At 46.6% G+C, this 109,971-nt stretch carries 143 protein-coding genes and 1 pseudogene; 120 read left to right on the top strand and 24 right to left on the bottom strand.

The window, feature by feature from the left end; genetic code table 11:
* Window positions 1–69: 69 nt before the first annotated feature.
* From AC0LWT_RS07605 to AC0LWT_RS07540, 14 genes are all read left to right on the top strand, one after another.
* Complete coding sequence (locus tag AC0LWT_RS07605) at window positions 70–1,377, top strand: ABC transporter substrate-binding protein (RefSeq protein WP_474680623.1); 1,308 nt, start codon at window positions 70–72, stop codon at window positions 1,375–1,377.
* A gap of 87 nt (window positions 1,378–1,464) precedes the next feature.
* Window positions 1,465–2,349 carry a carbohydrate ABC transporter permease gene (locus AC0LWT_RS07600; RefSeq protein ID WP_474680622.1) on the top strand — a complete coding sequence of 295 codons (885 nt, stop codon included), beginning with the start codon at window positions 1,465–1,467 and terminating at the stop codon, window positions 2,347–2,349.
* A gap of 18 nt (window positions 2,350–2,367) precedes the next feature.
* Window positions 2,368–3,195 carry a carbohydrate ABC transporter permease gene (locus tag AC0LWT_RS07595; protein WP_474680621.1) on the top strand — a complete coding sequence of 276 codons (828 nt, stop codon included), beginning with the start codon at window positions 2,368–2,370 and terminating at the stop codon, window positions 3,193–3,195.
* A gap of 48 nt (window positions 3,196–3,243) precedes the next feature.
* Complete coding sequence (locus AC0LWT_RS07590) at window positions 3,244–4,269, top strand: LacI family DNA-binding transcriptional regulator (protein WP_474680620.1); 1,026 nt, start codon at window positions 3,244–3,246, stop codon at window positions 4,267–4,269.
* Window positions 4,270–4,339: 70 nt separating this feature from the next.
* Window positions 4,340–5,293 carry a carbohydrate kinase family protein gene (locus AC0LWT_RS07585; RefSeq protein ID WP_474680619.1) on the top strand — a complete coding sequence of 318 codons (954 nt, stop codon included), beginning with the start codon at window positions 4,340–4,342 and terminating at the stop codon, window positions 5,291–5,293.
* The gene (locus tag AC0LWT_RS07580; protein WP_474680618.1) at window positions 5,293–6,663 is read left to right on the top strand and encodes a family 4 glycosyl hydrolase; all 1,371 of its coding nucleotides are present in this window, start codon (window positions 5,293–5,295) and stop codon (window positions 6,661–6,663) included. Before AC0LWT_RS07585 ends, AC0LWT_RS07580 begins: the two co-directional genes overlap by 1 nt.
* Window positions 6,663–7,946 (top strand): glycoside hydrolase family 125 protein, encoded by a 1,284-nt coding sequence (locus tag AC0LWT_RS07575; protein ID WP_474680617.1) that lies wholly within the window; start codon window positions 6,663–6,665, stop codon window positions 7,944–7,946. Before AC0LWT_RS07580 ends, AC0LWT_RS07575 begins: the two co-directional genes overlap by 1 nt.
* Window positions 7,947–7,965: 19 nt before the next feature.
* On the top strand, window positions 7,966–11,004 hold the full coding sequence (locus AC0LWT_RS07570; protein WP_474680616.1) for a glycoside hydrolase family 2 TIM barrel-domain containing protein: 3,039 nt from the start codon (window positions 7,966–7,968) through the stop codon (window positions 11,002–11,004).
* A gap of 58 nt (window positions 11,005–11,062) precedes the next feature.
* Window positions 11,063–12,004, top strand: a complete 942-nt coding sequence (locus AC0LWT_RS07565; RefSeq protein WP_474680615.1) for an aldo/keto reductase — start codon at window positions 11,063–11,065, stop codon at window positions 12,002–12,004.
* The gene (locus AC0LWT_RS07560) at window positions 12,001–12,756 is read left to right on the top strand and encodes a sugar phosphate isomerase/epimerase family protein (protein ID WP_474680614.1); all 756 of its coding nucleotides are present in this window, start codon (window positions 12,001–12,003) and stop codon (window positions 12,754–12,756) included. Before AC0LWT_RS07565 ends, AC0LWT_RS07560 begins: the two co-directional genes overlap by 4 nt.
* A 24-nt stretch (window positions 12,757–12,780) precedes the next feature.
* Window positions 12,781–15,915 carry an alpha-mannosidase gene (locus tag AC0LWT_RS07555; protein WP_474680613.1) on the top strand — a complete coding sequence of 1,045 codons (3,135 nt, stop codon included), beginning with the start codon at window positions 12,781–12,783 and terminating at the stop codon, window positions 15,913–15,915.
* Window positions 15,916–16,261: 346 nt separating this feature from the next.
* Entirely contained in the window at window positions 16,262–16,804 is a 543-nt protein-coding gene (locus AC0LWT_RS07550) for a hypothetical protein (protein WP_474680612.1), read from the top strand.
* A gap of 273 nt (window positions 16,805–17,077) precedes the next feature.
* Complete coding sequence (locus tag AC0LWT_RS07545; protein WP_474680611.1) at window positions 17,078–17,926, top strand: peptidoglycan-binding protein; 849 nt, start codon at window positions 17,078–17,080, stop codon at window positions 17,924–17,926.
* A 100-nt stretch (window positions 17,927–18,026) separates the two neighbouring features.
* On the top strand, window positions 18,027–18,362 hold the full coding sequence (locus AC0LWT_RS07540; RefSeq protein WP_474680610.1) for a hypothetical protein: 336 nt from the start codon (window positions 18,027–18,029) through the stop codon (window positions 18,360–18,362).
* Between the two features lie 59 nt (window positions 18,363–18,421).
* On the opposite strand, the gene AC0LWT_RS07535 is transcribed toward AC0LWT_RS07540, so the two are convergent.
* The 3 genes from AC0LWT_RS07535 to AC0LWT_RS07525 are packed head-to-tail and all read right to left on the bottom strand — an operon-like array spanning window position 18,422 to window position 20,709.
* Window positions 18,422–19,015: a hypothetical protein gene (locus tag AC0LWT_RS07535; RefSeq protein WP_474680609.1), complete on the bottom strand. Its 594-nt coding sequence runs from the start codon at window positions 19,013–19,015 to the stop codon at window positions 18,422–18,424.
* Window positions 19,016–19,030: 15 nt separating this feature from the next.
* A complete protein-coding gene (locus tag AC0LWT_RS07530) occupies window positions 19,031–20,062 on the bottom strand; it encodes an anthranilate phosphoribosyltransferase (RefSeq protein WP_474680608.1) in 1,032 nt (343 codons plus the stop codon).
* Window positions 20,059–20,709, bottom strand: a complete 651-nt coding sequence (locus tag AC0LWT_RS07525) for an ANTAR domain-containing response regulator (protein WP_474680607.1) — start codon at window positions 20,707–20,709, stop codon at window positions 20,059–20,061. Before AC0LWT_RS07525 ends, AC0LWT_RS07530 begins: the two co-directional genes overlap by 4 nt.
* A gap of 504 nt (window positions 20,710–21,213) precedes the next feature.
* On the opposite strand from AC0LWT_RS07525, the gene AC0LWT_RS07520 reads away from it, so the two are divergent.
* The 7 genes from AC0LWT_RS07520 (at window position 21,214) to AC0LWT_RS07490 (ending at window position 32,193) form a co-directional block, all read left to right on the top strand.
* Window positions 21,214–22,449 carry a nitrate/nitrite transporter gene (locus AC0LWT_RS07520; RefSeq protein WP_474680606.1) on the top strand — a complete coding sequence of 412 codons (1,236 nt, stop codon included), beginning with the start codon at window positions 21,214–21,216 and terminating at the stop codon, window positions 22,447–22,449.
* Between the two features lie 361 nt (window positions 22,450–22,810).
* Complete coding sequence (gene nirB / locus AC0LWT_RS07515) at window positions 22,811–25,228, top strand: nitrite reductase large subunit NirB (protein ID WP_474680605.1); 2,418 nt, start codon at window positions 22,811–22,813, stop codon at window positions 25,226–25,228.
* Between the two features lie 34 nt (window positions 25,229–25,262).
* Window positions 25,263–25,613, top strand: coding sequence for a nitrite reductase small subunit NirD (gene nirD, locus AC0LWT_RS07510; RefSeq protein WP_474680604.1), 351 nt, complete (start codon window positions 25,263–25,265; stop codon window positions 25,611–25,613).
* A gap of 32 nt (window positions 25,614–25,645) precedes the next feature.
* Window positions 25,646–27,754: a molybdopterin oxidoreductase family protein gene (locus tag AC0LWT_RS07505; protein WP_474680603.1), complete on the top strand. Its 2,109-nt coding sequence runs from the start codon at window positions 25,646–25,648 to the stop codon at window positions 27,752–27,754.
* 666 nt (window positions 27,755–28,420) lie between these two features.
* Window positions 28,421–29,902 (top strand): spore germination protein, encoded by a 1,482-nt coding sequence (locus AC0LWT_RS07500; RefSeq protein WP_474680602.1) that lies wholly within the window; start codon window positions 28,421–28,423, stop codon window positions 29,900–29,902.
* Window positions 29,903–29,927: 25 nt separating this feature from the next.
* Window positions 29,928–31,028: a GerAB/ArcD/ProY family transporter gene (locus tag AC0LWT_RS07495; protein WP_474680601.1), complete on the top strand. Its 1,101-nt coding sequence runs from the start codon at window positions 29,928–29,930 to the stop codon at window positions 31,026–31,028.
* Complete coding sequence (locus AC0LWT_RS07490) at window positions 31,015–32,193, top strand: Ger(x)C family spore germination protein (protein ID WP_474680600.1); 1,179 nt, start codon at window positions 31,015–31,017, stop codon at window positions 32,191–32,193. The genes AC0LWT_RS07495 and AC0LWT_RS07490 overlap by 14 nt, the downstream gene beginning before the upstream one ends.
* Window positions 32,194–32,872: 679 nt before the next feature.
* On the opposite strand, the gene AC0LWT_RS07485 is transcribed toward AC0LWT_RS07490, so the two are convergent.
* Window positions 32,873–37,264, bottom strand: a complete 4,392-nt coding sequence (locus AC0LWT_RS07485; RefSeq protein WP_474680599.1) for a DEAD/DEAH box helicase — start codon at window positions 37,262–37,264, stop codon at window positions 32,873–32,875.
* A gap of 228 nt (window positions 37,265–37,492) precedes the next feature.
* Between AC0LWT_RS07485 and AC0LWT_RS07480 the strand changes: the two genes are divergently transcribed.
* Window positions 37,493–38,527 (top strand): HD-GYP domain-containing protein, encoded by a 1,035-nt coding sequence (locus AC0LWT_RS07480; RefSeq protein WP_474680598.1) that lies wholly within the window; start codon window positions 37,493–37,495, stop codon window positions 38,525–38,527.
* Window positions 38,528–38,731: 204 nt separating this feature from the next.
* On the opposite strand, the gene AC0LWT_RS07475 is transcribed toward AC0LWT_RS07480, so the two are convergent.
* Window positions 38,732–39,163 carry a DUF6398 domain-containing protein gene (locus tag AC0LWT_RS07475; RefSeq protein WP_474680597.1) on the bottom strand — a complete coding sequence of 144 codons (432 nt, stop codon included), beginning with the start codon at window positions 39,161–39,163 and terminating at the stop codon, window positions 38,732–38,734.
* A gap of 96 nt (window positions 39,164–39,259) precedes the next feature.
* Between AC0LWT_RS07475 and AC0LWT_RS07470 the strand changes: the two genes are divergently transcribed.
* Window positions 39,260–39,868 (top strand): hypothetical protein, encoded by a 609-nt coding sequence (locus AC0LWT_RS07470; protein ID WP_474680596.1) that lies wholly within the window; start codon window positions 39,260–39,262, stop codon window positions 39,866–39,868.
* A gap of 491 nt (window positions 39,869–40,359) precedes the next feature.
* Here AC0LWT_RS07470 and AC0LWT_RS07465 read toward each other — a convergent pair whose 3' ends face one another.
* The 4 genes from AC0LWT_RS07465 to AC0LWT_RS07450 all read right to left on the bottom strand — a co-directional run bounded on the left by AC0LWT_RS07465 (window position 40,360) and on the right by AC0LWT_RS07450 (window position 43,890).
* Entirely contained in the window at window positions 40,360–41,322 is a 963-nt protein-coding gene (locus AC0LWT_RS07465) for a phosphatidylglycerophosphatase A family protein (RefSeq protein WP_474680595.1), read from the bottom strand.
* 113 nt (window positions 41,323–41,435) lie between these two features.
* Window positions 41,436–42,407: an MBL fold metallo-hydrolase gene (locus tag AC0LWT_RS07460; RefSeq protein WP_474680594.1), complete on the bottom strand. Its 972-nt coding sequence runs from the start codon at window positions 42,405–42,407 to the stop codon at window positions 41,436–41,438.
* Between the two features lie 10 nt (window positions 42,408–42,417).
* A complete protein-coding gene (locus tag AC0LWT_RS07455) occupies window positions 42,418–43,149 on the bottom strand; it encodes a class I SAM-dependent methyltransferase (protein ID WP_474680593.1) in 732 nt (243 codons plus the stop codon).
* A gap of 72 nt (window positions 43,150–43,221) precedes the next feature.
* Window positions 43,222–43,890, bottom strand: a complete 669-nt coding sequence (locus tag AC0LWT_RS07450) for a DUF6483 family protein (RefSeq protein WP_474680592.1) — start codon at window positions 43,888–43,890, stop codon at window positions 43,222–43,224.
* A gap of 191 nt (window positions 43,891–44,081) precedes the next feature.
* On the opposite strand from AC0LWT_RS07450, the pseudogene AC0LWT_RS07445 reads away from it, so the two are divergent.
* A pseudogene (locus AC0LWT_RS07445) lies at window positions 44,082–44,228 on the top strand (helix-turn-helix domain-containing protein); the annotation flags it as partial.
* Here AC0LWT_RS07445 and AC0LWT_RS07440 read toward each other — a convergent pair.
* From AC0LWT_RS07440 to AC0LWT_RS07430, 3 genes are read right to left on the bottom strand one after another with little or no spacing between them, the layout of a single operon-like run.
* A complete protein-coding gene (locus tag AC0LWT_RS07440) occupies window positions 44,175–45,815 on the bottom strand; it encodes a recombinase family protein (RefSeq protein WP_474680591.1) in 1,641 nt (546 codons plus the stop codon). The pseudogene AC0LWT_RS07445 and the gene AC0LWT_RS07440 sit on opposite strands and share 54 nt — an antisense overlap.
* Before the next feature lie 13 nt (window positions 45,816–45,828).
* Window positions 45,829–46,347 carry an endonuclease NucS domain-containing protein gene (locus AC0LWT_RS07435; RefSeq protein ID WP_474680590.1) on the bottom strand — a complete coding sequence of 173 codons (519 nt, stop codon included), beginning with the start codon at window positions 46,345–46,347 and terminating at the stop codon, window positions 45,829–45,831.
* Entirely contained in the window at window positions 46,347–46,532 is a 186-nt protein-coding gene (locus AC0LWT_RS07430) for a ribbon-helix-helix domain-containing protein (protein WP_474680589.1), read from the bottom strand. The genes AC0LWT_RS07435 and AC0LWT_RS07430 overlap by 1 nt, the downstream gene beginning before the upstream one ends.
* Window positions 46,533–46,652: 120 nt before the next feature.
* Between AC0LWT_RS07430 and AC0LWT_RS07425 the strand changes: the two genes are divergently transcribed.
* The 8 genes from AC0LWT_RS07425 (at window position 46,653) to AC0LWT_RS07390 (ending at window position 49,683) form a co-directional block, all read left to right on the top strand.
* Complete coding sequence (locus AC0LWT_RS07425) at window positions 46,653–46,865, top strand: hypothetical protein (protein WP_474680588.1); 213 nt, start codon at window positions 46,653–46,655, stop codon at window positions 46,863–46,865.
* 98 nt (window positions 46,866–46,963) lie between these two features.
* Window positions 46,964–47,242, top strand: coding sequence for a hypothetical protein (locus tag AC0LWT_RS07420; RefSeq protein WP_474680587.1), 279 nt, complete (start codon window positions 46,964–46,966; stop codon window positions 47,240–47,242).
* A gap of 36 nt (window positions 47,243–47,278) precedes the next feature.
* Window positions 47,279–47,434, top strand: a complete 156-nt coding sequence (locus tag AC0LWT_RS07415) for a hypothetical protein (protein ID WP_474680586.1) — start codon at window positions 47,279–47,281, stop codon at window positions 47,432–47,434.
* Between the two features lie 199 nt (window positions 47,435–47,633).
* On the top strand, window positions 47,634–47,825 hold the full coding sequence (locus tag AC0LWT_RS07410) for a hypothetical protein (protein ID WP_474680585.1): 192 nt from the start codon (window positions 47,634–47,636) through the stop codon (window positions 47,823–47,825).
* A 19-nt stretch (window positions 47,826–47,844) separates the two neighbouring features.
* Entirely contained in the window at window positions 47,845–48,105 is a 261-nt protein-coding gene (locus AC0LWT_RS07405; RefSeq protein WP_474680584.1) for a hypothetical protein, read from the top strand.
* Window positions 48,106–48,286: 181 nt separating this feature from the next.
* Entirely contained in the window at window positions 48,287–48,541 is a 255-nt protein-coding gene (locus AC0LWT_RS07400; RefSeq protein WP_474680583.1) for a hypothetical protein, read from the top strand.
* Window positions 48,542–48,626: 85 nt separating this feature from the next.
* Complete coding sequence (gene gvpU, locus AC0LWT_RS07395) at window positions 48,627–49,064, top strand: gas vesicle accessory protein GvpU (protein WP_474680582.1); 438 nt, start codon at window positions 48,627–48,629, stop codon at window positions 49,062–49,064.
* 100 nt (window positions 49,065–49,164) lie between these two features.
* Window positions 49,165–49,683 carry a hypothetical protein gene (locus tag AC0LWT_RS07390; protein ID WP_474680581.1) on the top strand — a complete coding sequence of 173 codons (519 nt, stop codon included), beginning with the start codon at window positions 49,165–49,167 and terminating at the stop codon, window positions 49,681–49,683.
* Window positions 49,684–49,705: 22 nt separating this feature from the next.
* Here AC0LWT_RS07390 and AC0LWT_RS07385 read toward each other — a convergent pair whose 3' ends face one another.
* Window positions 49,706–50,047 carry a helix-turn-helix domain-containing protein gene (locus AC0LWT_RS07385; protein ID WP_474680580.1) on the bottom strand — a complete coding sequence of 114 codons (342 nt, stop codon included), beginning with the start codon at window positions 50,045–50,047 and terminating at the stop codon, window positions 49,706–49,708.
* Between the two features lie 129 nt (window positions 50,048–50,176).
* On the opposite strand from AC0LWT_RS07385, the gene AC0LWT_RS07380 reads away from it, so the two are divergent.
* The 66 genes from AC0LWT_RS07380 (at window position 50,177) to AC0LWT_RS07055 (ending at window position 91,763) form a co-directional block, all read left to right on the top strand.
* Window positions 50,177–50,374 (top strand): helix-turn-helix transcriptional regulator, encoded by a 198-nt coding sequence (locus tag AC0LWT_RS07380; protein ID WP_474680579.1) that lies wholly within the window; start codon window positions 50,177–50,179, stop codon window positions 50,372–50,374.
* A 52-nt stretch (window positions 50,375–50,426) separates the two neighbouring features.
* Window positions 50,427–50,591, top strand: a complete 165-nt coding sequence (locus AC0LWT_RS07375) for a DUF6011 domain-containing protein (protein WP_474680578.1) — start codon at window positions 50,427–50,429, stop codon at window positions 50,589–50,591.
* On the top strand, window positions 50,588–51,244 hold the full coding sequence (locus tag AC0LWT_RS07370) for an HNH endonuclease (protein WP_474680577.1): 657 nt from the start codon (window positions 50,588–50,590) through the stop codon (window positions 51,242–51,244). Before AC0LWT_RS07375 ends, AC0LWT_RS07370 begins: the two co-directional genes overlap by 4 nt.
* Window positions 51,245–51,255: 11 nt before the next feature.
* Window positions 51,256–51,690, top strand: coding sequence for a hypothetical protein (locus tag AC0LWT_RS07365; RefSeq protein ID WP_474680576.1), 435 nt, complete (start codon window positions 51,256–51,258; stop codon window positions 51,688–51,690).
* A gap of 2 nt (window positions 51,691–51,692) precedes the next feature.
* Window positions 51,693–52,538, top strand: a complete 846-nt coding sequence (locus tag AC0LWT_RS07360; RefSeq protein ID WP_474680575.1) for a GIY-YIG nuclease family protein — start codon at window positions 51,693–51,695, stop codon at window positions 52,536–52,538.
* Window positions 52,539–52,882: 344 nt separating this feature from the next.
* Window positions 52,883–53,044: a hypothetical protein gene (locus AC0LWT_RS07355; RefSeq protein ID WP_474680574.1), complete on the top strand. Its 162-nt coding sequence runs from the start codon at window positions 52,883–52,885 to the stop codon at window positions 53,042–53,044.
* Window positions 53,041–53,175, top strand: a complete 135-nt coding sequence (locus AC0LWT_RS07350) for a hypothetical protein (protein ID WP_474680573.1) — start codon at window positions 53,041–53,043, stop codon at window positions 53,173–53,175. Before AC0LWT_RS07355 ends, AC0LWT_RS07350 begins: the two co-directional genes overlap by 4 nt.
* Window positions 53,176–53,177: 2 nt before the next feature.
* Window positions 53,178–53,543, top strand: a complete 366-nt coding sequence (locus tag AC0LWT_RS07345) for a hypothetical protein (RefSeq protein ID WP_474680572.1) — start codon at window positions 53,178–53,180, stop codon at window positions 53,541–53,543.
* Window positions 53,536–54,120: a hypothetical protein gene (locus AC0LWT_RS07340; RefSeq protein WP_474680571.1), complete on the top strand. Its 585-nt coding sequence runs from the start codon at window positions 53,536–53,538 to the stop codon at window positions 54,118–54,120. Before AC0LWT_RS07345 ends, AC0LWT_RS07340 begins: the two co-directional genes overlap by 8 nt.
* Window positions 54,121–54,503: 383 nt before the next feature.
* Window positions 54,504–54,764, top strand: coding sequence for a hypothetical protein (locus tag AC0LWT_RS07335; RefSeq protein WP_474680570.1), 261 nt, complete (start codon window positions 54,504–54,506; stop codon window positions 54,762–54,764).
* Window positions 54,765–54,774: 10 nt separating this feature from the next.
* Entirely contained in the window at window positions 54,775–54,954 is a 180-nt protein-coding gene (locus tag AC0LWT_RS07330) for a zinc-finger domain-containing protein (RefSeq protein WP_474680569.1), read from the top strand.
* Between the two features lie 28 nt (window positions 54,955–54,982).
* Window positions 54,983–55,144, top strand: coding sequence for a hypothetical protein (locus AC0LWT_RS07325; RefSeq protein ID WP_474680568.1), 162 nt, complete (start codon window positions 54,983–54,985; stop codon window positions 55,142–55,144).
* Between the two features lie 266 nt (window positions 55,145–55,410).
* Window positions 55,411–55,596 carry a hypothetical protein gene (locus AC0LWT_RS07320; protein WP_474680567.1) on the top strand — a complete coding sequence of 62 codons (186 nt, stop codon included), beginning with the start codon at window positions 55,411–55,413 and terminating at the stop codon, window positions 55,594–55,596.
* A 99-nt stretch (window positions 55,597–55,695) separates the two neighbouring features.
* Window positions 55,696–55,869 carry a hypothetical protein gene (locus AC0LWT_RS07315; protein ID WP_474680566.1) on the top strand — a complete coding sequence of 58 codons (174 nt, stop codon included), beginning with the start codon at window positions 55,696–55,698 and terminating at the stop codon, window positions 55,867–55,869.
* Between the two features lie 72 nt (window positions 55,870–55,941).
* A complete protein-coding gene (locus tag AC0LWT_RS07310; RefSeq protein WP_474680565.1) occupies window positions 55,942–56,385 on the top strand; it encodes an XF1762 family protein in 444 nt (147 codons plus the stop codon).
* Between the two features lie 175 nt (window positions 56,386–56,560).
* Window positions 56,561–56,758, top strand: coding sequence for a hypothetical protein (locus AC0LWT_RS07305; RefSeq protein WP_474680564.1), 198 nt, complete (start codon window positions 56,561–56,563; stop codon window positions 56,756–56,758).
* Window positions 56,759–56,904: 146 nt separating this feature from the next.
* Complete coding sequence (locus AC0LWT_RS07300; RefSeq protein ID WP_474680563.1) at window positions 56,905–57,312, top strand: hypothetical protein; 408 nt, start codon at window positions 56,905–56,907, stop codon at window positions 57,310–57,312.
* Window positions 57,309–57,557 (top strand): hypothetical protein, encoded by a 249-nt coding sequence (locus tag AC0LWT_RS07295; protein WP_474680562.1) that lies wholly within the window; start codon window positions 57,309–57,311, stop codon window positions 57,555–57,557. The genes AC0LWT_RS07300 and AC0LWT_RS07295 overlap by 4 nt, the downstream gene beginning before the upstream one ends.
* A gap of 77 nt (window positions 57,558–57,634) precedes the next feature.
* Window positions 57,635–58,069: a hypothetical protein gene (locus tag AC0LWT_RS07290; RefSeq protein WP_474680561.1), complete on the top strand. Its 435-nt coding sequence runs from the start codon at window positions 57,635–57,637 to the stop codon at window positions 58,067–58,069.
* A gap of 344 nt (window positions 58,070–58,413) precedes the next feature.
* A complete protein-coding gene (locus AC0LWT_RS07285; protein ID WP_474680560.1) occupies window positions 58,414–58,752 on the top strand; it encodes a BC1872 family protein in 339 nt (112 codons plus the stop codon).
* 45 nt (window positions 58,753–58,797) lie between these two features.
* Window positions 58,798–58,944, top strand: coding sequence for a hypothetical protein (locus AC0LWT_RS07280; protein WP_474680559.1), 147 nt, complete (start codon window positions 58,798–58,800; stop codon window positions 58,942–58,944).
* A gap of 13 nt (window positions 58,945–58,957) precedes the next feature.
* Window positions 58,958–59,176 carry a hypothetical protein gene (locus AC0LWT_RS07275; protein ID WP_474680558.1) on the top strand — a complete coding sequence of 73 codons (219 nt, stop codon included), beginning with the start codon at window positions 58,958–58,960 and terminating at the stop codon, window positions 59,174–59,176.
* 132 nt (window positions 59,177–59,308) lie between these two features.
* Window positions 59,309–59,500 carry a hypothetical protein gene (locus AC0LWT_RS07270; protein WP_474680557.1) on the top strand — a complete coding sequence of 64 codons (192 nt, stop codon included), beginning with the start codon at window positions 59,309–59,311 and terminating at the stop codon, window positions 59,498–59,500.
* A complete protein-coding gene (locus AC0LWT_RS07265; protein ID WP_474680556.1) occupies window positions 59,497–59,712 on the top strand; it encodes a hypothetical protein in 216 nt (71 codons plus the stop codon). The genes AC0LWT_RS07270 and AC0LWT_RS07265 overlap by 4 nt, the downstream gene beginning before the upstream one ends.
* A 157-nt stretch (window positions 59,713–59,869) precedes the next feature.
* Entirely contained in the window at window positions 59,870–60,274 is a 405-nt protein-coding gene (locus AC0LWT_RS07260; protein ID WP_474680555.1) for a YopX family protein, read from the top strand.
* Between the two features lie 90 nt (window positions 60,275–60,364).
* Complete coding sequence (locus AC0LWT_RS07255) at window positions 60,365–60,754, top strand: hypothetical protein (RefSeq protein WP_474680554.1); 390 nt, start codon at window positions 60,365–60,367, stop codon at window positions 60,752–60,754.
* Window positions 60,755–61,110: 356 nt separating this feature from the next.
* Entirely contained in the window at window positions 61,111–61,395 is a 285-nt protein-coding gene (locus AC0LWT_RS07250; RefSeq protein ID WP_474680553.1) for a hypothetical protein, read from the top strand.
* Window positions 61,396–61,849: 454 nt separating this feature from the next.
* Complete coding sequence (locus tag AC0LWT_RS07245; protein ID WP_474680552.1) at window positions 61,850–61,996, top strand: hypothetical protein; 147 nt, start codon at window positions 61,850–61,852, stop codon at window positions 61,994–61,996.
* 225 nt (window positions 61,997–62,221) lie between these two features.
* Window positions 62,222–62,461: a hypothetical protein gene (locus tag AC0LWT_RS07240; protein WP_474680551.1), complete on the top strand. Its 240-nt coding sequence runs from the start codon at window positions 62,222–62,224 to the stop codon at window positions 62,459–62,461.
* A gap of 56 nt (window positions 62,462–62,517) precedes the next feature.
* The gene (locus AC0LWT_RS07235) at window positions 62,518–63,525 is read left to right on the top strand and encodes a terminase small subunit (protein ID WP_474680550.1); all 1,008 of its coding nucleotides are present in this window, start codon (window positions 62,518–62,520) and stop codon (window positions 63,523–63,525) included.
* Entirely contained in the window at window positions 63,470–64,750 is a 1,281-nt protein-coding gene (locus AC0LWT_RS07230) for a PBSX family phage terminase large subunit (RefSeq protein WP_474680549.1), read from the top strand. Before AC0LWT_RS07235 ends, AC0LWT_RS07230 begins: the two co-directional genes overlap by 56 nt.
* Before the next feature lie 258 nt (window positions 64,751–65,008).
* The gene (locus AC0LWT_RS07225) at window positions 65,009–65,275 is read left to right on the top strand and encodes a hypothetical protein (RefSeq protein WP_474680548.1); all 267 of its coding nucleotides are present in this window, start codon (window positions 65,009–65,011) and stop codon (window positions 65,273–65,275) included.
* Window positions 65,276–65,282: 7 nt separating this feature from the next.
* Window positions 65,283–65,747 carry a hypothetical protein gene (locus tag AC0LWT_RS07220; protein ID WP_474680547.1) on the top strand — a complete coding sequence of 155 codons (465 nt, stop codon included), beginning with the start codon at window positions 65,283–65,285 and terminating at the stop codon, window positions 65,745–65,747.
* Window positions 65,748–65,806: 59 nt separating this feature from the next.
* On the top strand, window positions 65,807–67,351 hold the full coding sequence (locus AC0LWT_RS07215; RefSeq protein WP_474680546.1) for a phage portal protein: 1,545 nt from the start codon (window positions 65,807–65,809) through the stop codon (window positions 67,349–67,351).
* Complete coding sequence (locus AC0LWT_RS07210) at window positions 67,296–68,054, top strand: phage head morphogenesis protein (RefSeq protein ID WP_474680706.1); 759 nt, start codon at window positions 67,296–67,298, stop codon at window positions 68,052–68,054. Before AC0LWT_RS07215 ends, AC0LWT_RS07210 begins: the two co-directional genes overlap by 56 nt.
* Before the next feature lie 15 nt (window positions 68,055–68,069).
* On the top strand, window positions 68,070–68,222 hold the full coding sequence (locus AC0LWT_RS07205) for a hypothetical protein (RefSeq protein WP_474680545.1): 153 nt from the start codon (window positions 68,070–68,072) through the stop codon (window positions 68,220–68,222).
* Between the two features lie 550 nt (window positions 68,223–68,772).
* Window positions 68,773–69,021 carry a hypothetical protein gene (locus AC0LWT_RS07200; RefSeq protein ID WP_474680544.1) on the top strand — a complete coding sequence of 83 codons (249 nt, stop codon included), beginning with the start codon at window positions 68,773–68,775 and terminating at the stop codon, window positions 69,019–69,021.
* 249 nt (window positions 69,022–69,270) lie between these two features.
* Window positions 69,271–69,474: a hypothetical protein gene (locus tag AC0LWT_RS07195; protein WP_474680543.1), complete on the top strand. Its 204-nt coding sequence runs from the start codon at window positions 69,271–69,273 to the stop codon at window positions 69,472–69,474.
* A 40-nt stretch (window positions 69,475–69,514) separates the two neighbouring features.
* Window positions 69,515–70,792 (top strand): DUF2213 domain-containing protein, encoded by a 1,278-nt coding sequence (locus AC0LWT_RS07190; RefSeq protein WP_474680542.1) that lies wholly within the window; start codon window positions 69,515–69,517, stop codon window positions 70,790–70,792.
* Between the two features lie 19 nt (window positions 70,793–70,811).
* Window positions 70,812–71,327, top strand: coding sequence for a structural cement protein Gp24 (locus AC0LWT_RS07185; RefSeq protein WP_474680541.1), 516 nt, complete (start codon window positions 70,812–70,814; stop codon window positions 71,325–71,327).
* 15 nt (window positions 71,328–71,342) lie between these two features.
* Complete coding sequence (locus AC0LWT_RS07180; protein WP_474680540.1) at window positions 71,343–72,365, top strand: DUF2184 domain-containing protein; 1,023 nt, start codon at window positions 71,343–71,345, stop codon at window positions 72,363–72,365.
* A gap of 15 nt (window positions 72,366–72,380) precedes the next feature.
* Window positions 72,381–72,764, top strand: coding sequence for a hypothetical protein (locus AC0LWT_RS07175; RefSeq protein ID WP_474680539.1), 384 nt, complete (start codon window positions 72,381–72,383; stop codon window positions 72,762–72,764).
* On the top strand, window positions 72,761–73,240 hold the full coding sequence (locus tag AC0LWT_RS07170) for a DUF4054 domain-containing protein (RefSeq protein WP_474680538.1): 480 nt from the start codon (window positions 72,761–72,763) through the stop codon (window positions 73,238–73,240). Before AC0LWT_RS07175 ends, AC0LWT_RS07170 begins: the two co-directional genes overlap by 4 nt.
* A gap of 22 nt (window positions 73,241–73,262) precedes the next feature.
* Window positions 73,263–73,595, top strand: coding sequence for a hypothetical protein (locus tag AC0LWT_RS07165; RefSeq protein WP_474680537.1), 333 nt, complete (start codon window positions 73,263–73,265; stop codon window positions 73,593–73,595).
* 15 nt (window positions 73,596–73,610) lie between these two features.
* Window positions 73,611–74,198: a phage virion morphogenesis protein gene (locus tag AC0LWT_RS07160; RefSeq protein WP_474680536.1), complete on the top strand. Its 588-nt coding sequence runs from the start codon at window positions 73,611–73,613 to the stop codon at window positions 74,196–74,198.
* Between the two features lie 2 nt (window positions 74,199–74,200).
* Window positions 74,201–74,575, top strand: coding sequence for a hypothetical protein (locus AC0LWT_RS07155; protein ID WP_474680535.1), 375 nt, complete (start codon window positions 74,201–74,203; stop codon window positions 74,573–74,575).
* Between the two features lies 1 nt (window position 74,576).
* The gene (locus AC0LWT_RS07150; protein WP_474680534.1) at window positions 74,577–75,122 is read left to right on the top strand and encodes a phage neck terminator protein; all 546 of its coding nucleotides are present in this window, start codon (window positions 74,577–74,579) and stop codon (window positions 75,120–75,122) included.
* Between the two features lie 5 nt (window positions 75,123–75,127).
* Window positions 75,128–76,234 (top strand): DUF3383 family protein, encoded by a 1,107-nt coding sequence (locus tag AC0LWT_RS07145; RefSeq protein WP_474680533.1) that lies wholly within the window; start codon window positions 75,128–75,130, stop codon window positions 76,232–76,234.
* Window positions 76,235–76,246: 12 nt separating this feature from the next.
* Window positions 76,247–76,684: a tail tube family protein gene (locus AC0LWT_RS07140; protein WP_474680532.1), complete on the top strand. Its 438-nt coding sequence runs from the start codon at window positions 76,247–76,249 to the stop codon at window positions 76,682–76,684.
* Window positions 76,685–76,692: 8 nt separating this feature from the next.
* Window positions 76,693–77,163, top strand: coding sequence for a phage tail assembly chaperone (locus AC0LWT_RS07135; protein WP_474680531.1), 471 nt, complete (start codon window positions 76,693–76,695; stop codon window positions 77,161–77,163).
* Window positions 77,164–77,335: 172 nt separating this feature from the next.
* Window positions 77,336–78,967 (top strand): hypothetical protein, encoded by a 1,632-nt coding sequence (locus AC0LWT_RS07130; RefSeq protein WP_474680530.1) that lies wholly within the window; start codon window positions 77,336–77,338, stop codon window positions 78,965–78,967.
* Window positions 78,967–79,569 (top strand): phage baseplate protein, encoded by a 603-nt coding sequence (locus AC0LWT_RS07125; RefSeq protein WP_474680529.1) that lies wholly within the window; start codon window positions 78,967–78,969, stop codon window positions 79,567–79,569. The genes AC0LWT_RS07130 and AC0LWT_RS07125 overlap by 1 nt, the downstream gene beginning before the upstream one ends.
* The gene (locus tag AC0LWT_RS07120; RefSeq protein ID WP_474680528.1) at window positions 79,569–79,913 is read left to right on the top strand and encodes a phage baseplate plug family protein; all 345 of its coding nucleotides are present in this window, start codon (window positions 79,569–79,571) and stop codon (window positions 79,911–79,913) included. Before AC0LWT_RS07125 ends, AC0LWT_RS07120 begins: the two co-directional genes overlap by 1 nt.
* The gene (locus AC0LWT_RS07115) at window positions 79,906–81,342 is read left to right on the top strand and encodes a phage protein (RefSeq protein WP_474680527.1); all 1,437 of its coding nucleotides are present in this window, start codon (window positions 79,906–79,908) and stop codon (window positions 81,340–81,342) included. The genes AC0LWT_RS07120 and AC0LWT_RS07115 overlap by 8 nt, the downstream gene beginning before the upstream one ends.
* A 13-nt stretch (window positions 81,343–81,355) precedes the next feature.
* The gene (locus AC0LWT_RS07110) at window positions 81,356–82,960 is read left to right on the top strand and encodes a Gp138 family membrane-puncturing spike protein (RefSeq protein ID WP_474680526.1); all 1,605 of its coding nucleotides are present in this window, start codon (window positions 81,356–81,358) and stop codon (window positions 82,958–82,960) included.
* Between the two features lie 18 nt (window positions 82,961–82,978).
* The gene (locus AC0LWT_RS07105; protein WP_474680525.1) at window positions 82,979–83,332 is read left to right on the top strand and encodes a contractile injection system sheath initiator; all 354 of its coding nucleotides are present in this window, start codon (window positions 82,979–82,981) and stop codon (window positions 83,330–83,332) included.
* The gene (locus AC0LWT_RS07100) at window positions 83,332–84,507 is read left to right on the top strand and encodes a baseplate J/gp47 family protein (protein WP_474680524.1); all 1,176 of its coding nucleotides are present in this window, start codon (window positions 83,332–83,334) and stop codon (window positions 84,505–84,507) included. The genes AC0LWT_RS07105 and AC0LWT_RS07100 overlap by 1 nt, the downstream gene beginning before the upstream one ends.
* 18 nt (window positions 84,508–84,525) lie before the next feature.
* Window positions 84,526–85,755, top strand: coding sequence for a baseplate wedge 1 family protein (locus AC0LWT_RS07095; protein ID WP_474680523.1), 1,230 nt, complete (start codon window positions 84,526–84,528; stop codon window positions 85,753–85,755).
* A 15-nt stretch (window positions 85,756–85,770) separates the two neighbouring features.
* Complete coding sequence (locus AC0LWT_RS07090) at window positions 85,771–87,321, top strand: DUF5585 domain-containing protein (RefSeq protein WP_474680522.1); 1,551 nt, start codon at window positions 85,771–85,773, stop codon at window positions 87,319–87,321.
* 18 nt (window positions 87,322–87,339) lie between these two features.
* Window positions 87,340–87,879, top strand: coding sequence for a DUF4376 domain-containing protein (locus AC0LWT_RS07085; protein WP_474680521.1), 540 nt, complete (start codon window positions 87,340–87,342; stop codon window positions 87,877–87,879).
* Window positions 87,873–88,379, top strand: a complete 507-nt coding sequence (locus AC0LWT_RS07080; RefSeq protein WP_474680520.1) for a hypothetical protein — start codon at window positions 87,873–87,875, stop codon at window positions 88,377–88,379. Before AC0LWT_RS07085 ends, AC0LWT_RS07080 begins: the two co-directional genes overlap by 7 nt.
* 142 nt (window positions 88,380–88,521) lie before the next feature.
* Window positions 88,522–89,760: an SGNH/GDSL hydrolase family protein gene (locus AC0LWT_RS07075; protein WP_474680519.1), complete on the top strand. Its 1,239-nt coding sequence runs from the start codon at window positions 88,522–88,524 to the stop codon at window positions 89,758–89,760.
* A gap of 34 nt (window positions 89,761–89,794) precedes the next feature.
* Window positions 89,795–90,094, top strand: a complete 300-nt coding sequence (locus AC0LWT_RS07070; protein ID WP_474680518.1) for a hypothetical protein — start codon at window positions 89,795–89,797, stop codon at window positions 90,092–90,094.
* A 1-nt stretch (window position 90,095) separates the two neighbouring features.
* A complete protein-coding gene (locus AC0LWT_RS07065; RefSeq protein ID WP_474680517.1) occupies window positions 90,096–90,410 on the top strand; it encodes a hypothetical protein in 315 nt (104 codons plus the stop codon).
* On the top strand, window positions 90,407–91,147 hold the full coding sequence (locus tag AC0LWT_RS07060) for a C1 family peptidase (protein WP_474680516.1): 741 nt from the start codon (window positions 90,407–90,409) through the stop codon (window positions 91,145–91,147). Before AC0LWT_RS07065 ends, AC0LWT_RS07060 begins: the two co-directional genes overlap by 4 nt.
* Before the next feature lie 4 nt (window positions 91,148–91,151).
* Window positions 91,152–91,763: a glycoside hydrolase family 73 protein gene (locus tag AC0LWT_RS07055; protein WP_474680515.1), complete on the top strand. Its 612-nt coding sequence runs from the start codon at window positions 91,152–91,154 to the stop codon at window positions 91,761–91,763.
* Window positions 91,764–91,828: 65 nt separating this feature from the next.
* Here the strand turns inward: AC0LWT_RS07055 and AC0LWT_RS07050 are convergent, their stop codons facing one another.
* On the bottom strand, window positions 91,829–92,914 hold the full coding sequence (locus AC0LWT_RS07050; RefSeq protein ID WP_474680705.1) for a helix-turn-helix domain-containing protein: 1,086 nt from the start codon (window positions 92,912–92,914) through the stop codon (window positions 91,829–91,831).
* The gene (locus AC0LWT_RS07045; RefSeq protein ID WP_474680514.1) at window positions 92,898–93,536 is read right to left on the bottom strand and encodes a hypothetical protein; all 639 of its coding nucleotides are present in this window, start codon (window positions 93,534–93,536) and stop codon (window positions 92,898–92,900) included. Before AC0LWT_RS07045 ends, AC0LWT_RS07050 begins: the two co-directional genes overlap by 17 nt.
* Before the next feature lie 193 nt (window positions 93,537–93,729).
* On the opposite strand from AC0LWT_RS07045, the gene AC0LWT_RS07040 reads away from it, so the two are divergent.
* Genes AC0LWT_RS07040 through AC0LWT_RS07030 form a run of 3 tightly spaced genes read left to right on the top strand, consistent with a single transcriptional unit; the run spans window position 93,730 to window position 95,796 of the window.
* On the top strand, window positions 93,730–94,107 hold the full coding sequence (locus tag AC0LWT_RS07040) for a YhjD family protein (protein WP_474680513.1): 378 nt from the start codon (window positions 93,730–93,732) through the stop codon (window positions 94,105–94,107).
* Complete coding sequence (locus tag AC0LWT_RS07035) at window positions 94,100–95,344, top strand: DNA polymerase IV (RefSeq protein WP_474680512.1); 1,245 nt, start codon at window positions 94,100–94,102, stop codon at window positions 95,342–95,344. Before AC0LWT_RS07040 ends, AC0LWT_RS07035 begins: the two co-directional genes overlap by 8 nt.
* A complete protein-coding gene (locus AC0LWT_RS07030) occupies window positions 95,341–95,796 on the top strand; it encodes a YhjD family protein (protein WP_474680511.1) in 456 nt (151 codons plus the stop codon). The genes AC0LWT_RS07035 and AC0LWT_RS07030 overlap by 4 nt, the downstream gene beginning before the upstream one ends.
* A 213-nt stretch (window positions 95,797–96,009) precedes the next feature.
* Here AC0LWT_RS07030 and AC0LWT_RS07025 read toward each other — a convergent pair whose 3' ends face one another.
* The 6 genes from AC0LWT_RS07025 to AC0LWT_RS07000 all read right to left on the bottom strand — a co-directional run bounded on the left by AC0LWT_RS07025 (window position 96,010) and on the right by AC0LWT_RS07000 (window position 98,776).
* Window positions 96,010–96,702 (bottom strand): hypothetical protein, encoded by a 693-nt coding sequence (locus tag AC0LWT_RS07025; RefSeq protein WP_474680510.1) that lies wholly within the window; start codon window positions 96,700–96,702, stop codon window positions 96,010–96,012.
* A 122-nt stretch (window positions 96,703–96,824) separates the two neighbouring features.
* The gene (locus AC0LWT_RS07020) at window positions 96,825–96,914 is read right to left on the bottom strand and encodes a putative holin-like toxin (protein ID WP_474680704.1); all 90 of its coding nucleotides are present in this window, start codon (window positions 96,912–96,914) and stop codon (window positions 96,825–96,827) included.
* An 83-nt stretch (window positions 96,915–96,997) separates the two neighbouring features.
* Window positions 96,998–97,129 carry a hypothetical protein gene (locus AC0LWT_RS07015; RefSeq protein ID WP_474680509.1) on the bottom strand — a complete coding sequence of 44 codons (132 nt, stop codon included), beginning with the start codon at window positions 97,127–97,129 and terminating at the stop codon, window positions 96,998–97,000.
* A complete protein-coding gene (locus AC0LWT_RS07010; RefSeq protein WP_474680508.1) occupies window positions 97,126–97,515 on the bottom strand; it encodes a DUF1360 domain-containing protein in 390 nt (129 codons plus the stop codon). Before AC0LWT_RS07010 ends, AC0LWT_RS07015 begins: the two co-directional genes overlap by 4 nt.
* A gap of 35 nt (window positions 97,516–97,550) precedes the next feature.
* Entirely contained in the window at window positions 97,551–98,021 is a 471-nt protein-coding gene (locus AC0LWT_RS07005; protein WP_474680507.1) for a hypothetical protein, read from the bottom strand.
* A 77-nt stretch (window positions 98,022–98,098) separates the two neighbouring features.
* Window positions 98,099–98,776: a CPBP family intramembrane glutamic endopeptidase gene (locus AC0LWT_RS07000; RefSeq protein ID WP_474680506.1), complete on the bottom strand. Its 678-nt coding sequence runs from the start codon at window positions 98,774–98,776 to the stop codon at window positions 98,099–98,101.
* A 117-nt stretch (window positions 98,777–98,893) separates the two neighbouring features.
* Between AC0LWT_RS07000 and AC0LWT_RS06995 the strand changes: the two genes are divergently transcribed.
* From AC0LWT_RS06995 to AC0LWT_RS06980, 4 genes are read left to right on the top strand one after another with little or no spacing between them, the layout of a single operon-like run.
* Complete coding sequence (locus AC0LWT_RS06995; protein ID WP_474680505.1) at window positions 98,894–99,061, top strand: hypothetical protein; 168 nt, start codon at window positions 98,894–98,896, stop codon at window positions 99,059–99,061.
* Between the two features lie 13 nt (window positions 99,062–99,074).
* Window positions 99,075–99,776: a hypothetical protein gene (locus AC0LWT_RS06990; protein WP_474680504.1), complete on the top strand. Its 702-nt coding sequence runs from the start codon at window positions 99,075–99,077 to the stop codon at window positions 99,774–99,776.
* On the top strand, window positions 99,773–100,312 hold the full coding sequence (locus AC0LWT_RS06985; RefSeq protein WP_474680503.1) for an accessory gene regulator B family protein: 540 nt from the start codon (window positions 99,773–99,775) through the stop codon (window positions 100,310–100,312). The genes AC0LWT_RS06990 and AC0LWT_RS06985 overlap by 4 nt, the downstream gene beginning before the upstream one ends.
* A gap of 17 nt (window positions 100,313–100,329) precedes the next feature.
* Window positions 100,330–100,452 carry a hypothetical protein gene (locus AC0LWT_RS06980; protein ID WP_474680502.1) on the top strand — a complete coding sequence of 41 codons (123 nt, stop codon included), beginning with the start codon at window positions 100,330–100,332 and terminating at the stop codon, window positions 100,450–100,452.
* A gap of 45 nt (window positions 100,453–100,497) precedes the next feature.
* Here the strand turns inward: AC0LWT_RS06980 and AC0LWT_RS06975 are convergent, their stop codons facing one another.
* Complete coding sequence (locus AC0LWT_RS06975) at window positions 100,498–100,875, bottom strand: hypothetical protein (RefSeq protein ID WP_474680501.1); 378 nt, start codon at window positions 100,873–100,875, stop codon at window positions 100,498–100,500.
* 14 nt (window positions 100,876–100,889) lie between these two features.
* Window positions 100,890–101,354: a hypothetical protein gene (locus tag AC0LWT_RS06970; RefSeq protein WP_474680500.1), complete on the bottom strand. Its 465-nt coding sequence runs from the start codon at window positions 101,352–101,354 to the stop codon at window positions 100,890–100,892.
* A gap of 301 nt (window positions 101,355–101,655) precedes the next feature.
* Here AC0LWT_RS06970 and AC0LWT_RS06965 point away from each other — a divergent pair, with 301 nt between their 5' ends.
* Complete coding sequence (locus AC0LWT_RS06965; RefSeq protein ID WP_474680499.1) at window positions 101,656–101,877, top strand: helix-turn-helix domain-containing protein; 222 nt, start codon at window positions 101,656–101,658, stop codon at window positions 101,875–101,877.
* Window positions 101,878–102,043: 166 nt separating this feature from the next.
* On the opposite strand, the gene AC0LWT_RS06960 is transcribed toward AC0LWT_RS06965, so the two are convergent.
* Window positions 102,044–102,439, bottom strand: coding sequence for a helix-turn-helix domain-containing protein (locus tag AC0LWT_RS06960; RefSeq protein ID WP_474680498.1), 396 nt, complete (start codon window positions 102,437–102,439; stop codon window positions 102,044–102,046).
* A 155-nt stretch (window positions 102,440–102,594) separates the two neighbouring features.
* Between AC0LWT_RS06960 and AC0LWT_RS06955 the strand changes: the two genes are divergently transcribed.
* From AC0LWT_RS06955 to AC0LWT_RS06890, 14 genes are all read left to right on the top strand, one after another.
* Complete coding sequence (locus tag AC0LWT_RS06955; RefSeq protein WP_474680497.1) at window positions 102,595–102,861, top strand: helix-turn-helix domain-containing protein; 267 nt, start codon at window positions 102,595–102,597, stop codon at window positions 102,859–102,861.
* A gap of 386 nt (window positions 102,862–103,247) precedes the next feature.
* On the top strand, window positions 103,248–103,397 hold the full coding sequence (locus AC0LWT_RS06950; protein WP_474680496.1) for a hypothetical protein: 150 nt from the start codon (window positions 103,248–103,250) through the stop codon (window positions 103,395–103,397).
* On the top strand, window positions 103,394–103,642 hold the full coding sequence (locus AC0LWT_RS06945; protein ID WP_474680495.1) for a DUF7667 family protein: 249 nt from the start codon (window positions 103,394–103,396) through the stop codon (window positions 103,640–103,642). The genes AC0LWT_RS06950 and AC0LWT_RS06945 overlap by 4 nt, the downstream gene beginning before the upstream one ends.
* 17 nt (window positions 103,643–103,659) lie before the next feature.
* Window positions 103,660–103,932: a hypothetical protein gene (locus AC0LWT_RS06940; RefSeq protein ID WP_474680494.1), complete on the top strand. Its 273-nt coding sequence runs from the start codon at window positions 103,660–103,662 to the stop codon at window positions 103,930–103,932.
* Window positions 103,929–104,192, top strand: coding sequence for an AbrB/MazE/SpoVT family DNA-binding domain-containing protein (locus AC0LWT_RS06935; RefSeq protein ID WP_474680493.1), 264 nt, complete (start codon window positions 103,929–103,931; stop codon window positions 104,190–104,192). The genes AC0LWT_RS06940 and AC0LWT_RS06935 overlap by 4 nt, the downstream gene beginning before the upstream one ends.
* A gap of 157 nt (window positions 104,193–104,349) precedes the next feature.
* Entirely contained in the window at window positions 104,350–105,462 is a 1,113-nt protein-coding gene (locus tag AC0LWT_RS06930; RefSeq protein WP_474680492.1) for a ParB N-terminal domain-containing protein, read from the top strand.
* Window positions 105,463–105,464: 2 nt separating this feature from the next.
* The gene (locus tag AC0LWT_RS06925; protein WP_474680491.1) at window positions 105,465–105,887 is read left to right on the top strand and encodes an ORF6C domain-containing protein; all 423 of its coding nucleotides are present in this window, start codon (window positions 105,465–105,467) and stop codon (window positions 105,885–105,887) included.
* Window positions 105,887–106,162 (top strand): KTSC domain-containing protein, encoded by a 276-nt coding sequence (locus AC0LWT_RS06920; RefSeq protein WP_474680490.1) that lies wholly within the window; start codon window positions 105,887–105,889, stop codon window positions 106,160–106,162. Before AC0LWT_RS06925 ends, AC0LWT_RS06920 begins: the two co-directional genes overlap by 1 nt.
* A complete protein-coding gene (locus AC0LWT_RS06915) occupies window positions 106,140–106,352 on the top strand; it encodes a hypothetical protein (protein ID WP_474680489.1) in 213 nt (70 codons plus the stop codon). Before AC0LWT_RS06920 ends, AC0LWT_RS06915 begins: the two co-directional genes overlap by 23 nt.
* 45 nt (window positions 106,353–106,397) lie before the next feature.
* A complete protein-coding gene (locus AC0LWT_RS06910) occupies window positions 106,398–106,724 on the top strand; it encodes a hypothetical protein (RefSeq protein WP_474680488.1) in 327 nt (108 codons plus the stop codon).
* On the top strand, window positions 106,714–108,258 hold the full coding sequence (locus AC0LWT_RS06905; RefSeq protein ID WP_474680487.1) for an AAA family ATPase: 1,545 nt from the start codon (window positions 106,714–106,716) through the stop codon (window positions 108,256–108,258). The genes AC0LWT_RS06910 and AC0LWT_RS06905 overlap by 11 nt, the downstream gene beginning before the upstream one ends.
* Window positions 108,251–109,276, top strand: coding sequence for a hypothetical protein (locus AC0LWT_RS06900; RefSeq protein ID WP_474680486.1), 1,026 nt, complete (start codon window positions 108,251–108,253; stop codon window positions 109,274–109,276). Before AC0LWT_RS06905 ends, AC0LWT_RS06900 begins: the two co-directional genes overlap by 8 nt.
* Before the next feature lie 21 nt (window positions 109,277–109,297).
* Window positions 109,298–109,546 (top strand): hypothetical protein, encoded by a 249-nt coding sequence (locus tag AC0LWT_RS06895; protein ID WP_474680485.1) that lies wholly within the window; start codon window positions 109,298–109,300, stop codon window positions 109,544–109,546.
* Between the two features lie 15 nt (window positions 109,547–109,561).
* Window positions 109,562–109,969 (top strand): hypothetical protein, encoded by a 408-nt coding sequence (locus AC0LWT_RS06890; RefSeq protein WP_474680484.1) that lies wholly within the window; start codon window positions 109,562–109,564, stop codon window positions 109,967–109,969.
* The last annotated feature ends 2 nt before the right edge of the window (window positions 109,970–109,971 follow it).

Here is a 109,971-nt window from a genome sequence, read left to right as displayed (position 1 = left end):
TGAAATGAGCCTTGGAGTTACAAATGTCTGATGTGATATCAAATTTCTCTAAATCGGAGGAACAAAACTATGAAATTTAAAGCATTGTATAGTGTGCCACTAGCTCTTAGTTTGATTCTTGTCGTTTCTGCCTGTGGTGACCAGAATAATACGAGTACTTCGACGCAAAAACCAACAACGACCGGTTCTAATCAAAATGAAAGCGCTTCTAACCAGAAGATTTCGTTAACGATGTGGTATTGGAACGGTGCGATATCCGATTCAACCATTGAAGCAGCGAAGAAAAAATTTCCGAATATTGATTTGCAAGCACAGAAACTTCCGTCCGGGGGTGACTATGCTACCAAGTTAAAAACAACCATCTCAGGTGGAGGAAGCGGGCCGGACATCGTAGCGATGGATAGCTGGATTTCTTCCATGCTGCCTTACAAAGAAAAATTCGTCAATCTATACGACCAAGGCGCTAAGGACATTCAGCCTCAGTATTTGGACTGGAAATGGAAAATGGCCGCGTCAGCAGATAACAAATATTTGATCGGCTTGCCGATCGACGTCGCTCCTGTAGTTATGTACTACCGCAAAGATTTGTTTGAGAAGGCGGGAGTGCCTAGCACGCCGGAAGCCATTAAGAGCCAAGTGAAGACATGGGGAGATTATTTCAGTCTTCAGCAGAAAGTGAAAGACGCAACTGGATCGCAATTGCTATCCATTGTGGATGTTTTCAGAAACATCATAGGCCAGAATAGCCAAGGTTATTTTACGGAAGATGGGAAATATATTGGTGATCAGGCCCATATCAAAGGTGCTTGGGATTTGGCTGTGAAAGCATACCAATCCGGCTTAACGTACCCGAATGTTAGTGATGCTGAGAAAAATGCTGCCATGAACAACAGCAAAGTTTCTTCTTTCATCGGGGCGTCTTGGGCCGTTGGTGATTTGATTGGCGCAGCTCCTGACACGAAAGGGAAATGGGAGATTGCCTACCCGCCTGGTGGCGTGGGCAATCAAGGTGGATCATTCTTCGGATTGTTGAAAACAACGAAAAATCCGAAAGAAGCTTATGAAGTGATTAAATTCCTTACAAGCCCTGACAATCTGGTTGCTGGATACAAGGAATTCGGTAACTATCCGTCTACGCCGGAAGTTTACACGAAGCCTGAAATGGTCAATAAAAATGAGTTCTTCGGAAATCAAGATTTGAGCCCGATATTCGCTGACGCGGCAAAAGATGTAAAAATCGCACTTGTCGATGCAAGAGACGATATGGTCGGTACTTCTTTGACCGATGAAATTGGATTAATTGACACGCAGAAGAAAGACCCGGAAAAAGCTTGGAAAGATGCGCAGGAGAAAATTAAAAGGCAGCTTTCACGCTAAACTGGATTTGGCAAGAAAATGAATGAAATAATGGATGCAGGTGAGGAAAGGGACTTCCTCGCCTTATCCAATTAGCGGAGGAATAGCATGGGAGGTCTTTTTAAAGAAATTTATAAGAGCAGAACACTGTATCTATTTATTTCTCCATTTTATCTTTTGTTCCTGATCTTTTCTGTATTTCCCATTTTGTTCTCGATGTACTTAGCCGTACATAAATGGGATGGAATCGGGGAAATGAAATATGTTGGATTCAAGAATTTTGATTATATGCTCCATGATCCGACTTTTTGGAAGGTGTTAGTCAACAATATCGCACTTTGGATATTGGGGAACGCCCCGCAGCTTCTATGTGCATTGGTCGTCGCCTATATCATCAATTTATCCATCGTAAGATTCAAAGGCTTTTATAGAATTGCTTATTTTCTTCCGAATGTAACGGCTATGGTGGCTGTTGTCATTATCTTTCAGTCTTTGTTCGGCAACGAATACGGGTTGATTAACTATTTGATGGAAAAAATCGGCTTTCATAAGATCGCGTGGTTAAATTCTGAATTTGGGGCCAGAGTCGTGATTGCCGCCATGATTTCATGGAGATATATGGGGTATAACGCAGTTATTTATTTATCGGGCTTGCAAAGAATTCCAAAAGATCTGTACGAAGCAGCAGAGCTGGATGGCGCTACATTATTTCAAACTTTCACCCAAATTACGATACCCATGCTCAGACCCATCATCTTGTTCTCAGTGATGATGTCGACCATCGGCGGGTTTCAAATTTTCACGGAACCTCAAGTATTAGCTGGAAATCAAGCACCATACCCAGGTACCGATACGATCGTTCTCTATATGTTCCGGGAAGGTTTTAATTATCAGAATTATGGTTATGCAGCTGCGGTATCTTGGGTGTTATTCATCATCATCGGCTTATTATCCGTCCTCAATTGGAAGTTTTTCAACAGATCGGATGATTGATAAAAAGGAGAATACAAGATGATTGTTGAAGTATTGACCAAAAAAGTAATCGTAAATAGTTTATTGTTGATCGGTGTCGCGATTTCCATATTTCCGTTTTACTGGCTTATTGTCATGTCTACGAATGAGACAAGTGCAATCTTTGCTTTTCCTCCGAAGTTAACGTTCGGAACTAATTTTATGAATAACTTTCATCATGTATTGGAGAAAAGCAATTTTATTCGTGCCTTCTTCAACACAGTTTCCATTGCCTTAATGAGCTGCACGCTTCAGCTATTTTTCAATTCATTGACGGGATTTGCGTTTGCCAAATTTAAGTTTCCAGGTTCTAAATTGCTCTTTTTTGCCATGATGGCTACGATGATGATTCCTGCGCAAATGCTGCTTGTCCCGCAATTCATCATCATTAAGGAGTTTGGGTGGTTGGGAAGTTATAAGGCCTTGATTATCCCGGGCATGGCAAGTGCATTCGGAATTTTCTGGATCAGGCAATATGCGCTTGCGATTCATGATGATTTGCTTGAGGCTGCGAGAATCGATGGCTGTAATAAATTTGGACAGTATTGGCATGTTGCTTTGCCGATTCTAAGACCTGCACTAGCCTTTCTCGCTATCACGACGTTTATGGGAGTTTGGGAAGATTACTTATGGCCATTGATCGTATTGACGGATACATCCAAATTCACATTGATGTTGGCCTTGCAGCAGTTAAAATCGGCTCATTCGGCAGACTATTCCATGGTCATGACTGGAGCTCTTATGGCTACCCTTCCATTGATTGTCTTCTTCCTTATTGTGAGCAGACAATTCATCGCTGGGATCACAGAGGGGGCAGTAAAAAGCTAAGATATACGTTGGAAGAGAACACGTTTTTCGGAAGGTAGGGTGACAAAGTTGGCTCCAAAGATTAAAGATGTCGCCAAACAAGCGGGTGTTTCCGTGACTACGGTTTCGCGGGTGCTTAATGGAGAGAAATACGTAAAGGACGATCTAAAAGCTAAAGTGAAGAGAGCTATCGACGAGCTCGGGTACGCGCCTAGTCATATCGCAAGGAGTCTGGTACGGAAAAAGACGAACCTTATCGGTGTCATTGTCCCAGACCTCACGTCAAGCTTTTACTCGACTATTCTAAGCAGTATTGAAGAAACAGCAAGTCGGAATGATTACAATCTTTTGGTGTGTAACATTATTGAGGATACCGATAAGGAATTCAAATATTTGAAAGTATTTCATGAAATGCGCGTTGATGGCATTATCATTATGCATGAGAAATTGAATGATGAAATCCGGGCATTTTTGAATAAACTGGACATTCCGATTATTTTCTCAAGTGTAAGACCAACTGATCAAACGTTCCTTTCTGTGATCATTGATGATTACGCGGCAGCCTTCGATGCAACCCATTATTTGATAGAGCTTGGACATCAACGAATTGGCTTTATTGGCGGGGACATGAGAGATGTGACCTCCGGCCAAAATCGCTATATCGGGTACCGCGATGCTCTATCCGAGCGCAGCATCCCCATCGTAGATGAGTACATTCGGTTCGGCGATTATAAAATACAAAGCGGATACAATCTGATGAAAGAGATTCTGGCTTGCGGTACCCATCCAACCGCTGTATTTGCTGTGAGTGATGATATGGCTGTAGGGGCTATGAATTGCATTCATGATCATCAGTTGCAAGTTCCTGAAGACATTTCGGTCATAGGATTTGACGGAAGTCAGTTGACGGAGTTGGTTCGACCACAGTTATCCTCGATGGAGCAGCCTATTCAAGAAATGGGGAAAGTTACGGTGGAAACGCTGCTTGATTTGATTACAGGAGAAACGGAAACGCCAAAGGCAGATATCATTTTGAAACACAAGCTTGTTGTCCGCAATAGCTGTGGGCCTTATCGTGAAGACAAAAAGGCATAGAAAAACGTAGATATAGAGAAATGTAAACGCATAGATATTTATTTATCTGGATTGAGAGAGGGAGAGTATATTGAAAAAATTTGATGCGGTGGTCATCGGTGACGCCAATATCGATCTCGTTGTGGCAGGACTTACTCAAATTCCTCAGCCTGGGCAAGAGATTTTCGTTAATAATATGACGATGCATGTTGGCGGGGGAGCGGCTTTGTTCGCGATTTCACTCGCTAAGCTTGGGCTTGATGTAGCTTTTAACGGTGTTCTTGGAGATGATAGCTACGGCCATTATGTTCGAGACGAGTTCGGTCGATATGGTATCGATACCAGTTTGATAAGAACGAGTAAAACGAGTAATACCGGTATTACGATAGCGATTAATCCCGAGGCGGATCGGTCATTTATTACTTATGGGGGATCCAATATGGAGCTTCATATAAAGGATTTGGACCTGTCACAAATCGCTCAAGGGAAACATGTCCACGTAACCGGATATAGAGGAAGACGCAACCACGAAGAATTCATCGCGATGGCCAAACTACTTAAGGAGATGGGTATGACTCTTTCCTGTGATGTAGGCTGGGATGATTCCGGCGAGTGGTTTAAGGGTGTTTTCGATTTAATGACTTACTTTGATGTGTTTCTAATGAACGAAACGGAAGCTTTTCATTACACAGGCTTCGATGATATAGAAGAAAGTTTACGTTTTATGGCGAATTACTCCAATCATATTGTAGTTAAACTTGGTCCAAAAGGGGCCGCAGCCATGAAGGAGGGCCGGATAATTTATCACTCGGCTTTTCCTGCCGAGACTGTAGATACAACTGGCGCAGGGGATTCATTTAACGCTGGCTATATTTATGGATATTTGACGGGTCAACAAGTAGAAACATGCTTGCAGTACGGAAATGTTTGCGGAGCACTATCTGTCGGCGCTCACGGCGGCAGCACGGGCACACCGGACAAGGATGGGCTTGATGCCTTTATCCTTCAATTCGGAGATCATATCAAAGAACGTATGGAGGCGTAATGATGAAATTGACCTTAATCGGAGGCGGCGGGGTTCGCGCCGTGTTATTTACCAAAAGCTTAACGTTAAAAGCAGAAGATGCCGGAATTACTAAGCTTGTTCTTCATGATACGGATGAGGAGCAGCTTGCTGTTATATCCAAATTATGCCAAATCGTTATCGATCGTAGCGGAATCAATCTTCAATTGGAGACGACGACAGATAGCCGCGAAGCCATTAAGGGTGCCGATTACATTGTAACTACGGTACGTGTAGGTAAGGAATGGTCACGGTATGTAGATGAGCAGATCGCTCTAAAGCATGGCGTGATCGGTCAAGAAACGACGGGGCCAGCCGGGTTCTCGATGGCGATTCGTACGATTCCAGTTCTCATGGAATATTGCGAGATTGCTAAGGAGCTTGCGCCGCAAGCCTGGATCTTTAATTTCTCGAACCCGTCTGGACTCGTAACGCAATCCTTGCGAAATGCGGGTTACGATCGGGTGATCGGAATCTGCGATTCGCCAAGCCATACGAAGCTGAGAATGGCGGAGCAGCTAGAGATCGATCCGAAGGAGCTTGAAGTTGAATTTTTCGGACTAAATCATTTGTCATGGATGACCAAAGTGATTTACCAAGGCAAGGACATTATGGCGGAGCTTAAGAATGATCCTGATTTTACAAGTCGGGTGGACGAATTCAAAATGTTCGACAGCGATTTGCTGAAATCACTTCCTTTTCTGCCGAATGAATATTTGTACTATTACTACCACCGCGAAAAGGCCTTCGCCAATATTGTCAAATCAGGCATGACGCGCGGCCAAATGATCGCTGAGAATAATAAGGAAATGCTGGGTATCTTACGTGAGATGGATATTGAAAGCAACCCGGATGAAGCCATTCAAACCTATCTGTACTATACGCAAAAAAGGGAAGCTTCTTACATGGCGATTGAAACTAATTCGGCGTCGAAGCCAGTGTTACCGACAGATCAGCTGGAATTGCCTAACTCCCTTGGATATGCAGGTGTCATGCTGGATTTCGTGGAGTCGCTGCAAACGGGTGCGACCCATAATATTGTCCTATCCGTACCGAATGAAGGCAGTATCGAAGGGTTCGCGGACGATGACGTCGTTGAAATTTCTTGTGTTATTACGAAAGACGGAGCAAAGCCAGTTCACATCGGTTCCGTGCCAGAGGAAATGAGCCTGTTGATGAAAAATGTGAAACTGTTCGAACGGCTTACCGTTGAAGCTGTTAAACATAAGTCGCGTGATTTGGCTATCCAGGCACTCACGGTTCACCCGCTTGTTAATTCCTATTCCATTGCTAAGCTGCTTGTCGATGATTATTTGGAAGCCTATAAGGATATTCTGGGGGATTGGAAATAATGAACTTGCCTAATGCTGTCACCTCCTTGCTTGAAGAAGCGGAGATCAAGCTTGCCGGGCACCCGAAAATGCTTGCCATGTTCAAGAACTGCTACCCGAATACGCTTGAAACGACAACTAAAATCATGAACGATAATACCGCCTTTGTATTCACTGGGGATATCCCAGCGATGTGGTTAAGGGATTCCAGCGCGCAGGTAAGGCATTATATACCGCTTACGGTCGGAGATAAAGAACTGCAGGACATCGTTGCGGGCTTGATTCGCAGGCAAATCGCCTATATTCATATCGACCCTTATGCAAATGCGTTCAATGAGGAAGCGAACGATAACCGGTACGATCAGGATCTGACCGAGCTGAATCCGTGGATTTGGGAACGCAAATACGAAATTGATTCGCTCTGTTACCCGATCCAACTGTCTTATTTGTTTTGGAAGGCGACGGGACGGACGGATATGTTCGACGATTCCTTCCGGACAGCGGTTCATATCATTATCTCGCTATGGAAAACGGAACAAAGACACGCCGAACAATCTCCTTACCGGTTCGCCCGAGTAGCTTGTCCGCCAAGTGACACGCTGCGTAATAATCGGATGGGTATGCCCGTAAATTATACAGGGATGACTTGGTCTGGATTCCGGCCAAGCGACGATGCTTGTACGTTCGGCTATTTGATTCCAGCTAATATGTTTGCGGTCGTGGTACTCCGATACATCGAGGAAATTGCCCGGATCGTATGGGACGATCAGGAGTGTGTACAGTTTGCGGCGGAGCTTCGCGAAGAGATAGACTGTGGCATTCAAACCTACGGCACTTATCTTCATCCTAAGTACGGAAAGATCTATGCGTATGAAACAGACGGATTCGGCAATTACAACCTGATGGATGACGCCAATGTTCCCAGCTTGCTGTCGATTCCTTATTTGGGTTACACGACCTTTGAGGATCCAGTCTATCAGAATACGCGTAGATTTGTTCTAAGCAGTGACAATTCATACTTCTTTGAGGGGAAATATGCGAAGGGGATCGGAAGTCCGCATACACCGGCTGGCTACATTTGGCCGATCAGCCTGGCAATGCAGGCCCTTACCTCAGAGGATGAAACCGAAGTAAGTGAGCTTCTGGAGATGCTGCTGAGGACGGATGCGGATACGGGGTATATGCATGAAGGGTTTGATCCGAATTCCCCGACCGATTATACGCGCCCATGGTTCGCTTGGGCCAACAGCTTATTCGGTGAGTTGATCCACCGTCTGATGGTAAAAGGTTACTTTAATTCATAATGCCTTGACGAAGGAGAGAGTGGTCACATTGATTCACATCAATCGATATTGGGAAGACTTAAGCGTTTTGCAGGTGAACAGGGAGATTCCCCGAGCCCATTATATCCCTTATGCGGATGCGGGATCTGCGAAATCCGGTAAACGCGCGCGTTCCCCTTTTTATCAGACATTGAATGGAAGTTGGAAGTTCCAATATCATCGCAGTGTTAGGGATGTAGAAGAAGCTTTCTACGAGGAATCGGCGAATGTCAGCGCTTGGGACGAATTAATCGTTCCTTCTTGCTGGCAGGTGAATGGTTATGATCAGCTTCAATACACCAATATCAATTATCCTTTTCCTTGCGATCCTCCTTATGTACCGGATAACAACCCAGCCGGACTGTATGTGAGAGAGTTCAACCTTTCGGGTCACTGGGACAAAAAGGACAAATATATCGTCTTTGAAGGGGTTAATTCTTGCTTTTACCTATGGGTAAACGGCAAGTTTGCCGGTTACAGTCAAGGCAGCCGAGTACCTGCGGAATTCAACGTATCTTCCTTGCTCCGCGAAGGGAAAAACCGTATTGCCGTCATGGTGTTGAAATGGTGCGACGGTTCTTATCTGGAAGACCAAGATGCGTGGCGGTATTCCGGAATCTTCCGGGATGTATATTTACTTGCACGCGATTCTGTCCATGTTCGAGATGTGTTCAATAAACAAACGTTCCAAGACGGTTTCCGGAAGGTGACTCTGCTATCAGAACTGGAAACGACGGGTCAGGTTACGATCCGAGCCGAATTAAAGGATGCGGAAGGCAACATTGTGGGTACGGATGAAGCTGCTGTCGACGGAAAAGGCACGCTTCGTTTCGAGGTGACGGATCCGGTCTTGTGGAATGCCGAGAAACCGAATCTGTACCAACTCTATGTTCATAGCGGCAATGAGGTGCTTCATTTTCCAGTCGGATTCAGGCAAATAACAATTACAGATGGTGTTTTCCAGATCAATGGACAGGCGGTCAAGCTAAAAGGCGTCAATCGCCACGATTCCCATCCTGAGCTCGGACAAACGATTCCGCTGAATCATATGATCAAAGATCTCGTTCTGATGAAGAAGCATAACATCAACACGATCCGTACTTCCCATTATCCGAATGATTCCCGATTTATGGATCTATGCGACGAGTACGGTTTCTATGTCATTGATGAAGCTGACTTGGAATGCCATGGCATGGGGACGGCCAGCGAGGAATGGAATGATACGAATATCCATCTGCTTTCTCAGAAACCTGAATGGAAAGCCTCGTTTCTAGATCGGGCTATTCGTATGGTGGAACGGGATAAGAATCATCCGTCGATCGTGATGTGGTCATTGGGCAACGAATCTGGTTACGATGTTAACCATATCGCGATGGCTGAATGGACCCAATCGCGTGATGCGTCCATACCGGTTCATTATGAAGGTGCTGCTTCAAATCAAGCTAATTCCGACGTGGAGAGTCTCGATATGGTAAGCCGAATGTATGCTTCCGTGCAAGAAATTGAAACATATGCCCAGGACGAGAAACAGAAGAAGCCGCTGTTCCTGTGCGAATACAGCCATGCAATGGGGAATGGTCCAGGCGATTTGAAGGATTATTGGGATGCCATTTACAAATATCCGAAGCTCATGGGCGGCTGTGTGTGGGAGTGGTGCGATCACGGCATCAAAACCGTGTCGAAAGATGGTACGCCTTTCTTTGCTTATGGGGGCGATTTTGGAGATAAGCCTAACGACGGCAATTTCTGTATCGATGGTCTGGTTACGCCGGATAGGAAACCGCATACGGGGCTGCTGGAGCTCAAAAAGGTGATCGCACCCATTCGCATTGAAGCGCAGGATTTGCGAAAAGGTACGATCAAGGTAACGATCCTTTACGACTTCATCGATTTATCCCATTTGGGGCTTCATTGGAAGGTAGAAATGGACGGACAGATCGTCCAGCAGGGACAGCTTTCGTCTATTGATGCCGCACCGCATAGTCATCAAATGGTGACAATTCCTTATGATTTGCCGGAAACCTCAGCGGGAACCTATATGCTGACCTTATCCTGTTGGTTGAAGGAACAGATGAATTGGGCGGAAGCCGGTTACGAAATCACATTTGAACAGTTTGGATTGCCCGTGGAGCAGGTGAAAGAATCTGGTGATAGCTTACGGCAGATGTTCCCTCTTCAAACTTATCAGGAGGGAGATATCCTGATGATCGAAGGTTTTGATTTCTGCCATTCCTTTGATTTGTATAGCGGAACGATACAGAAGATGTCCAAGCAGGGAGTGAATATGCTCCAGGCTCCGGCTGGGCTTACAATTTGGCGCGCTCCAACGGATAATGACATGCATGTGAAGGAAAGATGGTTGAACGCAGGTTATGACCGAACGGCAATGAAGATCTACCGCTGTAATTGGACAAAAATTGACGAAACAACTGTTGAAATCCAGAGTGATTTCTCCCTAAGCAGTGATAGCCGGTTTACCGTCCTTCAAGGAGAAGCAATATGGAGAGTAGATGGCAATGGCGAGATTTCAGTCAAGCTGCAAGTAAAAGCGGGAGAAAAGCAGGACTATCTTCCTCGTTTTGGCCTTCAGCTTACGATGCCTCAAGGTATGGAGGAAGTCGAATACTTAGGTTTCGGACCGCATGAGAGTTATATCGACAAGCGTCAAAGCGTGAAAAAAGGCAGATACCTGATGACCGTCGATGAGATGTTTGAAGATTACATTATGCCTCAGGAAAATGGGTCCAGGTATGGAACAGAGTGGGCTATTGTTTCCAATGAGCAAGGGATGGGCATCAAGTTTTCCTCACCAGAGGATTTCTCTTTGAATGTGGCCCATTTTACGCCAGAGGATTTGACAAGAGCGGGTCATAACTACGAGCTTGAGAAGAGGAAGGAAACGATCGTCCATCTGGATTATAAGATGAGCGGGGTAGGATCCAATTCTTGTGGACCGCAGCTTCTTGAGCCATACCGTCTTGATGAGAAAGAATTCGCGTTTGAACTCCGATTAATGCCGGTGTTTAAAGAGGATGAATAGATTGCCGCAGCCGTACTCTCTTTGATTGGTCGATCAGATGTTTGAAGGAGGATTCAGGATGAGATATATGAATATCAAGGGCGTAGACAAACCCATTTCTCGATTGTTCATGGGAACGGGAGATTTGAGAAAATTGGAAGAGCCGGAACGGATGATGCTGGATGCTTACATCCGCGAAGGCGGCAATGCCTTCGATACCGCTCATCAATATCGGGGCAAAGAGCTGGTTCTCGGTCAATGGCTTGCGGAGCAGAAGAATCGGGAAAAGTTGGTCATTCTAACGAAGGGTGCTCATCACGATGACGGCAGCCCGGGTCCACGGGTAAATCCGCAAGCGATCCGCAAGGATTTAACGGAGAGTCTAGAAAGGCTGGGAACGGAGTATGTCGATCTATATGCGCTGCACCGGGACGATCCGAACGTAGCGGTCGGACCGATCATCGAGGAGCTGAATGTACACCTTGAGGCCAAGCGAATCCGGGCAATTGGAGCTTCCAACTGGTCGCATAAGCGCATCCAGGAAGCGAATGAGTACGCGGCTGCCCATAACCTCACAGGATTTTCATTCAGCAGTCCGAATCTCAGTCTTGCTAAGCCTAACGAACCCCGCTGGGAGGGCTGCGTTTCGGCAGATGAGGATACCTGCGATTGGCATTCGGTCAATCAGCTGCCATTACTGGCATGGTCCGCCCAAGCTGGTGGATTTTTCTCGGGAAATTTCACACCAGACAATCGTGCGGATGAGGAAATGGTACGCGTGTACTACAGCGAAAACAACTGGGAACGTTATCGTCGTGCCGCAAAGCTGGCTGAAGAAAAGCAGGTTACACCGATTCAAATTGCCTTATCCTACGTTCTTAATCAGTCTTTCCCGACTTGTGCAATCATTGGGCCTCGAAACCCGGAGGAGCTGGATTCCTCTATACAAGCTATGAATCTGCCGTTAACTGAGCAAGAGGTCGAATGGTTGGAGTTGAAAAGGGAGGAGCTGGCGGAATGATCCAACATAAATTGGCTGCGCAATTGTACACCTTGAGAAACGAATTGAAAAAAGATTTCCCAAGCGTACTGAGAGAGCTGAAAAAGATGGGGTGGGCGGCCGTCCAGATCGATGGGCTGCATGGAAATCCAGCGAAAGATATCGCTGCGGTTATGAAAGAACTCGGATTGCAAACGGCTGGCATGCATGTCGGTTTGGAGCGATTGAAGAATGATATGGTCGCCGTATTGGAGGAGGCTCGCCTTTTCGATACGAAGGATCTGATCTGTCACTCACTCCCTGATGGGCTGCAGAATCCAGAGGGGTATGCTAGTGTGCGTCACGATTTGCTGCAGGCAGCTTCCAGAGTCAGCGGCATGGGATACCGCGTAGGGTATCATAATCACGATTTTGAATTTCATACGACAATCGATGGGAAATTTGCCCTGGAATACTTGCTTGAAGATCCGGCTATTTATGCTGAGATTGACACCTACTGGGTAAAAAAGGCGGATCAAGATCCGCTATCCTTCATTCAAAATTATGCTTTTCGTATGCCGATCCTTCATCTGAAGGATATTACTGCAGACGAAAGAAAATATTTCGCTGAAATCGGAACTGGATCGATTGATTTCGCACCTATCCTGAAGTGGGGATTGCAAAGTGGTGTAGAATGGTTCGCTGTTGAGCAAGATTATTGTCAGGGAAACCCGATGGATAGTTTGGCGTTAAGTTATACCAATTTGCTCAAGCTAGAGAAATTGATTCATTGAAATCGATAGGAGGAGAGATTCGATATGTTTTTTACAGAATCGAAGCTGGAAGCGAGATTGCGCGAATTAAGCGAAACCCGGTATCGCGATGCGGTGCCTTTGGAGCGATTTTCAGCTACGGAAGATGAGGATGGAGCGAATGGAGCAAGACCGCCAGTTACGCAGCCTGCATTTGAACTGAAGACGGGTGAGACTTGGAAAGGGCGCGACCGCTACGTGTGGTTATCGCGCATAATTGATATTCCAAAGGAATGGGCCGACAAAACCATTTTGGGGCGCTTCGATTTCGGTGAAACGGGCGGAGGCAACAATGACGGATTCGAATCCTTATTATATTGGAACGGTTCCCCTTTTCAGGGTGTCGATTCGAACCATCAAGAAGTATTTTTACCGGAAGATGCTGCAGGCACGCAGGGGCGGATGGATATCCGCCTGTGGTCAGGACTCGAAGGAGGCGGAAAACCGCGCGAGAAGAAGCATACGGTGAATCTTGCTGAAATCTGCTGGCTGGATGAGCGGGTTGACGATTTCTACTACACTGGACGCGCTGTGCTGGAAACCATCCGCAGTCTGGATGCTAACCATCCTGAACGTACGCAGTTAGTTAAAGCGCTCGATCGTTCTTTTAAGCTGGTGGATTGGTCGAATCCGCTCTCGGAAGCCTACTATGACTCCGTATATCGTTCCCGCGAACTGCTGCTTGAGGAATTAAATCAGATGGAGAAGAAGCATCCCGTTACGATTACTTGTATTGGGCATACCCACATTGACGTGGCTTGGTTGTGGAGACTTAAGCATACTCGGGAAAAATGCGCTCGTTCGTTCTCCACGGTACTACGCCTAATGGAACGATTCCCGGACTATGTGTTTTTGCAGACGCAGCCTCAACTATACGCCTATATCAAGCAAGATTATCCTGATATTTACGAGCAAATTCTTGAGCGTGTACGTGAGGGGCGATGGGAAGTTGGCGGAGGCATGTGGCTGGAAGCCGATTGCAACCTAACCTCAGGTGAATCGCTGGTGAGACAATTTTTACATGGAACCCGATTTATTCGTGAGGAGTTCGGGGTGGAAAGCACTTATTTATGGCTTCCCGACGTATTCGGGTACAGCTGGGCGCTGCCGCAAATTTTGCTGAAATCAGGGTTCGATACGTTCATGACGACCAAAATCAGCTGGAACCAGTTCAATCGTATGCCTCACGATACCTTCAAATGGCGGGGAATTGATGGCACCGAAGTTTTGACGCATTTCATTACCACACCTGGCGACTGGGAAGAGGCTAACTCGTTCTTCTATACGTACAACGGCATGGTAACGCCAATGACGGTCAAGGGAACCTGGGATGCCTACCGTGATAAAGAAGTGAATCAAGAGCTTCTGCTGTCTTATGGGTATGGAGATGGCGGCGGCGGTGTCAATCGAGAGATGCTGGAGATGCGCCGTCGTTTGGAAGACATGCCTGGCCTGCCTAAAGTGAAAACTGGACGCGCAGACGAATACTTTGAGCGGTTACACGAAACTGTTGAAGCAACGGACCGTTATGTGCATACATGGGACGGTGAGCTGTATCTCGAATATCATCGCGGTACTTATACAAGCCAAGCCTACATCAAACGGATGAATCGTAAGCTGGAGCTTCTGTATCGTGAAACGGAATATGTCAGTGCTTTGGCTGCTTTGTTGAAATCCGATTGGAGCGTTTATCCACAGGAGATGTTAAACAAGGGTTGGACCATCATTTTACGCAATCAGTTCCATGATATCATTCCAGGTTCTTCGATTACTGAGGTCTACGAAGATAGTCGTGAGGAATATGCGGAAGCTATGTCTATAGGGACATCTGCGTGGAATGAAGCTGCAGCACGAATTGGAACACAGCAGGAAAAAGGTGCGGTAACGGTTCTGAACAGCGCCTCATGGGAACGAAGTGATCTTGTTATTATCCCTGGGGAAAAAGCTGTGATTGGCAGCGTTTGGACTGATCGGGAAGGCAACCAATTGAAATCGCAATACACGGATGGCCGCTGGATCATCGATGCACCTAAAATACCGTCTTTAGGTATGACGACGATTCACTTTACAGAACCATCTCAATCTACTGCTGCAGCTGAAGAGATTCCTTTCCAATTGAAAGGACGCACGCTAAAAACACCTCATTATGAAATCGAATGGAACGAATCCGGCCAGTTGGTCCGCGTATTCGACCTAGATAATCGCCGGAACGTGCTTGTTGCAAGCTCGCGAGGCAACGTTCTACAGGTGTTTGAAGATAAGCCGATTGATTTCGACGCTTGGGATATCGATATTTTCTACCAAGAAAAAATGCGCGAAATTACTGATCTTATATCGGTCGAGCTTGTTGAAGAGGGACCATTAGCCGCAACAGTTGCATTCAAATGGAACTTTGCGAAGTCTACGATTTCGCAATGGATGACTGTCTATGCAGACAGCCGACGCATTGATTTCCGTACCCATATCGACTGGCAGGAACGTCAGCAGCTGTTGAAGGTTGCTTTCCCGGTTGACGTGCGTTCTACGGAGGCTACTTACGATATTCAGTTCGGTAACGTTAAGCGTCCGACGCATTGGAACACGAGCTGGGATTGGGCGCGTTTTGAATCCGTCGGGCACCAATGGGCGGACTTGTCCGAACGAGGATACGGCGTAAGCTTACTGAATGATTGTAAGTATGGCTACGACATTAAGGATAACGTCATACGCTTGTCACTCATTAAATCCGCGATTCATCCGGACCCGATAGCTGATCTCGGGGAACATTCCTTTGTGTATGCTCTTCTCCCGCATGCGGGGGATTGGTATGCAGGCGGTACGGTACAGGAAGCATGGGAGCTTAATAATCCGCTGACGAGTTATGCAGGTGTTCCAACGCAAGGCACACTTTCCATGTTTGAATTCTCTGCTCCGAATGTGATGGCGGATGCAATTAAAAAAGCTGAGGATGGAGAGAGACTTGTTCTTCGTATTCATGAGTTTGCCGGGGTCCGTACTCATGTGGATATCAAGAGCGATTTTAGGATTCAATCGATGCAGGAATGTGATTTAATGGAGCGTCTAATCGGAGACGTTGAGGCTTCAAATATTGAGCTTAAGCCTTATGAAATTAAAACATTTCTTGTCACTCTCGAAGTTTAATCAACAAAAGTACGGAGCACACTACGGGCTCCGTCTTCACTTAGATAAGGCATACTTACATTTGCTCTTCTATTGACAGGACTTATGCAGTTCGTGGTAATTCCTGGTAAATTTGAGGTTTAGGTGTAACCCAAAGAAGCATGAAATAATGCGATGGCCAAAATAATCGAATAAGTCTATGGCCGCCTATATCGAGCAAAACTATAACGACCCGAATTTTACGGTCCAAAATATGGCGGATTCGTTCAACATGTCATAGCCGAAATCGGATACTGAGACGTATCGAGTTTCGTGCGCAAGCCAGCAGTATGCAGGGGAATACAGATGAGAGGGAAGATGGGCAGGCTTGTTGCTGGAAGTCAATATATGGACAACGGGCAACTCGACAGGCGTCGGTTTCGGCAAAAATGGCACCATTCGCGATTCAAGCGGCTTGTTCCGTTGCGAGACGCCGCCGGAGGGGCCGGCATTCGCGGGCAATTTCATTCAAGCCGATTATCCGGAAACATCGGGATTTTTTAATTTTGACGGCCCTATAAGAACCTCGCATTTGAGTAAAGCCGAGAACTGGAAAAATACGTGGCGCGATCTGAGATACCGGAAGCTGCGGGACATCGGCGAGCCGAAGCCCGGCGTGAGGAATTATGCGCAGTGGTTTCGGGTGTGCCGCATCGGGACGGATAAATCGCTATTCAGCGGCCGAGTCAGGATGGCTACGGATTACGGCAAGGCGTCATACCGTACCGCATCCGCTGAATTCGCGTTCGGCGTTCGCGGCAATGAGGCAGGCGGATTCAAGCCGATCTTTACTGTCGATGGCGACGGGTTTAACGGAACGAGCGATGCGTATGCCAAATTTGCTGTCTACGCAGATGATCTTGACGCTTGATACGGCGAGGCGGATGACCAACCACTTTGCGGGCTGGGGAACCGAGTAGGTGTCAAGGCAGCAGTGTGTGCAATTCCGGATTGGCGGCCGGAGCGCGATTCCGTTATGCCCCCGTCAATCGGCTGAATTCCGGCTCACTGCCGCACAAGCTGAGACCGAGACCACAAATAATTAAGCCGTTTCATCGGATAATCCTCCTTAATTAGGAAAATCTAAGCCTATCGTCATTTCTACAGGCGAAAGATTCCTTTTGACGAGGAGTGAAGGCAGCTCATGTTTCGAGGCAAAAGTAAGCAAATCTGGATAGCGCTGATCTGTGCGTTCATGCTGTTTGCGTCGTCTACGACGGCGTATGCGTTCGGCAAAGGCTCCAAAGGCCCTGATGTATATGCCGTACAGGGGATGTTGAAATCGCTGGGCTTCTACGGCGGTCCCATAACCGGCTATTACGGCAATCAGACGCGGGCCGGCGTCAAAGCTTTTCAGGAAAAATACGGACTCCCCGTCACCGGCAGCGTGGACGACCGGACGCTGGAATCGATCCTTTGGGCGTACGGCAAGTTGAAAATAACGAAAAACCCCGCTTCGCCCTCTCCGCCGCCGCCAAGTCCAAAGCCGGTGCCTGAACCGTCGCCAAGTCCGAAGCCCAAGCCGGTGCCCGAACCGCCCCCGCCGCCGCCAAGTCCAAAGCCGGTGCCCGAACCGTCCCCGTCTCCCGCGGCACCCGCTTTGCCGGCTTTGACCGTGGAAGAGCAGCAGATGGTCGATCTGCTCAACAAGGAACGGACCAAAGCGGGTCTCGCACCGCTTGCCGTAGATACCGAACTGACGCGGGCGGCGCGCCTGAAAAGCCAGGACATGGTCGACCGCAACTATTTTGCTCACAACTCGCCAATCCTCGGCACGCCGTTTGACATGCTGAAGAAGCTCAATATCAAATACAGTACGGCGGCCGAAAACATCGCATGCAACAAAGATGCAACGGCAGCGCATGAGGCTATGATAGACTCCCAGCCTTATCACGCCAACATGCTCAACCGGAGCTTCAAGCAAATCGGCATCGGCGTTATGAACGGCGGCCCGTGCGGCAAAATGTTCACGCAGCTGTTTATAGAAAAGTAGCGCTAACTACTCCCCCACTTTTTGCAGCCTACGGAGCGCAAGGAGTGGGGTTTGTTGTCCAGGAAGTGCATGGAAAGTTATTCAGCCGGGGAAGTGCAAGTTGTTCGAAGGAGAGCAAAGAGTGGGTTTTGCTGCCGGGAGAGGTGCAAGGGTGGGTTTTGTTGTCTGGAGGAGCGCAAGGAGTGGGAAATTAGTGCCTGTAGTTCGCGTGCGTGCAGAAAATCTGCAAAAATCAAGCTACTCAGAGACCCTGCACCAGAGCTGGTCGCACAATCTGCCTGGTTGCGTGAAGAAAAAACCTGCAAAAGTACAGTTTTTGCTCGATGGATGCGCTGACTACAACAAATTCCTGCAAATGTGCAGGTTTTTCGCCGCGGATATGGGATCGGGCTCATTTCGAGCAAAAATTCCTGCACAATTGCAGGCTTTTCGCTAAAATGAGCCATTTTTAAGGAAAAAACCTGCACAATCGCAGGCTTTTCCGTGCTAAGCGGCCTAGTGCCCTCTGCTTAAGCGCCTCAACCTGTTGCCTGCCTGGTTGCGTGAAGAAAAAACCTGCAAAAGTACAGTTTTTGCTCGATGGATGCGCTGGCTACAACAAATTCCTGCAATTGTGCAGGTTTTTCGCCGCGGATATGGGATCGGGCTCATTTCGAGCAAAAATTCCTGCACAATTGCAGGCTTTTCGCTAAAATGAGCCGCATACACGGAAAAAGCCTGCACTTTTGCAGGCTTGCGTGCTGACGATCCGCCGTTGACCTGCGCGGTGTTTCGGCCGTTGCCGACAATCCCGCCGTGGACGCCCCGCGGTCCTTCGCCCCGCTGGCGATCCGCCGTGGACGCCCCGCGGTCCTTCGCCCCGTGCCGGCGATCCGCTGTCGACGCCCCGCGGTCCTTCGCCCCGTGCTGGCGTGCCGCCGTGGACGCCCCGCGGTCCTTCGCCCCGTGCTGGCGAGCCGCCGTGGACGCAGCGCGGCCTTTCGCCCCGTGCTGGCGAGCCGCCGTGGACACAGCGCGGCCTTTCGCCCCGCAGCGGGCAAGCCGCGCGTGACCGGTCCGAGCCTCGGACCGGTAAAAAAGGGCTGCCACAAACGGCAGCCCCCTTTACATGGCCGTAACCGCGCTTATCGCTTCCGACCATTCCGTATATTTCCGCAGCGCCGTTCCTTGTTCGATGGCGTGGCGGGCCAAGTAAATGCCTTCTTCGATGGAGCCGGCATGCCCGGCGATCCAGAGCCGCACGGCGCTGTTCAGCAGCACCATGTTCAGGTAAGGCAGCTCGGCTTCGCCGCGCAGCACGGCGAGGGCGGTTTGGCCTTGCAGCTCCGCCGTCCATTCGACTTCGGGCACTTCCACCATCAGCTCGAAAATTTCCGGATCGACGATGAACAGTTCGCTCGCCCCGTCCCGAATCAGGTAGGTCCGGGTCCGCTTGTCGACGGCCAAGTCTTCCGAACCTTCCATGCCTTGAACGACGATGCCGCGGGTGACGCCCAGATCGATCAGCATATTCGTAATTTTCTCAAAAACGGTGCCGTGAAAAACGCCGACAGCCATGTAAGGCGCTTCCGTAAAACGCAGCAGCTTTTCCGCCGTGTTGAACACGGTGCGCAGGCCGAGCTCCTGGCGCAGGCTGCGCAGCTCGCCGAGCGGCGGGCACCAGCTTTCCGTGGGCACGAACAGGAAGCCGCTGCGTTCTGCGGCCGCAATGAGCGCCTCACGCGAGGCGTGCGCCACCGGGATTTTCAGATCGTGCAGCACGTCCGGCAATGTAATGCCCCATTTGGGCGGCATGGTGGAGGTGCCGTGCAGCGTGCTTGGCAGCCCGCAGGCCGCCAGCACGAACGCCGTAGGGAATGTCGCGATGAATGTGCGCGTGCGGCCGTCGTACGGCCCTGCGCAATCGAAGCTTCCCTGCACAGGATAAGTGCTGCTGCGCTTGCGCAGGGCGTCAATGAACGCTCTCAGCTCTTCCGGCGATTCCATCTTGATCCGCTCCGCCACGAGAAAAGCTCCGATTTGAGCCGGCGTGGCAGCTCCGGTCAATATTTGCTCCGCTGCATTCAGCGCTTCTTCATAAGTAAGATCTCTCGCGCCGCGTTTGCCGCGGCCAACTTCTTTTATCAGGGAAATCATCGTTTACGCCCTCCTTTATTCTCATCCTGCAGCAGTTGATACACTTTGACGATGGAGGTGGCAACGTCTACCATCCGCTTGCGTTCGTTCATAGCCTGCTTGCGCAAAAACTCGTAAGCCTCGGCTTCGGAAATATGCTTGATCTCGCATAAGATCCGCTTGGCCTGATCGATCCATTTGCGCTCCTCCAAACGGGACAAAAGCTGTTCCCGCTCCTGCTGCCACTCCGTCCGCTGAAAATAATGATTGACTCCGAGCAGCAGGGCGCAGTGAACTTCCAAAGCGTTCATCGTCGGGCCGATCAGCCCGTCAATGCCTGCGTCCATTTTGCATTCGTTGCTCGGAAACGTGTGAGGATCGCACCACCAAAAGATCGGGAGGCTGCGCTCCGCATGGGCCCGCAACCGCCAGGGCGCCACCTGGTCGGGGCTTACGGACAGCAGAACCGCATCGGCTTTTCCTATTATGAAAGTTAACTCTTTGGTTGTGGAGGCCGCATAGACACGAAATCCCATATCTTTCAGCATGGATTCGGGCAATGATTCCCTGGCAAGCTCGGTCGGGTCATTCCGCGAATACGAAGACGAAGTGGAGGAGGCTGTGCGAGTCGGTTTCAACTCGTCGATCAGTATAAATGTTTGCAGCATTTGAACACTCTCCATCATGGTTTAGCTTCAAGGAAATGACATATTCATGTTAGGTTATATCGGCGAATGTAATTTAATATACCAAATAATATAGCATAGCCCCTTAATTTTTGTCGATAAAATCCGCTTCAAATCCTTTTCAGAAAATTTATGTTAAGTTTATTGACATAACCTAAAATGAATACTATAATAACATCATGAACCCGCAAGGTTACGGACACAATGGTGTGTCGGTCCCAAAAGGCAATGGCGCCTATCCCTTACAAATACGTAATAGGATAGGCTTTTTATGTTCTCTTATGTGAAAAATGATTACATGTCAGTCACAGCGACGTGGCTGCAGTGGCAAAGAAGCCGATGAACGTTCCGCATTTCTGCGGTTACGTCTGTCGGCTTTTTCTACTGCTGTCAACTACGGCAATCGCGCAGGGAGAACAAGCAGGCAAGTTCGGATAGGAAGCAGCATATAAGGCAATATGCCGTATACAAAGGAGAGGGTACTGTATGGTCGATCGGAAAAGTTTTTTGCAAAGCGGGCACAAAGGGTCTCTGTTCAGCGCATTCATGTATTTTGACATGAGCTTCATGATTTGGGTCATGCTCGGTCCGCTGGCCGTATTGATCGCCAAAGATTTTAATCTGGACGCCGCGCAAAAGGCGAACCTGGTCGCGCTGCCTGCGCTCGGAGGCTCTATTCTCAGAGTGGTGCTCGGATATTTGACCGACAGAATCGGTCCGAAAAAGACGGGAATGATCGGCATGCTGCTGACGGTCGTTCCGCTGGTATTCGGGTGGCAATTTGCGAATTCGCTCAGCGATATGTACTTCGTAGCGTTGATGCTCGGCATTGCGGGGGCCAGCTTTGCGGCCGCTCTGCCGCTGGCCAGCAGATGGTATCCGCCGGAATATCAAGGGCTTGCGCTGGGAATTGCGGGCGCCGGCAACAGCGGAACGATCTTCAGCACGCTGTTCGCCAACCGTCTGGCGCAGCATTATGGCGACTGGCACGTCGTATTCGGCCTGGCTTTGATCCCGCTGGTCATTGTATTTATCATTTTTCTGTTCACGGCCAAAGACAGTCCGACGCAGCCTGCCCCGGCCAAACTCGCCGACTACGGACGCGTGCTGAAGCAGAGGGATACCTGGTTGTTCTGCATCCTTTATATGGTGACGTTCGGCGGTTTTTCCGGTATGGCCAACTATTTGACGATTTTCTTCAACACGCAGTACCAGTTGAATCCTGTCGCCGCTGCGGATTTTGCCACCATTTGCATTATTGCGGGCAGCTTTTTCCGCCCGATCGGCGGCTGGCTCTCCGATAAAATGGGCGGTATCCGGATGCTGATGACTTTGTACGGGGGAATCGGTTTGATGTTGGCTGCCGTCTCGACGCTTCCTGCGCTTGGCCTTACGACGGTGCTTCTGTTCATCGGGATGATGTGCATGGGGATGGGCAACGGGGCCGTGTTCCAGCTCGTTCCGCAGCGGTTCAGCAACGAAGTCGGCATGATTACGGGCGTCGTCGGCGCAGCCGGCGGATTGGGCGGATATTTTCTCCCCAAAATTCTCGGCAACCTGAAGCTTTCCACAGGCTCCTTCACTCCGGGCTTCCTGGTGCTGAGCGGCATTGCGATCTGCTGCATCCTGATCATCGCCATCGTTCAAGGCCAGTGGAAGCGCTCCTGGATCGGCGAGGGCGGCAAAGTGAAGTCCGCACCGACAAGCAGCGTTCACGCTTAAAATTACAGGTTCGGCTGCCGGCCTCAGGGCCGGCGGCAGCAACGAACCGCGTAAAAGCTTTGCTCGTGCAGCTTGAGACTGCCGCCTGCCGGCCTACTGCCCCCTGCTGCAGGCTGCAGGAGCAAAGACGTTTACGACCACTCGTCTTTGGTAGTTCGAATCGAACTACTCCAGGAGTCGGTCCGACGAAAGTATCATCGGGCCGGCTCCAAGCTCCATATCCCAACTTTTGTCATTCGGGAGCAGTCGATTTTCAAAGCGGTTATGCGCTCCCCGCTCCCGGGTGGCCCTTTTTCCCAGAAGGATATGGATCATACACGCAGGGATATAGAGTTTGATCATTTGGAGAGGATGATTTGTAATGGTACAGAAAGAGAAGCTTGTATTGGTCGGGAATGGGATGGCTGGAGTAAATGCGATTGAGCACCTGTTGAAACTGGCGCCGGGCAAATATGAGGTGACGATTTTCGGCAGCGAGCCTTATCCGAACTACAACAGAATTATGCTGTCTTACGTTCTATCGGGAGATTCCAAAGTGGATGATATCGTCATTCATCCGTTTGAATGGTACGCCTCCCATGGAATTACTTTATATACGAATCAAACCGTTACCGGAATCGACACAACCGCCCAAACCGTCACAAGCGATAAAGGGGTTACGGTATCTTACGATAAATTGATATTGGCTACCGGCTCGAATCCGTTTATGATCCCGCTGCCGGGTGCTGATAAAGAAGGCGTCATGGCTTACAGGACGATTCGCGATTGCGAAGTGATGATCGATTCGGCCAAAAAGTACAAGAAGGCCGTCGTCATCGGCGGCGGACTGCTCGGTCTTGAGGCGGCCCGGGGCTTCCTGAATCTGGGCATGCAGGTCGATGTCGTTCATATTGTCGACACGATCATGGAGCGGCAGCTCGACCGCCCGGCATCGAAGATGCTGCAGACGGCGCTGGAAGAGCAGGGCATGAATTTCCTTCTCGACAAGCAATCGGTGGAAATTATCGGAGACAAGCGCGTCAAGGGCTTGAAATTCAAGGACGGTTCCGTCGCCGACGCCGATCTGATCGTCATGGCCGTGGGCATTCGGCCGAACGTGCAGCTGGCGAAAGATGCGGGCCTCGAATGCAACCCGGGCATTGTGGTCAACGATTATTTGCAAACGAGCGTACCGAACGTATACGCAGTCGGCGAGTGCGCCATGCACCGGGGCATCGCTTACGGTCTCGTAGCCCCGTTGTACGAGCAGGGGGCCGTTCTCGCCAAACATTTGGCCGGGGTGGAAACGGGGCCTTATGAGGGCTCGGTCGTATACACGAAGCTTAAAGTTTCCGGCGTTGACGTATTTTCCGGGGGTAAGTTCATGGATGCCGAAGGGACGAAAGCGATCCGCATTCACGACGAATTTTCCGGCATTTATAAGAAAGTCGTCGTCCAGGACAACAAAATTATCGGCGCAGTCTTGTTCGGAGATACTTCCGACGGCACGCGGTTGATGCAAATGATCCGTGAGGGCACCGACGTCAGCGGCATGGAAAAAACGTCCATTCTGAAAGACCCTGCAAGCGGCGGAACAGGCTCGGCGGTTGCGGATATGAGTGACGATACGATTATTTGCGGGTGCAACGGCGTCACCAAAGGAACGATATGCTCGGCAATCAGGGAGCAGGGCTTGACCAGCGTGGAAGAGGTCAAAAACTGCACGACGGCGTCGCGCTCCTGCGGCGGCTGCAAGCCTTTGGTCAGCGATTTGCTGGCTCTTACACTGGGCGATTCTTACGACAAAAACGCGGCAAAAGAAACGATTTGCAGCTGCACCGACCACTCCCGCGATGAGGTAGTGGAAGCGATCCGCGCCAAAGGGCTTACTCATGTGCGCGAAGTGATGAACGTGCTCGGCTGGAAAAACGAAGAAGGCTGCTCCAAATGCCGTCCTGCCCTGAACTACTACCTGGGCATGGTGAATCCGGAAACGTACCGCGACGACAGCACGTCCCGTTTTGTCAACGAGCGGATGCATGCGAATATTCAAAAAGACGGCACCTACTCCGTCGTTCCCCGGATGTACGGCGGCGTGACGAATCCTGCGGAGCTGAAACGGATCGCCGAAGTGGCGGAGAAATTCAACGTGCCGACGGTGAAATTGACGGGCGGACAGCGGATCGACCTGCTGGGCGTGAAAAAAGAAGATCTTACTGCGATGTGGGAAGAGCTCGATATGCCGTCAGGCTATGCTTACGGTAAAGCGCTGCGCACCGTGAAAACGTGCGTGGGCGAGGAATTTTGCCGCTTCGGCACGGGCGATTCGATGGGTGTGGGGATCGCCATGGAACAACGTTTCGAGCGGCTGAATACGCCGGCGAAAGTGAAAATGGCCGTATCCGGCTGCCCGCGCAACTGTGCGGAATCCGGCATCAAGGATTTGGGCGTCGTGTCGGTTGACGGCGGTTGGGAGCTGTATGCCGGAGGCAACGGCGGCGTGAAAGTCCGCGTCGGCGATCTGCTCACGACCGTGAAGACCGAGCAGGAAATTATCGAATATACGGAAGCTTATTTGCAATATTACCGCGAAACGGGCAAATACGGGGAGCGGACGAGCGAGTGGGTGCACCGTCTGGGCATCGATCATATTCGCGACGTCGTGCAGGATGAGGCCAAACGTCAAGAATTGTGCGCGAGAATGGATGTCGCCTTGTCCGTGACGAAAGATCCTTGGAGAACGGCGATCGACAGCAAAAAAATCCGGCAAGATCTGTATGAAGTGGTCGATTTGAAATAGAAAAATACGGTTTCCGTGGGAGGAGAGCATGAACATGAACGTAATAGAAGAACAAATGGTATGGGTGAAAGCCGTATCTTATGAAGAATTGGCCGTGAATACCGGCAAAACGATCCGTTATCGAAACGAGGAAGTGGCTTTGTTCAAGCTGAGCAGCGGAAAGCTGCATGCGATTCAAAACCGCTGCCCGCACAAAGACGGGGTGTTGGCCGAAGGGATTGTGTGCGACGAGCACGTCTTCTGCCCGATGCATGACCGGAAAATCCATTTGCCCTCCGGACTGGTACAGCTTCCCGACACAGGCTGCGTACGGACGTATTCGACGAAAATTCAGGACGGCATGGTGTATATCGGCTTTCCGAAAGCGGAAGAGCTGGCCAGCTGATTGCGATTTTCCAAGCAGGGGGGTGAGGCGCCGTGCAAGCAGCGCTGACGGTATTGCCGAAAGAACAAACCTCCTCCCACTGCTGCTTTTGCAGTATGCAGTGCGGATTGGAGCTGGTGCCCGGGGACAAAAGCCCGGGCGTCGCGATCAAACCTAGCCCGACCTTTCCCGTAGCTACAGGCCGGCTGTGCCAAAAAGGGCTGAACGCGCTGGACCACGTGCTCCATCCCGAGCGCATTACGGAGCCGCTGGCGCGGGCACGGGCCGGGCAGGGGAATTGGCAGGCTGTGCCATGGAGCGCAGCGCTGCCGCAGATTGCGGAGCGAATCAAGGAGCTGCAAGCCGCGTACGGGCGGGATGCCGTCGCCGTCTACGGCGGCGGTTCGCTGACCAATGAGGTCAGCTATTTGCTCGGCAAATTCACCCGCGTGGCGCTGCGCTCCAAATATATCGATTACAACGGCCGATACTGTATGTCTTCCGCAGCGGCGGCAAGCAATCAGGCGTTCGGGTTGGACCGCGGCATGACGATGCCGCTTTCCGAGATTCCGAATGCGAAGTACATCATTTTGGCCGGGACGAACATCGCCGAATGCCAGCCGACCATGATGCCGTATTTGCTGGATGCCAAAAAGAAAGGCGCAACGATCGTCACGATCGATCCCCGCAATACGATGACCTCGAAGGTGGCGGACATTCACGTCCGCCTGCAGCCGGGGTTTGACTCGGTATTTGTCAACGGACTGCTGCACGTCATCGTCAGCGAAAAGCTGCATGCGGATGCTTTCGTCCGGGACCGCACAGCCGGCTTCGAGCAGCTCTCCGAAGCGGTAAAAGCCTTCACTCCTGCTCGTGTGGAGGAGCTGACAGGCGTACTCGAGGGCGTCGTGCGGACGATCGCCCGCGGCTTTGCCAAAGCGGAGACCGGCATCGTGCTGACGGCCCGCGGTTTGGAGCAGCAGGTGAACGGTGTGGAGAACACGCTCAACTATATCAATCTGGCGCTAGTGACCGGCAAGATCGGGCGCAAAGGCTGCGGTTACGGGGCCGTAACCGGGCAGGCGAACGGCCAGGGCGGGCGCGAGCACGGCCAGAAGGCCGACCAGCTTCCCGGATACCGCCTGATCGAGGACCCCGCAGCCCGGGAGCATGTCGCCCGGGTATGGGGGATCGATCCCGGCGAGCTGCCGGGAAAGGGCGTCTCCGCCTACGAGCTGCTGCAAAAAGCCGACGAAGGCGAGATCAAGGCGCTCATCGTGCTCGGCTCGAACCCGATCGTCTCCAGCCCGAACAGCGCTATGGTGGAGCGGGCTTTGCAGAAGCTGGAGCTGCTGGTCGTAGTCGATATGTTCGAGACGGAAACGGCCAAGTACGCGGATTATCTTCTTCCCGGATCTTCTTTTCTCGAAGGGGAAGGGACGCTGACGAACCTCGAAGGCCGGGTGTTTCATCGCGGCAAGGCGCTGGAGCTGCCGGGAAACAGCAAGCTGGATTATCAAATCATTTGCGAGCTGGCGGAGGAACTCGGAAGAGGAGCTTATTTCAGGTATGCCGGAATTGAGGACGTATTTGACGAACTGACCCGGGCGTCCGCGGGAGGCAAGGCCGATTACAGCGGCATAACGTATGCCCGCCTGAAGGAGCAGAACGGTTTATTCTGGCCTTGCCCGTCCAAGGAACATCCGGGAACGCCGTATTTGTTCGAAGACGGCTTCTACCATGCGGACGGGAAGGCCCGAATGTTCGGCATCGTACCCAAAATGCCCGCCGAGCCGATCGATGCGGAGTATCCGTTCGTGCTGACGACCGGACGGCTGTCCAATCATTATTTAAGCGGCGCGCAGACGCGGCGGACCGAAGGATTGAACAAAAAAATGCCGGTGCCTGTGGCGGAAATCCATCCGTGGCTGGCCGGCAAAATCGGACTCGGCATCGGCGGCAAAATCCGCATCACGAGCCGCAGAGGCTCGATCGCGCTGCAGGTGAAGGTGACGGAAGGGATTCAGCCGAGGACGGTGTTCGTGCCGTTCCATTGGGGCGACGAACTTTCCGTCAACAAGCTGACGGTCGGCGCGCTCGATCCGACGAGCCGGATGCCGGAATTCAAAATTTGCGCGGTCAAAGTGGAACGCGCCGAATAAAAAAGGACTGCACGACAAGCGGTATGCCGCCGCTTGTCTGCGGTCCTTTTTTTGCGGCCCGGCCGTGGAGAAAGCCTGCAAAAATACATCAATTTGCGCTCTCCATCCGCTGGTCGCGAACAATTCCTGCAAAAGCGCAGGCTTTTCACCGAACACATAGTCTCGTGCTCACTTTCAACGAAAATTCCTGCACTCTCGCAGGATTTTCGCCAATACAAGCCGATTCCAGAGGGAAAACCTGCACTTTCGCAGGTTTTCTCCCTAGCAAGCTGCTTCCTGCCCAGTTGTGCGGTTCGCGACCTGCACGGGGAGAGGCGTACGCCCGGAAAAACGGTTGTCCTCCAAATTATCCACACTCGCTCCCCTAGCCCTTACAGAGTGTCGCGACTTGCTCGGGCAGCCTGACAATCGCAGGTTTTCCCGTCGGCCCGGCGTGCCGGTTTTTTTGCAGAGGTGCTCCAAAATAAATCTTGAACATTTTGGCATAATAACGATAGAACATTTTGACAATAAAGAGAGGAATTCGGATATGTTTCCCAAGGCAGCGGACTACTTTCTAAAATGGGATACATGGATAGGGGCGTTTGCCGTTTTTGCCGTTCCGTTTACGATATCCAGAATATCCCACTGGCTGCAAGGCAATGATCGGAAGAAAAGGTGAGTTCGATGACGCCATATAACTTAACGGAAAACCTGGATGAGAATTTGCAAATGATCAAAGAAAGCGTAGGGCACAGGCCGGACATTTTGTTCCGCAAGTTTAAAATAAACCGTTCCGATTGGGAAGCCAGTGTCGTTTATATGGAAGGTTTGGTGGATAAGGCTGTTCTTCAGGAGCAGGTGATCAAACCGTTGATGAGGGCAAATGATCTGCCTGACCCCGATGCTGCGATTACAGTAGAAGAAATGAAGGCATGCCTGGAGTACTCCGTTATTTCCATAGCCCAAATTCGTGAGGTTCAATCTTTGGAAGAATGTCTGTCCGAGATTTTGGGAGGGGACGCCGTTCTGTTTATAGAGGGCCTGCCGGAAGCGTTCATCCTGGGCACTGCCAATTGGATAGGCCGGTCGATCGAGGAGCCTGTATCGGAAGCGGTTGTCCGGGGGCCGAGGGAAGGCTTTAATGAAATTTTGAGCCAAAATATGGCGCTCGTTCGCCGCAGAATCAAAGATCCCAATTTAGCGATGATTAATTATCAGGTCGGAAGACGTTCAAAAACAAACGTGTCGCTCCTGTATATCAAAGGCTTGACCAACGTAGGATTGGTGGAGGAAATCAAAAGCCGCATCGAACGCATCGATATCGATGAGGTTGCCGGATCAGGCTATTTGGAGCAGCTGATGGAGGAAAATTGGCTGTCTCCGTTCCCGCAGATACAAAATACGGAGCGTCCGGACAGGGTGGCCAGCGCCCTGATGGAAGGCCGCGCAGCTTTGATGGTGGACGGAACTCCGTTTGCTTTATTGATGCCCGTTACGTTCTATATGCTCATAACGTCATCCGAGGATTACTACGAGCGCTGGCTGCCGTCCTCGCTCATTCGTCTTCTCCGGTTCGGGGCGGCATTTATCGCTCTGTTCCTGCCGGCTCTTTACATCGCTTTGATCTCTTACAATCACGGATTAATTCCGACGAAGCTGGTGATTTCCATCGCCGCGGGGCGGGAAGGGGTTCCTTTCTCGTCGATTATAGAAGCTTTGATTATGGAAATCACGCTGGAAATTTTGCGCGAAGCAGGACTTCGGCTGCCCAAACAGATCGGGCAAACCGTCAGCATCGTCGGCGGATTGGTCATCGGCCAGGCTGCCGTGCAAGCCGCCATCGTAAGTCCGATCATGGTGATTGTAGTGGCGTTAACGGCAATCTCTTCTTTTGCCATACCGCAGTATAACGGAGGGCTTGCCATTCGGATGCTGCGCTTCGCCATGATGATGGCGGCGGCTGTAATGGGGCTTTACGGGATTATCCTCTTGTTTATCATTATAACGGTCCATATGTCGAAGCTAAAAAGCTTTGGAGTAGGCTATTTGGAGCCCTTCGTTCCTATTCATGTGAGCAACTGGAAAGATCTGCTCCTCAGGCTGCCTCTTCATATGATGAAACGCCGGCCAGAGATGAATAAACCGCAGGACCGCACGCGGCAGTAGCAGAAAACGAACGGGAGAAGATGCCATGACGATAAAAAGCGAAGAGGGGCTCACAGCTACACAGGCTTCCTTGCTTGTAGCGAAAAGCATGATCGGAACGGGAATTCTCATTCTCCCGTCGGGAGAAACGCGGGACGTCGGTACTTCTGACGGCTGGATTGCCGTCTTTCTGAGCGGAATCATCGTTTTGTTCCTGGGGTATGCAATTGCCAGGCTGAGCCAACATTTTCCCGGGCAAACGTTCTTCCAATACAGCCGGACGATAGCCGGGAAATGGCTGGGCATATGCCACGGCATCGTTTTCGTTCTGTATTTCACCTTTGCTTCCGCATACCTGGTGCGCTTGATGGGCGAAGTGATCCGCATGTACTTGCTGGATACAACCCCTATTGAAGTGATCATCATTACATTTATGAGTGTTGCGGCTTATGTTACGCTAGCTGGCATAAGCTGTATCGCGCGAGTGACCGAACTGTACTTTCCGGTCATTTTGATTATCCTGGTCGCGCTTATTCTGGCCAGCTTGGGCGATTTCAAGACGGACAATATCCGGCCGATTCTAGGCAGCGGATGGGCGCCGGTGTTGAAGGGAATCAAGACCTCCGCTCAAGCGTACAGCGGCTTTGAAGTGATGCTGCTATTTACGGCTTTCATGAAAGAACCGCAGAAAGCGGTGAAAGCTACGCTAAGCGGCATCGGGGTCGTTGTTGTTTTTTACACGCTGATTGTCCTGCTTTCGATCGGTACGCTGACGGCAGAAGAAGTGAAAACGACCACATGGCCGACCATGTCAGTAGCCAAAAACATTGAACTGCCGGGAGGCTTCTTCGAGCGGTTCGAATCGATGTTTTCCGTCCTGTGGGTGCTGTCGATGTATACGGCTTTCGTACCGTACCAATATGCGGCAAGCCTCGGAATAGGGCAATTGTTGAATAAGGATTACCGGATCTTTGTCTTTGCCATTCTGCCCGTGATTTATATGATCGCCATGTTTCCGCGTGATTTGAACGGCGTGTTCAAGTTCGGAAGCATGGTCGGAAACGTTGTTTTGTTTGTTTCGATGGCTATGCCTTTGTATTTTTTGCTTTTGTTAAAGCTGAGGGGGAACCGCCTTGTCAAAAGCTAGAAGAGTCCTCATGCTGTCCTCCCTTCTGCTGCTCGTTCCCGTCGCAGGGTGCTGGGACAGGGTTGAGATCGAGAACGTGGGCATAGTTCTGGGGATCGGATTTGATTTGCCCGCCAAGGAAAACAGCACAAAGACCATGCCTGACGAGCAGAGGCTGTCCATGATTCATCATATTGCCATACCCAAGAGGTTCGCAGCCAAGGAAGGCGGGCTCGCCGTCAAGAACTATGTCAACCTCGCCAGCGAAGGCAGCGTCGTTTTCGATAATATTAAAGAGGTATCAACGAGGATTTCCCGCATTCCCAGCTATGAGCATTTGGCCGTGATTGTAATTAGCGAGGAGGTAGCGCGGACTTTCGAACTGCAAAATATGATCAACTTCCTGCTTCGCAATACAGAGGCAAGAAGATCGATCCGAATCGTGATATCCGAAGGAAAAGTAAACAGCGTTTTTGAAAAGCAAGGAATCAATGACAATCCGGCCCTGAGATTAAGAGGGATGGTCGATGAATTCAATAAGACCCTGCTCATGACATCCGCGATGAAAGTAGGAGACATGTCGGCAAATTTGAGCGGGAAAAATAGCTTCGTCATTCAGCGGGTCGTAACTTTCGGCAAGGAATCGAAAATTTCCGGAGCGGCCGTCATCAGCGGAAAGAAGGCGAAAATGGTCGGTTTGCTGGATGAAAAGGAGGTCGTTGGGCTCAATTGGCTGAGAGGGGAGAGGAAGGAGGACGGGATCGTCAAAGGCATAGAACCCAAAAGCGGAGCGGCAGTCGTCTACGAGGTCCGAAAAATAAAAAGAACCGTCAAACCTAAAGTCGAGGGGGATAAAATTTCTTTTGACGTCATGATTCAATCGGAAGGCAGATTAAGGGAAGATTGGGCCATCCCCGGAAACGCTCTTGAAGAGGATTTTGTAAAAAGAGCGGAGCAGGCCGCGGAATTATCCGTCAAGGAATCTGTAGAAAAAACGCTCGCCAAAATTCAAAAGGACTTGAAAACAGATGTGGCCGGGTTTGGGAAAAAGCTGGAAATTAAATATCCGCAAGTTTGGAAACGGGTCAAGGACAATTGGGATACCGAGTTTGGTAAAGCGTCCGTAAATGTCCGTGTAAAGATGCAAATTAACGAGTATGGCACGAGAGGAACGAAGAAAGGCTGACCACTCGGAGCAAACCGCAAGGCCGCGGGTGCAGCTTGGCAAACCCGAACAGGCCGGCAAAGCCGCGCCGCGGCCTTATGCGGACGCTTAAAAACTGCACGGCGGGAGCATGAGGGGGCTTGCTTTGGACACGGCGCGGGCCTCTCACGACCCGGGTTGTTGCGCGGCGGGGCGGGGGCGTGAGGTAGGCGAGAGGTTATGAGACGGCTCGGCCTGCCGAGCCGATGGGAAAACTTGCGAAAATGGCTCGTTAAGTCGAAAAGCCTGCAAACGTGCAGGCTGCCCAAAAACCCCCCACATTAGGGGAGGTAGCCATAATCTGCCTGGCTGCGCGAAGAAAACCTGCAAAAATACATGAATTTATGTCCTTGTTCACTGGCCACGAACAATTCCTGCAAAAGTGCAGGCTTTTCAGCGGGGAGATGGGCTCAGGCTCACTTTCAGCGAAAATTCCTGCACTTTTGCAGGTTTTTTGCCAAAATGAGCTAATTTCAGAGGAAAAACCTGCACTTTTGCAGTTTTTTTCCACCTCGATGTCTCCCTACTCATTTTGTTCAGTTCCGCGACCTCACAAGGGGAGGTGTGCGCCCGGAAAAAGTGGTCGTCCTCCAAATTAGCCCCGCTGCTTCCCCTAACCCTCGCAGATTATCGCGACTTTCTCGGGCGGCAAAAATTTCGTTCAGCCGTTCAGCTGGCTGGGCCACAGCACATAGCTGGCGCGGTCCTTTTCGGCGCCCAGCAGCTGCAAGTACTGCCGCTCGGGAGCTTCGGCGATGCGGACGCCGTTCCAACTGTCGACGACGATTTTGCGGAGATGGTTTTGCTTCATGAACAAGCGGAAAACCGTCTTGAGCAGTTGGCCGACTTCCGCTTCGTCGACCGGTACGGCTTGCCCGGTCTGATAAATCCGCTTTCCGTTATTTTCGATCCAGTACAGCCATTGATCGCCCCGGATGACGAGATAGTTGCCGTTTTTGCGGGCAAACGAGATGCCCGGATAGTCCGGCCACGGGAGCAGAAGACCGAACGGGTTCGCCGGATCAACGGAGCAGATTAGCGTAACGGGCTCCCCGGCCGGCACCTGCAGGGCCGGAGCCCGGCCCGCGTCCTGATGAAGAAGGGTAATAAAATCTTTGGACGCGAACTGCAAATACGGCAAGTTTTGAATAAACAGGCCGCGCACGACGAGCCCCCATTCTTCCAGCTGCCGGAGCAGCGGCAGCAGCGTTTCCCAGGGGAACGGACAGAGGGCGGCGGCCAAATCCCGGGTTATGATGCCGTAGCTGTCGAGCAAATGCCGGACCCAGGCCGCGGCCGAAGCTTCTTTGTCGTAGCCGGAGCCGCCAAAAATGTCAAGCGGGTACCAGCGGCCTAGCCCGGACTGAAACTTCCCGGGTTTTTTAGTGCCCGCTTGCGCATGCAGGCGCAGCGGGGCGAACTGATCGCCGGCCGCCCGGCCGTCCCAGACGAGATCGAGCAGCTCGGCCAGCAGCGCCGAAGGCGGCCTTCCGGTTTCGATGCCGAGCTTGCTCAGAAAGCAGGCTCCTTTTTGTTCCAGAAGGCCAAGCAGCTCCGGATGGGAGGCCGGTCTTAGCTGCGCCGCCGACAGGCACGGCTGGAACAGCGAACCGCTTTCGGCCGCAAAGAAGGCGATTTTGCCTTCTTTTTCGTCAGGCTCCTTTTTGCCGATCCAAAAAATATCGCCGGACGAACAAAGCAAGTCCAGGTCCTGCTTCCGGTAGCCCGGCTGACGGGCGGGAAACAGCGCCGCTTCCCAGAGGGAAACCGGAAGGAAGAAGCCCTGCAGGTCGCCGATAATTCCGCGCAGCCGCTCTGCGCCGGTATGCTCCGAAGCTGCGGCCAGCTTGCGGCGCAGCGGCATGTGCCGCAAATACGTCTGCGGAGAGATCGCCTCTCCGTTGCGGCGGAAAGCTTGCAGCGACATGCGGATGAGCCGCGATGCGACTTTGCTGCTCGTCCACAGCTCCTCGACGTCCGGGTCGGCAAAGGGAGCCGCTTCCAGCGTGCGCGCTTCCGCCGCCGCGCGGACCCAAGCAGCCGCGGCATCCGGCGGCAGCGCATAGCGGTCCGATAGTTCCTCGACCTTGAAGGACAGCCTGCCATCGGCATACCTTTGCAAAATAAACGTTTTCGCACTGTCCGAATCGGCGAGGGACGCGTACAACTCCTTCTCGTCGCTGCAAATGTAATACGAGGCGCCGCGCAGTTCCGTCGTCGCGACGCCGCCGCGGTCCTGCAAATGCCGCAGCCATTCCGGCAGCAGCTCTCCGTCCAAAGCGTGCACTTGCAGCAGCTCGGCAAGCGTAGACTCTCCGCGCTCCTTCAAATAGCGGAGCACGTCGTCCGCTGCGCCGAGCGGCGCGTCGGCTTTGGCGAGCCGCCGCTCTTCCGCGGCGATGGCCTGCGGGCTGACCGCATTGCGGACGGCTTCGGCGCCGAACACGTCGGCGGCCATCCGCCGGCTGAATCCGAGCAGCTCGATTTGCAAGTCCTGAGAGAGCGCATCCGACTCATAGAGCCGGGTCTGCACGTAGTCGGCCTGGAACTGCCCGGCAAGCGGCGACGGAAAATGGCTGCGCTGCACGGCGAAGCGGATTTGCAGGCGGGACACGCCATCCAGCACCTGCTTGAGATGCCCGATATCGACATGTTCCTCCAGACATTCCCTCATCGCCTCCTGAAAAAGCGGGAACCGCTCCTTGAACGGCAGCGCCTCCTTCAGCAATTCCTGGCCGCGCAGCCGCTTCTTCCAGGCCGGCATCCGCGTGAAGCTGCGGGTCAACAGCAGCGAAGTTTCGGCCAGGCGCTGGAACGCCCCGCCGAACATCGCGGATTGGGCGACTGCTTCGACGACCAGCGTCTCGGCTTGTTCGGATGCCAGCGACATGATGCTTTGCACAATAGCTTCGTCGTAGCCGTCAAAAATAAGCTCGATCCCGTTATCCCGCGCATTCGTATACAGTGCGGAATAGCCGGCTTGCGCCAGCTTCCGGCCGATGGCCATCAGCCAGGTCCGGTTGAGCTTCCGGCCCAGCAGGCTGTGTACAATGTAATGCGTATGATTTTGCTCGTCCAGGAACGTCTCGATGACGAAAGTGCGGTCGGTAGGCACCGGAGCGACGGCCATTTGATTGCGGACGAGCCCGATCAGGCTATCGGCGGCTTCCGTATCCATGCCATACTCGCGCATCAGCCATTCCTGGACGCCCACGTCGGCGGCTGTGCGGCTCGTGGCAGGCTCGGGGCCGGCGGCGCCATCCGGCTGCATGTGCAGGCGCGCCTGCAGCTCCCTCCACAGCGCGCCGGTCTGCATGCCGAGCTCGAACGATTTGCCGCCTGCCTCGCCGCGCCAGAACGGAATTTCGCTGTAGCGGTTCTCGGCTTCGCGGACGTAGATCCGCTCCGGCCGGATGCGGACGATGCGCCAGGAAGCCGTGCCCAGCTGAAAGACGTCGCCTACCGACGACTCCTGGATGAATTCTTCGTCGAGCTCGCCGAGATGAAGCCCGGTGTCGCTATGGTGCACGGGGTACGCCGTGCTCTGCGGGATCGTGCCCGCTCCGGTGAGCGCGGCCATCTGCGTCCCGGCCAGGGGGCGCAGCCGGCCGGTTGTGCGGTCCCATTCGATCAGCGGCCGCACGAACGGATAGAAGCCGGCGAGCACCTCGAGCATCGCCTCAAGCTTGCCGCGCGGCAGCCCGCGGAAGCTGTCGCTGCGCTCCAGCAGACCGGCGAGCGACGCCGCGTCCCAGTCGTCGCCGAGGCTGACGATGGCGACCGTCTGCTGCGCCAGCACATCGAGGCCGCCCTGCGGGATGCGGATCGCCTCGATGTCGCGCGCCGCGATGCGCCGGCCGAGCACGGCCAGCTCCGGCAGTACGCTGCGGCTGCGCGCGAGCAGCACGCCGCGGCTGACGTCGCCGACGGCGTGGCCGGCGCGGCCGATGCGCTGGATGCCGGCGGCCGCGCTGAACGGCGAGTCGATCTGGATGACCAGATCGACATGACCGACGTCGATGCCGAGCTCCAGCGACGAGGTGGCTACAAGGCAGCGCAGCTCGCCCGCTTTCAGCATGCGCTCGACTTCGAGCCGCTTCTCGCGGGCGACGCTGCCGTGATGGCTCTTTGCGTACTCATACCCGACGTGGTCGTTGAGCCGCAAAGTGAGCCGTTCGCAAAGCCTGCGGCTGTTCGCGAACACAAGCGCCGTGCTGCAGCCTTCCATCAGCTGCAGCAGCTTGACGACAAGAGGCGTCCATACGGCCTCCTTGTCGGCTCCGGCCCGGGCGGGTTCCGGCATCGTCACCCGCAGCTCGTACCGCTTGTCCGCTTTGCTTTCGACAATCGCCACATGCCGCGGCCCTTCGACTTCCCAGCCGCCGAGAAACTGCGCGACGCGCTCGATGGGCTTCTGCGTGGCCGACACGCCGATCCGCTGCACGCTCCGGCCGCACCACGCATCCAGCCGCTCCAGCGAGAGCGACAAATGCATGCCGCGCCTGTCGGCGGCCAAATCGTGGATCTCATCCACGATGATGCGCTCCACGCGCCGCAAAATCTCTCTTGCCCGCGGGGAAGTGAGCAGCAAATACAGCGACTCCGGCGTTGTGACCAGCACATCCGGCGGCGTCCGCAGCATGGAAGCGCGCGTGCTCTGCTTCGTATCCCCCGTGCGCACGCCGGCTGTGAGCGGCTTCCAATCCGGCTGCTGCAGCGACTCGGCGGTATGCTGGATCTCCTCCATAAACTGCAGCAGGTGATGATGGATATCGTTGTTCAGCGCTTTCAGCGGCGTAACGACGAGCGTGCGGACACCGGCGGCATAGCCGTCCTTGTCCTGCATTTTCCGCCTGGCGGTTTGATCCAGGCACGGCAGTAGAGCGGCCAACGTTTTGCCCGATCCGGTCGGGGAGGAAATGAGCGTATGATGTCCGGACGAAATTTGCCGCCAGGCTTGCCTCTGAACGTCGGTCGGTTCTCCGAACCGGGAGGCGAACCACTCCGCTAAAACCGGATGGAAGCCGTATTCATCCTGCAAAAATCGTGTCATTACCGACATCTCCTCGCTCACATTTTCTTCCAAGATAGCATATCTCATCTTCCCGTTCCAGACAGACAGGCATTTTGCTTAAGTCACGGCTCTTATTCCCGCTCAAGTTCGGCAAGGCCGAATAGTTAGGTTTTCTTAATTTTTTTTCGGGCAAGAAGGGGATGCGCAAGTATATGGATAATTATACTATAGTAAATAAAAGTTAACTGGGCGAGAAGGTAGGGTCCGATGGATAATTTGCACTTTTTTAAAAGTGTCGTGCGTTCCGATTCAATCACTGAGTCTCTGGAGCATTTGCAGAGATTTTCCAAGTACTTGCTGGGCAGCGAGCAAATATGCATTTTTCTTTTTGACAAGAGACGCGGGGTCGAGCATATGGATTCTTATACCAGAAATATTCCCGCAAACAAACTGTCCGGATTGATCAAAGCTTCGAGAAAGACGAATTTGTTCTACGCCGTTCCTGAGGGCAGCGATGTCATTACGGCAATCCCCGCCCAGACGGCCGGAATCGAGTATGGCGCGCTGTTCGCGTTCAGGCTCCAATGCGACGGTTACGTCGGAACGTTGGCTTTTTGCTTCGACGAAAGAACGCAGCCTTCGGAAGACGCCCTCGGCGTATGCAACCTGATCCGTCTGCACATGGAACATTTGATCGATAAAATTCATTTCCGCAAGCAGCTGCATCATTACACCAAATACGAAGGCCTGTTCAACATGCTCAAGATCAAAGACGAGTTCACTTTCGACCATTCTTATAATGTAGCGTTTTATGCCTCGCTGCTGGCTTCGAGGATCGGGCTGCCCGCACCCGCCATCGAACAGATCAAAATCGCCTCGCTGCTTCACGATATCGGGAAAATTATGATCCCGGACAATATTTTGCTGAAGCCTTCGCCATTGAGCGAGGACGAAAAGCAATTCGTCAAGCGTCATCCCTTGCTCGGTTGCAAGCTGCTGAAAGCTTTTCCGGACTCCGACGCCGCCATGCCTGTAGTCAGATGGCATCATGAACGGATGGACGGAAGGGGCTACCCGGACGGGCTGCAAGCGGACGAAATTCCTCTGCAGGTGCGCATCGTCACAATCGCCGACGCATTCGACGCGATGACCTCCAATCGCGTATACCGGCCTTCCTTGCGCATCGATGAAGTCAAGGAACAAATGCGGCAAAATGCGGGCACGCAGTTCGATCCTGTATTAGTCGACGAATTCCTGAAAGCATTGACCGATCAAAGCAAGCTGAGGCTGCTCCAGCAGTGAGAGTAAGCGGGAGCGCCATCCGCAGCAAAGGGCCGAGCGGGCTGTTGAAGCAGCCGCAAGGCCCTTTTTTCGGCTTATCCAGGCAGGCATTCCATGAAAATACTGAAAATAGCGGAATCGAAGGAACGCAGTACCGTGGAAGCCGGGCCGAATCATGAGAAGCGTCGAATGCTTGCATGGATCCGTTCGCTTTCCCGCTTCCCGTTATTTAAAAAAGCTTTTTGGAATAATAAACCCATCGAGGGATACCAACTGGTTTAATGGATTGCTATGTAGTGACCTTTCCGTGCCAAACTCATTATCCAAATAGCTCATCTTGAACATATCCCGAATCAATTTGGATTTTTGCGAAGAGGTACTTTGAGCTACACCGAAATATTGACAGATATCCTGGGCAGTCACATAAGGGAGAAAGCTTTTGTCGAACAAGAAATTGACAGTTCCTATTGCATGAATAATTCCCGCCGCCCAGACTTCCAGCTTGCCCGACATAAAGGGAACCGTGCGCTTGCGCCCAAGCTTTTCCACCATTTTAGTAGACAATTGCTCGTACTCTTCATCCAAATATTCTTGACAAAAGCTCTTCACCAATTGGAGCAATCGCTCCTTCTTTTCGAGCATTTTCGGGTCTTTCATTGAAATACTCCCTCCTTTTACTAGAGTTTATCATAGTTCACTAGCCGCTTCCTAGCATGTTGGAATAGTACAGGTTTATACCCTGGATTAGGGGGAGTGATTGCATCCCCACATGCCAGAGTCGATGGCTATAATCTACCTGACGGGTACGAAAAAAGCCTGCAAAAATACATGAATTCGCGCCCTCGATGCGCTGGCCTCGCGCAATTCCTGCAATTGTGCAGGCTTTTCGCCGGCGCCTGGGCTCAACATGCATGTTTGTCAAAAATTCCTGCACATTTGCAGGCTTTTCACCAAAATGAGCCATTTTCGCAGAAAATTCCTGCACTTTCGCAGGTTTTTCCATTTATTCAGTATATTTATTTTGGAAGGGCTCTATATACTATTCATTGCTCTTTTAACGTGTATGCTATAATCAAACAAAGACAACCAAGCGAGGTGAAGCTGATGAAATGGGGAGAAATTACTGAGTTGCACCCAGGTCGTTTTGTATTAGTGGAAGCGATCAAAGCAAGCACCAATAACCGAATGCGTCAGTTGGAGGATATGGCGGTTATTCAGGATTACGACAATCCGCAAGAAGCGTGGAGCGGGTACAAGCATTTTCACAAGCTGTATCCGACACGCGAACTGTACGTATTCCACACCAGCCGAAGTGATGTAGAGGTTGTTGAAGAGTTTTTCTCAGGTGTACGGCAACGGTAATGAAGATACAACTCCAGTATGGCTTGCCTATTGTCTCCTTGACCTTAACTCACAACAATCAATCGATTATTTTACCGAACGTCTTATTCGATACCGGATGTGCCGCAACGGTGTTTGATACCGATGTACTTACTCGGATTGGCATTTACATTGACTTTATAAACGGAAGAGCAAAGCGAATGTATGGAGTAGGGGGACTAGCGAAATTTGCTATGAACAGATCATCCCTGACCTTCAAATTGAACATTTTGCTTTAAACGATTTTCCTATCCAACTCGGATCCATACAAGAGTCTTACGGTTTTGACGGCATACTGGGCATTGATTTTATGATAAGAGCCAAATGTAAAGCCGACTTTGAAACAATGGAAATTACGTTTGCAGATTAAAACAAGCAATGTCCTATATGTTGGGATAGGTATTTTTACTAAATGAATTTAACAAAAATAGCCCCTTCTCCGTTTGTGGAGAAAGGGGCTCACCGTACTGCAATCAATCCTGGGGTTTGTTGAACGTTGAAATATTGTTATGCGCCAGCCGGCCGCAGGCCGCCGCTACGAGCCCGCATACGAGATCGTCCACGAACGTATTGCACTTGCCGCCTGTATGGTCGCTGTCGAGTTCTTTAATGATGCCGATTTTGGCTTTATCCAAATAGCCGAAGTTCGTAAGCGCGATCGTGCCGTACATGAGCGGGATCGCTGTCGCGATCGATTCATCCACGCCAAACAGCCCTTCATCGGTGCCGACGATATGGTTGTACTGCTTGTTGAATTCGCCCTGCTCCACGGCCGTGTCGATTTTGATGGCCAACTGCACCGTATGGAACGTCTGCTGCTTGCGCAAAACGGCCAGCACATGATGCTCGCAAATTTTGCGGTCCAAGTCGGGGGTGTACGGCCGCTGCAGCATATCGACGATATCCACGAGATCGTCAAGCTTCACTCCGCGCGATGCCAGCAGCGCCAGGTTGCGCTGAGTGTAGTCCTCTTTTACATTCTCGGAAATGACTACGCTGGCCGTAGAGGCGACGAGGGCGCAAATCCCTTTGGACAAAAACGATTTCGGCCTTTTATTCGGAAAAAAGAACCGGAATTTGCAATCCACGAAACCGAACAACGAACTCGCCCCGCTGCCGTACATGCCGCAGATGGACATCGCAATCGTCCGGTGAAGGTTATAGGCAGGGTCTTTCATGCTGGCGAGCAGCTCGGGATCATGCTTCACTTTCTTGTCCAGCTCCAGCAGCGTCGTCATAACATTGTACGTTTCCGTCTTGCCGAGCACACCCAGCAAAGTTTCGGCGATCAGCTCGTAAGGAATTTTTTTGATGCCTTTCACTTCAACCAATAAACGGGCTACCGCCGTTTCAATATCCGCCTGCGGGAAATGGTGGAAAACTTCTTCCCTCATTTCTTTCAAGACGAGCGATTTTTCTTTCAGAAAAGATCTCATGACTGAATGCCTCCGTTTCTACGCCGTTTCTGGTTGAATGCGGCGCCCGCTCCCGCGCGCAAAGCCGCCGACTACCATCGTATACCCATTCGCTTCCGAAAACTCGCATTCCTCTAATTCGCTATATATAGGATTCGGTCCGCACCCGGCTCCAGCTGCCTGATCCGGCCCTCCGCTTCCAGCAGCACAAGATGCGCGATCGTCTCCGACAGCGCGAAGCGCAGCTGGTGCACGGTCAGCCGGTCGCCGAAGGCGGCGCGGCAGACGTCATAGGCGCTGAGCGCCTCGCGCAAGTACCCTTCCATGAGTGCAAGCCGCTCATGATGATGGCGCACGAGCTCCGCTGCGCGGGCGCCAAAATCGGACCAAGGCTCCCGGTGCCCCGGGTAAGCCGTTGTCACCCGCAGCCTGCCGATCTCCTGCAGGCTGGAGAGGTACGCGCCGAGCGGATTGTCTTCCACCTCCGGGAGGAAGCTGACGTTCGGCGATATTTGCGGCAGGACGTGGTCGCCGCAAAAGATCGCCTCCGCCTCGGCGTCGTAGAAGCACAGATGACCCGCGGCATGGCCGGGGGTCTCGATCGCTTCATACGCCCGGTCCCCGAGGCGTACGGGTCCTTCCCGCAGCAGCGTCACCTGCGGCTGCGGCGACACCATCGGGACGAAGCCGGCCATGTGCTTCGTCATCTCTTCCAGCCCGGCGGCGGGCAAGCCGTGCCGGGCGAACAAATCGAGCAGCAGCGCCGACATCGGCTGCTCGCCCTGCCACAGGAGCTGCACCTGCCGCCAGCCGGCCTCCGAGAGGAGGACCGGCGCGCCCGTGCGCTCCTGGAACCAGCCGGCCATCCCGTAATGGTCGGGATGGTGATGGGTGAGCACGATCTGCTCGACGTGCTCGAACGCGATCCCGCGCTCCTGCAGCACCGCGTGCCAGAGCGCCTCCGCATCCGGGGTGCGCAGCCCCGGATCGATGAGCGTCCAGCCGGCTTCGCCGCGGACGAGGTAGCTGTTCACCCAGCGCAGCGGGAAAGGCAGCGGAACTTTGACTTGAACGATGTAGTCGTTGCAATCGATAGCTGTTTTCATTCTTGACTCCTTATCCTTCCCGATGTCCGACAAAAATCATGCGGCTGGATTGCTCCGTACTGTAAGGCTGGCCGTCGTAACCGCCGTAGACATGATCGATATGCAGCCCCGCCCGGCCCAGCATCGCTTCAAACTCGCTGCGGCCGTACAGCTTCACCTGTTCCAAATAGCGGCGATCCGGCTTGCCTTCCTCGGAAATGACGATCCGCTTGCGGACGTATCCGTCTTCAATGGTCCGGGTTTCTTGAATCGTAAGCCCCTCTTCCGTCCGTTCCGATAGGGGAACGAGATTGGCCTGCACATGCGCAGGATTGAGGTAATCGACGATGAACTTGCCGTCCGGCCGCAGCAGGCGGCGCATTTCGTGAAAAACCCGCTCGTTTTGCTCCATTTCCTCAAAATATCCGAAAGAAGTAAACAAATTCACAACCGCATCAAAGCTGCGGTCCAGCGGCACTTCCCGCATATCGCCGCGCAGCCATTCCACCTGCTTGCCGCTGTCCTGCTTCATGGCTTCGGCCAGCAGCACTTCCGACAAATCGACGCCCGTCACCTGATAACCGAATTCGGCCAAAGCCATCGAATGGCGCCCCATGCCGCAGCACAAATCCAGCACCTGAGCCCCCCGGCCCAAATGGAGCCAGTCCATCATTTTCTTCACTTCATGGTATGCACCTTGCAAATCTCTGTGCTTATAAACGACTAAATAATCATTCCCAAAACTTTCCTGATACCAAACCATTGCCCCTCACACCTCTGTCTGCAAAAAAATAAAATTTTCCGGGCCGCATGCCATGCCGCCAACGATCAGCAATCAGCCGAATTTTTCATTCAATTGGCTTAAGCCTTCCAGCACTTCTTCCTTGCTCAAATTGCCCGCAAGCAAAACGTCTTCCTCCGCAAGCAGCAGACGCTCATAAAACAACCGGGCCCGCTCCATAAAGAGCTCATCCCCGGGGTGATCCTCCATATAATGAAACAGCACATCTTCCGCCTTGGAAAATCGCCCGTTCTCATCATAATATTCAAACAGCAGCAGCTTCACCTCCGCCGGCAGGTGCAAGCGTGTCAACCGTTCGAGCGCCTGCTCAATGCGGGGAGCGGCCTCTTTGTGAATATCGGCCTGATCCTCCTCGTCCAATCGGTCCAGCATCAGCAGCAGCTCCAGCGATTTCAGATGATACCTGTACGCTTCTTCAGGCTGCTTGTCCGCTTGATGGAGGTCGCCCTGCTCCCTGAACAAATCCGCGACGATCAGCGCTTTGCCCGAATCGAGATTGCCCTGATACGTCAAAAAATCTAAAATGTCCTTGCAGGACAAAGACTGCAGGGAATGGACATTCAACCCCAGCAAATGCCTGCTGGCTTCTTCCAGCAGCCGCTGCGCCTCGCCAAACTGATGCTGCTCCTTATGAAACAAAATGCGGTTCAGCGTAACGGTCAACTGCTCAATTTGCCGCATAAAATAGTCGCGCCTGAACATCGAAGCCGTCTCCTTTCCGGCAAAATACCTCTTTTCAGCTTACCACGGCTCAGGATGAAACTCAAAAGCGGAGAACGCCCATTTTTGCCGATTGACAGCACCATTGATTGCGGCACTTCATAAACTATTTTGACTGTATCCCTATACCTTGTATTTCCCAATACCCGAGCAAGGAGGGGTGACACACATCCATGAGCAGCGACCACAAAAACAAGTTTCTACTCACCAACCGCGAACGCGAAGTCTTTGAACTCTTAGTGCAGGACAAAACAAAACAGTACAGATTACACCAAATTTTCATCATAAAGAAAATCGGCCTTAATCTCAGGATAAATGTTGAATTTTGAAGGGATAGTGCCGCGACCCTTCTCAGTTATTTGTATATAAATTTTATCGAATATGCTCCGGAGTATTTGATTTTTACTTTTTGTATTTATCGATGAATTAAATGTTTCTAATGCTGAACCGATGTTGACTTTTATTTTTTCAGGATTAATCACAGGTTTTTCAATATTTTTATTGTGTGAAGCTAACATATTTTTTAATTTTTCTTGTTCAGATTTAATCTCAGCTTTACTCTCTTCGAATTCTTCATCATCATATTTACCTAACTCATATTTTTCACGTATAAACTTCATTCTTGCTTTAAGTTCTGCGCCCCTACGCTCTACATACTGCTTGATATCTTCAACTGACTTTTTAGGGACTGTTTTTTCAGCCATCAATGGAAGGAGGGTTGAAGACACTTCTTCTTCAGAAAGATCACGAAAGTAGCCTAAAGCCATAATAATTTGTTTAAGAACTAAATCATACTTAACCATTGTACATCTGTTGTGTCCACAAACCATAAATACTTTATGGTGAATCTTAACTGATCCGTCTTTCCTGCTGACGTATTTTTGGTTTTGTTCATTCCTAACCATTTTCATGCCGCACACATTACAAACCATTATGCCGGTTAACTCGTAAACGGTGGCTCCTGGTTTAACCCGCGGATTATAATTTTTATTCGCTCTCTTTTCTTGAGCGATGTTCCATGTATTCATATCAACAATGGATGGGTGAGCATTATGAACGATAATATGTTCTTCTTCAGGACGATCCACTACAGTACCATCGGGTAAAGTTTCTGTTGTACGCTGTTTTGTAGTTCCGATGTAAGCTTCATTACCTAAAAGATTATCAAGAATATCAGTTCTCCATCTGTCCATTCCTGTTGGAGTAGGAATTCCTATCTTCAATAAGTAAGTGCTAAGTGCTCTATGCCGTACATCTATCTTCTCTCCGTTTTCTGATTTTGGATCAGGTATTCCATTTACCCATAAATCAAAGATGATTCGCACAATTTGGGCTTCTTCTTCCAAAATCTCAAGTTTTGTTGTTATTGAGCTCACCTGATAGCCGAATGGAGCAGTTCCAGACATCCATTTGCCTTCCATAGCTTTTGTATACCGGCCACCCGCTAAACGCTCTTTGGTTGTCTCGAATTCTTCACGGGATAAGAATAATTCAAAACGAATTTGTTTTAGGTCGGATGGATTCTTGGGATCGTATAACTTCCATGGAGTAATGATGAATATTCGTTTTTCAACTATTAAGTCGTAAATAATCCCCATGTCAGTATAAGAGCCGCGGCCCATCCGAGTTATTTCTTTCACCGCAATAGCTTGATACTTTCCCATTCGAAGATCCTCTATTACCTGTTGAAACACTGGTCGGGTTGAAATTTTGTCGCCAGAGCCGATTTCATCTACTTGATCGTATGGGACTCCAAGAGGGATTAAGATACGATCCATCAAATCACGCATTGCCTTCAAGGTATCTTCGTGAGTTTTCTTTTCAAGTTCTTCATCCTGACGCGATTTGCGATTGTAGTTAATTATGAATTTGATTCCAAGTTGTTTGATGTAAGAAGCATTAAACACTTAAATCACCCCGTTACATTCCCGATTCCTTTATTTTGCGTAAAGTTCTATTTACTTCAACACTAACCGTCCGATCTTCCTTTTCTGCTCTTTCCCGCAGCCATCCCAATATTTTTGGATCAAAATATATCGCTTCACGGGTCTTATTATCGTGGACGCCTTTGCGTGGTTTTAATGACTTGTATTTAACACCCTGCAACCTCATAACTTCTACATCTTTTGGCAGATTATCGATGGATAATCGGCTCGAAATATGAGGCGCTGCCGCAATCCCTCGAACTTGTTTACCTCGCGACTTGTGGAAATCCATATATTTATCAAGTTGCTTTATGGTTCGATTATTGACGACATCTTTTTTCAACTCAATTATATACATTATGTCGCCGTCATATCCGACAATATCCATTCTCCCGCGATTGCCTTCTGAAGTCTTTATATTCACTTCATGATACCAGTATTCAAAGTTAAAATATGATTTTAAATTTTTGACCACATGTGATAACAACTCATCTTCCGTGTCGTATTCGAACATTATTCACCGACCCTTCCCACGTTATATTTCTCAAGAAGAAGTTCTATCGCTTGATCCAATAACTTTGATTTGGGTATTTGTGTCTTGTCGGCTAATGCGTCAAATTTCTCCGAGAGATCATTGCGCAACGAATTTGACAATGCCCTCCTGGTTTTAAGTCCTCTATTACCACTCTGTTCTGACATAAAATCGCCTCCTAAATACATCATAAAATAAAAAGCAGTTGAATGCAATAACATTCAAATATATACTTGCAATTGCATTCAATTGAATGTATAATAGAGTTAGAAAGGAGGTGAACAAGAATGGATAAACAAGCAATGAAAGCTTTCGAAAAGCTACAAAAAAGAGAACACCTTTTGCGAGTGTTGCGCGACCAGATGGGACTGGGGCGCATCACACGAAAGGTGTTCTGGGAAGAAAACAACAAGGTCATCGAGAGATATCAGCTCTCGGATGACGAACAGCGCGCTTACGAAATGTACCGAAAAGTACAAGAGCAGCGCAAACGCAAGTAGGTTTTTCGGAGGGAGTTAGCGGCTCCCTCCCCCAATATTAACATAAGCAGCTTCGAATATACAATCAGTTGGCGATCTTACGCAGGGAGGGAGACAGTATGAAATATCAATTCAAGGGTATTATTAAAGGCGCTTACAGCGAATATCAATCTTATGGTTTGGAAGAAAATGCTGTTCACAAATTTTCTGGTCCAACCCTACATGATGTTATTCAAGGATTGGCTCTGGAAGAATGGACATTCATTCTTAAGGTGAATGGTAAGCGAATTAAAGATGTGTTCAGATATATCAAGCGGCAAGGTCTGCACCCTGAATCATACATGCGTGAAGCAAACGAAGAGGGACTTCCCACAGGGATGTCCGCAACAAGTTCATAATATAGGCCCTTCGGGGCCTTCCGGGAGGTACGGGATATGAACGGACTAAGGCATCTGGATTATGCCGTATACGGTAAACTGATCGTGCCAATGATTCTGTTGGACGCCGACAGTTTGCTTAAGCTGATGGACGATAGCGACGCCGGAAAGTGCATGATCGTATGCATTCGCCGCAAACGGGGAAGGAGGTAAATGAGACGCCATGAGCCTCCAGAAAGCCGCGGGAGAGCTTTTATCGTTGGATGACTCATACATCGTTGAAGTGCGAAACGGTGACGTATACGAAGCTGTGACGCTTGAACAAGCAAGGGAATGGAAAATGGCAGAAGGATGGCCGTTGCTGGGTGGTATGTATACGCGGGTAAAACGTTGAGAAAGGAGCGCGGAAGCAATGCTCATAAGTTACACAATCTCATTAGGAGAAGCAGCGCGTTTCGGAACGCTGCAGATAGACAACAACGTTCTGGCCGGTCTGGACAAAACAGGTATATCTAACAAGATATCCGATTATGTTTGGATCGAGGCCATGCAGCACATAGACACCAAATGGGAAATCGTAGACGAATCGGTCGGCGGACGGTAAACGCTGGGAGGTAGTGGGAATGAAAAGAATCATTATCATTAACAAGGTAACAGGGTCGGAGAAAGAGTACATCGAAGAGCCATTCACCACCATGAGGACACGCATGGTGCCTTACCCAGAAGAAGCGTTTAGCGCTGATGTCGAGACAGTAATCGTTGGTGCGGAAGTGGGGACGCTCGTTTGCAAGCATAAGACCGGCGAAGTATTCTATCGGAACGAGCAACTCGGCATCGAAGCGTCGATGGCAAACCTGATATGCAAGCGTGAAATAACCGCCTGATGAGTCCGCCGCGGAAACGGACGAAACTCTCCGCCTAACTGACGGAGAGTCGCGGATATCCGCTACGAGGGAGCGCGCAACTCCCCTTTACATAGATTGTTCTTTGATATACACAAACTGATTTTACTGTAAAAAATCCCCTTATGATTTCCGATATATGGATTTATGGGGGGCGAATACGATGGAACTAGAACAATTTACACAGCTAATTGGCAATAATTTTAAAGCAATGGCCTGGTCTATATTTCAGCTTACTTTGATATATATGATAGGCCCATATTTTTTAACTGCAATAATAGCGAGATTCGTGTTTAAGATTCGGGGAACAGTGTTTAATCTAATTACTGGACTTGTAGCTATTATTGGTGCCTATTTGTTTTTCAAATATGGAATTATTGATTTACCAAGTATGATTGATAGAAAGCTAAAGGGATAGATCTTACAATGTTATGGTTTACAAATGCATCCCTTTGTTGGAAAATATATTATATGCTATTATGTAATTAATGGGAGTGATGGTAATGGAAGTTGTACCAAGTGGAAAAGAATTTAAAGAAAAGGAATTCGATTTAAACAATCTCAACCAAAAGGATTTTATGTTAGAGTTTCTTGTAACAATAGCTAATGAATCAGGAAATTCAGATATATCGATTGGAGTTACATTGTTTATTGGTGGATCAATAATTTCTGGAACAATAATACCAGGTATTAAATATTTCAGTGAAGTAGCAAATCAACTTAGCACTAAAGGGAATATCGGAGAATTATTGGCAGATAAATACCGGTATTTCGGTCAGGAATTCTTCAAACCCGAAAATAACAACCGCCCTGAAATGATACACCTTAGAAATGCTAAATATTATGACGGGAACAGATTAATAAATATGGGTTTATGGAGAGGGAAAATTCGTTCTATCGATGGTTACACTATTGGGGAAATGACGCCAGTTCAAAATTAAAATTTCTTAAACACCCAAACCCGGGTGTTTTTATTTATCGAAATTTGTTGTTTACAAGACCCCTCCTCTGTTGGAAAATGTAGGTGGGGAGGTGAACTAATTGAGTTTAAGTTTTTCTGAATGGAATTGGACAGCGATTTCGGCTGTTGGGCAACTAATTGCTGCGGTAATAACTTTGATAGCGATTTTTGTGTCACTTCAAATCGCTAAGGCATCTGTTACTTCGAAAGTTAAAATAAGGTGCCAAAAATCAAGGACGATTTTTAATCGACATGCAGTAGTATTAGTAAATACAGGTCAATGTCTTATCAGCATTGAATCATACGGCATTCTTTGGGCAAGATCACTTAGATTGAAATCAACCGAAAACTTGACAATATTCTATAGAGGTTCTGAAATAAAGGATATTCAGCCGTCAAAGACATTAACTATTCAACTAAACGATAATGAAATTGCTAAAATATGTGGATTGAGCAAAAGTAGTACCGTGAATTTATTTGCTTTTTTTGTAGATTCGAAAGGAAGTGTTTTCAAAAAGAGATTTAAATATTTCGTGCATTTGGAATCAGGCGAAATGAAACTTTCTGAAGATGCGTTTGATAAAATAAGAACAGTCTAAGCACTCCGTGGGAGTGCCTTTTTTATTTTCCCTTTTTCTTATTAAATGCCTCTATAAAAGCCTCTATAAACTCCAATTGCTCCTCTGAAAATTCGCTCATGTCCAAATTCAATATTGCGCCATTCGAAACATAGTTTGGAGCAGGATTGTCCGTTCTGCAAAGCAAGTAATCAGCAGATACCCCGAATACATCACATAATTTATTTAGCATTTCAATGCTTGGGTTTCTGGATATTTTCTCGCTGTCACTTTCGTAACTCTTTACCATTCTTTCCGAAACGCCTAATTTTTCGGCTAGTTCTAACTGTGTCATATTTAATTTTTTCCGTAATTCCTTCACTCTTTTTCCAAAAGTTGAATCCAAAGAAACCACTCCTATTTTCGATTGACAGTGTACAATAAGTACACTAAAATAAAGTTACGAAGTGTACTTATAGTACACTAAAAAATTGATTTTAATACACATTTAGTTCACTAAAGAAGGTGATGGATATTGAAATTAAACTTGAAAGAACTTAGGTCGGCAAAGGACATGACACAAAGAGAGACGGCCTCAATGCTTGGTATTACAACGAATTACGTTAAAAAACTTGAGAATGGTTCCCGAACTCCATCGCTCAGATTGGCAGAATTAATTGCTAAAAAGTTCGAGTGCAAAACTATCGACGAAATATTGAATAAGGGTACTTAAAGTATACCATAGGTAAGGAAAAATTTCCTCACCCAGAAAGTTGGTGTCATGGATGGAGGTAAAGAAGGAATATTCCCAATGCTTAATTTGCCGTCGTAAACTGAAAAATCCAGAAGCCAGAAAGACCGGCATTGGATCAAAATGCAAAAAGAAGTACCAGAAAAAAACTTCTCAGAAGGTTTATCAAATTGAATTGTTTGAAGGTGAGAAGGGATGATGTTTCCGAAACCGCAAAAGCGAGAAAAGGAAAAGAAACCTTATAACAGTTTACAGAGCCGGAAGAAGGTCAAAAAATCACTTCCCGAGTGGAAACAAAACTTATTTTCTCATCACGAGCACAAACCCAATAACGCAGATAGAGCGGAATTCCCTCCCGTGGTTGTAAAGTCCGCAATCGAACGTTCAGGTGGCATCTGTGAAAGCTGTAGGCAGGCCCCTTGTGCAACAACTCATCATGTCGTTGGTCGGGGACGATCCGGACGCGGCGTCTTGTCGAACGCTTACCGGGCTTGTGGAAACTGCCATATCGATATAGAAAGCAGCGAAGCAAAGAAGCAAGAAATAATTGCATTATACCGCAAACTGTACGGGGAATACTTCTGGTTTGATGAAGAAGATTGGGCTGAATACAACCGCAAACAAGAGGTTGAACGGAAGCATGAACAGGAAAAGCAGCAGCGCTTGGACCGGCTGGAACCCATCGTAAACCTGCTCAGTATCGCGGCGGGGAGAAAGTTGAAAGTAAAAGAAATAAGGATCCTAGATGGTATGGATGACCGCGAAATGAACATCTTCGCTTCTCTGATACATGATGTAGTGAAGACTGAAACGTCTTCGCTCCCATTTGGATATGGTAATTTCGACGACTAGGAGGGAAAGGATTGATACAGTTACTTAAACGTGAAGCAGATATGTATGAATTCTTGAAACAAGGACTTACGCAAGAAGAAATCGCTAAGAAGATCAGGAGAAAAAGGACAACTGTAAAAAGCAGAATTAATGCGCTTGTCGGTTTTGGTTTAGCTGAAATAACAGGCCGAGATAATAGGTTTTTTACATATAAAATCATCGATAAACCATATGAAGTTATTGCAAAAAGGCCAAAACAAACAGTGTTTCCCGGAAGGGATGTTTACTTACGTAAACAGATTGAAAATATAAATCTTACTGAGGCGCAATGGGAAGACCTGCGGAAAAAACGTAATGAAAAGCGGAGTAAGCTCGCTAAGGATTTCAATTTGACTAGGTTGCAGCTTAACTTTGCATTACTACGATTATTTGGCTCAAATGATGAGAAAATACTTGAGGAGGGATGAGTGTGAGCGATTCCGCTTCCAATTACTTTTGGATTCGAGTATTTGATTACGTTCATGAGCGTGATCGATTTGAAAAGGGAATTATGCTGGACGAGTTTTATTTGAAGGATGTACGTGATCGGGATGAAGCAAAGAAACAAGTTAAGGAGCGATACTCTAATGAGACCGCTGCGGCCCTCAAGTTTGCCAAGCCAAAAAAGGAAACAAACGGCATATACGCAATCGTCATGGATAGCGAAAAGTATTGGTATGATCGATTCTACCTCACAATCGACACATGCTGTTTTTGGTGTCATGCGCCAGTCAAAGGCAAAGCAAGTGAGTTCCCCCGTGCTTGCATAAATGAGCGAGGTTGGTATGAGAATTCAGACAACGCTTTTTCTGACTTTGAACAAACCGCATACTTCTGTACCTATGATTGTCGAACAAAGTTTCATAATAGCCAGAGGGCAGGAAGCGAAGGAGAATTTCAAGAGAAGGAAGAAGGTAGGGGCGGCGATGTATTCGGGTACATTTACCTGATTTACAACCGGCAGGAGGATGTTTACTATATCGGCCAGACAAGATTTATGCCCTTTTTCCGATGGCAAGAGCATGTGAAAGATGGAAGTAAAGGGAATATCAGCGATCTAAGTTTTAGCGTTTTGGCTGAGGTCAACCGAGACAGAAGGCAAAGCGATGAACAAAATCAATTACTTCTGAATAGCGTTGAAGCGTGGTGGATTACAAAGTACGAGCATGAGCGGCACAAGGTTAAAAACCTTACAAGACCAAAGATAACAATTGATTCACTTAAACAGAGGTTCAAAGATATGGTTATCAAGCAAGAAGAATTACATATCGGCTAAGGCCGTTTATCTTTACTCATAAGGAGTAGTGAATAAAGTGTCCAGAACCAAAACAAAACCAGAACTGACCTGTTCCCACAAAACCTATGACCTGGACGGCTGGGAAGGCGGCATAGCGGTATACGCAATGGACGGGGAACACGGCACTAAGATCATTGCGGTTCCCCGGCTAGGAGTGTCAACCTGCCTGATCGGACGGGACGATTCATCCTCTATTCGGTCAATGTTGAATAGAAACCAAACCATGCGAAATGACCACATTCAGAAGGAATTGCTCGCAAATATGATCCTTTATGATTTTTCCACATAGAGATTTATCCTCTCACCCATAGGAGGGAAAGAACATGAAGCCAGAGATATGGTTTGACGAAAGCGGAGAGTTTCATGAGAAGTTCTGTTTTTATTGCAAACATTTTGAAGCTCCACCTAAATGCACACTAGACAACGAGGAAACAGAACCGACATTTTGTTGTGAAAAATATGAGCCCAAGGAGGACCAATCATGAATGAAACATGGTGCGTAGCCTGCGGACACGCAAAAGAAACGTTACTTAAAATCGTAGTTGTCGATAATAAACCACCTAAGAATTACTGCGTTGACTGTATCGTCAAGCGTTACGGAGATAAGGAGTCCTAATCATGTGCCACAAACACGAAATAAAAGCAGCTCGTCGCGGAGCAAAGCTACTTGAACAAGCCGGACACCAGCATGAGTCGTATGCAGTAGAAAGCGTAATTGCAGACGCTGAAAGTATGTACCATAGAAGCAGTGAAGTATCCAATCTCAAAAAAGGCGATTACGTGGTCATGCACACTTGTATGGAAGCAAGCAACCCCAAGTATGCCGGCCGAATATGGAAATGTAAATCAGATGCTTTTCGCCCAAAAGGTCATGATTACTGCTCAATCTTTTTGGAAGGATTCAGCGGTTCGTTTTCGGCAGAATTTCTCGAGAAGGTAGATTTGTCTACTGTCCCTATTGAGGAGGCACCCACACATGAATGAGTCCATCCAAAAAGAAATACAGGAACCGAAAACGCTAGGGGAATGTCGGGATATTTTTAAGCGTTTGGGGATCATGGAACCCAAGTTGCCGCTAGACGAATCTATATTTCCGAATGCAAGAACTCTTGCTGAAATACATAACACAATGGTCAAGCAAGGTAAATTGATTGAGAAGCAGGCAAAGGAACTAACCCGTCTACAAGGCATAGAACAGAAGCTGAAACAGGCGGAAGAAACGTTGCAGTTCTATGCCGACAAAGCCACATACGATATCGAACATCTAAGCAGGCATGGATACATCATCATTGACAAAGATGGCGGCGCCCGCGCACGTACTGCACTCGGATACAAGGGTGATGGAGAAAAACATTATGGACCTTTATCAAATGCATATGATTTCGGTTCACTGCATTACAAAATAGCATATCACGCCTTCAATGTACTGGCGTTTGATTTTGATTCAAATGAGAAGGCACTTGAAGCATTGGCTAAAGAATTTGGAGTAACAACATCTGAGTTGTGCAAAGCATTGGAGGAATTGTACACCGATAACGCCGACCCAGATGGTGAAATATGAACCGAACAATTTACGTAGCAGGCGTTAACAGGAAACATCTCGCCGCATCGGCAAGTGAGGTCCCGTATTGGCTCTTGAGTTGCACACTGCTCCGCAAATATCCCTCATGGATCGATCAGTATATGAGTCGTGATGTAATATGGGACCCGGGAACATTCTCAGAAGATCCAGTGAGTTATTCATACTTCCGGCATTATATCGACCGTTACATGCGGTCACATCATAGATACCTACAATATGACGAAATAGGTGACGCAGAAGCCACGGAGTGGTACCTCAAGGACATGCGAAAGCGTGGGTACAGTCCGATTCCAATCTTGCAGGGTAGATCATTCCATCTTCTTAGACAAGAGCCAATTTTAGCAATCGGTGGTTTAGTTCGGATGAACGACGAAGAACGGACTAAATACTTGAACGAGATATTCTATGATTATCATCCGGTCGGAAGGATTCATCTGCTTGGGATGATTAATCATGAGTGGTTCGCTCCATATGAAACGGCACTCCAGGGCGACAATACAAGCTGGATTCCTCGGAGTGATTGGAACAGACGGAAAAGCATTGCGGAATGGATGAAGGAATACGGAAATCAGTGGATACCTTACAAGCCGCATGAAGTTGTTCAAATAGCAATGGGATTCTAGGAGGCACGGTATGACTAGAATGATCGTGTTATTCCAAATTGATGCAATATTTCAATCGAAATGCAAAGGCTGCCATACGATTAAAGAAATGAGAAAAAAGTATAAAGGACACTTTGCCAAACAAGACGGACATTGCAACAAGAACTGCCCGGTGGGAGCAGAACTTCAAACGCTTGGTAAGTTACTTTAACACTATTTTAGGAATAGGCGGTGACAGTATGAACACAAAGCAACAGGATCGAGTTAATACCATTCTAGCCATGATGCTAGAAGCTGGAGTGATCGAAGAACATAGCCGCGAATTAATCCGTGATTTACTGACGGTGCTGTACCAAAAAGCCTTCGAAGACGGAACTTTGAATGGGTTGTACGGGAAGTAACTAAAGGATAGGCGGTGTATATGGGATGGGAGAAGAAAAATGCCCTAAATGCGGTAACGTGGACCTGCAAATTTATCGTCAAATAGCGGTCGGACAAACCATCTGCGCCCGAACAGGCAAGGTTTTGAAGGATCACGGTCTACTGGAAACGACATGCTGGAACTATCTTTGTAAATGCGGCTGGGTAGGAGAGCTTCTAACGCAATAGTGGGGCATGACGATGCAACAAAAATGAATACACCTGAACATAAGAAAAGAGTGGTTGTATGAACTTTTCTGGAATTAATCGAGAGCGTCGTCAACAACTTAAAACAATAGCCGATTATAAAAGAATGGTTGATGAATGCATGGAAACGATGGAGATAGCCCACCAAAAGATTGAGTCTTTACAATCGGAAATTAAAGAATTAAAGGAAGAAAACAAAATGTTGAGGGGTAAAGTTCCTCAATGAATACTGAAATACATGATCTTTGAAAATTGAATAGTGCGGCATCTTGGTGTATATTTTTACCATAACTACGTATCCTCGAATGAATAGGATGGTGTATAAGTGATTGGATATTTTGAGGTTACAGTGACGGATCGGGAAGGAAAGAAAATTTTCCAGAAGGTTTACCCGGGTTCAACGATTTTTGAAGCATCTGCAGTATTTGAGCATGAAAAAGGTGACAAGTATGAAGTTGGAACAATTATCAGCTTTAAATCGCTGGGTAAAAATAGATAAAAAAATGCCGCACTGTTCAATAGACAGTTTGCGGCATTTTTGTTTTTACTGAAATACATGGGAGGGAAGGCAATGCTGGAGACGCAGCCGATTTCCTTCGCTGATGCTTGCGAATTCGTGAAACAGCACCATCGGCACCACATCCCGCCGCAAGGCCATAAATTCTCAATTGCGGTGGCGAATGAGAAAAAAGTTGTCGGCGTGATCATGATCGGCAGGCCGGTTGCTCGGCACCTGGACAACGGCCGCACGCTGGAGGTAACTCGCTGCTGCACAGACGGAACACGGAACGCCGCATCAATGCTGTATGGAGCAGCATGGAGAGCGACAAAAGCATTGGGATATAGGAGAATTATAACTTACACACTTGCAGAGGAGCCCGGTACGAGCCTGCGGGCTGCAGGATGGCGGGAACTGTACAAGACGCCGGGAAAAAGCTGGAGCGTACCAAGTAGGCCGCGAATGGATCGTCATCCTCTCGGTCAAAAAACGATATGGGAAATGCTGGCCGAGTGAATCGGTCGAATCGAAGAAAAAGACGAAGGAGGTACAAATGTGGCAAAATTTAAATTTTCTGTATCAACGGGTTATGTAGGTTCAAGTCGAAAAGAGACCATAGGCCCCTACGGGGGCCGTACAAAAGGAGTGAAATACTATACTGAGATCCATAGATAAAAAATACATCAGGATCATGTCGGTATCCAAAGGAAAATGGTGGGAAGATCAACTCTATGTAAAAAAAGAAGTGTTTGGATACAAACCGCATACAGCCGAATATGTCGTAAGAATTGACGTTGATCAAAAAGGGGATTTTGGAGAGATTCCAGCAGAATTTTGCAAATTAACGACAAAGGAATCGACACTGAGTCAAGATTTATATGGGGGGTGAAATACCTAATCATGACAATAGTAATTCCAGTTTGGATAATATGGACACTAATTATCGTAATTGGCGTTCCGTTTACAGTAATGATTCTAATTTGGGCATTTCTAGGATGGTCGATATTTGGAAGAAAGTAGAGGAGTGAATACCTAATGCTAACGGAAGAACGGTTACAGGAAATTATCAAAAACAACGGTTACTATACATCATTTGGCGATGGTCCTGAATGGGTTGTTTTTGAAGATGTAAATGAATTGATAGTGGATGTTAGAGACCTCCAACAGCAAAATAAGCTCCTTAAAGAAGTTCTGGAATGGTACAGCAATCAAGAACTATGGACTAAGTATCCATGGTCGATGCTGTTAAAGGATGGAGGAAAGCGCGCCCGGTCTGCCCTCCAACAAATAGAAGGGAAGGATATCGTTCAAAAACTGGATGCAATAAATGACATGGCTGAAGGCGTGCTTGTAGTTCCCAAAACTGAACAGTTAAGTGATGAATTAAAACGCAAGACGGCGGCGACCATTCGACAAACACAAGTGAAGGTGAAGCCGGAATGAGCAGAGGCACGCTCCATAGAAGCAAGCTTGAAGATTTCCGTTTATGGCTTCTACAAGATGGATGGGGCATTGAGAAACCAAAAGGGGATTATGAAGTGCTACGCGCCCGAAAAGCAAAACGTTTAGTTCTAATCTACGACCGTCATAAAGGCGATCATTATAGCTATCCTGATACAGCAAATGGTGTTGTACGAGCGTTTCTGTGGGCGTCCAAACAAGTTCAAATCCAAGGGAAGGAAACCTGATACGGCTGCCGCTACGCTGGGTAGTTCGGTCGAAACGATGGCGGCTGCGTCGCAAAAGACGAAGGAGCGAAGTTGGTATGAGTATTTACGATGATCCTAAAAAGTACGCAAAACAGGTACGGATACCGATTAAATGGGCTGAAATATGGTGCGCCAATCAAAGAAAACTTAGCGAAGAAATGGAGAAGGCAAAGATTTGTCCCAAGTGCGGAAAAGCAACATTAATATACGAAACCGGTAGCTACGAAGAAGGATATTCGGATTATATTTATTGCGAAAATGATGAGATTCCCTCATTGGACGAAGATGGCAAAGCATATTTCAAGGAATGTGATTACGTTGCCGATCCGAAGCGCGGAGATGAGCCACTGGCACATTGGTATGATTTTGATGTTTTGCTTGCTATGAGCGTATCGAAAGAAATGTGGGAAAGTAACTTTGACGGTCTGCAAGATTGGATAAAATTCGCTCGTAAGAATATAGAGGAAATAACGGAAAAAGCAACTGCATAGGTCGAATAAGGTTTATATATCACAAGGGAAGGAAGAAGAACGACAATGACTAAATATCAATGTGACAATTGCCTTTTGAAACAAAATGCAATATGCGCAAAACATTTAACTCAAAGACAAATAAACTGCCCTAGTTATCATCGCGGAATATCAAGATTATCAATCTTTCTTTCCAATTTATTCCTGAATTTATCCAGACGAGCAAATAACGGTGAACTCTTTAACAAAAGGATGAACAGAGATAAGAAAGATGCTCTTACAGTTTTCTTCTGGAGGATACATGAGAGGTTTAGTCCATTACATGAATATTACAGATTAAGTAAAGCAAATAGAGGTGAAGAACGATGACTAGAGAGGATATATTGGCGATGGTGCCGGGCCGGGAATTGGATAAGCTTGTAAACGAGAATTTATTCGGATACATCGTTCGCTCGCATGTGGATTACGAACCAGGAATGAGAATAGACAGAGTAGATTTCTTGCCATCAACTTTTTTGCCGAACGCATGGGAAGTAGTAGAGAAGTTCCATGAAGTTACAGTAAAGCGATTTGAAACAATGAAAGGGCATAGATACTGGTGCAAAATTGAGCTTGATTACGATTCAGAACCGATCATGGCACAAGGTGAAACGGCACCCGAAGCCATATGCCGCTGCGCTCTGCTAGCAGTAATGGAGAAATAAAACAATCGTATACGGCCGGTGGATTCGGCCGGGATGAGGTGGACGATGAAAAAAGGCGAAGTGTTGAAACGTCTGGATTCAGTGCAAGAAATGACGGATGAAGAAATTGCGATGAATGCCAAATGGATTCGAGAATTGGCAACAGCGGCATATGCGATTATCAAAAATAAAGAAACCAAAGGTGGCAAGTAATGGAGGGAAAACGGTGGGAGAATACTTTGAATGCGAATTGAAAATTGACGATGCGGAAGAAACACCAGTTACGACCGTATGGCTTCGTCTACTACCAAGGATCGGGGAGCATATCGGAACCAAACTGAACGGTTCCATGCACAGGTTCAAAGTAACTGACATTTGGCATTTTGCTGGCGATAAAAAGACAGGTCACAGAATTATCATCTATTTGAATCATACCGGAAAGTAACGGGAGCTGAGTTGAAGTTACGGCCGTAGGCCATCGAGTCGGCCGAATCCGCTTAGTGAAACGGCGGCCGAAGGTCTCCGCTGCGCTGACGGAGACCGAATAATAAGGTCTGGAAAGGAAGGATGAAGAGGAATGAACAAACTCACTGTTACGAGAGAAGCTGAGGGGTATTGGTCAGTGATCGGCAAGGGCATTGATGCAGAAGTCTATGGTTCTGTGAAATTTGGCCCCAATGGTGCCATGTGCGGAAAAGGCGCTCGTACTCATCGAAAAGCTATCCTAGACGCTGTAGAAGCATTCAGAAAGGCGGAGAAGAAGGAATGAACAACGGATACTTCAAAGGAATGCAGATTATCGAAGACAAGAACATGATCGACAAAAATCAGAACCGCAAGCATCGGAAGCAACGCATTAATAAGAAATGGGCCAAACGCTACGGCTTCACCGTTACACCGAAAAATGATGTGTTCGTTACGAGAAACACGATTATCGGGCACCCAGAAACTATTGCAGCATTAAAAAGAGGTATCCAATGAACATCCATCCAGACGAACAAGGAGCCGCGCAGAGGCTCGGTAAGATGGAGACGAAGCTTCTATCCATCAAGTCCCATATGATCGTCCTAAAGGACTTACACTGGCCTATTCTCTATAGGTATGTGAAGAAGATACTTATATATGTCGGGGTGGAACTATGAGACAAGATTATAGAGCGTGGGATGAGAAACGCAAAACTATGATGCAGCCGATTCGTACAGGCATGATGCCAAAGGGCGTTACAAGAAAGAATGATTTCTTTATTGGATTTAATAATACCGGACTGGAAGTATCAGAGTACGAAGGAAAAGGTTACTGGCGGAGATTCCCTACAATGCAATTCACAGGATTACAAAACCGACTGGAACAGGAAGTGTATGCTGGGGATATTGTTGAGCAACACAGGGATATATGCGTAATTGAGCCATGCATAGGCGGATTTGAATGCAAAATGATTGCCGGTCCACATAAAGGCACAACATTCGTATTTTCATACTTACACAAAGATCACTGCAGGGTAATTGGCACAATTTATACGCATCCTGAGCTATTAGAGAAATAGAAAAAAATCCTCTACGGAAATACCTTGGCCGGTCACGTAGAGGATTAACCAATTCACACCACTATTATATCATATTGAGGTGTGAAAACTATGATGGTAGCGGAAAAAGAAGATGATCAATTTGTTTTGTTTCCCGTAGCGACGGCAACAGAAATAAAAAAAATGCGTAAAGATCTTTCGAAGTACACAAAGATGAAGAAAACAAAGGATGACCTGGAAAAACATAATGAAATGGAGTTGTTACAGCGGTCTGACGTATACTGCCATATTAAAATGATGGTTACAAAAATCGAACGGGCTTGCAACCTGATTATCGAACAAGATGTAAAGGAGATAATCGAATACAGGTTCATTTCGGGACACGACCGTTACGAGACAATATGCAATTTCGATCTATGCGAGCGCTCAATTGACAGAAAGATTTTCGAGGGTATAGAATCGATTGCAAACACGTTCAAACTGTGGGAAAGTATACGTTAAAAACGTGTCTGTTTAAAGGCGAAATGCAGTCTCTTCCCTGTCCGCTATAACGAAATTAAAAGGGGTACAGTTATATCACAAAGAGCAAATGTTGCTCGGGTGATACCTACTGTACCCTTATCATTTGTAGGAACTCGGTCATGCTGTGGGAGACGCGCCGTGCGCTCCTTAGACGTTTAGCGTCAGTGGTGTGATGTGAGGTAGGGTTAGATGCCCTAGCTCTTTTTAGAGCAAAGAGAAGTGCATGCTGGTAGCGGTATGGCATTCAGTTCTCTTTGCTCTATTTGTTTCTCAAATTTTGACAAAAACCATCATTCCATATGATAATTAGGGCAAAACATGTGGGAGGTATGGGCATGGATGTCATGAAAAGAAAGTTGCTCCGGAAGGAATTACTTGCCGATCTTTATAATGACTATTTTAATAGTGGCGGCCAACAAGTAGAAATTGTCGCTGATGAATCAGCGGATGTGGAAGAACGGTTGGCCTTGGAATATTTACGCGATAAAGGGTATGTCTCATTAAAGCCAGACCGTTCAAATCCTAATAAATATTCCATCGTAATTACTATTGAGGGAATTGATTACGCAGAAGAACATTGTTTTAAAGAAATTGAAGTTTGCTCCAAGCACCCATTATAGGGTGTTTTTTTATTTTTTTATTGAAAGGGTGTTGTGCCATTCTTCGATTGGTTGGTTAAATGAGGAAGCTGCGGAAACGTGGCTTCTTTTCGTTTGGGTCAATTGTTCATTTATGGTCAGGGGTGGGGGCCGAACAATTAATAACGATCAAAGCAGGATTTGAAACCCATATAAGTCGAAATGTATTATCGTAGAAAAAATGGGAGTGATTCTATGATACAATACTTTTCGTCTATTTTAATTTTGCGCGGAATTTCATATCATATGCCAGAAACATCCTCGTTAATTTCGATGACTATATACGGAGGATTATTTATAGTATTGCTCATTTATTGTTATATTAGGGAGAAAAAGAGCAAATAGAACAATCCTAGTCTATGAGAGGGGTTTGAGACGAATGTGTAGTGAATATAGATACCCAGACGGAAACCTGATTTATGAAGGTGATATGTTTATGTTCAAAAACGGAATAGTCGGATTCGTTCTTTACGATGAAGAATCGAATATTTGGAACGTGAAGTTTTATAATGATGAAGAAAAGAAGCCGACAGTAATGTCCTTAAAGAACACGGTCGAGCATATTGATAAATTTCTTGCCTAGTCACTCAGTTGAGTGGCTTTTTATTTTTCTCGAAAGGATGATGCCTGTGAATGAATCAGGATCAGAACCCATCTGCAAAGGATGCAAAAACAGCGGCAAGAACGTTTTCACATACACTGGTTACTGCCCTTGTTCTCATGGGAAAACTCTAAAGGAAAAGGACGATCTTATGTTTGAAAAGTATCTCGACAATCGAGAACAAAAATCACAAGGGAGACAATAAACGTGAAAACAATCACATATCAGTATCCAGAAGGACCCGTTACCGAAGAACTTAAACATCACAATCTACAGTTAACAATGAATGACGGCAGAGTGATTGAATACTACTCATCGAAATCAATTGATCGCATTAACCGTTTAAGGGAAATACCTAGATGCCACATACCTTATTACGAAAACGGTAGTTTTACGTTCATTGCTTGTGCGGACATAGTCGATGTTACAGAAATATCTTCTCAATAATTGGTCAGGAAACATTTCCTTACCATATATAACATAGGCGGTGGTGAACAATGTAAATGGGAAGACAACGTGATCCTAAAATGGATGAAGCAAAAGAACTCTATATTGCTGCCGGCGGAAAGATAAACCTAATCGATATTGCATCAAAGCTTGGTGTTCCTGATGGAACAGTTCGCGGATGGAAATCAAAATACAAATGGGACAAGGATTTAAACGGAGAAGTCGATAATACGGAACGAACAAAACGTAACGTTCCGAAAAAAGCAAAAGAACGACCCAAGATTACGGAACGTTCTAATAACGGTACTAAAAAGAACGATACAATTTACAACGCTCCGAATGCTGATGAATTGTCAGCAGACTTAACAGACAGACAAAGAATATTCTGTCTCTACTATGTAAAAAGTTTCAATGCAACTCAAGCGGCAATCAATGCAGGCTATGCAGCTGATAGTGCTCACGTTGAAGGGAGCCGGCTGCTAAGAAATGCTAAAGTGAGCGCAGAAGTCAATAGAATAAAGGCTAATATGGCTAATGCTTTATTTGTAGACGCGATGGACGTACTGAACAAGTATGCTGCCATAGCCTTTGCTGATATAAAAGATTACGTTGATTTCGGACAACAAGACGTTCCTATCATGACGAAGAAGGGACCAGTTCTAACGCCCGACGGCGAAACGATGATGACCAAGCAAAGCTTTGTTGCGCTTCGGAACGCCAGCGAAGTTGATGGAACGCTAATAAGCGAAGTTAAAGAGGGCAAGGACGGAGTGAGTATCAAGCTTCACGACAAGATGAAAGCTCTTGAAGTTTTGACAAAATACCTGGACCTGCTGCCTGATAACCATAAACGAATGATCGAAGAAGAGAAACTGAAAATTGCAAAGGAAAAATTGGAGATCGAACGCAACATCATTGATGATGACGATGATGAAACGGGCAAAGGGAACATTGATCAATTAACGGAAATGATCAGACTCAGCGCCGCAGCAATCGGAGGTGCGGACGATGGAATTCCAGATGTTCGGGGAGAAGATAACCCGGTTCATACTGAATCCGATTGAAAAAGATGCTCGCATTAACATCTTAGAAGGTTCTGTACGTTCCGGTAAAACAGTCGGGATGATCCCTAAATGGATCAATTACATTAAGACCGGCCCAAAAGGATTACTGATCATTACAGGTGTTTCTAAAGAAACGATCTATGATAACGTGCTACAGGATTTGTTCGATACGGTAGGGGAAAAGAACTACAAGTACAATTCCCAAAAGGGCCTCATCATCATGTTTGGCCGCAAGATCAAGGTTATTGGCGCGAAGGATGAAGGTTCGGAGAAATACCTTCGCGGTAAAACATTGGCCGGTGCCTATTGTGATGAGCTCTCGTTAATGCCAGAGAAATTCTTCAAGCAGCTCCTTAATCGGTTATCTGTTAAAGGTGCCAAGCTATACGCAACGACTAACCCCGATCATCCGCATCATTACCTATATACTGAATACATCACAGATGAAAAGAAACTCAGCAGCGGAATGGTGAAGGTGTATCATTTCGAGCTAGATGATAACCCTAACCTTGATGATGAGTACAAAACATTTATCCGTGAAGCCTACACGGGTTTTTGGTATTTACGCATGATTGAAGGGAAATGGGTTGTTGCTCAGGGCGCGATCTATGATATGTGGGACAAAGACTTGAATACGTTCACCGATGAAGACCTGATTCCTGGATTCAAGAGCATGGCACAGCGTTATATCGCGGTAGACTTTGGTACCCAGAATGCAACGGTCTTTCTAGATTGTTGGATGGACGATAGTGGCAACGTTTGGGTGCTTGATGAGTACTATCATAGCGGCAGGGATTCAAATGCTGCAGGAGTCGATCCCGAAAGAAAGAAAGAAAACGGAAGACAGAAAGAAACTTCCGAATACGCTGACGATCTTGAAAAGTTTGTAGGTGACGAGTATCCACGGTATGTAATCGTTGATCCTTCTGCATCAAGCTTGAAAGTATCCTTTAGGAATAGAGGATTCAGACTAAAAGATGCTGATAACGATGTACTGGAAGGGTTACGCATGACAGCGACGATGATAGCGAAACGCAGATTGAAAGTCCACCGCACTAAATGCCCCAACTTCCTAAAAGAAGTATCTGGATATGTATGGGATGAAAAGGCTGGTTTACGCGGTGTAGAGCAGCCGGTTAAGAAGGATGACCACTGCATGGATGCTGCGAGGTACTTTGTCAAAACTATCATAAGACCGAATTCACTGCTTGGACGTGATGCATAAACGCTGCATGAAGGCAACGAAAATGTGTTTGCAACAGCAAATCAAGCGGTAGATAAGAAAACACAAAACCCCATAACGGTGCGGTTTCTGAGCGTTTTGCATAAATGATGCATAATCGTTCTTTTTGTTTGACGCCGAAAACCCGCACCATTAACGGGTTTACCGCATGGTTGTGCGGGAGTACATCTGTACAAAATACAGCATTTTATACATATGTACTTGAATAAAAAATGAATATCAATTAGGGAGGAAATGATTATGAAGCTTCCACAAAATTCAAGATTCTTTATGCAGACGGAAATAAGTGAGGTATTACTTTCACGTAACTATGATATTGATGAAATGGTTAAACGCGATTTATCTCGCGAACTTACTAAATTAATTCTCGAATCTGATAAATTTAAGGCGAAAGTCACTACAACTAAATTGGGTACTGAGGTTCATAGAATAGAAGGATTCTTTTTCACGGAACAAGAGTTGAGAGACTTAATTCAAAGTGTCCGTGATGAAGCATTAAGGGGGTAGATGATCCATGAAGCAAAGAATAACCGTGGAAGATTTTAATACCCTATCGGATGCTCAGAAGGAACGGTTGCTGGAATGGTGGAAGCCAGAAGATGGAGATTACTTTGTGCGATTCCATAAAAATTTAGGGCCTGAGCTATGCATAATCGGTGCGTTGGAATGTTGGTGTGGTGACGAGGTTGAAACATATCACGCTCAGTTTAATGACTGGAAAAAAGATTACCCTCTTTTCTCTATAGGACAGATGATTGAGTTTCTTAATTCAAAAGAACGAATATACCAAATTTATGCTCCGCAACGTGGCGAATTAAATAAAGGCGATTTAATGCATAAAGATGATGACGAATGGTGGGAAAAGGAAAGAGGATCTATTAATCCATATAACTGGCAGGTATATTCAAACAGTGTTGGTTCTTATGACACAAAGGAACTATGTGACGCACTATGGGAAACGGTTAAACGATATCTTTAGCGCCTAAGCACTCCTTTATTGAGGGTGCTTTTTATTTTGCCCTGAAAGGAGGATAGCAATTGAGCAGACGGAAACGAAAGCAAACAAATGACAACCGAACATCGCCGCCAACCAAACCGCAGCAACAACAGCAGAAGCTTCCAAAAGGGCTGACAACGGACGCATTCCAAAACGTACTTGCCCGCCTGGGGTACGGCACGCCGAACCTGATGGAAGGCACAGCCTATCCAAACACGCGCCTGACGCGTGACTATAACCTGATGAATAGCTTGTACCGTAGCCATTGGATCATAAGGCGCGTTGTAGATACCATACCGGAAGATATGACACGTAACTGGATTAAGGTTATTAGCCAGCTTACCCCGGAGCATATTCGCAAAGTGGATAAGCTTTGGCGCACCAGGAACCTGAAGCAGAAAATACTTCAAGGTTTGAAATGGGGCCGACTCTATGGCGGGGCTGCGGGCCTGATTATGATTGATGGACATGAAGATATCCTTGCCCAACCGCTGGACTTTGATATGATCATGCCGGGATCGCTAAAGGGAATCATGATTGTTGACCGATGGTCCGGCGTATACCCAGGCGAGGAATTGGTTGAGGATACATCCGACAATGAATTTGGCCTTCCGCGGTTCTATCGGATTACGACGGAAGAAGGGCAAAGCTTCACAGTACATCATAGCCGTATCCTGCGATTTGTCGGCAACGATCTTCCTTATTGGGAAAAGGTTGCTGAGTTGTATTGGGGCTCATCCATTGTAGAATCCGTCTTCGATGAATTGAAGAAGCGCGACAATTCAAGTTGGAACATCGCGCAGCTGATCTTCCTTGCGAATCTTCGAGTCATTAAGATGGGTGATCTGGGTCAAAACCTTGCAATTAGCAATGATTTGGTGCAGCGGGATTTGTACAACACAATCCAAATGCAAAACTGGCTCATGTCAAATATGGGCCTGCATGTAATGGACAAAGACGACAGTTTCGAAACACATCAATACTCCTTTACTGGACTCAATGATATTTATGAGAGCTTTATGCTCGACGTTGCGGGTGCCTGCCAGACGCCGGTTACAAAACTGTTTGGCCGCGCTCCTGCGGGAATGAATGCAACAGGCGAATCGGACATGCAGAACTACTACGAGACGGTCCAGCAGGCACAGGAGACGTATCTTGCCCCTATCTTGGACAAACTCTTGCCGATTATGTTTATGTCGGAGCTTGGGGCTATTCCTGACGATTTGGAGTATGACTTCAATCCGATTCGGACACCTGATGACAAAGACATTGCGGAACTGGTGGATAAGAAAACAACGTCCATCATAAACGTTTACAATGCGGGCATTATCAGTCAGCGAACGTCCTTAAAGGAACTTCGGCAAATGTCGGATTCAACGGGCATGTTCACGAACATAACGGACGCGGACATAGAGAATGCAGATTCCAGCACATCACAAGGCGAAATGCTGCCGGGCGGTGATCTGAATGAGTTTATGGGCACCGAAACGCCGGATCGAGCAAGCCTACCGTTCGGCGGTTCAGCGTTTGATGCAAAAGATTCTAGTTTACTTGGCTGGATTCGAAGAACCTTCAGAAATCGTTAAGGCCATACGCAACTATGCAGCAAGTAAAGTATTCTCCGATTACGCTGAAGCTGCTGCGATGAAAATGGTTACGCATCTATTCTCCGATGCTGGGCGAACATGGCGGCAGGCTGCGCGAAGGAATGGCAAGGGCAAGATGCTGTACCTTGCGTTGCTAAAGGAAATGCAAGGGCCACTTGGTGGCACAGTGAATCAACTGATCCGGCATAACGCCACGTTGATAAAATCAATACCCCAAGAAATTGCTCGGGATGTCAATGAATTCATTTTGTCGGAAGCCATGAAGGGCGCGCGTTCAAGCGATATAACAAAGTTGATCATTCAACGGTTCCCGAAAGCGGCCACGGGTAGGGTTAACCTTATAGCCCGAACTGAGACAAGCAAGACTTCTACGGCGCTCACCGAGGCGCGTAGCGAGCTTGTAGGCATTCGTTGGTATGTATGGCGGACAAGCGATGATTCGCGCGTAAGGGAATCCCACGAGATCATGGAGGCCGTCCTAATTCCTTGGAGCAGCCCGCCAAGTCCTGAAAAGTTGGCTGGTGAAAGATCTGTCGGAAATTACCATGCTGGCTGCATATGGAACTGCAGGTGCTACGCTGAACCTGTTATCGATCTTGATTTGATCACATGGCCAGCAAAGGTATATAGGAACGGAGCTATCGTAAAAATGAGTCGGAAGCAGTTTGAGGCTATTATGTAACGTTGAGGTGACACGGTGAAAAAGCGTATCGTAATCGAACTTGATGTTATTAGCGGCAATATAGAAGTTTCAAATGAAGACGAGATATCACACTTCGACATGGCTGCAATGCTTAAATATGCAGAAATGCTGCTTACTCGTGATTGGTTGGAACAACAGGAAGAGTAGCAACAAATCGGTTTGAAGCAATTATGTGAGGCGATGGATTAATGCCCAGCCACATACCGTGACCAAAACAAGGAGAACTGATAAGGATGAATGATAAGTTTAGTAGAGAATGTGAAAATTGCAGTGGTAAAGGTAAGGTAGGCCGAATCATAGGATTTCGTACGGTATGTGTGATGTGCGACGGAAAAGGTTTCATTTTACTTCCAAAGCCTTCTCCGAAACAAAGGTCGGCAAGTGATTACATTCCATCAATGCGCAGCGCTTCCGTAAGTCGCACTCACGCATATCACCGAACAGAAACGGTATATGAACCAATGTACGTAACAGTTCCAGAACCGACCCCTTCACGATGTGATAACGACAATCATCATCGAAATCATCATCATGATAGTGGATCACATAACCACAATCATAGTCATGGCTGTGGTTCATCTAGCTCATCGGATTCCAGTTGGTCCAGCAGTTCGGATAGTGGTTCGTCCGATAGTGGCGGTGGTAGTTGGGATTAATGATTGAACGCACTTAACCAGAAGAAGCCCTTCGACGAACGATGAAGAAGAAGGCTTCTTTTTTATGCCTGAAAAGGGGAATGGATGATATGGGGGCAGAATGGGATGCATTTGAAGAACGAGTAAAATCGGAATTGTCGTTTTGGCGCACGGCGTTGGAAGCACATCCCGGATTTGATGGTCGTTGTATTGGGGCATGTTTTTCGGCAATCAGTAAGGATGAAGCTGTATTGAGACGGGTTAATAGATTAAACGAGACTCATATGCAGCTTGATAGGGATTCCACATAATGGGCTTCTTTTTTTATTTCCTGAAAGGATCGTGATGTATTAATGAACATTGATATATTATTCGAAAATATAGAAACTTGTAATTTTGAATGTGAGGCAGGTTCTCTCGAGAAAAACGAAGATTACATTATGCTGAAGAAAGTTATACACGAATTAGCAAATGATTACAACAAGATTAAATTAGGCGTACAATTCCGCGATTTCTTTCATAGAGAATCATTACCAGACTGGATAAAGGAGACATAAAAAATGCTCAAATTTACTGAAATCATTGATGGAAAGACATTGATCTATGAAGCTGAAACGGTCGCGGAACTAATGCAACTGAAAAATGCGATTAATCCAACTGTGCTTCGGTCACAAGTGAAGGCAAACCCACTGTTAAAAGAAAACCCACTATTTAAAGAAATTGCACCTTTCTCCGGTGGGTCTCCTTTCAAATTTCCATGGTGAACAAATGATATCTAACCTCGAAAGGAGGTGATTCAGAAAAATGAGAGTACGAGCGTTTTATGGCAGCAAGATTTCACCGAATATGTCCAAAAGCCCTGAAGGATACTTGATATGTTTGAATGCCCCTATAGCCCGTTCAGGCTGGTATGAATACCTTGCCCGAGAGATAGGGCTTGAAGGCGATCAAATAGTCAAAGTATATCGGGATCCTGATGAAGTATTTAGCGATGCGGCCATTGCTTCATTTCAAGGGAAAAGCGTTACAGACGATCATCCCCCGGAGGTTGTTGAAGTCGGGAACAATCGATCTTATGACAAGGGCGTCGCAATGAACGTTCGACGAGGAACCGGCGATGAGGCAGATTTGCTTATTGCCGATTTGGTCGTGAAGGACCCGCGCTTGATTGATGATATCGAAAGCGGTCGTAAGCGAGAAATATCCTGCGGCTATGAATGTGAATATGAAATGGACGAACAAGGGAACTACGTCCAACGCAAAATTATCGGGAACCACGTGGCTGTTGTAGAAAATGGCCGCGCTGGTTCCCGTGTTGCTGTAAAGGACGAATCCGTAAACAACAATACGGAAGAATCGAAAGGAGAACAGAGAATGTCCAAAAAAATTACGGTACCAAAGAAAAACCCGGTTAATTTCACCCGGCTTCTGGCTGCGGTAGGGCTGAAACAATTCGCTGCTGATGCCGATCCTGACGCAATCATGGACGCAGTAGAAACATTGGCCGAAGAAAGAGCAGCCGCCGACGAATTACCACCTGTTGACCCAAGGGAAGAAGGTAAAGATCAGGACCCGGCAATTCAAGCTTTGGCGGAGCAGGTGAGCAAACTCACAGAAATGGTTTCGGCCATTATGCAAGCAAAGCAACAACCACCAAGCGCTGACGAGGCCATTGACGCAGCAATCGAAGAACTGGCCGGCAAAACGGAGGATTCGGACGAGGAAGAGTCCCACACTATCCCAGCCGAGGCAATGGACGAAGAAGGGCCTGTTACAGCGCCGGAGGATCGTCCGAAACCTGCGATCACCGGGGATAATTCGTTCAATCTTCGCTTTCTAAAAGAAGTTAAATCCCTTATTGCTGATATCCCGGATCCAGCAGCAAGGAAAAAGGTTGCGGATAAAGCTCTTGCAATGGTAAAGAGCAAAGCACCAAGAAACACATACGCCGAAATTAGCAAAAGCCCTAAGAAGCAGGCAGCAGATACACGCCAGCAGCCGCAAAAAGTCGATCACTCTCAACTCGGTAGGGACATTGCTGCAAAACGCAATCCACACTATATGCCAAAAGAAAAAGCCTAATAAGGGAAGGTGAACAAATATGCCAGGAAGTGTAATTGGAAAAGAATTGAATCTCGGCTATGCCGGAAATATCTCGCGGAGTGTTGATGCCATCATTGCAAATCGATTTGTACGTCCTTCTGACACAACAAGCATCACTTTTGGTGATCCAGTTGTGCTTAATGGGGATAACACATATTCGAAATTCGGTGCAAGCGGAACGGCAGCAACATTTGCCGGTATTGCAGTCCGCGAAGTCAAGCAAAGCACCGATTACTTAACAAATGCGGGTGAGTACAAACCAGGTCAGCCATGTGACGTAGCGGAGCGAGGCACAATCACCGTAATTTGCAAAGTGGGAACGCCTAGCGCAGCCGGTTCGGTATACATCCGAATTGCAGCCAATGCTACTATCCCGGCCGGTGTCATTGGTGGGTTTGAAGCCGCTGCGGATGGCACAAATACAATCCTTCTAACCAACGCTAAATGGAAAACCGGAAAAATGGACGCGAACCGCGTAGCAGAAGTAACGCTGCTTACACGGAATCAGCCGTAAGGAGGACACCAACTAATGACAACATTTATGACCAATGCAAGCAATAATTTGTTTACCCCTATGGGCTTGGGCGCACCCATGTATATGAGTGACGCAGCGCTTGGAGGAGGTATGGCTTTTCTTACTGCCGAGCTAGAAAAACGCGATCCGAAGCTTTATGAGCCTCTTCAATCTGTTACTTGGGCACGAGATATCGTTTCGAAGACTGGCGGCGGTTGGGTAGACTTCACATCCAATTCGTTCATTGAATACGCAACAACCGGCGGGGCTTCTGGTGGAAATGGAATCATCGGCGGCGAGACGAACGATATTCCAATCATGCAGGCTAACGCAACCAAAGATGTATGGAAGGTCTTCACGTTCTCCAACATCATGAAAATTCCGTTTGTCGATCAGGCAAAGCTTCAAAATATCGGCCGCAGCTTAGATGATATCCTGGACAATGGTATTCGCCTAAACTATAACAAGTCCATTGACAATATCGTTTATGTGGGTATTCCAGGCATCGGTATTTATGGCCTTGTAAACAATCCTGATCTGGTAGCTACATCGGCACCCGCTGGTGCTGGCGGTTCTTCCACATGGAACTTGAAAACTCCGGACGAGATCCTTGACGACGTAAACCGCATCATCAATGATACATGGGCCGCTTCCGAATACGATTTGACAGGTATGTCGAACCATATCTTGATCCCGCCTGTACAATACGCATACTTGACTGGTCGGAAAGTGAGCGCAGCTGGTACGGATTCCATCCTGAAATTCTTGCTTGAAAACAACATCGGCAGAAATCAGGGCATTGACTTGTTCATTGGGCCTTCTCGTTGGTGCACAGGTGCCGGCGTTGGCGGTACAGACCGGATGATTGCTTACGTAAACAATGATAACCGCGTAAATTTTGATTTGCCGGTGCCATTGAGCCGCATCATGACACAGCCACAAGTAACTGAGCTTGCATATATGACGGCGTATGCTGCTCAATTGGGACAAGTTAAGTTCCTGTATACACAATGCGCCCGCTATTGTGACGGGATTTAAGGGAGGATACTACGAATGCGAATTTTATCAAAAAGAACACTACAATTCGATGACCCGAACGGACAAGAACAGCCGGTCGTTGTAACAAATAAGGATATTGCTGTTGTGCCGGATTGGGTACTCAATTCTAGCATGTTTAAGCTGGCCTCAAGCGATGGAACGGTCAGCATCATCGAATCTGCGCCTGCTGTTTCCATCGCAGGAAACCAGAACAGCGAAGAAACAGACAAACTTCGAGCAGAATTGGAAGCAGCACGCGCGGAATTGGAACAACTGAAAGCTGCAGCTTCCGAAAAAGAAAAAGCTGCGGATGCGGATGATGCCAGCAACGACCCAATTCAAACAACTGGGACCGAAACCACTTCGACACGTAAACAACGGGCGGCTAATACTGAATGATCGAAGCTAATGGAATTATAGGGGGAGCCTCCAATTTAAGATTTGGAGACAATCCCCCTTTTCTGTTGGCGGACTTCCTTGCCGTATATCCGCAGTTCGGGCCGGACTCCGCAGGTAAGGAAAATTTACCTGCCCATATCATTCAAATGTATATCGATCTTGCTAATGCCTCAATAAAGGAAGCACGCTGGCACGCGGCGTGGAAGGTGGCAATGGGATGGTTTATTGCCCATTTCTGTACACTTCACCTTTTGGGCGCGGCTGATCCTGACGGCGGCGCAGCGGCGGCTATTGCTGCCGGGCAATCTGCTGGTTTGAATACATCCGAGGCCGTTGACGGCGTATCTGTCAGCATGGATTACAATGCAATAGCTCAGGACTTGGGTGGCTGGGCAGCGTGGAAATTGACGATCTACGGACAGCAGTTCGCAACGATGGGAAAGCTGATGGGGCTGGGCGGCATGTATGTCTATTAAATAATCGGAGGATGAGAACCGGATGTATAAAGAATTTGATGTTGTTCTCGGATTTCTCGGGAGTGTTCGTATTAAGTTTGAAGGACGAGAAGGATTCGTTGAGATCAGTGGTAATGGCGATGTGAAAATTGATCATGGGAAACTAAATATGGGGGAGAATTTTAACGTATTTCCGGAAAGTAGAAATGTTTCCCCCGCAAATTCTTCTTCTCACACATCCGGAATTGAACCTACAATCGAAGAACTTGAAAGGTATGTAAAACTGCTTATTGAAGTCGAATCCGTCGTGAAACTTGATGTTTCAAAAGACATAACGAAATGTCTTGGGAAAATCAATAGACTTCTAGGCATTTAGCAACGGTACAAGATCATGTTCAAAGGATTTGTCAAGGTTCTTAATAGCGTGGACAAGACCGAAGAATTCGGGAAGATGCTGAAAGAATTGGCCGGGAAACAGGTATTCGTCGGCATCCCAGAAGGCGAGAGCAGGGCAGGAGATACCGGAACCGGACAAATTACCAATGCCGAACTTTTGTATATCCATACTCACGGGATAAGGCAGAAGGCAATGCGCGATGAAATGAATCCGAAGGTCGAGAGTGGAGAAATGACATACAGCAAGGCATACCAGCTTTTCATTCAAACGCATGGTTCTCCACTTTGGCGTTCTCCTCCGCGTCCTGTACTGGAACCGGCGATTGAGCACAACAAAGAACCGCTTGCGAAGCAGATGCGCAAAGTAATCACGACGCTGCTGGATGGAAAGGACCCCGATGCTGAGCTTCAAAAGCTCGGGATGATGGGGCAAAATGTAGCGCGAGGATGGTTCACGAACCCGGCTAATGGATGGCCTGAAAACTCACCAGCAACGATTGCCAAAAAGGGCAGCGATAGGCCATTGATTGACAAAGGTGAACTGAGGAAGGCAATTACCTACGTCGTCAAGGAGGGCAGCTAATCATGAGAGTGAATGTTTCGCGGGTAGTGACAAGCCGCAACTTTGCTCAACCAAATGGATTCACTGTATATCGAAAGACCGGCATATGGGAATACGGGGAGTGGAAACCTTCTGAAACGGTTATTAAATTATCGGGTACTGTTACAGTAGCAAGTGCCAAATCACTTGAACAGGTACCAGAAGGCGATAGGGTAACTGGGATGATGTGTTTTCATTCAACACAACAGATTTATATCACAAGAGCAGAAAGTGAGCCTAATCCCGGCACATCCGATGAAATTCTCTGGCGTGGTGATCGCTATAGAATTCTTTCGGTTCTTCCTTGGGTTGAATTCGGTTATTACAAAGCCTTCGGCGTAAGAATGGCGGGAGATTGAATTGACCGATACAATTTTGGATATCAAACAAATTAACAGGTTATTTTTTAATGTCACAATAAAGGGCTTAGGTTTAAACCCTGACGCACCAACAAGCCAAAACCGAGTTCGGATTGCTTGGCCTACGGATGGCGCTCCATCCTGGAAAAGAAACGAGGATGTAGTTTTCATCATGGTCAACTTCAGTGATGACACAATTACGCAGCAGGTGGAAGTTGGATATGGAGAATCCACATCGGGCATAGTGCGTCGCGGTCTTTCATACACCCGGGTACTGGCAATAAATTGGGTGTTTTATGGACCCAGCAGTTTCAATGATGCTGATTTGATCAGAAGCTGCCTCTTTCGCTCAGAAATAGCGGAAGAATTGGCGAAAAACAATGTGTTCCTTGTCACGGATGTTTCTATGCCTATCCGAACGCCTGAACTTTACAATGGCGAATGGTGGGAGAGAACATCCTTTTTTGCGCGGTTCAATGAAAAAGTAGTCCGGCAAAGCGATATCCCGTATATCGAAAGCGCCGAGGTAAAAATTGTGAAGGGGTGAACAACTTGACTCAATCACTGAACAGTATCGTGAATGTGACAGTGACAGTTTCGCCGCTGGCCGTAGCGAACAGCGGGTTCAATCTTGGTTTGATCATCGGTAAATCGACGGTCATCACGCCGACGGAAAGAACAGTACTGTATAGCGGTATTGAGGATATGCGCTCCGATGGCTGGGCAGGCACAGAACCAGAATATGCAGCAGCGACGATCTATTTCAGCCAATCTCCAAGGCCGTCAAACGTGATTATCGGGCGATGGGATGGTACAGGTTCCGAAACTGCTGTGCAGGCTGTAGCGGCTTGTAGAGCGTCCAACAATGATTGGTATGCCTGCTATATTTGCGGAGCAGCAAAATCCGATATTATTGCCGTTTCGAGCGCGGTAGATGCAATGACGCCGTTATCCGCATTCTTCTACACGACCGCGGATACTGACGTACCCGTGGGCACAGCCGGAAATGTATTGGAAACGCTGAAGCTGGCTTCCCGGCACCGGTCCTTTGGGCAATATAGCACATCCCCACATGCTGCCGTCGCTGCTATGGGGTATGCAATGGGAGCAAATACGGGGTTGGCAAATTCGGCGTTTACGTTGGCGTACAAAACCGAAGTTGGGGTTACTCCAGAGGCTTTGACAACCGCCCAGGTCAATACAATTCTCGCGAACAACGGAAATGTATATACGAACTATGGGGCCAAGTATGATTTGCTCGTTCAAGGGACAGTGGCGGACGGTGTTCACTTCGACGAGGTACTGAACCTTGATGTACTTACAAATTCTATTCAAACGGCCGTAATGAACGCGCTGAAAGGTTCTGCCAAAATCCCACAAACGAATGATGGTGTAGCAGTTTTGGTCAGCGCAATCACAGCGCCTTGTGAAGATGCAAGGAATCGCGGGATACTGGCCCCGGGAATTTGGAATGCTGCGCCCGTGTTGGGCCTCCAAACAGGCGATACTCTTTCTACAGGGTATCTGGTTCTGGCGGATAGAATCGCCAACCAATCCCAAGCTGATCGGGACGCAAGAAAATCGCCTCCGATTTATGTTGCCGTGAAACTCGCGGGCGCAATTGAGCATGTCGTTATCGGCGTCATCGTGAATAGATAGGAGGGAAAGTAAGTGGGATATTCATCATACGGTTTTGAAGATGTGGTAGCTGTCATTTCCCATCCGTCTATAGGTCGGTTTGTCGCTACTGGCTCTGGTATTGGCTCTATTACGACTACAATGTCACAAGATCGAACTGCTCATGACGTTGCGGCGGACGGATCAGTAATGATTTCAAAAATAAAAGGGAGAAACGGCAGTCACACTATACAAATTCAGCAATCATCGTCTTTGAATAAATGGCTTACTAAAGCCTACAACTATTTGGAATTTGCTCCTGTATCTGAGTGGGCGAACATGACCATTTCGATTATTGCGCCAACAATGGGAGAGATAACGACTTCTACAGGCGTAAGCTTTCAAAAGCTTCCAGATAAGCCCTATCAGGCACAAGGTCAGCAGATCAGCTGGCAACTCATGGCGGCAGATATTCAACAAACAGCACTATAGGAGGGCGTATGGCTACTGAAAAATACAAAGATGTCGAAGTAAATGGGCGAAAGTTTAGGATCAAAAAATTCGCCGCCCGTGATGGCGCGTTTATGTTGATCAAGGTTGCGGCACTGCTTGCTCCCCTCTTTAGGGGGATTGATGTAAAGAAGTTTAAAGATATTAAAAGCCCGGAAGATGTGGACGTAAATAGCTTTGATATTTTCGGCATAATTGAAGAACTCGGGAAGCTATCCGAAAATGATTTTTCCTACGTTCAAGACAAATGCTTGAAGGTATGCTATGAATCCCTCCCGGCAGGTTTTACAGCAGTTTTGAATGACAACGGAACATTTGGCGTAATGGACTTGGAAGAGGATACAATTACGGTTCTTGCGCTGACAGCGCATGCATTGATTTTCAATATTTCTCCCGTTTTTCAAGGAGCCGGGTTGAGTACAATTCTGGGCAACCTCTTGACTTCATCCCGGCAAGGTTAGAAAACGTAAACGAATTCCTGTATGCACCCGTGATGTGTGGATTTTGGAATCATCGTGACATTGTAGAAGATGTGTTCACGCTGGATGATTTGCTTGACGCACATGAAATGATGGCCGTTAATTTCGAAAATAGATCAAGAGCCGAACAAGCCGCAAAAAGGAGGGACGCACAGTGATTGATACTATTAAAGAGTACTTGGTTGCTCTTGGATTCGCTGTAGATAATCAATCTTACGGCGATGCAAAAAAAGCTATTGACTCTGTAGGACAAGGCGTTGCTAAGTTTGCCAGCGGAGCGGTAACCCAATTTGCAATGGCTGGCGCTGCTGTAACCTCCTTTGTTGTCGGCGCTAACGTTGCTATTGCAAAGTTTCTGGATGGACTTGCCCAAGCAGACCTCGCAAATGAAAAGCTGGCGCGGCAGTTATGGACTACCAAGGATCAGGCTGCAGCGTTCAACAACACCCTGAGCGCGATGGGAGTCACGCTGCAAGATTTGTATCTCAGCCCTGAACTGATGAGGAACTTTCAGGAACTTCGCCAATCAATAAACAATATGAAGCCACCTGCTGAATTTGGCGAGCAGATGAAAGAGATACGATCCATCCGGCTTGAATTTACCAAAATGAAACTCGAAGCCACATACGCCATGCAATGGATCGGTTACTACTTCATTAAGTACATGAGTGGTCCGTTGGGTGATGTGAAGAAGAAACTTGGCGACATAAACGCAACCATTGTAAAGAACATGCCGAACTGGACGAAATCTGTAGCAAAGATCATGGCATGGTTTGCACGGCTCGGGATTACGTTGGTCAGGGCCGGGAAGGATGTAATAAAAATTTTCAGTGATATTGGAGAGAAGATTCCAGCAAACATGAAACTGATAGGCGGTGCAATATCTGCACTTGGCGTATTTCTTATGGCTGGACCAATTGGGAAAATGATTGGCTTGTTCTCCTTACTCCTTCTGCTACTGGATGATTTCTATGCCTATCTTGATGGCGGCGAATCTGCTTTTGGCCCTATGTGGGAAAAAGTGAGTGAATTTTCGCATAAGATCGCGGAAGGATTTCAGTTTGCCCTTGAGAAATTCAACGAATTCGCTGAAAAAGTGCAAAACAGTAAGATCGGAGAAAATTTGGTCAACATGGCTAAAAATATCTCCGCATCAATGACGATTATCGGGGGCGTAATTAAGGAATCAATTTCCAAAGCGTTTGACGAACTGGAAAAGGATAAAACCTTCGATAGCTTGCAAGAGAGTTTCATTGGAGTTGGTGAGGCGGCAACTGACTTGGGAAACACAATCGCTAGTATTGTGCTTGAATCTCTTGGGTTCAAGGATAGTCAAGTGGCATTACAAGGCATTGGTGACATTATTACAAACATAATTGTCGGTGCTATAAAGTCGCTGGATCAATCTTTGAAAGACCTCAAAGCTACAATCGAGGGAATTAAAGCAACATTTACCGGTGATGTAGGAGGCCAGTACAATTCTATTGTGAAGTTGACAAAATCGATGCAAAACAACCTTCCAGACTGGCTAAAGAACGACAATCTTTCAAAATTTGGAGGTTGGGTGACGGACTTAGCCGCCAAGTATGGCAGCGCTGATTTCAGTTCAAAAACACCTGGTTATGTATATACTCCAAGTTCGAATACAACCAACAAGAATACAAATGTAACCGTAAATCAAACAAACAATGTATACGGCAATTCCGATCCAAATGCGACGGCTGCAGCTGTTCATGATTTCACCGATGTTGCTATCATCCGCAGTGTAAGGGGGCTGATAAAATAATGGCAGACTCTCCTATTCTGGATTTGAATGCACCAGAGATACAAGGACTTGTATATGCAAAAACAAACATCGGGGGGTGGTTTTTCGATGCATTCCTGAAAATGACCCATACGAGCCGACTGACGATCACCGAACATCCCGTACAGACGGGCGCTGCAATATCTGATCATGCTTTCCTGCAACCAAAGGAATTGATTATGGAAGTGGGAATGTCCAATGTGGCTACAAGCTTGGTACCCGGCCAATTTTCAGGGGGGTACTCAAGGTCGGTTCAAGCTTTCAGGCTTTTACGGGAGCTACAGGCTCTTCGGATTCCGATGCAAGTCCATACACGACTGGACCTCTACCAAAACATGCTGGTTGAAGTAATATCAGCGCCGGATGATGTAACTACCTATGACGGTTTACGCTGTACTGTGACGCTCAAGGAGATACTTGTCGCACAGGTAAGAACAGTCAGAATAAGCTCGCGGCCTGCGGTGACGGATTCAGCAAATAGGGGAGCACAGGAACCGGCTGCCCCGAACCAGAGCCTACTAGTCCAAATGGGGGCAAAGAATCTGGGTGATGCTCTTAAATCAGCATTTGGAGGTGGGGGATAGTGGCAACCAAAATCATTCCGCTCATCCCTTCATCGAACCAAAGCTTAGTTTGCACTCTGCCGGTTGATTCGAAAAATATCACGCTATATTTTGTGTTCACATACAATTCAGTCGGTGGGTACTGGTTCATGTCCATTACCAATCAAAAAACAGGTCAACTGTTACTGGATGCTGTTCCGATAGTCTCGGGAGAATATCCGGCAGCGGATATACTACGCCAATATACGTACTTGGGAATCGGTAGTGCAGTGATTCTGTCCACAAGTGAAGAATTTGACGGCATCCCCGACTTCAACAATATAGGGACAGATTACGTTTTGGCTTGGAGTGATACCATTGGCTGAGAATATCAAGAATCTAGCTATCTCCGAAGCACAGACGCAGGGTGCTGATTTGAATATTGTACTTGCAACGATCGATGCAGAAACCAGCTTTACGAATATACTTGGAGACAGTGGGAATGCACTCGGACCCGGGCAGGTTTGGCCGAAATGGCATACGGATGCTTTCCAATATGCTGCGAACCGGTTCAGGGTAACATGGCCATCCTCACTTTCGGATCAGCAAAAGCTTGTTCTAGGTAATGATGGCCTTGCAACAGCAGCCGCGGTCTATGTAATCAAACAGGTATGGAATTCCGCAGGAAGAGATTTCAGGAAATTTTCGCTTCAATATGTTGGACCTGCTATCCCGGATAGCGATTATCAACGGCGCTATAACATTTGGCTGAAATATCAGGGGATCAGTAGTAGCCCTACAACGACAACAACCACTTCATATTCTACACAAACAACAAACGGACAAAGTTCAGTCGATATCCCACAAAGCAACTATGGAATTGTAGCAAATAGCCAAAAATACGGGAACATTTTGTACGGTCGTAGGTACCGGATAATTGTCAGCAACTCTAATGGCATTGCTTTGGATGTTTCAAACCTTCGCTGCAAGTTTTCGATCAGTAAAGCGATGAACACGCCCCCGAATTCTTCTGAAGTCGTGCTTTACAACCTTTCAGCGGAAACGGAAAATGCCATTATTCAGGAAGGGAATAGGATCGTCGTCGAAGCCGGATATGAAGGCGAACAATACGGGATGATCTTCGACGGCGATATCGTCCAGCCGATCCGTGACAAAGAGGATGGGGTTACATACCGGCTGTCGCTGTACTCACTGGATGGCGAGAGGGCGCTTAATCAGGGATTTGTCAATTTCTCAGTCGTAAAGGGACAGACGGCGAGAACGATTGCTGAAAACGTTGTGAATCAATCTGCCATTCCCACACAAATAGCAAACATTTCAGATGGCCTTAGCGATGCGCAATTGACCCGCGGGAAGGTCGTATTTGGTTTGGCGAAGGATTACCTTCGGCAGTTAGCACAAACCAATGAAGCAGCATTCTACATGGAGGACGGAAGGGTGAACATCGTTCGCATGACCGATCTTCCGGAAGGTGAAATATTTGACCTTTCACCTGAATCTGGGCTAATCGGGACACCAACACAGGCCGATCAAGGGGTGACGTTCAAATGCTTACTGAATCCGAGGCTAAAGCTGAATTCGCTCGTCCACATCGACAATAGCCTGATTCGCGCCCAGGTATATCAAATTGGACAAGCACAGCGAAACTTAGACTCTGACGGAATCTACCGAATCATTAGCATGAGACATACTGGAGATACCCGCGGGGATGATTGGTATACAGAGTGTACAACTGTTTCGCAAGCTGGAATCATTCCAAGCATGATGCCGCTAACGTCGGCAAATCCGTTTTAAGGAGGTACGAACTGTGACACTGCCAATAAGCGAGAGAATACCGAAAAACCGAGAAGAAATGTACCTGCTCATGTTGGAGAATTTCGCAAACAATTTTCGGGTTTCGATTCCAGGAATCATCCAAGAGTTTGACCCAGTAGCGCAGACCGTCACAGTTCAACCGGCCCTCCGTGAACGGATCTCAAATGATGACTTGACCACTCGCTGGGTCGATCTTCCTCTGCTGCTGGATGTTCCGATTGTAGTCCCCAGGGCTGGAGGTTTTGCCCTGACTTTGCCCGTGAAGCCTGGGGATGAATGCTTGGTCGTATTTGCGGACATGTGCATAGACGCATGGTTCAGCAATAGCGGAATGCAGAACCAAATCGAAAAGCGGAGGCATGACCTTTCGGACGCCGTTGCTATCTTGGGCGTATGGTCCCAACCGCGAAAAATCACCAACTATTCAACCTCCGCGGCTGAGTTGCGAACCGATGACGGAGCCGCGTACATTCGGGTGAATCCCAGTGAGATTGATATTTCGGCCCCGGATGTGAAGATTAACGGCAACATTGCAGATGGTGGAACATCCGGTGGAAAGGTGAAGGGGAACCTTGCAATATTCCCAAGAGATTCAGCATCTAGTTTCTCCGCTTATAACTTCGCTGTCATAACCGGAGTGCGCGGCGGGATTGCTTATACAGAAATGTGGATTCTCATCAATGCCCGATACGACTACGAGGCAAAGAGATTCAAACGGATCAACGTCAACAACTTCTCGTTTGGATGGCAAATGCAAGGCGGCGGCACTTACCCGGGAGAAGAAGGTTTCGACTCAATTAATCAGGGAGTCAACCTTTGGAAGGCGAACGGGAAGAATGCATATGCCGTGGGCGACCCTTTACGGGACCAAACCGGGGAAGATATCGGGTCATATGTTGGCGGTGTTTGGCAAGAATTTGGCATCATGCTTGGCTGGCAAAATTCCTTCATGATGGACGCATATGGTGGAATGACAATCGGCGGGGCTGGATTTGAAGTGGATGGTAATGGAACAAGCCCATACAAAAGGATATCGCTTGGCAAATTCTCTGGGGGCAGCACTGACCCAAACAAGCCCTACAATGAATACGGTTATGCGTACAACGGAACGCTCTGGAATGCATTCCATGGGCTTTTTGCCAGCGACAAACCTTCCCTGAATAGCTTCTATTGGGGCATGGTCAGCCCGATTGATTTCTATGACAATGGTTCATTCAATCCGTACTCGAACCAGGCCAGCATGGAAAATACAAAGTGGGTCTGGCGGAAACTCCCCAAAAATAAAAGTGGGGCAAAGGAAAACTGGATAGATGTGTTTGAAATTTCTGATACAGGCGACGCCAAATTGGGAGGAAAAGTTGTTCCTGCAATCGTCACCGTCAACGCTGATATCGTGAATACCACAGATTTCAATATGTCCTACCCTGATTCGACTTGGACAAAAGACAACACTTTTATCATGGGTGTCAAAGGCATTCTTTCGGATGGTACCGTGAAACAGTTCGGAAACATAAATGCGACGTTTACTGATTTTGGAGTGTACGGGTATTTGGGTTCTGGGTATGCTTCAGCAAAGATTCTCATTTCCAAGCATTAGGAAAGGGGAGAAAGTGATTTGAGATACAGGAAATTGAACAACGGGGACTATACATTCGGACACAACGAGAATGATTTCTATACGGGCACAACCGCGGTAAGTCAGGCTATAAAAACCAATTTACTTCTGCTCCAGGGTGAATGGTGGGAGGATACGGCCAAGGGGTTGCCCCTATTCCAAAACATTCTCGGTCAACCTGGGACGCCTGAAAATGTGCAGGCTACGGACCTACTCGTTCGGGATGTAATTTTGAATACAAAGGATGTAACACGCATCACGAATTTTGAAAGCAGCTATGAAGAGAGAAAATACGGATTGATATGTACCGCTGAAACCAAATACGGGGATGCGACGGTGGAGGTGAAATTCTAATGACATATTTTGCCCCGATTATCGATGAAACAGGAATAAGAATCCCTTCATATACTGACATTCGTGATCAACTGATAGCTGATTCGAAAGAGATTTTTGGATCAGATATCTACCTTGGCATCGACAGTCAAGACTACCAACTGATTTCTGCTTTTTCGAGTATGATTTATGATTCGTACCTACTAAGTCAATCCACATATAATTCTCGCGGGCCTGCTACAGCAATAGGCAGCGGACTTGATATTGTCGTCGGAATCAATGGAATCAAGCGTATACCAGCAGTATTTTCAACCGCATATGTCACATTGACCGGGACAAAAGGAACGATTCTCACAAACGGCGTAGTTGAGGATGTGAACGGAAACAAATGGTCCATTACGAGCCCGATAACAATCGGTGACTCAGGAACGGTAACAGCTCTTGCGACATGTCAAACAAACGGCGCGATCAGTGCATCTGCCGGCGACATAAAAAAAATCGTGACACCCACCTATGGATGGACTTCGGTCATAAACCCCGCTGCCGCAACTGTAGGCTCTCCTGTGGAGACAGACGGCGAACTGAGAGCGAGACAAGCAACGAGTACGGCACAGCCAAGCAGGAGCATACTGGAAGGAGTGAAAGGGGAAATAACAGCAATAAACGGCGTTACACGATTCGTTCTCTATGAGAACGATACAAACGTGACCGATAGCAACGGCTTGCCTGCACACTCGATAACCGCCGTAGTAGAGGGAGGGGCAGACGCAGATATAGGGCGAGCTTTGTATCGCAGGAAAGGTCCTGGATGTTTTACGAACGGAACAACCTCTGTAACGGTGAGTGACCAATACGGCGCACTGAACACCTATAGATTCTATCGTCCAACCTATGTTGACATCGACGTGGTTGTAAACGTAAAACAATTGGCTGGATATACAACAGCTACAACTCAAAACATCAAAAATGCTTTAGCGGCATTCAATAGTAGTCTTTCTATTGGCGATGATCTTTCCATATCCAGTCTTTGGGGGGCTGCTCTCAGTGTAAATGAAGTTCCTACAAAACCAATTTTCTCTGTGACAAGCGTTACAGCTGCAAGGCATGGGCAGACACAAGGAACCGCGGATATAATTACAACCTTTAACGAGGTGACACGCGGCAATGTCGCCTATATCTCGGTCAACGTGACTTAGGGAGGGCGGAATTTAAATATGGGATGGACGAATCCGGCAGCCCTGATTTTTGATGGATCTGGTAGCCATGTCGCTTTATCAACTCCGACTCTGCCCGTTGGGTCGAAGATAACTTTCGAATGTTGGTTTAGAAGCGATACTTCTGCATCGGGAACTTATAATCTGCTTGGCACTAATAACATCGGGACCTACATTCGCATAAATACTTCGAACAAAATTGTAGTCAGTATGAAATTTTATGGGCGCTCTCCTTTAACTCTAACAAGTGACTCCACCATTACTCAAGGCGTCTATTATCACGTTGCATGCACTTACGACGGCGTAACTCAGAAACTCTACTTGAATGGTGTATTGCAAGCTTCTGGGGTCCGAAACCTTAATTTGGATGCCACTAGCATACAGAGATTTGGAATATATTTAGATGCGTCGCGGCTCCCTTTTCAAGGTGCGATGGATGAAATCAGATTGTGGAATGTTGCTCGATCTGAGGATCAAATCAAATCCAGTATGAATCAAGCGCTATTTGGCAATGAACCGGGGCTAATTGGGTATTGGAAATGCGACGAAGGCAAGGGTACCTCACTTTCGGATTCTACGGCGAATAAAAGTACAGGGACTCTTATGGATGGAGCGTCATGGACAACATCTACAGTGCCCATGACGCCGAATTTGGACAAAACCAGGATTGAAAAGTATCTGGATATTCTTACATCCCAACACCGGACGCAGCCAAAGCTTACTAAATGGCTAGAGAGTTTGCTGATAAAAGTTGATTTAGGTATGCAGCAAACAGAAGCGATTCCCAGCAAGTTTGACATAGAAACAGCGGTGGGATCGCAGTTGGACTTGCTTGGGTCCATACTTGGGAGAAGCAGGCAGCTTCCCTTCAATCCCGCAAGCGGATCGTCACCGGTCTTGGATGATACAAACTACAGAATTGCGTTGAAAGCAAAAATCGCTCAAAACCAATGGGACGGAACAATCCCATCCATGTACAAAATATGGAATGAAATATTCCCAAATGCACCAATCCAAATTATCGACAACCAGGACATGACGATGCAAGCCGTCATAAACAGCGGTCTTGACCCCATTTCCGTAGAGATGGTTATCGCAGGAATGATCATTCCGAAACCATTGGGTGTGAAGATCATTTATATTAATTCTACGGTAATAGACGAGTCGGGATATATTGGGACTTTGGTAAGCGGAATGAATTACATTACTATTTCTACAAATACGCTATAGAAAGGGGAGGCGCGGATGGCTTCATACGGAACGATGACCATTACGAACGCCGGAATGGTCTTGTATGCAAAAGCGCAGGCAGGTGTGACGATCAATTTCACTCGGCTACAAATAGGTAGTGGGAAACTTGCGGGGCAAAATCCACTTACACTAACTGAGCTTATCACTCCGATATCTTTTTTTCCCATTAGCTCGATTACTAGGAATGGAAGCACTTCACAGGTGAGCGGTATTTTCGAAAATACAAACATAACCGCTATCACCTATACATGCGAGATAGGGTTATTTGCTAGTGATCCTGATCTCGGAGAAATTCTCTATTCGTATGCAAACGCTGGTGACTCGGGTGATAACATACCGCCTATTTCTTCAGGAGCGTTTTCTAGCAACTACCGAATCAATGCTGCAATTGGAAATGCAACAAGCGTAACTGCTACCATCCCAGCAGGCGCCTATGCTCCATTAGATTCTCCTGTATTCACTGGTACGCCGAAAGTTCCAACGGCTCCGGTCGAGACGAATGATGATACGGCGGCGTCGGCGGGCTTTGTGAAAGCTGCTATTGCTACGAATACTAGCAAACTAGCACCGAAAGATAGCCCCGCACTAACGGGAATTCCGACAGCCCCGACAGCATCAGCAGATACGAATACTACGCAAATTGCTACAGCAGCATTTGTGCTCGGGCAAGCAGCTACAACAAACCCGGTAATGGATGGAACGGCTGCGGTCGGTACATCGAAGCGGTATGCGCGTGCTGATCATGTGCATCCGACTGATACATCGAGGGCTCCAGTGATACATACCCATACTGGGGCAGCCATTGATGCACCAAGAACCGACATGGCCAAAGACCTTGTGACAGCTCAGGAAATTCGGTGGAAAAACTTTGGGAATGGTCATACGATAGTCGATGCCAGCGCGGGTACATACCCAGGAGGAAATACCAACTCGCAAAACCCGTGGCAAGCGACGTATCCAACTCTCGTTGGGTACAACGGGGCTAATACTTTTGGGGTAAGGGTCGATAGCGCGAGGACAGCGGATACAGTTGGCGGTGTTCAATTCCGTCTGAATAATGGGATCGTTGAATTTTACAGCGGAGGAGTGTGGACGCCAGTGGGCGGAATGTTACCAGTAGGGAGATTAAGAAGTATGACTGCGGGATCTGTGGGCCCATCTGGATCATACATAACCATATTTGATGTTACCGGTTATGGTCGATTGGAAAAATTAAGAGGATCATGGTCATGGAGCGGAGGCGGTTCAGCAACTGTAGTTATCAATACAACGATTGGATTAAGAGTAACACTGGACGGTAAGCAAGATATAGTTACCTCTAACATAAACTATAACGGATCTGCGGATGGAGCGAATGGGACACGTACTATTGACTACATTATTGGAACTGCTGGTGGGTCATCCTCTTACAATACCAATGTAGCAGATTCGATTTATTTCAACTCAAGCTGTAAAGTTGAAATGCTGACTCAAAATAACGCTGGATATTCTATTAATTTGCCTAGTTACAATTTAGATTGTCGCCTTGCTGCTGGTACGCCATAAAGGAAAGGAGAAAGGGCCATGTCATTTATTAAAGATGGGGAGTATATTCGCTTTAAGAGTGAAGGTGTTGATTATATTTTATGTGATTTTGAAAAGACAGAAACTATCCGTATTGATGCGTACACTCTCGCTGATGTAACGTACCAGTTTGACTTGGATGCGGGATCATACGTTGAGCAATCGCGGACAGAGCGTCCTGACCCAGACGCACCGGACCCGAAAGCTACCAAGATTTCGGAATTGAACGCCGCATGTAATGCCGCCATACTTTCAGGTTTCAAATCGGATGCTCTTGGCTCCGAGAACATATACGACTTCGACTACGACGCGCAAATCAACCTCGGCGGCATGCTCAATGCGATTACGGTGAGCATCGTGACGGATACCGTTGTTTGGAAAGCTTCCGGGGCTCCTGAGGTGCACACCGTCGAACAGTTCAAGAAAGTGTTTGCCGATGGGCTGGCGCACAAAAACGCCTGCATTGCAAAGTTTTGGACGCTCAAGTCTCAAGTATTAGCTGCAGAAACGGCAGAAGAAGTCGCGGCGATGGTATGGTGAAATTGCAGCCGTGCGACGTAATTTTTGTCAGCCGAAAGCTGAAGTCGTCTCTTCTGGATCGGATCATAGCAAAAATAGTCCAGTGGGCCACAGGAAGTAAATACTTCCATGTGGCCTATTTCGTTTCCGAAAATCGGGTGTTCGAAGCAAATTCTTTTCGACTGGCGGGATTTGCGGATATGAGCAACTATGCCGATTTTGTAGTGAAGAGGCTAAACTTTCCGCGAGATACCCGAGAGAAGATTTTGCAAAGGATACTTTCTACAGGCGGCGCTCGCTACGGCTGGCCGGAAGTCGTAGCGCTCTTTCTACGGAAGAAGATGGGTGTTCCAATCTACTTAGATATCCCGACGAGGTTCATTTGTAGCGAAGAACTGATCAAGGCAACTCATGCAGAAACTGGCATATGGATCACCGGCCAATCAACCGGCGATGTAAGTCCCGGTGATCTTTGGGAATCGCCATACCTATTTTTAGTACAGGATGAAGCACCGGCTTAATGTCGGTGCTATTTTTATGCAATCGGCTTAGGGGAGGTGATGAAACCAAGCATAGATCAAATTTCTGGCGATGTTACCCAACATTAATTGGGGCATCGCTTATTTGTTTTTCAGAAAAAAACATGTTAGGAGGAGCATATTCATGCCGCAAAATCCAAATCTAAAAAAATTGTACAACAAGGCTAATTTTCTAACGAGCGATGGCGTTTATGCAGGGCAACTTTACATCGGGAGTGATGAATCAGGTGGCGGCGGAGTAGACTTCTCAAAACTTCCCATGAATAGCCGCACGTTCGGTTACAAAATCGGCTGGGGAGGGGATTCTATTACGAATGGTTCCTCAAGCACGAACGCTTCCGTCTATTCTTTCAGGGCGAATGTTGCCAAATTGTTAGGATACCGAGTCGCCTCCACTTCTGTGAACGGGGGGGTAGCTGGGGAAAGGAGCGACCAACTGCTGGCCCGCATTGACGGCATCATCGCACAGGGTGTGCAACTACTATTTATCATGATCGGCACGAATGACGCGCCTCAAAACGTAGCTCTAGCGACGTATCAAACGAACATAAAGGCCATCAAAGCAAAGGCAGATGCCGCGGGTATTCCTATTATTTTCGGTTTGGTACCTCCCCGTGGCGCAAGCGTTTCGGCTGCTACAAAGCAGCTTCTAAATTCGTATAACGTTTGGTTGCGGTTTTGGGGAGCGCAGAATGGTGTCCCGATTTGTGACACGTATACGCCATTGGTGGACGCAACAACCGGAAATATGGCTGCTACCTACGATGCTGGCGATGGCACACATCCAAACAATGCCGGTCACTTGGTTTTAGCACAAGCCATTGCAAAAACATTGGACACGTATCTTCCAAAACAACCGTGGCTTGTCTCGGCAAAAGGAAACGGCCTTTGTTCGAATCCTTTGTCTGATTCTTCTATTGGGACAGGCTGGACGTTAGTCGCTGGCACTGCTGCAACAACCAACACATTTCCGACTGACAACGAAGTTCCATATGGCGCTTGGATTCGCAGAACTTATGACAACTCCGCAGGAGGCAGCGCAGTCAATGGAACCTATAGCCTTGGCATCGACACATCGAAAGCATCGGTCGGTGATGTAATTCTGCTCGCTTGTTACGTCCGGAATACGGGCGGGTATCTAAAACTCGGAGTGCTGAACGGCTCTGTACTTAGCCAAATTCCGTTTGAAGCATTTCCAGGGACTACAGTTCCGTTAATGATCAAGGCTACAGTTACGGATCTGACCAATACTCGCTTCGGGTTTAATATCTCAGCCGCTGCTGGTCAAATCGGCGTGATTGATTTCGGAGCCACAGATGTTTTCAATCTTACGACCATGGGGATGGCCGATCTTGTTGTCTAATATTTTTGATAAATAGGAATGGATGTGATGCGATATGCCGACAGAAAATGAGGTGCAACAAGAAATCTTACAGAGGCTTACGCGGGTTGAAACGAAACTCGATCTGATGGCCAGCGCCCGGGATATTGCACAGGAAGCCCTACAATCTTCGAAATCATCCCATCACAGAATTGATGAAGTGCGCGATGCATCCCATCAAAGAATTGGTGAGATACGAGATGAAGTGAACAATCTCAAGCAGGGTCAAAAGTGGCTGATCGGTACGGTTATTAGCGTTGTAGGGCTTTTTGTAGCCGCTGTAAGTTTGTTATGGAAAATAGGAGGTGTGAACTAACATGCAAGATGGACAACTATTTACTTGGCAGGCTCTCTCCGCAATGGGGGGAGCTTCTTTATTGACGTTCTTCTTTGTGCAATATTTCAAATCGTTAGTAGATCGCTACTTTTCGCTGCCAACCGATATTTTTGCTGTCATTGTGGCGTGGCTAGTACTAACGGTCGCACAGCTTTCTTTAGGTGCATCGTGGTCAGACTGGAGAATGTACGCACTATCATTCGCAAATGCATTTTTGGTGTCTTCCGCCGCGGGTCAGATGCAAAACAAAGCTATCAATCCACCTGGAGAAAAGAAAGGAGATACTGAGCAATGACAGAAAGAAAATATCTTTTGAAACCGGACAAACCTGACTCGCGCGACTTACTACTGGCATCAACCGGCGCGAATCTTCCCGATTCTGTCGATCTACGTCCCAAGGATGCAGTCCCGATATATAACCAAGGCAGTCTCGGATCTTGCACGGCGAATGCTATTTGTGCGTTCCATTCGTTCTTGAACAAAAAGGCAGATGGCTACTATTTCCACTTGTCGCGCCTATTCCTCTACTACAAAGAAAGGGAGTTGGAGGGTACAATAGATTATGATTCAGGAGCCTATATTCGGGATGGCATGAAGGTGCTCCAGCAGATCGGCTGCGCTACTGAATCGACATTCCCATACGTGGAGTCAACTTTCCGAAACACTCCAACAGCGGAAGCATACGCTACCGCTAAACATCATAAGGTTAATTCCTATCATCGAATTATGACCGTTGCACAGTTAAAGGAATCGCTTTCAAACGGCTATCCGGTTGTAATGGGGATTGAAATTTACAGTAGCTTCGAAAGCGCGGAAGTGGCCCGTACCGGGATAGTCCCGTTTCCAGACAAGACAAAGGAATACAGTCTCGGCGGGCATGCGATTCTCGCTATGGGGTACAAAAAAATCAACGATGAAGAATACATCATCTGCCGTAACTCTTGGGGCCCTGAATGGGGAGACAAGGGTTATTTTTATCTCCCAATGAAGTTCATAGGTTGGTTTGTTTCTGATATGTGGACAGGAAGGTGAGGGCATGGGGAAACAGGATTTCATAGACAAAATCGCCGCGGCAGCGGTGCAGGATATGCAAGAAACCGGAGTGCTTGCCAGTATCACAATAGCACAAGCCTGCTTAGAAAGCGCATGGGGGCAATCTGCCCCCGGCAATAACCTTTTCGGCATCAAGGGAAGCGGGCAGCAGCTGACGACCCAGGAATACATCAACGGCAAGTGGGTACAGATCATGGATGGATTTCGAGTATATGAGGATTGGTATGGAAGCATAGCGGATCATTCAAAATTCCTGGTCGAAAATGGGCGATACCGAAAAGCCGGTTTCTTCGACCGATGCGCAGCACGAGATTACGCAGGAGCAGCGCGGGCGCTACAAATAGCATGCTATGCGACCGATCCGCAGTATGCAGCAAAGTTGATTCAAATTATCGAAAGCAATGGACTTCAAAAATACGATCAGGAGGCAGACGACGTGGTTAAATTAGATGCTGGTGTTGCTCAAACGATCATAAATACGTGGCTTTCCCCTGACTGGAAGAAAGCCACTGAAGCAGGCGCAACGGATCAGGCTGACTATATACATTGGCTTGCAAACCAACTGCGCGTTGCTTCTGGTCTTCCTGTAGAATAGCTCAGGAAAATTTTCCTGAACATCAAAATCCCCCGCTGGCCTCTTATGGCTGGCGGGGGATTTTTTTATTTAACAAGACGTAGAGTAGGCAACTGTTTATTCGAATACAGTTCACTGTAATCTGACCGGTTCAAGCACATAACCCGGCATAAGTCTTCAGAAGAATAATTCAGATCTTCTCTGTAAGTTTTTAAAATTTCATTGAGCAACCATATTTTTTCTTTTGGTGGTTCTAATTCGGCAGGCTCTTGTGTTCTGTAACCCGATTTCCCCATCTGAGTCCATAAATATTCATAGTTTCTTTTGGAAATTTTCTCTAAATCACTAGCCCTCTTTAGGAGTGCTGCCATTGAAACTTTCCAATAGGGTTTTAAAGAGGCAAGTTTTTGAAGGTTAATATCTCCAAGGGAATAGGATATCTCATCTTTAGGCATCAAGAATTCAGAAGCAAATCTATCAGCTTGTTCTTCAATATCATCAAGGCCATTAGGTGGTCTACGGTGCATTATTATATGTCCTAGTTCATGGCATAAAGTAAATCGAATTCTGTCAAATGGCCTTTCGAAATTTGTGAAGATTAGTGGAGGTACTCCAGGATGCCACAAAGTTATTGCATCAACTTGATTTCCATCGAAATCAAAAGGAATAACAATTCCTCCAGCCTCTTCAATTAAGTGAATGACATTTTGTATTGGCCCTCTAGGGACTCGTAAATCTTTTCTTGTTAGTTGGGCGATTTGTTCAATGTCCCCATTAAAATTGTCTGGATCAAGTTGTGGAAAGAGTGGCTCTCCTATATCGATTGATTTGAGCAGAGCTTGGATCTCCATTCGCCTTTTCTCGAGTCGAGCGTATATTTTAGTCAATGATTTCTGAGGAACGGCCTGTTTTTTTCTATGGAAGAACTCGCTTAGTCCCATCCCATATACAGTGTCGTTTTTCAAAAAAAAATCTTTGGGGTAGTCTAACTCTTTGGCGATCTTCAATAATTCTCCGTCACTAATTGGAAGAAGTCCGTTCTCAAGCTTTGACAGTTTCCCTTGAGATATACCAAGTATCTTCGCAAATTCAACCTGCCCAATTCCTCTAGACTCTCGAGCAATTACAAGAAGCTGGTTATTAAGGTTTATATACTCAGAAGTTGTTTGCATTTTGTTCACCAACACCAGTTTCTTTTTCTTTTATTATTGTTACTTTTCTTGTTCGTGTGCTTACATGTGGTTTTTCTTCCAATGGCAACGGTATTTGAATCGTCTTTTTGTCAGAACTAATAGTTGATATATTCCAAGCCCATACATTAGCAGTACCATAGCGGTAGGTAATATGAACTTCACTAACCCCAGTACCAAGTGTGTTTACAAGATATCCTACATGGAGTAGGCCATCTGGTGGGGAGTCAGGAATTTCTAATTGAACAGTGTCTTGTAAATTGTATGCACTAACTTGTTTAGTGGAAATGTTACTCGATAGTAATTTGTCGTTAAACTTTTTGAATCGTAGAACGACTTTATCGGCAATTACAAGCATGTGAAGACCTCTGCGATAAATAAATCTAGATCCATCGACCCCTTCAAACTGCTTCTTCAATTCGTCAATGATGTCATCATGACATATAGAAGCCGCTGTTCTAGCTGAATGTCGATGACGATTTTTAGCATAATCTTCACCGTTATAATAATTATTTACTGCTTTTTCAACGGAGTTAAAGATTTTTAGTATGTAAGGGTCGAGAATTTCAGATGCCTCTTGTTTCAATAAAGGTCGCAGATACAAGCCCCCTTAAGTTGTTCTTAATCGTATAATACCATCCTGATTTGCAGAAATCAACTCAAAATATTCCCGGAAATATTCCTGATATAATCAAATGTAACTAGACCGTGTTTGATAAATTTTCTTGTTGCATAATCAGTACTTCTCCATTGTATAATAAATACAAACAAACGTTCGTATTTGGTGGTGAGAATTGATGAGTATAAACACGATTGAGACAGAAGAAGACATCCAAATCATCAAAGAATACACATTGCTCCCTATTTTGCTCGATATGCTGGCGAGGGATATCGACGAACTGAAAGTGTACAAGGATAAGATCGTGTACAATCATCTTATTTTTTATCTTCGGGAAGTCGAAAATTCCATCCACCTCGAATTGCAAAACATTAAAAGCAAGATGAAGAAACGGGACATGAAAGTGCTGAACACGGAAATGAATGCTTCAGGCATCCATGTTGAATACAAAGTCCGCGGCTACATTCATCATTTCACCATGCTGAGGAGCTTGGTCAAAGCGGAGCTCATGAATGCGCTGATGAATATGCGAAGGGCGGTGAAGACCTATGCCTGAACGAACGATTTTTCTGGTCGACTGTCAGAGTTTTTATGCCAGTGTGGAAAAAGCTGCACACCCAGAGCTTTACAATAAACCGGTTGCGGTAGCCGATCCGGCACGAAAAAGCGGTATTATTTTAACTGCTTGCCCTATTGCGAAATCTTATGGCGTTTCAACTGCAATGCGCAATTTTGAAGCTCTTGCTACTTGTCCAGACCTTACAATAGTGCGGCCGAGAATGAAGACCTATATCGATGTTTCAACACTTATCACGGAAATTTATGAGTCCTTCACCGACCTAGTTGAGCCCTGGAGCATTGATGAACAATTCATAGATATCACATCTTCAACGTCACTTTTTGGATCTCCTGAAGAAATTGCACGTCAGATGCAGACAAAAGTTATGCTTTCCACAGGTGTTTGGATTCGTGCGGGGATATCTTCAACCAAAATACTTGCAAAAATGGCGACAGACAATTTCGCGAAAAAGAGCGAAAGTGGTATTTTCGAGTTGCCAGCGGATCAGGTAGAGTCCATTTTATGGCCGTTACCTGTCCATAAAATGTACATGGTCGGATCCAAGATGACTGCCCACTTTTTAAGAATGGGACTTAATACTATCGGTGATATAGCGCGACTAGAACTTGGGGATTTCAAGCAACGTATGCGTTACAGAATGGGGCGTCAATCAGACATAAAGGCTGAATACTATTGGGAAATTGCGCGGGGGATCGACCCGAGCCCTGTTGTATCTAGGACCTACGCTAAGCCGAAGTCAATCACCCGAGGCCGCACTCTACGATCGCAGCTATACCAGACAATGGAAGACATTGAGCCGCTATTAATTGAATTGGTGATTGAAGTATGCCGAACAAGCCGGCGCCACAATAGCATGGGCCGTGTCATAACAGTCGGCGTCGGAACGTTGACAAGAGGATTTTCGAGACAGATGACAATTCCGACGCCGACTTGTTTAGAGCATCATGTTGTTTCAGCTGCACTCGAATTGTTCAAGAAGTATTGGAACGGAGATCCCATCACACACCTAGCCATTGACCTCTCACAATTGACCGATGATAGCACGTATCAACTCGATCTATTCGAGGATATTGAAAGGAATCTTAGGCTCGCAAAAGCTCAGGATAGCATTAAGGACAGATTCGGCAGTGCAGCCATACTTAGGGCTTCTTCTCTGCTCGTAACTGCGCAAGCCAAAGAAAGGGCAATCATGATTGGGGGGCATTACGCTTGAGCAAATTACTCGATGGAAATGGTAGATGGAGTACGAAGTTCATGTCGCCAGAACATAGTGCTGCACTTCAACAAAGACACCAACAGCAAACCAAATCTACAATGCCTACGAAGGAAGAGTTGGAAGCGATTCGGGATTATGTCTTACTTCCGATGCTACTTTCAATCGTTGAGAAGAATAAACAGGAAATAGATCGCAGTTCCTACTCCCTGAGAACAATCTTTGTAAAAGCGGCAAATATCATTCAAAACCACATATCAAACGATCTTCATGCAGTGCGAAAGTTATTAAAAGAACGGAATATAAAGGTGATTGAGGATGAAATGATCGATTCGAATTTGAGGTATAAATACATCTGTCGTGGCTACGAGGACAAATTTGTTCTAATCAGAGATGTTGCGCGAGCAGAGCTTATGAAACGGTTAGGGAAGTATTCGGAATTCCTGAAATGATTGGATACATCAGTCGAAAAAATATGATCACAAGATGAACTAGCGACGGTTCAGGATTGATACGGAAGATCCGTACAATGGGGATAGTGAGTTTGAATGGATCAACTACAAGGACGTTATCCGGGCGGAACTGAGTAGATAATGGGCAGAAGAGGAAATGATTGATCCATAGAAAAACAAAGCCTGCTCCGACGAAATGAGCAGGCTTTGATTCTACGAAAGATTTAAGTCAACATGGTCTTTCCCATCATACATCCTTAATTTATATTCATTTAGTTCGGCTTTTGATGGAATGTCAAACCCTATTTTTAGAATTACAGGCCAACCTTTTGGGAGTAGTCCGCCTTTTGCAGTTTGATTGTTTTTGCCTACTATAAATTGACTAGTTAATTCTTCATCGCCATGCACAAGAACAAATCCTCTCCAATCAATTTTAGTTGATTCGTCATCATCTTCTAAATTTTCAATTGTTACCGAAAGAACCAATCTATCTGTATTTGCGTCGGAAATGCTCCTGCCAATACCTTTGTTCAAAAATACAGAGGTCCGATATGTAGCACCTACATCTATGGTTCCAGGGTTGTTTTTGATTATTTCATCTTTGTGGCTGTTAATGACTTCTACAACGTCGGCCACAGTTTTAACATCTTCGAGTTTTGTTATTTTGGACTTTGGTACTTCTGGCTGGGGAGAAGATTTTGCCTCATCTTCTTGTTTTGTCTTTTCAAATGCCTCTATTTCTTCTTTGGCCTTGGCTTCAGCTGCTTTGACTTCTTCTTCCTCTTGTTTTTTCTTCGCTTCGGCGTCAGCTTTTGCCTTTGCTTCCATTTCCAACCTTACTTTTGCTTCAGCTTCAGCCCTTATTCTCAATTCTGTTTCCGCAGCCACTTTTTCTTGATCGGCCAATTCAGCTTTTGAAGTACTGCATCCAGATATGATTGCAACAGCTAAGAGAATAGCCGCTTTTAAGGGCGGTAGGCTGCAATAGGTTTAGTCAAAAATAGACCGCTTCCTTTGACCAGGGCGGTCTATTTTTTATTCATGTAGGTAAGCAGCGCAAGAATAAACATTCCAAATAGGAACATTAACTGAATCGCTTGAAATACCTCCACAGGCATCACCCCCTTTCGAGGGAGTAGCCGACCGCCCATACTAGCCTTTCTATTGTGCGATTGTCATTCTACCATAGATTGGTAGAAAGTTACAATGGCCTGATTAAGAAATACCCTCCTTCGCCTGGAGCGACCGTGACTTGGGTGAATCCTGCGTCTATGTAACCCTGAACAACTTTTCCTACATCTTTCGCCTCAGCGATAGTAAATTGATCTTTCATGCAGACCTCTTTTCTGGAATTTCGTGCGGAATACCGAACAATTTGACCCATACCGTCTCGATGAGACTTGATGCCGCGGCGACGGCCAGCACAATGAAAACTTGATTCAGACTCAGCGCAATATGATTATATATCGACCAAAAAAATACGACGAACAAGGAAACCCAAAATCCCGAACACCAGTGACATTTCATTATGGAGCCGATAAACTGACGAATCCTTCCGCCTTGAAGAATATAACACGGTCCGTTTGTTTCAGGGTCAAGTGTAAGCACGACAAAATAATTCCGGATCGGTCTGAACACCTTGTCATAGACAACCAAATGAGTGAGGCGGTAAGTAGCAAGACAAAGAATGATGAAGTCAAGTATTGATAGATATGTCATGGGTGCCCTCCAAAATATGTACGGAACATATAAGTTTATTTCAAAGATGGGATATCAATTTTTTTGACTTCTTGTGGAATAACAGTTGGCCCCTTTTCAATAACACTGCTTTTCTTCAAAAACAAACCAAGTAGCAAGGCTCCAACAGTGGGGATAAACCATACGAATCCAATTATTATCCATACAGCAATTAAACCAAGGGTTGTTCCGGTTTGCTTGGCTTCGCTAGCATCATCCATACTCATTGCTGCTGTGAAAAATGCATTTATTCCAGCAGCAATCATAAATATTGTCCATAATACAACGAAATATTTAAGTGCATTCCAGGAGGTTCCACCCTCCCTTGTTTCCCCATCAAGCAAATGTCTCTTTGACAAATAGATCGGAAGGATAATAGGAGCGAGAAACAAAGTCCCGAAAGCCCAGCCAAGTTTTTCATTTTTTCTTTTGCTTGCATCAAAAATAACCCAGATAGCTGATATTACAGATATAAGCATATACCACATGGACATACCCCCTCATTTAAGATGACACAACACAATTTTATCAGGAGGAGGAAAATTCTTCTATATATTTTTTCGGATTAAGTTATGCCCCTTTTTTGAAGCATTCTTGTTATGTATATCGGCTTCAGGTCGTAAATTATATGCGCCACTATAGGCACAAGTAGGTTTCCAGTAGAAAAATAAAGGTATCCCATCAATACACCGAATATAAGGGAGTTGAGAACGCCACTAAGGCCCTGCATAAAGTGGCCAGCACCGAAGATGATTGAAACAAAGATCAAAGCCAACAATTCGGAAATGCCGAAATGTTCAATCATGAAATTATACAGGAACCCCCGAAACAGAATCTCTTCACATATCCCGACCGTAATCGCCACAAATACAAACATGAGCTGCTGCTTTCCTGTTACAGGGTACAATTTTGCGTCATATACCTCTGAAACCTTCTCTCGTAGCTGCTGATTGAATGGGAGTAGTAGGAGAGGCATTACATTGGTGAAAATTATATAGGCCATTAGACTCCAAACAAGGATTTTTCCCAATATGTTGAAAGATAGCATATGTCCTGGGTAGTAGATTTCAGGTAATGAAAATGAAAACAGAATTGGGACTGTTAGAAGCCAATATACTGCATAAATGAGAAAATAGCCCCGTTCTTTGACATGTGCGTTGTCATTCTTTTTAATCAATTTTACAGAAAAATAATTTAAAATCGGAATCACTAAAATGATGATAAAAAATATCAAAAAATTCATAGTTTCACCCCATAAAATGGCATAGTTGTGCGGCTTTTCAATAGACAACTATCATACATTGTATTACAATTATCATAGAAAATCACGTACAATTCAAGTACAAAAGGAGCTTTTTAAATGGCTCGGGTTAAAACTAAAAGGATTGATATTCGGGTGCCGGTAACGTTTTTGGAAGAGGTTGAAAAATATCAAGAGGATCAGGCTATTGCAAATAGAACTACTGCACTACTTGAGCTTGCAAGGATCGGTTTGAAGAAAACAAAAGATAAAAAAAAAGCAAAGTGATGGTGAGAATTATATGTTCATGGAAATATTTTTAAAATTGATACTATCAATTGTCACTTTGTCATCAATCGTAATTCTAACTTTCTCACTTATGAAAATACCGATTTATGAGAATCAGAAAAAGATAACGATAATGGCTCTTATTCTCGGGACCACAAATTTTTATTTCAAGTTTGTTATAGAATCAAATAGCCATTTTTTGATTCTCATATCAACATTTATAGTAGTGTTTATGACATTTATGTGGTTCAATATCCTGGCATCACTAATTATGTGCGGCACCGGAATCCTTGTGGCAGCTATGATAGACGTAATAATTTCGTACAGTGCGATTATATTAAAACTTTCTGACCCAGGGAAAATGCAGTCATCACTACTACACTATGGATTAATGAACCTAAGTTCTTCATTACTTTGCCTATTGGTGGCATGGATAATAATTAAGTTAAATTGGGGGTTGCCGTTTATTATAGGAAGATTTAGAGTTAGCAAAATTTTAAAACCATACAATTTCATTTGGGCATCATTACTGGTTACCAGCGGTTTCTTCATTCAGTTTATTTCCATGAAGAAAAACGTACTCTCTGTATATGGTTTTTGTGTGGTGGGGCTTTTCATATTTTTCATTTCAAGTATTTTATATGCATCTATTCAATCGAAAAAACATGCGAGAGCAATGAAGGAAGCATTTGTTAAGGAGGATAAACAACATTGATAACTGAGTCGTTGTCAAACAAATTTGCCGAGTTTGTACATAAGAAAGCTGATAATCCTTCATCCAAAGGGATTATTCAGTATGGCGCTCAAACATTGCTTGAATTTTTAATATTTGCAACGACTGTTATTATTGTCACTTCTTTTACTGGGGATATTAAAAATGGTCTTTTAGGAGTTTTGGCATTTCCAATCCTAAGATATTTCAGCGGTGGCCTCCACATGAAGTCCGCTGAATTATGCAATATTATATCCGCGTCTTTTGTCCTCGTTGCGGTTTACGCTCCAGTAAGTTATTGGAATACAGGAGCAGTGTTAACTCTTGTTTCAGGGATCATTCTATTTTTCACTGCTCCTAGTAATATTGAGCGGAGCATGATCGAGAAAAAAGACTATGCTGTGCTAAAGTTAATATCTGTAGCAATTGTTTTAAGTAATTTTATATTTCAATCCCACGTACTATCAGTAGCTTATTTTATCCAATCCCTTACAACTCTACGGATTTTTCAAAGAATCCTTGATGAGTATAAATTATGAGAGAGAGGCGATTTACAATGAAATTTATCGCGAATGCCGGCAACGCAGTTACAACACTTTGGGCAAAATTAATGGCGAAAACTGGTTGCATAGTCATCTGCCATCGCCCTGCAGCTCCTAATGAACTCTTTGAAAAATGAAACAAAACCAGCGAAAAAGCGACCCCATTATGGAGTCGCTTTTTTTTATAATTTGCTACGGTTGAACAAATTCCTTGAAAGGAATATATCTGCAATCAATCGATCAACTCGGCGGATTTCTTTGGCAATTTTATTGAGCGCCTTCAAATCGTTTTTTGTTACAAGTGACGCTTCACCCCTTGCCGCGGATTGGTGATGTTTTATTAGTATGTAGAGAGCTTCTTGTTGTTTGAAAATATCGACTCGTGGGTTTAAATAAATCCTGTAAGTTTCTCTTCCAGAAAGTTGGTACATTCCAACTATATCTCCAAAATCAGAGGGCATAGTGAGAATATCAACACCGATATGTTTAGCGAGTGAGAAGGGGCAACTTTCCCCTATTTCTTTGTACAATTCGTCAACGCTCTGAAATTCTTGATCCAATTATTTCAACCCCTTTAAGTAAATAATAGGTTTGATATGTCAATTCGTGATGAGCGAGTTTTCTTTTGCGGTACACTTTTTATCGGTAAAATAATGGATATTTTTAAAATTTTGGATATCTCAAGTGCAACATCACGCATAGCATAACAAACAGTTGCATTTATTTCTCGTGAGATATCATCAAAATAAAGTAATCCAAGATCGTGGTCATATATCCTTACATGCTTGAAATTCACAATATTTGTTCGATCAACAAGAACAAATCCATCTTTCAACCAAATATCTTCTAGAAATTCAAGCCTGATTTTAATTCCAAGATACCCTTTTCTATAATCTTTTGTTAAACAAACCGGACCTTTATTATTTTCGTGATAAATCATTAAAATATCATCTCGATTTACTTCAATAGGTCTACCGGTTTCACAATCGATCATTATTACAAGGCGGATGTATTCGACATTATGAGAATCCTGTTGCACAATAATTCCCCTCCCTGCAAGAAAGTGAGTATCCATAACACGAAATCGAAAAAATGTCAATGATTTTTAAAATACAAGAAAAGTAATGTACAAAATGCTTACACGGGGTTAAAATATTATTATGCATCTGACTCCAGAACTATAAGTGCAGGCGGTCGCCAACTCCAGCACTTTGTTTTGGGGTTTTTATTTTTTAACAAGCATCACAACCACCCCCACTCAAAATAAAATTCACATAAACTAAAAATTTTGGTACGATATGCACAGGTGAACTACATAGTCACCCGGAGGACAGCAGCCGATGAAATACAAACTCGGTAGCTGCAACCTTACAAAACTTCTCAAAGAAAAAGGATGGACCAATCAGGATCTTGCCGATAGAATGAATTGGGGACGACAACAAGTTTCAGATTATTGCAATAATCGAAAAAAAATGTCCGCGGCGACATTATTTTCTGTTGCGGATACAATGAATGTTGACCCAAGGCAACTATACGAATTGATTCCATCAAATGAGAAGTAAGGAACACCGAATTGCAGCCGAAAGAGGTCGTTAATGGACTCTTTCGGGGTAAATGTACTCTAGTTGTTGTACAAAAGATGAAAAAGCACCATTACATATAGTGGTAATGGATCTAATATTATCATATAGAAATCAAAAATATTGTCATTACATGTCGAATTGATAATTATTTTTTTCTTTCTTTGGCAATATCCTCCTTGAATGTGAATTCCATAAATTTCAAAGAGTAAGTTAATTTATCTTGATCCAAGTCCCCCTTCTCTCGAAGCAAAGCTTCTGTACTTTTCAAAAACTGATCCAGAAGGATTTCATCGTCTTCGTTGTTTTCATCGGATGACCTGTAAAAAAAGTGTTTTTCCGCACCTTCTCTTCCAAGCAACCAATCAATGGAAACCCGGAAATAGTCAGCAATTTTAATTAGGTCATCGTACTTTGGTTCAGTTCTTCCATTTAAATAATTCGAAATAGTTGCTCTTTTCATTCCGAGATATTCTCCCATGATCTCTTGGGAAATATTCTGATTATCTCGTAGTTCCGTGAACCGTTCACTAAAAAGCGACATGCATATCATACTCCTTAAAATCATTTTATTAGCGCTAAGAAAATTAACTATTGCGTAAAGAAACTTAACTATGCTATTATTCATACATACCCCCAAACAAACAACGCAATCTTAAGTAAAGGGGATTACATGTGAAAGGAGGTTACATCAAGTCGATGACTAAATCAATAAAAATTTCTTATGATACAGTGAAGCTTTTTTGTGTAACTAAAGGGATTTTACTAAAGGACATTGCTACCCATCTCAATGTTACTGGTGCAACATTGAGAAATTATTTATCAGGTTCTACAAGAATGTCCGAGGAAACAATGGTGGAAATCGCGGAGTTCTTACATGGTGATGTCTTCAAATTATTCCCAGAGAATCCATTGATCAAACATATTAAAACTGAGCAAGAAAAAAACAAAACAATCTCAGCTTAGGAACAAAAAACATCCGAATGTAAAGTTATGTAATTTAAGTATCCTTACATCAGTTATTATACAACGTAAAGAAACTTTGCGCAAGCGTTACTTTTGTTGACGTTTTGTTTAAGCGCGTTATTTTTTATCGCTTAATTGTTAAAAAACTTAGCAAATATGTTAAGAAAGGTTGCGCGGAAATGGACCAAACAAAATGCATGTCTCAATTTGTAGATGCAGTGAGAGAGCAATCTCACGTTACGATCAAACAAAACCCTGATTCCCTTAAAAACGCCTTTACAGATTTGGTAGATCGGGCATCATCGCATAACGACGCTAAAACTCTCGAATATTTGTACGCAGTTATTATGCTTACAAAATCATTCATGGAGGATGGTGATTAGTGTATGCGGATCAAAATCAACGGGAATGACATTACAAAAGGTGATCGCGTTTCCTTTGAAAGTTCCGATTATACGAACGGTGAAGCAATGATTATCATATTGGTCGGCGCTGCATTAATCTATTGGATTGCAAAAGGAGGGCTGTTCTCATGATCGGTATTCATCCAATTCATCGTAAATTGGCTTTGTGGGCTGAAAGGAATCTCGGCAAGGATATGAAGTCATTACGTTCGGATGACATTGTTATGCTCTTTTCGCTGCTGAAACAAAATTTAATGTTCATCTGCAATTATGAAGGCTTAAAGGATTTATCCTTCCATGCCCATTGTATGGGGGATCTAGATTGGGAACAGGACATATGCAAGCAAATCGAAGAACTTGAAAAGTCGATGAAGTGAAAGGTTGTGAATCAATTATGCAGCAAATGAACGTCGGGGATGCTATCCATCTTAACCAGCTTCATGCGATTCTAAACAGCGGCTTGCTACATGAAGGCGATGCTGACATGGTAGCAGGAGAAATTGAAGAACTGGAAACAGCTTTTGGCTTGATAGATCGATTCGAACAGCCTATGAGTTGGGAAAAGCATAATCCAGTAATCTATGTCGATGAAATGAGCGACTACAAAGAACAAGAAGTTGAGCACATGATTGAACAAATTGAAAAAGAAAGCGAGGAAATAATATGAAATCAACAGGTATTGTAAGAAAAATCGATGAATTAGGCCGGGTTGTAATTCCTAAAGAACTTCGGGATTCAATGGGAATTGGAGAAAAGGACCCTTTGGAGATATTCGTTGATGGGAAGCGGATCATACTTCAAAAATACGCTCCTGGATGCATCTTCTGCGGTAAAATCAACGATCTGAAGGCTGTATCTGGGAAGTTAATTTGTGCAGATTGTGCGGTAAATGCAGCGGCATTGTTTGTCGGAGATGCATACAAATGAACCGCAACAGCAAACAACCTGCTACACACGAAGAGGAACCGCTTGGATTCATGCGCGGAATCAAGAACGCCGCTGTAATGATATTGGCCCCTGTTTCGGTAATGTTTGCATGGATCGGCCTCAAATTTCTAATTGGAGGATGAAAGGAGGAGCAGTCTTGCTTCTGGATATTGAAAAAATAAAAGTTAGTGATCGGATTCGCAAGGATTTTGGAGATATCGAAGACCTTGCGAAAGATATTGAAGCAAACGGACCTATTAACCCAATAGTTGTTACGCCGAATTACGAATTGATCGCCGGCGAAAGAAGATTGCGGGCGCATATATTCCTTGGTCGAAAACAAGTTGAAGTCCGGGAAATGAGCGTTGCTGACGGCGAGCACCACTTGCGGATCGAAATATCGGAAAATGAACATCGGAAGGAATTTACCTTTAGTGAGCGCGTCGAATGGGGAAAGCGGCTCGAAAGAATTGAAAAGCTGAAAGCGAAGGAAAGAATGTCGGGTAAGGAAAATTTGCCTGAACATTCGTCGGGGCAAGTTCGGGATATCGTTGCGGGGGAGGTTGGATTCGGCAGCGGAAAGCAGTTCGACAAGGCTAAATTTATTGCCGAGAATGCTACTCCTGAAATAATACAGCAGTTGGATGCAGGCTTGATCAAGACGCATAGGGCTTACCTTGAAACTAAAAAGCGTATGGAAGAAGAATTGCACGAAGCGGAACTGAGGGCTAAACAGGCCGAACAGGAAAAGCAGGAACTACAACGTCGATACAAAAACGCTGTCCCGGCTGAACAGGTGCAAGATGCTATTGCCGAAGCTGTAGAGCGCCATCAAGAAGAGACGACCCTTTTCGTCCGAGAGAAGGAAAAAGAAGCAGAGTCCCGGCTAAAGCAACAAGAAAAGGTTTGGAAGGACAAATTGAACGAAGCCCTTGAACAAGAACGCGTCAAGAGCGATCAATTAAGATCCGGTTATCAACGTGTTACCGAGGAACTGGAAGCATTAAAGCTTCAGCAGCCCAGTGATTTCGATGAACAAATGGCAACTGCTCAGATGAAAAAACTCCGATTCGAAGCAGATACCAATACAATTCAAGTCAGTATTCACATTAAACAATTTCTTCAAAAAGTCGGCATTACATCATTTATGCTCGGAGCCATAGTTGAATCAAGCAGCAGCGAGAAAAAGCGGCTCGGTGAAAGCTTAGATATGTTGCAGGCCTTCATAGATCAATTGAAACCAGCTATTAACGGAAGGAAGATGATTTAATCATGTCATTATCCGAGCAACCCGATTTTTTGAGTGTTGTTGAAAGACAAATGCAGTTGACAGAAGCCCAAGGGTTGGCAATTCGCGGTTTAGTTGATGGCATCAGGCAGATGCAATTGGATGTGACTGAGAAAGTCGAGGAAGTCCAAGTGATGGTTCAGGAAGTTCGGGACAGTGTAACATTAACGGATTCGGAATGCTTCCAATTGCAATTAGCAGTACGGTTGAAATCAAATTCATTGACCAAAGATCGATACAAGGAGACAGAAGAAAAGTTCAATGAAGTTGTTGGCAGGCACCGCAGAATGATTTGGAGCAAGCTTAAAGATCGATTTAGCGTAGCGAAATACTCGCACATTCGCCGCATCGATTTTGATGATGCAATGGAGTTTGTACAAAATTTCAGGCCGGAGGATTACATCTGATGGAACTAACCCCAGTCGTATCTTCAAATATAGCTGCAGTCGGATATGATGCAATTCAAAACGTTCTGCACATTCAATTCAAGGGGAAAGAAAGGGTTTATGAGTATCTAGGCGTTCCGCCGGAAGTCTATGAAGCGTTGATGGCAGCGGAATCGGTAGGGAGCTTCTACGCAAGAATTATCAAAAATAAGTTCAAGGCGCAAGATAGCGAAAAACCTATTGAAGCATCAAAGGATTGCGAGGCGATTGAAAGTGAAAGCTACGGCGGAAATTAAAATGGATGGGCAATCTATCCTCTTGCTTATCGAGGCCTGCAAGAAATCTGCTACAGCATCGCGGCAAAAAAATAACATCCACAGAGAGTTGCAGTTTGTCGATCTTGCAGCAAAGCTGACTAATAAATTAAAAGAATTCCACGCAGAAGCACTAAAGGAATTAAATGAAAGGTACTGTCTGAATGAATAAAGGCCCGCTATTGGCGTAGCAGACCTTTAAGGCAAATATCAAATCTTGGCGGAAAGATATTTGCCTCCAATTATAGACGAAAACGGAGGATTTGAAAATATGCGAGATAACAATACGTTTGTTAAACTCCCAGCCCATGAAGCTAATCAAATCATTTTTATTATGAAGCTTTCTCGTGATGGCGCAGAAAGAGAAATAATAGAAACATCTAGGAAAATTACAAAAGAAAAAGATCAATTAATTTTAACAGAACTACATTGTAAGCTTGCAGTGGATGTTGCCATTTTCGATAAGATGGATGGCCTCATTGGTTTAGCCGAACAAAAATTTTCATTATATACCGTTAGGGAGGATAAGCCAAATGCAAATTAAATACGTTGAAGCAGATGGCTTCCGTGGATTTAGGGAACCGGTAAGATTTGAATTTGGAATGAACAACGAAATTGTTGGTCCAAACCGTGCTGGAAAGTCCTCAATTATGGAAATTATTTCGTTTTCCTTGGCTGGTGCTGATAAATACGGTAAGCAAGGCTCTACGGATAGGATCATGAATAAATGGCGGAAAGACTTCCGCGTTGCTGTCGGGTTGGTTGTTGATGGTCAAGAAATTGAAATCGAACGTCATGTAACCCGCCTAAAAAATAAAAATGAAACCCATGTATATGCTAATGGTTTGCCAATTGCACAAGATCAGGTTGATTCCTATATAGGCAACCGGGACCATTTTCTAATGGCGTTCCTTCCAAAGTATTTTATGGGCATGACGGATAAGGAAATCAGAACAGAATTAACGCCCTTTCTTCCGTTCCCGCAGCAAAGCGATGTAATGGCACTCCTGGAAGAAGAAGATGCGGAGGCGGCGGAAATATTGGCAGATTGCCGTTTAACTGATCCGGATGTATTCATTTCGAAAGAAACTGACGATTTGAAATGTACAAGGGAAGAACTGCTGCGGTTGGAAGGGAAAAAAGAAGAAGTCGAAGCGGCGCTAAATGTAGAAATACCAGAGCCAATTGAAGTCGATAAAAGCGGCATAGAAGCCGTTAAGCAATCAATTTCCTTGATCGAACAAGCAAAACCGAAACTTATCGATACCGCTTCTCTTGTAGAACAGAGAAAACAACTTTCAGTTGATTACCAATCCTTGCAATCGGGGTTGGTCTACGACGAACAAATTATCGAATGCGACAACTGCGGCCATAAAATCAATCTAAGCGCGGAGCAAGAGCGGAAAAACGAAGAAATCACTAAGAAAATGTCCGAAATAATGGAATCTGGGAAAAAAGTGTCCGAGGAGATTATCAAAATTGCAGCGAAGAACACAGATGCGACGGAATCTTTTGAAAAAGCGAATGCGGAAGTGTTGTTGAAATTTAAATCCGAACTTGCAGTGCTAGAATCGAATTTGCAAAAAGTGGAACAGCATAACATGCAAGTCGAGATTCTTAGGGAAAATTATCGTTCTGCCAAAGATCGGAAGCAATCCATATTCGGAGAAATAAAGCAGGCCCATAAAGCTATTGAAGCATCTGAAAAGCGGATCAAGGCGGCGAAGGCATACAATATCAAGCGGTGTGAACTGCAAACGGCTGGGATAGACAAGGTTCTTGACCAGGTAACAATCCGTCTCTTTGAAGTAGTAAAGGGAACAGGAGAAATAAAGCCAGCATTTAAGTTTCAATATGATGAAAAAGAAGTCCGGGTATTATCTACATCCGAAGAAATCCGGTGCTTCTTAGAAATTTCAAACCTTATTCGGCATTTAACCGGCAGGAAATACCCTGTTTTCATTGACTGCGCGGAATCCATTACAGACATACCAGAGCAAAATTGTCAGGTTTTCAAGGCGCGAGTAAATGAAAACTACAGCATGGTTGAAGTCTTAAAGGAGGATGCACATGTCTGAGCAATTTAAAAAATTGAAACAAGCGGCGGAAGAATACGGCATCGAAATTCCTATTCAGGCTCCTTTCACACCTTCAGATATCAACAAATTAATGCCACTCCTGAGAATGCCATTGGATGAAGAAGCAATACAACGGGCAAAAGCTTCGGAAACGGGGAAATCCTATGATGCTGTAGGATATTCCTATCAAGCACATATAGACCGGATGAACTATGTTTTCGGGCCAACTCATTGGACTTGGGTTGTGCTGAATGAAACGTTTGAAGAAGGAGAAACCTCTTACGAACGTTTGAAATATATGTACTCCGCGGAAATTGAACTTCTTCTTGGATATCGGCAGTTTAATGAAGAAGCGAAACAGTGGGATTGGATTACGGTCCATAGCGTCCCCCCTATTCCGACGGATCATGAAAGTACGGAAAAAGGATCAGCCCGGAAGGGTATGCTTACCAAGGGCATCAAACGGTCAACCTCTTTCCTTGGGGTAGGGGCCGATGCGTATCTTGGCACGCTGGATGACGATCTTTCCACAGGGGCCCAGCCAGAAGAACAAATGCAGCAAACTAAGCAAAATTTTAAAGATAAATTTATTGATTCACAAGGATATACCCAACTGATCAATTTTGGGAAACTGAAAGGTTACTTCATGGAAACAAAACTCAGGGCATTTTATCAGGCCGAATCTGAGGGGCGTATTATGAACGATCCAGCCAACCTAACTAAAGCTGAAGCAAGAGAAGTGAAAAAATATCTCATGAATCTGCCTGACTATGTTGAAAAGGAACCGGATTGGGCTCAAGAATCGGAAAAACATAAAGAACAACAAGAAGGACATCAGGAGGAAGCGACGGGCCCGAACTTTGAACGGCCAACTACACTGGCCGAATTAATTGCCGCTCCCGATGCCGTAATACGTACAATTGCTGCTGAATTTAGCATTCAATTGCCGGAAGAAATCACGAATAAGAACAAATCTCCATTGTGCAAAACAATCGCCCATTTAATGGGCCTTAAATAGAAATTGGGAGGGTTCGGATACATGAGAACTGCAACAGTGCTTTTCGGAGAATATGAAGGTAAGCCCGTACGGGTTGAGGGGACTGATCGGGAAGTATGGGGGAAAAGTTGGGCAGACATGCAAGGGAATCCGTGTGCTCTTGAATTTGCTATTAGAAGCAGCATTACGGATAACTTATCTCTTGGCGAATGTTTAAATAATCCAGTTTATTACTGCAAAGTCGGTGCAATGGGTAAATTGTTCGCTGAACGTCAATTACAGTTTACTTGAGGAAGTGGTAAGCAAGTGGACCTTAACCAATATATCTCTGGAATCAATAATTTCAAGGAATTAGCCGATGAGCTGCCGGAAGATAATCCGGCGGCTCTCCTGAAAAAAATCGAATTACTATCCAAATGCCTTGTCCTTGTTGGGGATGTATCCGCAGAATGTGATCGGCTTTATAAAATGATTCATATAAAACGGGATATGGATTTTGCTAAGGCTTACTTGGCAGCGCCGCGTCCGAAAAAAGAACATGCGGAACTAGCCACAGAAGAAATACGGATGCTTGAAGCTGAGAGCTACGGACGCATGCAAAAGTATCGAAATGAATTTGACAGCATGAAAGAAACGATACATGCATTGAAATTGAAAATGAAAGTGAATTTTGCCGACGGGTCAATAGGTATTAGGTTTCTAGGAGGAGGTTAATG

It is taken from the genome of Paenibacillus sp. sgz302164, from assembly GCF_056120505.1.
The sequence above is the reverse complement of the archived record's forward strand: the minus strand, read 5'-3'. Positions and strand labels throughout refer to the sequence as shown.

What these genes read in the sequence shown, in the direction of transcription:
- AC0LWT_RS07345 (WP_474680572.1), top strand. Translation starts at nt 53,178, where the DNA reads ATGTGCCACAAACACGAAATAAAAGCAGCTCGTCGCGGAGCAAAGCTA.
- AC0LWT_RS07040 (WP_474680513.1), top strand. Translation starts at nt 93,730, where the DNA reads ATGAGTATAAACACGATTGAGACAGAAGAAGACATCCAAATCATCAAA.
- AC0LWT_RS07600 (WP_474680622.1), top strand. Translation starts at nt 1,465, where the DNA reads ATGGGAGGTCTTTTTAAAGAAATTTATAAGAGCAGAACACTGTATCTA.
- AC0LWT_RS07290 (WP_474680561.1), top strand. Translation starts at nt 57,635, where the DNA reads ATGAGTATTTACGATGATCCTAAAAAGTACGCAAAACAGGTACGGATA.
- AC0LWT_RS07100 (WP_474680524.1), top strand. Translation starts at nt 83,332, where the DNA reads ATGACATATTTTGCCCCGATTATCGATGAAACAGGAATAAGAATCCCT.
- AC0LWT_RS07355 (WP_474680574.1), top strand. Translation starts at nt 52,883, where the DNA reads ATGAAGCCAGAGATATGGTTTGACGAAAGCGGAGAGTTTCATGAGAAG.
- AC0LWT_RS06980 (WP_474680502.1), top strand. Translation starts at nt 100,330, where the DNA reads ATGAAATTTATCGCGAATGCCGGCAACGCAGTTACAACACTTTGGGCA.
- AC0LWT_RS06995 (WP_474680505.1), top strand. Translation starts at nt 98,894, where the DNA reads ATGGCTCGGGTTAAAACTAAAAGGATTGATATTCGGGTGCCGGTAACG.
- AC0LWT_RS07500 (WP_474680602.1), top strand. Translation starts at nt 28,421, where the DNA reads ATGACGCCATATAACTTAACGGAAAACCTGGATGAGAATTTGCAAATG.
- AC0LWT_RS07005 (WP_474680507.1), bottom strand. Translation starts at nt 98,021, where the DNA reads ATGTGGTATATGCTTATATCTGTAATATCAGCTATCTGGGTTATTTTT.
- AC0LWT_RS07310 (WP_474680565.1), top strand. Translation starts at nt 55,942, where the DNA reads ATGCTGGAGACGCAGCCGATTTCCTTCGCTGATGCTTGCGAATTCGTG.
- AC0LWT_RS06990 (WP_474680504.1), top strand. Translation starts at nt 99,075, where the DNA reads ATGTTCATGGAAATATTTTTAAAATTGATACTATCAATTGTCACTTTG.
- AC0LWT_RS07525 (WP_474680607.1), bottom strand. Translation starts at nt 20,709, where the DNA reads ATGCTGCAAACATTTATACTGATCGACGAGTTGAAACCGACTCGCACA.
- AC0LWT_RS07375 (WP_474680578.1), top strand. Translation starts at nt 50,427, where the DNA reads ATGGAGGTAAAGAAGGAATATTCCCAATGCTTAATTTGCCGTCGTAAA.
- AC0LWT_RS07200 (WP_474680544.1), top strand. Translation starts at nt 68,773, where the DNA reads ATGAAGAAGAAGGCTTCTTTTTTATGCCTGAAAAGGGGAATGGATGAT.
- AC0LWT_RS07495 (WP_474680601.1), top strand. Translation starts at nt 29,928, where the DNA reads ATGACGATAAAAAGCGAAGAGGGGCTCACAGCTACACAGGCTTCCTTG.
- AC0LWT_RS07245 (WP_474680552.1), top strand. Translation starts at nt 61,850, where the DNA reads ATGTTCAAAAACGGAATAGTCGGATTCGTTCTTTACGATGAAGAATCG.
- AC0LWT_RS07520 (WP_474680606.1), top strand. Translation starts at nt 21,214, where the DNA reads ATGGTCGATCGGAAAAGTTTTTTGCAAAGCGGGCACAAAGGGTCTCTG.
- AC0LWT_RS07580 (WP_474680618.1), top strand. Translation starts at nt 5,293, where the DNA reads ATGATGAAATTGACCTTAATCGGAGGCGGCGGGGTTCGCGCCGTGTTA.
- AC0LWT_RS07465 (WP_474680595.1), bottom strand. Translation starts at nt 41,322, where the DNA reads ATGAGATCTTTTCTGAAAGAAAAATCGCTCGTCTTGAAAGAAATGAGG.
- AC0LWT_RS06960 (WP_474680498.1), bottom strand. Translation starts at nt 102,439, where the DNA reads ATGTCGCTTTTTAGTGAACGGTTCACGGAACTACGAGATAATCAGAAT.
- AC0LWT_RS07010 (WP_474680508.1), bottom strand. Translation starts at nt 97,515, where the DNA reads ATGACATATCTATCAATACTTGACTTCATCATTCTTTGTCTTGCTACT.
- AC0LWT_RS06905 (WP_474680487.1), top strand. Translation starts at nt 106,714, where the DNA reads ATGCAAATTAAATACGTTGAAGCAGATGGCTTCCGTGGATTTAGGGAA.
- AC0LWT_RS07325 (WP_474680568.1), top strand. Translation starts at nt 54,983, where the DNA reads ATGAACACAAAGCAACAGGATCGAGTTAATACCATTCTAGCCATGATG.
- AC0LWT_RS07480 (WP_474680598.1), top strand. Translation starts at nt 37,493, where the DNA reads ATGGATAATTTGCACTTTTTTAAAAGTGTCGTGCGTTCCGATTCAATC.
- AC0LWT_RS07400 (WP_474680583.1), top strand. Translation starts at nt 48,287, where the DNA reads ATGGAACTAGAACAATTTACACAGCTAATTGGCAATAATTTTAAAGCA.
- AC0LWT_RS06955 (WP_474680497.1), top strand. Translation starts at nt 102,595, where the DNA reads ATGACTAAATCAATAAAAATTTCTTATGATACAGTGAAGCTTTTTTGT.
- AC0LWT_RS07435 (WP_474680590.1), bottom strand. Translation starts at nt 46,347, where the DNA reads ATGTTCGAATACGACACGGAAGATGAGTTGTTATCACATGTGGTCAAA.
- AC0LWT_RS06925 (WP_474680491.1), top strand. Translation starts at nt 105,465, where the DNA reads ATGTCATTATCCGAGCAACCCGATTTTTTGAGTGTTGTTGAAAGACAA.
- AC0LWT_RS07015 (WP_474680509.1), bottom strand. Translation starts at nt 97,129, where the DNA reads ATGAAAGATCAATTTACTATCGCTGAGGCGAAAGATGTAGGAAAAGTT.
- AC0LWT_RS07265 (WP_474680556.1), top strand. Translation starts at nt 59,497, where the DNA reads ATGAACAACGGATACTTCAAAGGAATGCAGATTATCGAAGACAAGAAC.
- AC0LWT_RS07090 (WP_474680522.1), top strand. Translation starts at nt 85,771, where the DNA reads ATGGCTTCATACGGAACGATGACCATTACGAACGCCGGAATGGTCTTG.
- AC0LWT_RS07260 (WP_474680555.1), top strand. Translation starts at nt 59,870, where the DNA reads ATGAGACAAGATTATAGAGCGTGGGATGAGAAACGCAAAACTATGATG.
- nirD (WP_474680604.1), top strand. Translation starts at nt 25,263, where the DNA reads ATGAACGTAATAGAAGAACAAATGGTATGGGTGAAAGCCGTATCTTAT.
- AC0LWT_RS07225 (WP_474680548.1), top strand. Translation starts at nt 65,009, where the DNA reads ATGAAGCTTCCACAAAATTCAAGATTCTTTATGCAGACGGAAATAAGT.
- AC0LWT_RS07135 (WP_474680531.1), top strand. Translation starts at nt 76,693, where the DNA reads ATGGCTACTGAAAAATACAAAGATGTCGAAGTAAATGGGCGAAAGTTT.
- gvpU (WP_474680582.1), top strand. Translation starts at nt 48,627, where the DNA reads ATGGAAGTTGTACCAAGTGGAAAAGAATTTAAAGAAAAGGAATTCGAT.
- AC0LWT_RS07190 (WP_474680542.1), top strand. Translation starts at nt 69,515, where the DNA reads ATGAGAGTACGAGCGTTTTATGGCAGCAAGATTTCACCGAATATGTCC.
- AC0LWT_RS07235 (WP_474680550.1), top strand. Translation starts at nt 62,518, where the DNA reads ATGGGAAGACAACGTGATCCTAAAATGGATGAAGCAAAAGAACTCTAT.
- nirB (WP_474680605.1), top strand. Translation starts at nt 22,811, where the DNA reads ATGGTACAGAAAGAGAAGCTTGTATTGGTCGGGAATGGGATGGCTGGA.
- AC0LWT_RS07300 (WP_474680563.1), top strand. Translation starts at nt 56,905, where the DNA reads ATGCTAACGGAAGAACGGTTACAGGAAATTATCAAAAACAACGGTTAC.
- AC0LWT_RS07545 (WP_474680611.1), top strand. Translation starts at nt 17,078, where the DNA reads ATGTTTCGAGGCAAAAGTAAGCAAATCTGGATAGCGCTGATCTGTGCG.
- AC0LWT_RS06920 (WP_474680490.1), top strand. Translation starts at nt 105,887, where the DNA reads ATGGAACTAACCCCAGTCGTATCTTCAAATATAGCTGCAGTCGGATAT.
- AC0LWT_RS07060 (WP_474680516.1), top strand. Translation starts at nt 90,407, where the DNA reads ATGACAGAAAGAAAATATCTTTTGAAACCGGACAAACCTGACTCGCGC.
- AC0LWT_RS07075 (WP_474680519.1), top strand. Translation starts at nt 88,522, where the DNA reads ATGCCGCAAAATCCAAATCTAAAAAAATTGTACAACAAGGCTAATTTT.
- AC0LWT_RS07565 (WP_474680615.1), top strand. Translation starts at nt 11,063, where the DNA reads ATGAGATATATGAATATCAAGGGCGTAGACAAACCCATTTCTCGATTG.
- AC0LWT_RS06950 (WP_474680496.1), top strand. Translation starts at nt 103,248, where the DNA reads ATGCGGATCAAAATCAACGGGAATGACATTACAAAAGGTGATCGCGTT.
- AC0LWT_RS07180 (WP_474680540.1), top strand. Translation starts at nt 71,343, where the DNA reads ATGACAACATTTATGACCAATGCAAGCAATAATTTGTTTACCCCTATG.
- AC0LWT_RS07155 (WP_474680535.1), top strand. Translation starts at nt 74,201, where the DNA reads ATGAGAGTGAATGTTTCGCGGGTAGTGACAAGCCGCAACTTTGCTCAA.
- AC0LWT_RS06965 (WP_474680499.1), top strand. Translation starts at nt 101,656, where the DNA reads ATGAAATACAAACTCGGTAGCTGCAACCTTACAAAACTTCTCAAAGAA.
- AC0LWT_RS07085 (WP_474680521.1), top strand. Translation starts at nt 87,340, where the DNA reads ATGTCATTTATTAAAGATGGGGAGTATATTCGCTTTAAGAGTGAAGGT.
- AC0LWT_RS07035 (WP_474680512.1), top strand. Translation starts at nt 94,100, where the DNA reads ATGCCTGAACGAACGATTTTTCTGGTCGACTGTCAGAGTTTTTATGCC.
- AC0LWT_RS07065 (WP_474680517.1), top strand. Translation starts at nt 90,096, where the DNA reads ATGCAAGATGGACAACTATTTACTTGGCAGGCTCTCTCCGCAATGGGG.
- AC0LWT_RS07210 (WP_474680706.1), top strand. Translation starts at nt 67,296, where the DNA reads ATGCAAAAGATTCTAGTTTACTTGGCTGGATTCGAAGAACCTTCAGAA.
- AC0LWT_RS07560 (WP_474680614.1), top strand. Translation starts at nt 12,001, where the DNA reads ATGATCCAACATAAATTGGCTGCGCAATTGTACACCTTGAGAAACGAA.
- AC0LWT_RS07250 (WP_474680553.1), top strand. Translation starts at nt 61,111, where the DNA reads ATGGATGTCATGAAAAGAAAGTTGCTCCGGAAGGAATTACTTGCCGAT.
- AC0LWT_RS07230 (WP_474680549.1), top strand. Translation starts at nt 63,470, where the DNA reads ATGGAATTCCAGATGTTCGGGGAGAAGATAACCCGGTTCATACTGAAT.
- AC0LWT_RS07330 (WP_474680569.1), top strand. Translation starts at nt 54,775, where the DNA reads ATGACTAGAATGATCGTGTTATTCCAAATTGATGCAATATTTCAATCG.
- AC0LWT_RS07485 (WP_474680599.1), bottom strand. Translation starts at nt 37,264, where the DNA reads ATGACACGATTTTTGCAGGATGAATACGGCTTCCATCCGGTTTTAGCG.
- AC0LWT_RS07320 (WP_474680567.1), top strand. Translation starts at nt 55,411, where the DNA reads ATGAACTTTTCTGGAATTAATCGAGAGCGTCGTCAACAACTTAAAACA.
- AC0LWT_RS07575 (WP_474680617.1), top strand. Translation starts at nt 6,663, where the DNA reads ATGAACTTGCCTAATGCTGTCACCTCCTTGCTTGAAGAAGCGGAGATC.
- AC0LWT_RS07095 (WP_474680523.1), top strand. Translation starts at nt 84,526, where the DNA reads ATGGGATGGACGAATCCGGCAGCCCTGATTTTTGATGGATCTGGTAGC.
- AC0LWT_RS07020 (WP_474680704.1), bottom strand. Translation starts at nt 96,914, where the DNA reads ATGCCTGTGGAGGTATTTCAAGCGATTCAGTTAATGTTCCTATTTGGA.
- AC0LWT_RS07425 (WP_474680588.1), top strand. Translation starts at nt 46,653, where the DNA reads ATGGATAAACAAGCAATGAAAGCTTTCGAAAAGCTACAAAAAAGAGAA.
- AC0LWT_RS07160 (WP_474680536.1), top strand. Translation starts at nt 73,611, where the DNA reads ATGTTCAAAGGATTTGTCAAGGTTCTTAATAGCGTGGACAAGACCGAA.
- AC0LWT_RS07410 (WP_474680585.1), top strand. Translation starts at nt 47,634, where the DNA reads ATGCTCATAAGTTACACAATCTCATTAGGAGAAGCAGCGCGTTTCGGA.
- AC0LWT_RS07350 (WP_474680573.1), top strand. Translation starts at nt 53,041, where the DNA reads ATGAATGAAACATGGTGCGTAGCCTGCGGACACGCAAAAGAAACGTTA.
- AC0LWT_RS07165 (WP_474680537.1), top strand. Translation starts at nt 73,263, where the DNA reads ATGTATAAAGAATTTGATGTTGTTCTCGGATTTCTCGGGAGTGTTCGT.
- AC0LWT_RS07530 (WP_474680608.1), bottom strand. Translation starts at nt 20,062, where the DNA reads ATGATTTCCCTGATAAAAGAAGTTGGCCGCGGCAAACGCGGCGCGAGA.
- AC0LWT_RS07255 (WP_474680554.1), top strand. Translation starts at nt 60,365, where the DNA reads ATGATGGTAGCGGAAAAAGAAGATGATCAATTTGTTTTGTTTCCCGTA.
- AC0LWT_RS07370 (WP_474680577.1), top strand. Translation starts at nt 50,588, where the DNA reads ATGATGTTTCCGAAACCGCAAAAGCGAGAAAAGGAAAAGAAACCTTAT.
- AC0LWT_RS07070 (WP_474680518.1), top strand. Translation starts at nt 89,795, where the DNA reads ATGCCGACAGAAAATGAGGTGCAACAAGAAATCTTACAGAGGCTTACG.
- AC0LWT_RS06945 (WP_474680495.1), top strand. Translation starts at nt 103,394, where the DNA reads ATGATCGGTATTCATCCAATTCATCGTAAATTGGCTTTGTGGGCTGAA.
- AC0LWT_RS07335 (WP_474680570.1), top strand. Translation starts at nt 54,504, where the DNA reads ATGAACGACGAAGAACGGACTAAATACTTGAACGAGATATTCTATGAT.
- AC0LWT_RS07000 (WP_474680506.1), bottom strand. Translation starts at nt 98,776, where the DNA reads ATGAATTTTTTGATATTTTTTATCATCATTTTAGTGATTCCGATTTTA.
- AC0LWT_RS07460 (WP_474680594.1), bottom strand. Translation starts at nt 42,407, where the DNA reads ATGAAAACAGCTATCGATTGCAACGACTACATCGTTCAAGTCAAAGTT.
- AC0LWT_RS07455 (WP_474680593.1), bottom strand. Translation starts at nt 43,149, where the DNA reads ATGGTTTGGTATCAGGAAAGTTTTGGGAATGATTATTTAGTCGTTTAT.
- AC0LWT_RS06940 (WP_474680494.1), top strand. Translation starts at nt 103,660, where the DNA reads ATGCAGCAAATGAACGTCGGGGATGCTATCCATCTTAACCAGCTTCAT.
- AC0LWT_RS07175 (WP_474680539.1), top strand. Translation starts at nt 72,381, where the DNA reads ATGCGAATTTTATCAAAAAGAACACTACAATTCGATGACCCGAACGGA.
- AC0LWT_RS07055 (WP_474680515.1), top strand. Translation starts at nt 91,152, where the DNA reads ATGGGGAAACAGGATTTCATAGACAAAATCGCCGCGGCAGCGGTGCAG.
- AC0LWT_RS07170 (WP_474680538.1), top strand. Translation starts at nt 72,761, where the DNA reads ATGATCGAAGCTAATGGAATTATAGGGGGAGCCTCCAATTTAAGATTT.
- AC0LWT_RS07420 (WP_474680587.1), top strand. Translation starts at nt 46,964, where the DNA reads ATGAAATATCAATTCAAGGGTATTATTAAAGGCGCTTACAGCGAATAT.
- AC0LWT_RS06895 (WP_474680485.1), top strand. Translation starts at nt 109,298, where the DNA reads ATGAGAACTGCAACAGTGCTTTTCGGAGAATATGAAGGTAAGCCCGTA.
- AC0LWT_RS06900 (WP_474680486.1), top strand. Translation starts at nt 108,251, where the DNA reads ATGTCTGAGCAATTTAAAAAATTGAAACAAGCGGCGGAAGAATACGGC.
- AC0LWT_RS07415 (WP_474680586.1), top strand. Translation starts at nt 47,279, where the DNA reads ATGAACGGACTAAGGCATCTGGATTATGCCGTATACGGTAAACTGATC.
- AC0LWT_RS07280 (WP_474680559.1), top strand. Translation starts at nt 58,798, where the DNA reads ATGAAAAAAGGCGAAGTGTTGAAACGTCTGGATTCAGTGCAAGAAATG.
- AC0LWT_RS07080 (WP_474680520.1), top strand. Translation starts at nt 87,873, where the DNA reads ATGGTGAAATTGCAGCCGTGCGACGTAATTTTTGTCAGCCGAAAGCTG.
- AC0LWT_RS07185 (WP_474680541.1), top strand. Translation starts at nt 70,812, where the DNA reads ATGCCAGGAAGTGTAATTGGAAAAGAATTGAATCTCGGCTATGCCGGA.
- AC0LWT_RS07405 (WP_474680584.1), top strand. Translation starts at nt 47,845, where the DNA reads ATGAAAAGAATCATTATCATTAACAAGGTAACAGGGTCGGAGAAAGAG.
- AC0LWT_RS07450 (WP_474680592.1), bottom strand. Translation starts at nt 43,890, where the DNA reads ATGTTCAGGCGCGACTATTTTATGCGGCAAATTGAGCAGTTGACCGTT.
- AC0LWT_RS07050 (WP_474680705.1), bottom strand. Translation starts at nt 92,914, where the DNA reads ATGCAAACAACTTCTGAGTATATAAACCTTAATAACCAGCTTCTTGTA.
- AC0LWT_RS07605 (WP_474680623.1), top strand. Translation starts at nt 70, where the DNA reads ATGAAATTTAAAGCATTGTATAGTGTGCCACTAGCTCTTAGTTTGATT.
- AC0LWT_RS07305 (WP_474680564.1), top strand. Translation starts at nt 56,561, where the DNA reads ATGTCGGTATCCAAAGGAAAATGGTGGGAAGATCAACTCTATGTAAAA.
- AC0LWT_RS07125 (WP_474680529.1), top strand. Translation starts at nt 78,967, where the DNA reads ATGGCAGACTCTCCTATTCTGGATTTGAATGCACCAGAGATACAAGGA.
- AC0LWT_RS07195 (WP_474680543.1), top strand. Translation starts at nt 69,271, where the DNA reads ATGCTCAAATTTACTGAAATCATTGATGGAAAGACATTGATCTATGAA.
- AC0LWT_RS07555 (WP_474680613.1), top strand. Translation starts at nt 12,781, where the DNA reads ATGTTTTTTACAGAATCGAAGCTGGAAGCGAGATTGCGCGAATTAAGC.
- AC0LWT_RS06935 (WP_474680493.1), top strand. Translation starts at nt 103,929, where the DNA reads ATGAAATCAACAGGTATTGTAAGAAAAATCGATGAATTAGGCCGGGTT.
- AC0LWT_RS07270 (WP_474680557.1), top strand. Translation starts at nt 59,309, where the DNA reads ATGAACAAACTCACTGTTACGAGAGAAGCTGAGGGGTATTGGTCAGTG.
- AC0LWT_RS07285 (WP_474680560.1), top strand. Translation starts at nt 58,414, where the DNA reads ATGACTAGAGAGGATATATTGGCGATGGTGCCGGGCCGGGAATTGGAT.
- AC0LWT_RS07220 (WP_474680547.1), top strand. Translation starts at nt 65,283, where the DNA reads ATGAAGCAAAGAATAACCGTGGAAGATTTTAATACCCTATCGGATGCT.
- AC0LWT_RS07295 (WP_474680562.1), top strand. Translation starts at nt 57,309, where the DNA reads ATGAGCAGAGGCACGCTCCATAGAAGCAAGCTTGAAGATTTCCGTTTA.
- AC0LWT_RS07340 (WP_474680571.1), top strand. Translation starts at nt 53,536, where the DNA reads ATGAATGAGTCCATCCAAAAAGAAATACAGGAACCGAAAACGCTAGGG.
- AC0LWT_RS07595 (WP_474680621.1), top strand. Translation starts at nt 2,368, where the DNA reads ATGATTGTTGAAGTATTGACCAAAAAAGTAATCGTAAATAGTTTATTG.
- AC0LWT_RS07430 (WP_474680589.1), bottom strand. Translation starts at nt 46,532, where the DNA reads ATGTCAGAACAGAGTGGTAATAGAGGACTTAAAACCAGGAGGGCATTG.
- AC0LWT_RS07475 (WP_474680597.1), bottom strand. Translation starts at nt 39,163, where the DNA reads ATGAAAGACCCGAAAATGCTCGAAAAGAAGGAGCGATTGCTCCAATTG.